Here is a 115,343-nt window from a genome sequence, read left to right on the forward strand (position 1 = left end):
CACCAAGCAGACCTTCAGGGTCACGCAGTTTAAAGGCTAGGCCAAGTACCGTTGCGACAGGTGCCAATGTGATGTAACGTTTATTCCAAGTTAGGCGCATGCCTAAAACTTCTTCGCCTTCCCATTCACCTTTACATACCACTCCGAAATCTGGAATAGAGCCAGCATCGGAACCTGCTTCTGGGCTAGTCAGTGCAAAACATGGGATCTCTTTACCTTCAGCCAAGCGAGGTAAGTAATGATTTTTCTGCTCTTCTGTACCGTAGTGTTGCAGGAGTTCACCAGGACCTAATGAGTTCGGTACGCCAACGGTAGAAGACAGCACGCCAGAAACGCCAGTCAGTTTTTGCAGTACCAAAGATTGCGCGTATGCAGAGAATTCCAGACCACCGTATTTCTTTTTGATGATCATGGCGAAGAACTTGTTGTCTTTTAGGTATTGCCATACTTCTGGTGGCAAATCTGCAAGCTCGTGAGTGACTTGGTAGTCGTTCACCATGGCACACACTTCGTTAACTGGGCCATCTAGGAATGCACGCTCTTCTTTGCTCAGCTTGGGCGCTTTGATTGAGTGAAGCTTTTCCCATTCAGGTTTGCCTTTGAATAGCTCCGCTTCCCACCAGACCGTACCAGCGTCCAATGCTTCTTTCTCGGTCTGAGACATAGCAGGTAGGACTTTCTTAAACATCACGAGCGCTTTGCGGCTGATCAGTGATTGGCGAATGCCCGACACGGCGAATACCGCAACGGCAAGTACATAAAGTGCCCAGCCAATAACACCAACTGAGCCTGCGATCGTCAGTGCTAGCATGGCAGCGGTTAGCAGACTGACGGATTTCACGAGAGACACTCTGTGGTAGAGCGTTATGCCTAACACAACTGTCATCGCTACGATTGAGAGCAAGATGTCCATATGTTTTTTCCTTTTCAGACTTTATTAATGTTGTACGTCTGTATTTTGGTAAGAGGTCTAACCAGTTCTCATAAGTGTAATCAAAATATTAATAAAATGTAAAACCCAAGATTGGGTAAAAAGTGATCTATGTAGAGTTAAAATTCTAAAGTTGGGAGTTGAGTGATGATTTCGTAAGCAAGTTAACAAGTTTATTACCGTGATGAATCCAAATCTGTTGGTTCACTATCGACACTAATTCTCGTTTGTGGGTAAACTCAGAGTAATGAAATGTCCGGTGCGAGATTCGCATCAGAACAATTTGCCAAGCGAGAGCCTCAACCTCACTGCTGTGGCCGAAATAATAAAGAGAACGTCTTATGTACCAAGATCTGATTAGAAGTGAATTAAACGAAGCTGCTGAAGTTCTGAATAAGTTTTTAAGTGATGACCACAACATCGCGCAAATCGAAGCGGCAGCAAAAATGATTGCTGACTCATTCAAGCAAGATGGTAAAGTGTTGTCATGCGGTAACGGTGGTTCTCACTGTGACTCTATGCACTTTGCAGAAGAGCTAACAGGTCGTTACCGTGAAAACCGTCCGGGTTACGCTGGTATTGCTATTTCAGATCCAAGCCACCTATCTTGCGTTAGTAACGATTTTGGCTACGATTTCGTATTCTCTCGTTACGTTGAAGCAGTGGGCCGCAAAGGCGATGTTCTGTTTGGTTTGTCGACGTCAGGCAACTCAGGCAACATCCTAAAAGCAATTGAAGCCGCGCAAGCGAAAGGCATGAAGACAATTGCGCTGACCGGTAAAGATGGCGGCAAAATGGCTGGCCTAGCGGACATCGAGATTCGCGTACCACACTTTGGTTACGCAGACCGCATTCAGGAAGTACACATTAAGATTATTCACATCATCATTCAGTTGATTGAAAAAGAGATGGAATAAGCTTTTCAGCTTGGCCTCGTTTGGGCTTGGTGGTGTTTTAAGGTAAGGAGTTCGTTTAACCATGTGTGAATTGCTCGGCATGAGCGCAAATGTTCCAACCGATATTTGTTTCAGTTTTACTGGATTGATGCAGCGCGGTGGTCGCACTGGACCGCATCGTGATGGCTGGGGAATTACTTTCTATGAAGGAAAGGGTTTCCGAACATTCAAAGATCCAAACCCTAGTTGTGATTCTCAGATCGCTGAGTTGGTGCAGAACTACCCGATAAAAAGTCGTGCGGTGGTTAGCCACATTCGCCAAGCAAACCGAGGCGGAGTGAACTTAGAGAACACGCACCCATTTACGCGTGAGCTGTGGGGACGCTACTGGACTTTTGCACACAATGGTCAGCTGACTGACTACCAAGATTTGTATACGGGTCGTCACCGTCCGGTGGGAGAAACCGACAGCGAAATGGCTTTCTGTTGGCTGCTCAAACAGATGGAAGATAAATACCCTGAGCCACCTCAGGATATGGAGTCGGTCTTTACTTATGTTGCTCAGTGTTGCGATAAGTTGAGAGACAAGGGCGTGTTTAACATGCTGCTCAGTGACGGTGAGTTTGTGATGACTTACTGTACCAACCATCTGTATTGGATTACGCGTCGCGCACCATTTGGCAAAGCGGCCCTATTGGATGAAGATGTCGAAATCAACTTCCAAGAAGAGACCACGCCAAATGATGTGGTTTCTGTGATTGCGACTCAACCATTAACTGGCAATGAGGCATGGCAACGAATGAAACCGGGTGAGTTTGGTTTATTCCATGTCGGAGAATTGGTGTTGAATAATGCCAAGGCTCTGGAGGATGTCCCCTTTGCAGCGCCGAAGCCGGGTAACCAAGCACCGACAGAACCGTTGGAGTGATGGTTTTCTCGCAGTAAAACATTTGAATAAAACAAAAGGCAGCCTAATGGCTGCCTTTTTACGTTTGGTGTTTGGAATTAAGAGTTACTCGGCGGCGTAGCCGTGAGCTCCTAGCTCAAAACCATCGAGATACGCTTTGCCCTCGGTCATCGACAATCGCCCTTCGACTAACCACTTAGTCACCATTGGGTAGATGTTGTGCTCTTGAGTCTGCACACGTGCGGCGAGTGCGTCGGCATCATCGTCTTCAAATACCGGTACTTTAGCTTGCAGCACAACAGGGCCGCCGTCTAACTCTTCTGTGACAAAGTGTACGCTGGTGCCGTGTTCTTTATCGCCAGCATCAATAGCGCGCTGGTGGGTGTGTAGCCCCGGATACTTAGGCAAAAGGGAAGGGTGGATGTTGATCATTTTACCCAGGTAGTGGGAAACAAACGCGCCACTGAGAATACGCATGTAACCTGCAAGCACAATTACGTCCGGTTGGTATTCATCGATTTGTTTCATCAGTTCAGCATCAAAGCCTTCACGGGATTCGAATGCTTTTGGATCGACAAAATGCCCATTCACATCAAACTGTTTTGCGCGCTCTAAACCATAAGCGTCAGCTTTGTTGGAGAACACCGCTGCGACTTGTGCATTTGGCATACTGTCTTCGCAAGCTTCCAAGATGGCTTGAAGGTTACTGCCGTTACCCGAAATGAGGACCACTATGTTTTTCATGATGTTGAGACTGCCTTGCTATTGTAGGTTTGAAGTGCGTATCCGCTAAATTACCTACTATTAGAATGGTTTTCGATGTTCCAGATAGCAGAATGAGGACATCGCGTCCTCATTCTTTTTATTTTTTGAGCTTGATTCGCAAGTTATTGGATTTCAACTTGCTCTTCGTTTGCTTCTGCTTGAGCGACTTCACCAATCACCCATGCGTTTTCGCCTTCTTCTTTAAGAAGAGCAACCGCTGCGTCTGCTTGGTCTTTTGGAAGTGCAACGACTAGGCCAACACCACAGTTGAACGTACGGTACATCTCGTGTGTTTCAACGTTGCCTTTCTCTTGTAACCATTTGAAGATGATTGGCCATTCCCAGCTATTACCATCGATAACGGCTTTTGTGCCTTCAGGCAGTACGCGTGGGATGTTTTCCCAGAAACCACCACCCGTGATGTGAGAAATCGCGTGGATGTCGTGCTTCTCAATCATCTTAAGTGCTGATTTGATGTAAATCTTAGTTGGTTCTAGTAGGTGCTCACCGATAGTACGACCTGCTAGCTCTTCGTTTTTATCTGCGCCAGAAACTTCTAGGATCTTACGGATAAGAGAGTAACCGTTTGAGTGTGGACCGCTTGAGCCAACAGCGATTAGTGCGTCGCCTGCTGCCACTTTCGTGCCGTCAATCACGTCTTCTTTTTCTACTACGCCAACACAGAATCCAGCAACGTCGTAGTCTTCGCCTTCGTACATGCCCGGCATCTCAGCAGTTTCACCACCGATTAGTGCACAGCCTGCTTGAACACAGCCATCAGCAATACCAGAAACCACGTCTGCCGCGGTATCTACGTCTAGCTTGCCTGTTGCGTAGTAATCTAGGAAGAATAGGGGCTCAGCACCTTGAACGATTAGGTCGTTTACACACATTGCCACTAGGTCAACGCCAATAGTGTCGTGCTTGTTCATATCCAGCGCTAGGCGAAGTTTTGTACCTACACCGTCAGTACCAGAAACCAGTACAGGTTGTTTGTATTTTGTCGGCAATTCACACAATGCGCCAAAACCGCCGATACCACCCATCACTTCAGGGCGACGAGTACGCTTAACCGCACCTTTAATACGATCTACAAGCGCGTTGCCTGCATCAATATCTACACCAGCGTCTTTATAGCTAAGAGAAGAGTTGTTACCACTCACAGGGAAGTCCTCGGTTTTTAAGTTGGATATGAAAACGGCGCTATTCTACCAGTGGTTAAATACAGATAGCAAACGTTTGCGTCGGTTTTTTTCTTTAGTGAACTATCCTGATATCCCTGCAAAAATCATGTATAATCTGAAGGTTTGTTTAAATATTGCCAATAAAGCCGGAGATGGAAATGAAAGTTGTTGAAGTTAAACACCCTCTAGTGAAACACAAAATCGGTCTAATGCGAGAAGGTGACATCAGCACGAAGCGTTTTCGTGAGTTAGCGACAGAAGTCGGTAGCCTACTTACTTACGAAGCGACTGCAGACTTTGAAACAGAGAAAGTAACCATTGAAGGTTGGAATGGTCCTGTAGAAGTTGACCAAATCAAGGGTAAGAAAGTAACAGTAGTGCCAATCCTGCGTGCAGGTCTAGGTATGATGGACGGCGTTCTTGAGCACATGCCAAGCGCACGTATCAGTGTTGTAGGTATCTACCGTGATGAAGAAACACTTGAGCCAGTGCCATACTTCAACAAGCTTGCTTCTAACATCGATGAGCGTATTGCTCTAGTTGTTGACCCAATGCTTGCAACAGGTGGTTCTATGATCGCAACAATCGATCTTCTAAAAGAGAAAGGTTGTCAGGCAATCAAGATTCTTGTTCTTGTAGCGGCTCCTGAAGGTATCGAAGCACTAGAAAAAGCGCACCCAGATGTTGAGCTATACACAGCGGCAATCGATGAGAAGCTAAACGACAAAGGTTACATTGTTCCTGGTCTTGGTGATGCAGGTGACAAGATCTTCGGTACTCAATAAGCATTATTGTTTTTACTGAATTCAAAAATAAAGGCTTGGTGAAAACCAAGCCTTTTTTGTCTCTGCTATTTGAAAGTTAGCTACGAGATGCGAGATCAGGAAGGGCGACTTAAATCAAGCCGCCACCATACTTACTTCGCGTTGTCTTCTTCCATCTGTGCATTATCTACCACGTGGTTTTCACCAAGGTCGTGTGGTAGCACTAGGTTAAGAATGATTGCAACGATACCACATAGGCTTACACCTTGTAGGCTGAACTCGCCAATACCGAAAGCCATGCCGCCGATACCAAATACTAGGGTTACCGCTACGATCACTAGGTTACGTGATTTGTGCAGGTCAACGTTGTTCTTAATCAGTGTGTTTAGACCAACGGTTGCGATAGAACCAAACAGTAGAATCATGATACCGCCCATTACTGGAACTGGAATGGTTTGTAGAATCGCACCTAGCTTACCTACCAGCGCAAGTACGATGGCAGTAACCGCTGCCCATGTCATGATTACAGGGTTGAACGCTTTCGTTAGCATTACCGCTCCTGTTACTTCGCTGTACGTGGTATTTGGTGGTGCGCCAACCATAGAAGCTGCAATTGTTGCCACCCCGTCACCCGCAATCGTGCGGTGCAGGCCTGGTTTCTTCAGGTAGTTTTTGCCCGTTACGTTTGAGATAGCAAGCATGTCACCCACGTGTTCAACCGCCGGGGCAATCGCTACTGGGATCATGAACAAGATGGCGTTGATGTTGAATTCTGGTGCAGTGAAGTTTGGCATTGCAAGCCAAGCTGCTTGAGCAACCGGTGTGAAATCAACCACACCGTAGAACAGGGATACTGTGTAGCCTGCCAAAATACCGCCGACGATAGGAACCAACTTTAGGAAGCCTTTCGCGAACACGCTTAGTGTAATAGTCGTTAAAAGTGATACCGCTGAGATGATCACCGCCGCATCGCCATTCACTAATTGAATCGCGCCGTCTCCCGATTTACCTACTGCCATGTTGACCGCGGTAGGAGCGAGGCCAAGACCTATCACCATGATCACTGGGCCGACAACCACAGGTGGCAGAATTTTATGAATAAAGCCAACGCCGCGTACTTTGATCATCGCACCAAGACCAACGTACACTAAACCAGCAGCCATCAAGCCACCCATGGTTGCACCGATACCCCAAGTTTGGATACCGAACATAATAGGAGCAATAAACGCAAAAGAAGAGGCAAGGAAGATAGGGACAGAACGTTTAGTAATCAGTTGGAAAAGAAGAGTACCGACACCAGCACCAAACAGAGCAACGTTTGGGTCTAGGCCTGTAAGAAGTGGTACCAGCACGAGAGCACCAAAAGCGACAAAGAGCATCTGAGCGCCTTGTAACGCGTTTTTCATAATTATTTCCTATTCAGAGATACGCAGACAAATCCGGCGAATATTACCATCTGGCAATCGATTGCAATGTTGCCTAGATCAAACTTTTGTATGGATTTATAACAGAGACGAATAGTTTGTTTTCATGGTGGGTTTTAACTTGGTCAGAATACAGACAATTCACTCAGTACTCTTCTTGCTCACCGTTTGATAGTTGCTTATGATGCGTGTTCTTGTACAGAGGATTATGAAAACTATGCGCTATTTAGCTCTCTTATTGATAGGTTGGTTGTCTCTGCCAGTTTATGCATTAACTCAGGTGGATATCTATCGTGCCGAAGTGGCGATCGACAGTGAGCAAAAAGACGGCGAAGAACTCGCCCGTCAACAAGGTATGCAAGATGTGATTGTGCGTGCAACAGGCAGCGAATCTTCCCTTAGCAACCCAGTAATTAAGAAAGCAGTGGGTTCAAGTTCTCGCTATATTTCTCAACTTGGTTACGGCCAACTTGATGGTCAAAGCAGTTTGAAGATGCTGTTCAATAGTGGCCAAATCCGTTCATTGTTGACGCAAGCACAGTTGCCAACGTGGTCAGCAAGTCGTGCCAACATTCTTGTTTGGTTAGTGGAAGAACAAGGTTACGACCGTACTATCACTTGGGAGCATTCTGATTCTTCAAGTGTTGCAGCGTTGCGTGATGCGGCACAGTCACGAGGTTTACCTATCACGATGCCTGTGGGTGACTTTGATGATGTTACCGGTGTGAACGTGTCTGATTTGTGGGGCGGCTTTGTTGACCCAATCAGCCAAGCAAGCCAACGTTACCCAGTGGATGCCGTTTTGGTTGTACGCGTACAAGGTGACAAGATCCGTTGGACTTTGTATGACCAAGCGCCAACACAATTGTCTGAGTCTAAGCAATCGCCACGTAGTGGCTCTGCCTCTGGTGCGAATGCGATTCCGGCGATGATTGGTGGTATCGCTGATTATTATGCGAAGAAAAGCGCGGTTGTTGTCTCGAGCAAATCTTCAGAAGAGATCGATGTAAAAGTGGTTGATGTTGAATCAGCAATGGATTTCTTCAACCTAGAGGATTCCCTAACTAAGCTAAACTCTGTGGCGAGTACCGAGATCAAGCGTGTACAAGGCAATGCTGTGACATTGACTATTCACCTCCTTGCTTCTCAACAAGCGTTTGAACAAGAAGCTTCCTCTATTCGTCCATTGGAAGTCACCGAAGATCCAATGGCGGGTTTAGAACCGGCGGCGGTACAACTTCCAGAAGCGCCTGCGCAACCAGCGCAACTTCCTGCTGATACAGAGCAAGGCCAAGCTACAGAGAGTGGTGCTGTGGTTCAAGAGCTGACGGCAGAGCAGAGCGCAATAGAAGCGAAACAGCCTGTTGTTGCTCAGCCCGCTCCAGAGCAATATGACCTTATTTACAAGTGGAAAGCTCCGGTTCGTGCTCAAGTTGAGCCAGAGCTGGATGCGGATTCTGAAATTGCGCCTGTGTTAGAAAAAGATACGGTAGAAAATCCAGAAGATGTTGGTTAATCGACGGTCTTGATTGGGGTTTCAAACAAATAAAAAGAGTCGCCTAGTGCGACTCTTTTTTTGATTTTGAAACTTCACGAGACTACTTGTTGAATTTGGCTTTCTCTTCCTTTTCAACTTGAGAAAGGCGTTTCAATTTCAACCCTAGCTCTTTACCTCTCGCTCGTGCAAACAAGATGTTACCCAAGAAGCCCAGTGAGGTGAGTAGTAACTCGACAACGGCAAGCCAGCGTTCACCATCATCGACGTATAAAATGGTCAAACCGTGTAAGAAGTACAGCATCAGCACAAAGTTTGCCCACGCGTGGGTGTATGGCTTACCCGCTAAAATTCCCGGTAATGGGAGCAGTAACGGAACACACCAAGCAATGGCTAATGTGGTACTGCTCAGGTGTGGGTGAGGCGATAAGGCCAGTTGCCAAATGGCGACCCAAGCCAGTAGCGCTAAATTGCCAAACAGCGCCATATAACGATAGGTTTGAGTTTGCTTGCTGAGAGGTGGTTGGTCGATAGAGTCAGTCATCGATTTACTTATCCTTGAGCTTACTGACTGCCTTTCAGCTTTTGTGCTGTCGCTGCCAGTCGTTTTCCTAATTGCTGTGCGAGACGAATCTCTTCTGCCGTAAGACTTGGTTCTTGTCCTACACTGCTTGCGCCATATGGTGTGCCACCTGATTGGGTGGTGTGCAGTTCTGGCTCTGAATAGGGGATTCCCAACACCATCATGCCGTGATGCAGCAGTGGTGTCATCATGCTCTGTAACGTGGTTTCTTGGCCACCATGCATAGAAGATGATGAGGTAAACACACAAGCAGGTTTATCGATAAGGTCACCGTTTACCCACAAAGGTGTGGTTTGATCCCAAAAGTGTTTGAGTGGTGCGGCCATGTTGCCAAACCAAACTGGGCTGCCAAACGCAAGACCGTCGCACTTTTTCAACTCTTCTAGAGTAGCAATTGGATCAGAAGGAGGCTGTGAGTGAGGTGACAATTCTTCAACTGTACGCAAAATCGCTTCACAATGAGGAGTCGACTCGACTCCCCTTGCTATCTGTCTTGCCAGCTGTTTTGTAGAGCCATGACGGCTGAAATACAAAATGAGAACCTGGCAATCCATTTATAGAATGTCCAATACTTGCTCTGGCGGGCGACCAATTTTTGCTTTGCCGTTTGCAACAACAACAGGGCGCTCAAAAAGCTTTGGATTTTTTTCCATTGCTTCGAACAGTTGCTCGTCTGTCACTGACGCTTCACCGAGAGCAAGCTCTTTGTAGATGTCTTCTTTTGTACGCATCATTTCGCGAACTGAAGAGAACCCAAGTTGAGTGTAAAGTGCTTTGAGTTGCTCCACGTTAAGCGGTGTATCTAGGTATTTAACCACTTCGGGTGTCACACCATTTTGCTCTAGCAGTTCCAGTGTTTGACGGCTCTTTGAGCAACGAGGATTGTGATAAATCACGACTGACATGGTTTTCTCCATTTCGTTATTGTAATGCCATGAATCGATCTCTTTGGATCATTAACTGGTCGATACGAGCGTCGTATCGTGCTTGTTTCAAGCTGCCCAGATCTGCAATTTTACTTGCTTCAGAATAATATTGAATGGCTTTATTCCATCCAGCTCGCAGCGCTAAAATTTCCGCGCGAGCGGCAAGTTCTTCGTCATTGCGGCCCAGTGCGTGGTTACCTTTTGATAGAAGGTGCCAACCATTAGTGTCTTCTGGATTATCGTGCGTGTAACGTTGAAGAATACGTACGGCTTCTTCATTCTTATTTGCTTCCAACAAAGCGTTGGCATAGTTGATGGTCAGCACTTTGTTTTGTGGATTGCGCTTTAAGGCACGACTTAGCATATCTACGGCTTTTTGCGGCTGTTTCTGCTCGATGTACAGATCTGTCATGGCATCAAGATAAAATGGATTCGCTGGGTCTTGTTGAAGCAGTTTTTTCAACAACGGTTCAGCCTTATCGAGACGCTTATTATCTAAATGCACCAGCGCGCGACCGTAATCAAAAGACGGGACAATTTCTGGTGACGCTTTTTTCTGTGTTCGTTCAAACCACCCCATCGCTGCTTGTCCATCAATGCCTGCATAGCGGGCTACAATGCGAGCGCGTGTCAGGTGGTAATCGATAGATGGTTGAATTCGCAATGGTGGATACGCTCTAGCACGTGCTCGGCTGTCGGTAATACGGTCTTCTGGTAATGGGTGAGTCAAAAGCATTGGGGGGGGCTTACTTGCGTAACGGTATTCGTCCGCAAGACGACCAAAAAAGCGAGGCATTGCTTGAGCTTCAAACCCAGCTTTTGCCAAGGTCGCAATACCAAAACGGTCGGCTTCTTTCTCGTTTGAGCGAGTGTAGTTGATTTGGCTCTGCATATTACCAGCTGTTGCCGCCGTCACTGCTGCCATCCCCGCTTCTGGAGAGGCAATAGCAAGCAACAGCGCACCAGCTAGTGCCGCCATCGTAGCTGGCGAGCGACGAGCTTGTTCTTCCATGCTTCGCGCAAGGTGACGCTGTGTAACGTGGGCAATTTCGTGCGCTACAACAGAGGCAAGCTCACTTTCAGTACGAGCGTGCAAAAATAGACCCGAGTGCAGGGCAACGTAACCACCAAAGAAGGCGAATGCGTTGATGTTGCGGTCACGGATCATAAAGAAGTGGAACGGAGTTTTTACGTCATTCGCATTGGCGACCAAACGGTGTCCAAGTGTGTCAATATATTCATTGATGACGGGGTCGCTAACAATAGGGCTGCTGGCTCTGAGCATACGCATGTAGGCGTCACCGTAAATCAACTCCTGATCTATCGTCAGAGTGCCTCCAGCTGCCGTACCAATATCAGGGAGATCAAGGCTATTGGCGTAAATAGGTGTTGGTGTACTCAATGCAGCAGCAAGGCATAAACAAACTAGCGAGCGAGTGCGTTTTAACATACGGTTTAAAGATTCTCCAAAATACCGAGTCTGTGCTTGAGAGATGAATTCCTTTCAACGTCAGCACAGGCTTTATGGTCATCCGTGTCGGATGAATATGCTAGCTATAAGACCGAAAATAAACGAATTGGTTTCGTCAATTGTCATACACATAACTTCAAATTGTTAATTTAGAAGTCTTTGTCGTCTACGCTTAAATCACTAGCACCAGCTCAAAAAGCCGTTACAATACAACCCTATCATAGTTGCAGAGCAATACAATGGAATCCATGTTACTTGATTTGCGTGATCAACGCTGCCCTATGGCACTGTTACTTGCTAAGCGTCACGCAGCTGAAGTGTTTCAAGGAGAAACATCGCAGTTTCAACAGCTTGTTATTCAAGTTGTAGACAAGAGCTCTAAACAAGACATTGTGAAGTATTTGCAAAATCAAGGCTATACAGTGGATTGCGAATCCACGTCAGAACACTTCATTTTGACAGTCTTCAATAAGGAATCATCATAAGATGCTTGAGATGGTAAGTCGTTGGTATAAGCGACGCTTTTCAGACCCACACGCCGTGAGCCTCGTAGCGATCTTGCTGTTCGGCTTTATCACCATTTATTTCTTCGGGCATTTGATTGCACCGTTGTTAGTTGCCATCGTTCTCGCATATTTACTCGAGTGGCCAGTGACGCAAATGTGTCGCTTGGGGATTCCACGTACTTTTTCTGTCATTACGGTGATTTTGATTTTCATTGGCTTGATGCTGATTGCGGTGTTTGGTTTAGTGCCAACCATCTGGACTCAGGTTGGCAACCTAATCAACGACATTCCGAACATGTATGCTGGTCTGCAAAAGTTCATTGCTACTTTACCACAGCGTTATCCAGAACTGGCGAACTTACAAATCGTGGAAACCTTGGTAACCAATGCGAAAAACCAAGCAATAGGCTTAGGTGAAAGTGTGGTGAAAGGTTCGTTGGCGTCACTCGTCAGTTTGGCTACGTTAGCGGTTTATCTGATTCTTGTTCCTCTGTTGGTGTTCTTTCTACTGAAAGACAAAGAAGAAATGCTACGCATGGCAAGCGGTATTCTGCCTAAAAACCGTAAGTTGGCGAACAAAGTTTGGCATGAGATGAACGAGCAGATCTCGAATTATATTCGCGGTAAAGTGCTTGAAATTCTTATCGTTGGTGGCGTGAGCTACGTAACCTTCGCGATTCTTGATTTACGTTACTCAGCGCTGCTTGCGGTTGCCGTGGGCTTATCCGTTCTGATCCCCTACATCGGCGCGGCAGCGGTGACAGTACCTGTGGCGATTGTTGGCTTGTTCCAATGGGGCTTATCGCCTCAGTTTTACTGGTTACTTGTTGCTTACGGTATTATTCAAGCACTAGATGGCAACGTATTAGTGCCAGTATTGTTTTCAGAGGCAGTCAACCTTCACCCAGTGGCTATCATTGTCGCAGTATTGGTGTTTGGTGGATTGTGGGGCTTCTGGGGCGTATTCTTTGCTATTCCATTGGCGACGTTGGTGAAAGCAGTATGGAACGCGCTGCCAAGCTCGGAAGAAGCCGAACCGATACAAGAATAGAAACTGATTTCAATAAAAAGCCCAGCGATTGCTTAATGCCACTCGCTTAAGAGCGAGTGGCATTTTTATCTCTAGAACGTGAGGGGTATTTCTGCGCTTTTTTTAACACTGCTCTGGGGTAAGGCTTTCTTTTTCTCTTTTTAGGAAGTATTAGCCGTTTACCATTGTCCCTCAACTCTTTCAGCGCCTTAGGGATGCCTCCTGGAGTCCTTCCATCTGACCAGATGAACTCTTCTTGTATTAAGCATAGTGCGTTGACGAAGCTAATTCGTAATGGCTCTACTTCGTGCTGTTTTGCCATACCTGCCATTTCTAATCGAACAATATTGTACGATATCAGTATGCCCCATAGCTCTTGGTATACTCCTTCACTCTTTAGGCTTCTCAGTAGAGGCTTGTTCGCTAGTTGATATTGCTTAAGTTCGCCATAGCTGCGCTCTATTTCCCAACGCTGCCAATATACTTCAACTAATTCTTTCAATGCGTATGCATCAGGACATAAGCAAGAAGTAATAAACCCTTTTATCTCACCTTTAGGTGACGGTATTAAAACTAAACGAGCTGTCCACTTTTCGCCTAAATGAGGGTACTGTTTTTGAGCTTGAGGAGATACTGGCATTTCAATGAGATGGTCATAGTCACTGTACGAGTCGAGGAGCTCATATCTGAATTTCGATTTAATTGGGGTAAGCCAATGCGTGTTTTTGCCACTACCTTGCCAGCTTAGAAACAGCTCAGCAGACATAAATCCACGGTCAAAGAGAGTTAAAGAGTTTTCAGGTGCAGAGCCTACAAGTTTTTGTGCATATGAGATCTCACTCTCCGTGACAGGACCAAAAGCGGCATCAGCGATTAAATGGGTCTTTGTAGACATCAAAGTGACCGCAAGAACGGAAGGGAACGTAGCGGATTTTTGGGCATAACCAAAGGTCTGATTACTTTCTGTATCGTGCGTCTTGAAGTAAGTACCGTCAACACTCAATAGCTTCAATCCACAACATTGTTCAAACTCACTTTGTTGCTCCCATTGGGCTGCGGTCATTTGGCTCAAAGCCCAGCTTTTCTTTTCCTTTAATGATGCTACTGGTTGCTAGTGGTGGTAATTCTCCTTTTGAATCAGGGAACGCTAGCTCCAACCTATCACACACGTTTTGAATCGAGCGATTTCTCAATAGCCCAATACCTAATACTAACCAGACAGCTTGCTCGGCAGGAAACCTTCGTTTACGAACAGAAGCTCTGCCAGTTTGTTTAACCGCTTCTTCAACCCACTCTAAAGGAATATGTTTAGCAAAAGCATTGAGATGATGTTCTTGGCAAAACTCAGCGGTAATCTGTAACTCTTTAGAAAACTCAGACATAAAAAAATCGGCCTCAACTATGTTGAGACCGATTATGAACCCTGCTCAGGATCGTTCAATTATTTAAAACGATCGGCATTAAGCGATTGCTGGGCTTTTTGGTATTTGGATGAAAGCTAAGCTTACGCGTTTTCTTTCAAGTAGTTCACAACCACTTCGTGGTGATCTTTGGTTTTGAACTTGTTGAACACGTGCTCAATCACGCCTTCTTCGTTGATTAGGAAGCTGATGCGATGAAGGCCATCGTACACTTTACCCATGGCAAACTACCCTTGGGAATTTTTTTAGACGAGCTATGCTGATTTCTGGTGTATGGAAGAGAAAGGAAGTTGCGGTGTAATCTGTTGATGCAGTTCTCCCCAGAACGATTAACAGAAAGGTACACCGCATGACTGATAATACTGTTGTTTCACTGAATACACCACAAGACCCACTTACTGAACTGATACGTCAAGGGGCTAGAGATTTGATTGCACAAGCTGTTGAAGCTGAGCTTCAACAGTTACTTGCACAACACCAGAATGTTATGGTTGACGGCAAGCAAGCTATCGTTCGCAACGGTTTCTTACCTGAGCGAACCTTGCAAACCGGTGTCGGTGATGTCGAAGTGCAAATTCCTAAGGTAAGAGATCGCTCAGGGCATGGCGTCAAATTTAATAGCAACTTGATACCACCGTATCTCAAGCGAACAAAGAGCGTTGCAACACTGCTCCCGTTACTCTATCTCAAGGGAATATCTACGGGCGATATGCTGCCTGCTCTGGAGTCTCTGCTTGGTAAGGATGCGAAAGGCCTGTCAGCCAACAGCATCTGTCGCCTCAAAGAGCGCTGGTATGCGGAGTACGAACAGTGGCGTAAGCGTGACCTCGGTAGGCGCCGCTATGTTTACATTTGGGCTGACGGTGTTTACTGTCACGTTAGGATGGACGATAAGCTCTGCTTACTCGTCATCATTGGTGTCGATGACACTGGACGCAAAGAAGTCCTTGGCGTTCTGGATGGTCATAGAGAGTCAGAAGCAAGTTGGACGGAACTCATTGAGCAGCTACGAGCGCAGGGATTACAGTTAGCACCGAAGCTCGCCATCGGAGATGGCGCGCTTGGCTTCTGGAAAGCGGTTGCTAAGTGCTGGCCTCAAACGACTCAGCAACGATGCTGGGTACATAAGACGGCGAATGTGCTTAACAAGGTGCCCAAAAGCGTACAACCACGAATGAAGGAAGCACTGCAAGATATCTGGATGGCAGAGACTAGAGATGATGCTTATCACGCCTTCTCAACCTTCCAGAAGCGCTTCGAAGCCAAGTATCCAAAGGCAACCGACTGCTTGGTGAAAGATAAAGCTGAAATGCTGGCGTTCTACGATTACCCAGCAGAGCACTGGGTTCATATCAGGACAACCAACCCAATAGAATCGATGTTCGCCACAGTACGTTTACGCACGAACAAGACGAAGAACTGTGGAAACAGAAAGACTACGTTGATGATGGCCTACAAGTTAATGCGCAGTGCAGAGACGAAGTGGCGTCGTCTACGAGGTTTTGCACTCCTAGCGGATGTTGTGAAAGATGTTCGCTTCATCAATGGAGTGAAAGAAATGGAGACTCATCAACAAGCTACTGCATGATCTTCCATACACCACATTTGACAATAGCTCTTTTTAGACTAAGTTTTTGACGATTTATAAAAAATATATATTTAACAGTGGTTTAGATTAGTGATTTCTCTTTTTGAACCTCTATTATAGCAGTTGTCATAATTTTTTGTAAATCGGGCTGATTTTGACGCTTTTCCAAGCGAAAGCCTGTCATAAAAGCTATGACGTTGCTATAAATTGAAGTTGATAGTCATTACGAAGGGGCGCTTGGTGAACACATATACAGTTGTCACCCAGCTCACTTTTGGACATTTTCGATTTAGGACTGAAATTCAGTAACGCCACCTTAAGCGGCAAATTGTAGCTGGCTAAGATAGAGAGCGAAGCGAACATAACCAGCTGCAATTTGTCCGTTTCAAGGTCTTGTTAACAGTGAATATGCTCAACTACAATCCAGTCCTACTACATTAAAACTTTCTTCCTGTTTCGATTCCTCATGGGTAATTACTAGCAGGAACCATCCATCAAAACAATCAATGAAAGAATGATACCCTTTGTTACCGCCAATATTCGTTTTCCCGTATATGGAATAGCGCTCTAAATCAATCTTTATTTCACAATGGTCGGATCTCCCTTTGACAAAGCCGCTCGCCGGAACAAATAAATCTTTAGTCTGACTCAGCCTAATAGCATTAACTGCATTTTCGTAAGAATTTAGATCAGCATAAGATTTCATGACCAGAGGAAGCTCGATTTCTTGCGTATTCATAACACCAATAGCAATTCGATCTTTATTTGGCTTGGGAACATAGACTTCAAGACCATCATAATTTACCAAGTATGAAGACCCGTTTATATTTTCTATTGAAATTGCTAACGATTTTTCCCAACCGATATCAATAATCCCTAAAGACTTGTTTACGTCAAGTCTAGATAGTTCCTTCTGATAATTTAATACCAAAAGCCCAAACCCCAGTGGGTCGCCTTTTTCTATCAGGCATAAAGCTAAGCCTAATTTGGCTACGAGATTATCCGGAGTATTAAGCAAGCACCTTTCAAATAGCTTGGTTGCTTCATCCAACTTCCCATAAAATCGTTTTATTTCACCCTTTTGAGACAATGCTTCTGGAAGTCCAGGCTCTAAAAGCAAGGCTAGGTCAATATGTTTAGCCGCCTCGGAAAATACTCCTTGGTTGAAATAGCAAACACCAAGGTTTAGATGCGGAGAACTTAACTTAGAATTCAGTTCTATTGTTTTCTCAAAGTAACGTATCGCTTCATCAACTTCTCTTAATTTTAGGTAAGCAACACCGACATTATAAATAATGAAAGGATCAGTGTTATCTTGGAACTCGGCGCTTTTCAATAGCTCTAAAGCGAAATCACTATCTCCTTTCTCAGAAATTAAAGTCCCCTTTACTGCTAAAGCCATGGCGTAGATAGGATTAATTTTTAAGGCGTTATCACAATAGAATAGAGCGTCATCTACCTTACCTAAAACCTGTAAAATACCAGCGCATTTTACATACAGCTTCTCGGATTTTACGGCTTTAGATAACTCTACATATTCTCTTAAAGCTTCTTCATAATTGTTATCAATGAGTAAGCTTTCCGCCTTACTAATTTTTGAATTAACGCTTAATAGAATTTCATCTTGATCTAATTCCAAATTTTCAAGAAAGTTTAACGATGTAGCTTCATCTTCCTTGAATGTAAGTATTTTTGAGTGTTTCTCAAAAATACTTGTAATGTCAGACTTACTTATATATCCCCTGTCACTGCGGCTTTCATAAATATTGAATATCAAATCTTTTAAGCATTCGTCACCATCTAATAAAAGTAACTTCTCAATACCCCATTCAATTATTTCCAGCTTGATTATATCTTTAATTTTATCTTCAGGGAGAACGTCGACACACCATGTGCTAGAAATTTTGCTGACATTTTCTAGTGCAATGCCATTCCGTTTTAGAATATTTCTAAAATCCTCAGTTACTGATATCTTCGAAAGCTTATCCTCGTGAGAGGATTGATTATTCTCATATTGCTTTAAATAAGAGAGGAGTGTTGAGAGGCTTTTGTTTTTGGATGGCCCTAAAATAATTTTATTTTCAGAAGCGTATTTATTAACAATTGGTATCGAGAGCTCTTCATACTTAACCTGGACATTAATTTTTTTTCCATTGTCAAACAACAATGAGAAATCATCATGTGTTTCTATTCCGATAGATTTGAATCCGCTCACACTAAGATGCTTTAGCAAGTAAAATGCCGCGCACAGGTCTTGGTAAGCAAACCCTTTTGAAGAGTTGCTTCCTCCTGTTTTTATTTTGCCAAAGTAATCTTTATTGCTCATACAAAATTCATCCTAATTCTAAACTTGGCGAAAGACTGCTAACAGTCCTTTTTCAACGGACAATGTCCACATTTTGCAGAGATTAAATATAGACATGATGACTGTAATAGCCTGATTAATTGCCCAATATTTCAGATAATGAATACAAATGTGGAACATGTCGTCCTAATAAGATTCATCATGACACTTGAAGAAAAATAGTCAACCAAACACATAGAGTATGTGTGTTAGAGATGGGGGAAATTCCACGGGTTTTAGCATAACCGCAAAACGAAATGGGGCATTTTTGAGTTAGAAAGTGCCACGGGTAAAAATTCAGCCTGTGAAGGTTTTGGACAAAAACGTCTTAGAGTTTGCGCACTAAGCCGATGGTTTCGGATAAGTTGAAATTGGGAAAAAGTGGCTTGTTACAGTCTAAAAGCTAGATGGCTATTCCACTCTCGATCTAAAATAATCTCAAACTCTAGTGGCTTTAGGAAAGCGAGACATCTAAAACAAATACATCTATCAGCCCTTTGATTTCTGGTGGTAATCTTTCTTCAATACTTAATTTGAGATCCTGTGCACAAGTAATTCCAATATTTTTACGCCCAGCAATAGCTTCATTAGCACCAAACCATATGACAAGATATATACCCTGCTGTTCTGCATCAGGGTGAATTGAATAGCGTTGATACAACTGAGCGGAAGCTGCTGTATACAAGTCCTTGTGCCATTGCCCTTTAGCTTCAATTACGAGTAGTCGTCTTTTACCTTCAATCATTTTCGCTGCTGTTATATCAATTCTATTTTGATTTTTAGTCTGATATTCAGACGAAATAGCAATACTTTGGGGGGAAAGTACTAAGTTCAGACGTTCGGCAATTATCTCAACGCAACTAACTTCATTTCGGTGTATAACTTTCCCGTTATCATCTTTCGTATAATATCGCGTAGCAGCATTGAATTCCCCTCCATCTATATCCTTCTGATAGTCTTCTAGTTTTTGAAGAACAAGTTGTCGTAATCCTTCCACTGTAACAACAGCGTTATTGTCCAATAAATCCACAATTTTTTCTGGAGTAGGTGGCTCGAAATCTCTCAGTGACTTTTTCCTCAGCTGCTCCGCTTTTATACTTTTCAACTCTCTCTGAATATCACTAAAAGTATGATCTTGAATAAGGCGATTAAGGACGGGAATTGCTTCATCAGGTGTATCGCTACCTATTGACCAAATAATTTCGGTGAGGAAACGATATGCAGTTTCTCCTTTTGGACTTCCAGTTCCCCAACAGCTAGGGAGGTGAACCTTTGGCCATTGATGAAAGAAAATTATTAAAATTAATTCTATCTTAGTGGATGTCAAGTTTGGCCAGTAAGAGGAACTATCTCTATTCATTCTACCTGAGCGGCCCTCAAACAGAAGCAGTGAGTTGCTATCGCTTTTAAGCCAATCAAAATATGGCTTCGCTATTTCTAAATCCAGAAAATAGAATGCTCGAACGAACCAAAATTTGCGCCTTTGTTCGATATTTTCATCATCTGTCTGTTCAGGAAACTTAGACAAATAATCAGAACAGCGAGTTCGAATGATGTCATTAAGCATATTTCTATCTCCAAACTGCGTTGCGAGATCGAATAGCGTATCGAGTGTGGAAAAACCTAACTCATCGAAACGTTCAAGCCATTCAATTGACAGCTTTGCCCGCAAGGGAGTGAATATTTCATCATACTTCAACATATCTACTCTCGGATGAGAGCACTGAGAATTTGCCAACTGAGGTTCGACATAAGAACGAAGAAATTGTTCAGTGGATTCATTATTGGTGAACAGTAAGCGATCAACTTCCGCTTTTAGAGCGTTATACTCGGTTTCATCAACCGCATCATAATGAACATTGAAATGGGTCTTTAGTACTAGGAGTAATTCTGGCTTAACGCTATTTAGATTTCCGTATTCACGCATTATTTCGATGCAAGATGCGAACAGAATCGTTTCAACATATGACCACTTTGAGGAGCAGCGCCATTCAGCTAGCTTGTTTATGCTAGGAACTTCTGGTTCAATGAATTCATGGCAACTTTTAAGAGCATTCTTCACAATTTCCACGTCGCCAAATTTCGAAACAATATCTTCTGGAGCGATAAGCACGGTCTCGGCAAAATCAACCAAAAAACTCCAATGATGACCACTCTCAACTAGTTCCCGATTTTCTTGGATATATTGAATGTTTTCAGCATGGATATTTTTTTGGCGCTGTTTATGGCGGCGAGACATTCGATTACTTCTAGCTTCCCATCGCTTATATTCTTCCTTCACAAATAGCGAATCAGCTCTATTGCATTTAGCCCACTCTCGCATAAACATCGGCTTCTCCAATGCCTGAGTTCGCATGTGGCGTCGCAAATCATCTGAGCCTTTTTCCTCTGGTTTTCGGTGTCTATCATGTCTCACAATAAAGCTTACCCATAGTTCAGGGTTATCTGTGTCAAATGCTAGATCAACAATAAACTGATAGTCTTCTTTAAATAAGCGGAGACCTGAGTGTGATTGAATACCGAACTTATGTCGTTTAGTCTCAAATATTTGGTCACTTCCAGTTAACCCACTGAAAACATGCGTAAGAATACCTTGCCGTAACTCGCTATTTTCGTATAGTACTTGAACAGAACGACTGTCTTTTGGCTCCATACTTCTATGGAAGTTTAAATTTTCAACCCAGCCCCAAACACGCAGTGGTTCATATGGTGGTAGCGCCGTATCAAAATAACGGTCGAGCATATATCCGACAATCTTACTTATCCCGTTTCGACAATCACATTTATAGGATTTTAAGCCACAGGTACAGGTAAGGTCTCGAGTTAGTGTATCTAACAGCTGCTCAACGTTTTCTTGATTTAATCTGAAAATTATAGACTTTATAAAATAACGAGCTCCAATCACTCGTTCAAATCGAAGCTTATTGCTTGGATATAAATTTGCACAAGCCAAAAAGTACGTTTCAAGAAACGCTAACTCAAACATATTTAAATCAAGGAGCTCCATTCCTTTAGCCGCCACCTCAAGTGACGCTGGAGTGGCTTCAGATAAAAGCTTCGTCAAGTCTGATTCATACGCATAAGTAGTACAGCCCAAAAGACATTTAATTGCATAAATGCGATTATACTTGTCTTCTTGAGAATCCAAGAGGATCTGACGCAATTCATCTATCAATAGATGGGCGATAGGAGATTCAATCAATAGTTCAAGAATTAGATTACGTAGGTGCCCATCGTCTTGGCTGTTAAGCAGTGCTTTGATATCTAAGATAATATCTTCTGTGAAAAAGCCTGCAACACTAAACCGACGCCAAAAATCACTTCTCCTAAAATATGGATCCGTTTCCTCGATTTCCTTCAGTTTAGTCAAAAGTAATTGCTTTGATGACGGGGCTAGCTGAGAGGGGTCGCCATTTGCAAGGACTGCGTAAGGGTCGAGTTCAATTGCAGCATGCTGGACAGCCTTATTCCCCAAAGCAGCCATCCAGCCCAGTAACCCACGAAGTTCATCTCTTACGGTAGAATTGGGCGCAATAATTGGTAGGCATTGGTGTAGTGTTAGAGCATCTTCTGGGTCTGCTATTCGCTTTGTAAGGTGGGCGGCTGCACAATACTCAGCTACGATTTTGTGGACTGGACGGTGTTGGTCAGTACTATCCCCTGGCTTGAAAAGCCGAGTAGCAAGGATATTGAAAACTGATGGTTCATTACCAGCAAGTGATGTAAGCAAAGGATATATGCGGTTTTCTTCGATTTCGCTGACGCTTACTCCTTCTGCTCCAGACAATAGCAGTTTGGCAAATACCTCTGACGAGATATCGACTTTTTGACTTGCGGAAAGTGATAGGCTGGTTCTTGAGGACGTTTGACTTACTTCTCTAGCTAAACGTTCCACTGCAAGTTTGAAAATAGATTGTTTATCTGCAAAGTTTCTCTCGCTTTCAAGATAAGCGTCAGCAAACATTTTCAAGAACTGAGGATTCGGCAGGAGGGCTTCCAGATCAAATCTACATACTTCTGAATAGAACCTAGTGAAGTCTTCTCCTGGAGCATGGTGCTCAAAGATCGCACGTTGCTCAGAATCACCGAACTCGCAAAGCCTAACCACCAATGGTTCAATTTCCAAAAAATTCTTAACTGCATTTGTGGAAGATATATCCCACTCACTAGATCTGCTAGAAATAACAACATGGCTAGGCTTCGCTATCGTTATCTTTGCCAGAAGTTTATGTATGCCACTTTGATCAATTTTGGCCAGTTCATCAAAAGCATCAATAACAAGTGGTGTATTCTCATGTCTAGCGCCTAATTGTACGAACATGTTTGCGGTAACTGAAGATGTACCCAACTGTTGAGCCAAACTTCCAAGAAGTTCGGTTTTACCACCTCCAGGTTCGGCTAACACGACAACGTAATTTGAAACAGCTAAGAGCTCTACTTCTGAGAAAGTCTTATTTTCATTTGAAAGTCTACGCTGTAAATATAGCTTCGAACACATAGGCAGCAGTCATTTTCCTGAGGTAAAAGGGTGTAGAATTACTCGAAAAATCTAACAGAGTTTTTAGGTAATGTCTTTAAGCAATATGCGTATAATCAGTCTGTTACAGGTAGTCAACATAAATCAAGCTTGCAGAGTGTCGAGTTACTTTTCAACAATTTACTGACACTTTACTCTCCAGAGCTCCCCATTAGATGTACTTAGTTCTGTCTTATCCATTAAACACACATTAGTTTTTATATGGAAAACTCAAATGAATAAAGCTCGTATGAGTATTAGCACTAACAAACTATGGGGCAAATGTGTGCTTTGTTTCTTCAATAAGCAAACTTCACAGAAGCACTCAATTAGAAAATTGAACGATAACGGATACATATGTAGCTTTGGAAAAAATAGGAGAGACTGAAGGCTACTATATGAAATAGCAATTTACTTGAAATTTCACTCGCATAGATCAAAGTTAAAAGCTCAGGCAACGTAAAGAGCCAATTCACTTCCAGCCCCATCTTTCTCTAAAAAACACAATAAAAATCAGATAAATATTAACAGACCAGTTTTCAGCATACGGAATTTATGGCCTCTTTTATTCAAGATGTAGTTCTTTAAACTCGGCGCCTCTATTCGTTTTTTAACTTTCTTATATCAAGAAGAGTAAACTTAGATTATTTATGAAGAAAACGGTTAAACTATAATTTTGTAAATGTAAATTATTGTTAATTAAGATTAAATTTTTACTATTTTTTAAAAAAATTAATCGCTACTTTTTTGAATATAATATTTGAAGGCTCTTTTAACTCGCATAGATCAACGAGTCTTGGGGTGATGTCACAAGTTATCACATGATCTTGTGTAGGCTATGCTAGATAACCGAACTTCAAACGATTAATTTGCTCCATAACTAATTCTACCCCCTCAGTATCATCACATACAGAGGCCGGCGTACGGAACTTGAAAGCAACATTAGGCTTAGTTAGCCAAGCGATCGTTGAATCACGATGACCAAAGTAACTATCAGCTTCACTCAACATTTCAAACAAAGCTGCTCTTAACTCATCAGGAGTATCGGATGTAATGCTTAATAAAGTCTCAATATCCATATCCACTTTGCTCTCATACAAGTAACTCTTAACATGTTTACTCCAAGTTATAGTGTATCAGTTTCTCGATAGTGGTGTTTTGTTTTTGAAGCCACGTTTCATACTCACAGATAACGCCAATTACTATCTGTTCGCTTCATGTAAAGGTAACCTGCGAAAGTGAATGCTCTAACTAACCGAGACAGATGAATAATCCCTTTCGAGTTAGTTAAGATGCTCCGGCTGTAACGGTTTTGGACATTTCCGTGATAGCAATCTTTCTAATTTAGTAATATTCGCATTAGCTCAAGTATAGGAACCACCAATAAGCAAGTTGCAATCCTTGATTCTTTTGATTCTGGTTTAGTTGCTACTGGCACAAAAAAGGGGGCGCTCCCCCAATACTCCATATAATCAATAATCATCCTAAAAAACATGCGCTCCTCCTTGAAAACCCCTTCAAGCACCCATATATCTATATGTGCAATATTGCATAAACTTAGAAAGAGGTTTTCCGATGAACGATTGGGATTACGTGAATTTTAGCGAAGATCATGAAATGGATTATCATTTAGGGCTGGTTGGTAAATCGAAATCTGAATACAACAGAAAATATCTAAGAGATAATACTCAATGGACGGCAAAGAATAAGCTGGACAAAACGCGCATTACCCACACTGAATTTAAGCCCTTTGTTATAGCCGATAAGCCGAATTTGAAAGATCCAGCTTAACGCGGAAATGTAGATAAAAGACGTCTCCTATGAGGAGGCGTTCTTCGCTGCTGCATCAGCTCCTTTTTGTCGTTGTTAGCTATACGTGCAACTATGGGCCAAGTAATTCCTTTTGCCACCTATTACTTACTGTATAGCCAAAATACCTAACTATATGAATTACCACTTTTAGTCATAGCACACTTAGGGGCACAAACTGCTAGCGGTTATCGAGCTGGCACGTCTCTGGACAAAACTTTGTCAGTGATTTTTTCTAAATTAGTGATTCTTTAATTACTTAAAGTATGGAAACTAGCTTAGCGGTAACAAAAAATTATTGAGCCTCGAACTCCGAAAATGTACCATACACACTGTGTTTCATAGTGGTGGCGGTTCTTAGTAGCTGTCCACTCTTAGCAGTAAGAGTGAAACTAATTTCGAAGGGTTCGCCCTTAGTGTATCTCGTATATGCTTACTCCAGTAGGAGTGTTAACTTATTGTAACTAAACTACCTCTATGAAGCACACCCCCAACATTAGGAGAAGATGGTGGCTTTAGCAGACAATATTTGGTGGACAAGAAAAGCACGAATTCAAACTGAAAAACGACTTTTGTCTAACGCCTTTCACTCACAAGTAATACTACTCTGGTATTCATTCTTCTCTGTCGCCGTATCCGTTTATTATCTAAAGAACCCACAAAATGGAATCGAAGCGATCTCTTGGGTTGTATATTCTGTTCTCGTACTTTGCATTTCAGGATTCATCAACGGGCTTTCATTTAAGGAAAGAGCAAACCTAATCAAAGAATGTTATGAAAGTTTGAATAGCATTATGCATCAAGCCTCCAAGCCAAATGCTGATTTGGCCAATTTATCAACAACCTACGAGTCTAAGCTAAATGCTTGTGAAAACCACACTGACAAAGATTTTGCCATCGCACTATGCCAAGAGTATTGGGCAAGTACCAGCACCGTAAGACAAGTAAGCAAAGATTTCCATTCAGACACCTCGGAAAACAAACAACAACCAAAACAAGCTCTTACTAGAATACCAACATCACATCACTGGTTTTTAGCAGTATCTTATTTTGTTACTAGGTTGTTAACCCTTGTGTTTTTCTATGTCTTGCCAGTACTGATATTGCTTGCATTAAACTCGTCTTTATTCTTATCCACTCCAACTTGTACTGGTGGATAAAATGCGTGTACAAGACCAATTTAATAAAGAGTTTAGGTACGAGAATCTAAAAGAAATCTTTTCCAATCATATTGTATATTCTGGTGCTACTGGCATAGACAATATGAATCAGTATTCTTTTAGAAAACAGTTAGACCCGCAAGTTGAAATCATTTCTCGTAAAATGATTGAAGGTTCGTATGCGTTTTCCAAGTACAAGTTAAAGTTGCTGACTAAAGGGAGAAATAAAGCCCCTCGTGAAATCTCTATCCCTACAGTGAGAGATAGAATTGCATTACGTGCTATGTGTAACTTTCTACAAGACCGATTTGCAGAATCAGTGAAATTCACGCTTCCTCAAGATGTCATTAAAGATGTCAAGGCTCACGCTTTATCTGGTGACTTTGATAGCTATATTAAGTTAGATGTTTCGAATTTTTACCCATCAATAAGACATAAAAACCTACGCTCTCAATTGAGAAAGCGCATTAGGCAAGATCACATACTAGACATGATCTTTTCGGCTGTCACCGCCCCTTCAGTTTTAGTTTCGAGAAAGGATGATAGGCCAAGTGAAGTCGGCGTACCTCAAGGGTTGGCTGTTTCCAACATCCTTGCAGCCATCTACCTCCAAAACATTGACAAATTTTTATCTGAATTGCCTAACGTAAAATGCTACCGCTACGTTGATGATGTATTAGTTCTTTGTTCTGCTGATCAAGCACACGATCTAGCACAAATCATTATCAAGAAGTTTCGCAATATTGGTTTAAAAATACACTGCCCTGTGAAAGTACCAGAGAAGTCAAAAATTGACTCACTTGCCAACGGTTTTGATTATCTTGGGTATCAATTCACCAATGAGCATATCTCTGCAAGAAACGGTTCGATTGAAAAGTTAAAGGCTTCTCTTGCTGGGATTTTCACAAGCTATAAGCACTCTAAAAATAAGAGCTTAAAAATTTTGGAATGGCGATTGAACCTACGAATCACTGGATGTGTGTTTGAGAAGAAATGTAAGGGTTGGCAATTTTTCTTCGCTGAGATCAATGATGAAAAGCTACTCCACAGATTAGATCATTATGTCCTGCGCCTATGTAAGCGTTTTGGGGTAGAAATCAAACCTAAAAAGTTTGTTCGCACTTTCAAAGAAATTAGCCACAACAAATATAACACCAGTTATGTACCAAACTTCGACCAGTATGACATACCTGAGATGAAAGAGGTTTTAGTTCAATATTTTAGTTTTGATTTGACCAATATGGCTGATGAAGAAATTCGTTACCACTTCCATAAGAAAATAGGTTCTCAAGTCAGAGAGCTAGAAGTTGATGTGAAAGACTTTGGTTACTAGGTTGAGTGTTCGTTAAACAAGGGGAGATGTTCCCGCGATCCTGTAGCATTACAGGCATTAGGAAAAATAGGCCAAATGATGATTCAGAGACGTGAGGCTTAAACGGTAGCTAGCTTGCTTTGGGGCAAAAGTGAGCTAGCAAAGAATGATTAAGAGGTAATCAGCACTGAGTCGGCTACTCAGTGAACATGTCTGCCTGAAACTCAGCTTTCTTGTTATGCAGGCCACGGTCTTCCAGCCAAGAGTAGAAACGACTCCGAGATACTTGTACCCCTTTGTCACTAAGCTTTCTTAAAACCTCAGCCTTTGACTTGTCAGAGTCAAGCATATTCAATATGAACGCTGTATGCTCATCAAGCTTGGATTTAACCTTCTGTCCCTTCTGGCGGCCAGATGATAGTCCTTTGGCCTTGCGTTTAGCATGACCCGCTTTTGCTCGCTCAGAGCGTTTCTGAGCCTCTACTGCGCTGGCAAACGACTGTCCAATAACGGTAAAAATGATCTCAGCGTTATCAACGTTTTCTGAGTTAATGATGGTGTCACTGTATGCCAAATGCAGTTCACCGTAGGAGGCTATCTGGCCTATAGCACCGACCAACTCCATTAACTTTTGGCGACCTAGTCGAGTGATATCCGATACGATGATGCTTTGTTGCGAGGTGATGAGGGAAGATAACTTTCGCTCACGCAGTTCTGTTTTGGTGGCAGACACATGCTCTTCGATCCAATCTGATATTTGTATGCCACGTTTAGCAGCGTACGCCTTAATCGCTTCTCGTTGTGATTCGCCATCGGCTTTTTGTGAGTCTGATACTCGAATGTAGCCAATCATGCCTGCCCCCAAGTTGCCTAGTTAATTGAACATGAACGGTTATTTGTTGTTTAGGTAGCCCAATACAACCTCATGGTGATCTTTGGTCTTAAACTTGTTAAACACATGCTCAAGTTTGCCAGACTCATCAATCAGGAAGCTTGTTCTTACAACGCCCATATTCTCACGGCCCATAAACTTCTTGAGTTGCCAAACACTGTACTTCTCACAAACTTCGTGCTCTTCATCAGCTAGTAGAGTGAAGTTAAGCTCTTGCTTGTTGATAAAGTTCGTCAGCTTTTTTGGGGTGTCAGGGCTAATACCAAGCACAACAACATTGTGAGTATCTAGTTCAGCCTTAGTGTCACGCAGACCTTGAGCCTGAACGGTACAGCCAGGTGTTGAAGCTCGTGGGTAGAAGTACAGCAGCACTTTCTTTCCTTGAAGCTCAGATAACGTCACTGGGTTATTGTTTTGGTCGTTCAGGGTAAAATCTGGTGCAGTTTGTCCAACTTCTATTGCCATCGGTCTAATCCTTACTTTCTCAATTAATGGTGTGTGGCGTAGCGTTATTCGCCACGTCCTTTTTAGAGCACTTTTATTACGTTAGAGTGTACATTTTTATCGATAACTCAGTGTCCTGTCTAGTGATTATTCCAAACAGGACAAACTTTAATGGTAGAGCTAACTAACTACTTCGGTTTTCTAAATTGGTGTGCAACCACATTATCTAAACGAGTCGAGGCGATCTTATCCATAGCTTTTTCTCGCTGACTCTCATGCAGCATATCCATAAGCTCTTGAACTACTTTCACATGAATAGCTGCTTGAGTAGCCAATGCCTCTTTATGGCTTTGAGCCTCATCGTAATACTCTTTTTTCTTCTTGTTGGCTTGAGTCCGCTCACCTTTGAGTGCCTTTATTTCCTTTTGAAGCACTTCAATAGGGGAGTCTGTATTCTCATCTTGAGCAACTTGTACTTCTAATGATTTGTTTTTTATCATCAGAACGACATCGCTGTGTCTTCTTAGTGCGCCAGCAGAAAGCCCTGCTTCTTTTTCAACGCTACTGTTGTTGATTTTGAGTTTGCCTTTACGTGCCTTATTACGCAGCTCTCTCGATGTTAGTTTTGATACATCGCCGCTCAGCAGCCTTTCTAATGCGTCAATTAGTTTCTTTTTTGTTGCCTGTGACATTATGAAACCACTCCAAATGGGATGAGTAAATCCGCAACTTCATTAGGGAAAACAACAGGTTCATAGTCGATACCTAAATCACTCATAATACGTTCAGCCGCTTGAATCTTAGCGTAAGATTGAGCGGCAGTTTGTGGGGTGAGTTCATTATTTTCAATATCGTAAAGCATGTGAATTTCAGCTTCTTTACGCATCGCCTCAGCGAATACGGCATCCACGATGTAGTCATTCTTGCAATCTACACATTCAAGTAGGTTAACAAGCGTTCTTAATCCACAAGTGGTTGAAGTGCAATATATTCCAGGCGCAACCGCATGAAGGTGTCGTTTTTTATCTCGAAGTTGCTTTTCCCAGAAATTAAGAGAAAGCATGTCATTATCCACTTTATCTTTGAATAAGTTACGGTCTGTTTTGGTCATGCTTTTAGCAAACTCTTTACCTTTACCGCCTGCAACTCTTTCCTTGTTTGCTAATTTTTTATAGATACTCAAATAGACACGAGCTTTCTGGTCAATTCGCTCGTTATCAATTTCGTTCGCAAGTGTCTTTTTCTTTTGCCTGATTTTTTGAAATTTACTGGCATTTTTAGCGTAATGCCGTGTCATTGCCATAGACACATGACTGAACTGTTGTTTGAGTTGCGGGAAGTGACATAGCTCAAAGCCTATCAAGTAGTAAGCAAAGGAGCGGCGAAGTTGGTGTGGTGTAAATTCGTAATTCTTACCCACTTCAAAAGATAAGTTAGGGTCGGATACTTTTAGGTCAATTAAATCTGCATTGGTGAGCGTAAGCTCTTCACCCATTACATCTTTAAACCAGTCTGGAGATTGTCTTCCTATTTGGTTTTTAGATATTTCACTAAAGTCCTGTTTTGTTTTATGAAAGAAGGATTGTGAGCTAGGATGTATTTTTCTAAGTGGTGTATGCATCGCTTGAAGGACTTCATAAGCTTTCATGCCAATTTCGGTAGTGACAAACTCATCTTGAATTGATTGAGAGCCTTTTGCTGTCTTTGAAAGGTTTGCATGGATAACGTATATAGTTTGGCGGTCAATGATATCCTCTGTACAGCCCTGAGCGGTATTCAGGTTATACATTTCATCGCCTCTCATTCCTGTTCTTGCCATTAAGCCCCATATACAGCCACCGTTGAGCTTTTTGAAAAGTGCTCGCGCCTCTTTTAAGTTGGTGATTGTCCACTGCCCAATCGTTAGTTTTCGCTCTGTGTGGAACCTATCTAAATACTCGTTCAGTATCTTTGGATTATGAAGCTCTAGGAGAGCCAGTGCCTCTTGTTCATTTGGTGCGTTAAGTGCGGTGAAGGCTTGCTGGAAAGCGATAGTGCGCTTTTTATTATTTATATTCTTTTCTAAATACCATGTAATATCCCCGTTCTTTTTTCTAGCCTCACCACTGACAAGATACTTAGCATAACCACCATAGGTTTTGTCTACATACGAGGTGATGTAATCTGCCAGTTGCTCTAGCTCGTGACGCACAGCATAAGCCTGATTAATTAGTTCTTCCGATTTTTGAAGCCCCATATAGTAGAGCCTTTGTGGAATGACGGTATATTGTTTAGCTTCTTTAATAGTTAAACCAAAATCTGAGGCGCTAAGCTTTTTGTTTAAATTAACCTCAAAGGGTAAACCTTTGGCATCTTTGTAAAGGCGATTTAACCCGTTGTAAATTTTAGATCTTTTGAAGTTGATATCGGTAAAGCCCGTTAGCACCCAAGTTTCGAGTAGTTCAAAGTTAAGCGCTGATAGCGTGTTAAACCCTTCATTTAAAAGCGGCTTGATGACTTTTTTTAGATCAGTTAGCGCCGTATAAAGAGTGGCAAAGGAGTGGTTATGAGGTGAAAGCCACATCATTTTAAGGATGAGAGTTATAAGCTCAAATTTTAGGTTGCGCTCAATTACTTTACCATCGTTGGTAAAATCGAGGGTTTGGTACCTCTCTGGTTGCGGCTCAAAATGAGGTTGCAAGTTCTTCCAAGCCTCATTATTACCAATTTTACCTAATGATTCACCTGTCACCGTAAAGCCTATATCAAGCGCTTCGAGTTCATCCCAATCCCCGCGTTCTATCGCTGGCTTTAATACATCCATTAAGTAATTTGTATGAGCGCCAACGCTTTGTTGCGCTTTAAGAAGCTTGTTTTGGTGTTCTGGGTCAGAGAGTTTTATCATGTGAGCCTCCGCAATTACATCAATAGAATTGCATGGTCGATGGACACCCTTGGATGACGACCTTGGGTATTGAATTTTTTCATGGCTTCATCGAATACATCGTCACTTGCTCCATCTAGCGTATACTCATACGCTTCGATTCTTTCTAGAGCATCCCCTTTCGAGTCAGGAAACATATCAAGACCTTCCTTAAAAACATCGATGGTTGAAATAAGCTTATAAATAGCGTCAACGTCATCCACCGCTTTGGCAGATTGGCACTTGTGGCACATATCAAACTCGGCGCAAGGTAAATCCACACCTAGCGCGTAGTTCGTTTCTCGCTGTGTGTTCTTACCATCAATCATGACTTGCTTCCCATCACAAGCAATTCCATTGGGGTTAGTTTTACGCTTTTTCTCACCTTCCTCGTATGTCAGTATCGGAATGCCGCGCCTTTCAGTCACAGTAGCTTTTGCTTGCTCCAAGTCATTATCAAAGAGGTTTTCAATGACTTCGATACTTTGAGAGAGAATCACTTTATTAAGTGATGGAAGCCCGTTTGCGTAACTTCTCTCTATTGTGTCTCGTTTGTTTTGGAGCAGGCTCTGAACGGCTTGAATACCGCCCTCCGCATAGGCTTGATTGCTGCTCATTTCTCGCCAGCGACTTGATTGAAGGGGGATATAGTAATGGTTGGATTCAATAGACCAAGTATGCATGAGATTTCCCGAAATGGGGCTAATACCTTCCCAATCAAGAGGAGCGCCCCTCGAAGAGGTTCTTGTTAAAAGCATTCGTTCGTGCCTCTTAGGCTGCCTGTCTGCTTTTTCTTTCGCAAATTGCTCAATATCTTTAATAAGCGTTAAATCAGAAGCGGGAACTTTGAAATACCCAACTTCGCCACTTCTATAGTTAAAAGAAACGGTAACATTGCCATTGCTATCAATTTCGGAGTAGGTAAGTGGTAGTAAAATCCCTTTAAGTGGCAAGTCGGTGTAACAAGACAAAATGCAGTAGGCACTGTTGGTCGCCATTTTCCCAGCCACAGCTTTGGAAGTTGGTTCTACCTCTCTAAGCACAACCGTGCGACCTAAATGACTCACGGTCTTTTTTAGCGTGATGGTTTGTTGGTTTCGGTAGGCGTAAAACAACTCTTTAAACCAAGGCAGGTTGCCCGCTCGATAGGGCGATAGCAGGTGCAATTGGTTAAAGAGCTTCTTATTCACCTCTCTTAAATTAAAGGCATCAGTGACCTCTGCGTTATCGTTGAGAGTAAAAAGTAACTCAGAGCCATCCTCACCACTGCCGTAGAGTTTGGATAACCGCTCTAGCAGCTTTATAAACTTCACGCCATCGCGCTTATCAACGTCAAACGACTCCCCCACCAAAAGGGCATCGACTTCGCTGCTTGAACGTGCCTTATAGCTTGAGACCTTGACTACTTGTAAGCTCTTATCTCGCTCTGATGTTTTAACATCAATGGGGTGGGCAATTTGACGAATGTTGCTGTCATTCAGTGAGGTGAAAAAACACATTAAATGATAGGCAGCGCCCATCGCAAGGTTAAAAGCTGAGGCTGGATTAACAGCAGTGCCATTTTTTTTGGGCACTCCTTTTCTCACTTCTAATGAAGTCGGAATTTGAAGTGTTTCCTCATTCAAGCCAAGGCTAATGATAAGAGGTAGGGTGTCGGGTAAAGGTGTGCTGCTTTCTTTCGCAGCAATGAGCTGAGGCGCAAGGGTGAAAAATAATGCTTCTAATCGTTCTACTAGAAGCTTTTCTTCTTCATCAGAGTACCCCTTAAAGGGTGCCCTTTCCCCTCCAAACCCTCGGTGATTATTAGCCCAATCGGAAACAGATAAACCGCACCATTCAAGTGCAGTGCGAAGTGATGAAAGTATTCCAGATGCGCTTGATTCTTTAATGCCTAACTCATCACCATCATTGTATTCCCACAGGCGTTTTGAAGGGGTAAATGTCTTGATGCGATGCCTTAACTCTCCATCGTTGCCAGCATATTTCAAATAGCCATTTTCGGTGAATGGGGCAGCATTTATCGCATCACAAAAAGAAAGGTAAGCGCGTAAGGTCTCGAAGTGCCTTGTGACGGATTTTGCTGACTTACCATTCTTGACATATTGTTGAGCTTTTTTGCAAAAAGACCTGATAAATACGGTTCGACTGTCTATTTTTTTGTTTTCTTTGTTACACCCTAAATGTAATAGGTGAGAAACATCGAACTGCTCTACTTTTGTTGATTTAGAGTGCTTATAAGGAATCTCAAGGTTCAAAGGAACAACGTTTTGGTTGTTTCGCACACGCTTGACGGATTTGGACTGTTTTGCGATTTTACTTTTCGCCATTACGACCAACCTCCGTTTATTTTGAGGTTTTTAGCCTTAGCTGTGCTGATTTGGTCGTCCAGTTTATTCATGTACTGAATGTACTTTTCAGTGGTCGATGTACTGACATGCCCCATCAATTCTGCTAACTCACCCATAAGGTAGTCATAACTAACACTTCGCTCTTTTGATTCCTCCCAAAGCCAGTGGGTCGCAAAGGTAGAACGTAAATCATGAATTCGGTAATACCAAGAGGAATCCACTTCGCGAATCTGCTTTCTAAGGTTTGAAAAGTGCGTTTCTAAGGTATTGGCTGAGTAAGGCACACCTTTGTTTGAAAGAAATAGGTACTCAACGGTGTCTATTGCGCTGCCTGCCTGAATAAGCTCATTGCGCTTGTTTAGGTTTTTAAGTTGCGTATGACTTTCTTTGTGTATCTCTAGCTCTTCGTACAGCTCTATGGGAATTTCTACGGTACGCGCCTTACTGCCTTTAGTGTGAGTAATATTGACAGGTACAGTTTCTAAATCACCGAAGTCAGCGTTACCGATATTGTGAGCGGGGAAGTGAATGGCTTCATCAATTCTAAGTCCTGCTTCAACACATAGGCGAAAGATGAGCTTTGTCGTCTTTGGGAGTGACACTATATGTTCATTAAATAAAGACTTGTGTTCAGGGTGCATCGGCTTGAGTTTTTTATGAGCAGGCGTATTTTGTTTTTTAGGAAACATCTTCATGATATTGGACGTTTCATAGGTACGTTGAGAGCCAGATTTTGTATGAGCCAGCATATCGTGCTGGTTTAACTCCTGATGGACTGTTTCTATGGTGTAGTGGGTAACGATATTGTCATCGTTCTTTTTGATGTAGCCGTATTTCTGCATCCACTTATAGAAACCAATTACTACGCCCATATAGGTGCGTGCGGTAGATAAACTAAAAGCCTCGCTGCCACTAGAACCCTCAATATCATTGCAGTTCGCAAGCAGGAACTCAGCAAATCGCCAAGGAGCGCCTTCCTCTTCGTACTTTGATAGTGTTTTATACGTTAGATATTCGCATGGTATTTCATGACCATCTTCATCAACTTGAGAGTAGTGAGTCGAATCTAAATACCGAGTGAAAGCCAGCAAACCTTTTGCAATTGAACCTGTGTCTTTTACCGCCGCTTCACCACGCAATTTAGATACTAGGTAAAGAGATTGTGGGTAAACCACCCTACCGTCAGGGGCAACGATGATATCGGTTTTCTTTATGCGTGATTCTAGATTGGAAGGAGAGAGGTCGGGAGAGTATGTCACTTCTCCTGGTTCAGTATCAGTATTTGTAAAGACTTTAAGCTTTGCCAATGTATCGACTTCGATAGAAAGAAGTCGGTAGTCATCATAAACATCAGAACATTTTTCTTTGTACGTTTCTATCACAAAACAATCCTCGATATGCTACCCACACATCAAAGATAGATTTGTCATAAAAATACATCAAGGTTTTTTGTCATTCTTTTTTTCTAAGGGTAAACTTCTTCTCGCCCCAAACGCCAAATTGGTCTGCAACTGCATGATCTTCGTCTGAAAGTAGCGTGAAGTTTAGCTCATCACGCTCGATGAATTTACCAAGGCGTTTTACTGGGTCGATACTTACGCCTAAAACGACAACGTTGTGTTCATCTAGCGCTGCTTTTACATCACGCAGACCTTTTGCCTGGGTCGTACAACCCGGCGTCATCGCCTTAGGGTAGAAGTAAAACAGAACTTTTTTACCTTTAAAATCACCTAAAGAAACGGTGTTGCCATCTTGGTCGAGCAAAGAGAAGGCTGGCGCTGGCGAGCCTGCTGTCAGCGTATTCATTATTATTTCCTTTACTTATAGTGTGTTTTTAATGAAATTTAGAGAACCTTGTACGTTGAGCGTATGACAAAGTTCATCGAATTCTTCTTGCAGTTGCATCAGGTTACAGTCTGCACTCACTGATGCAGTGATTGCGATGTGGAATTGATCCGCATCGAGCTGAATTTTTGATTTACTGATGGTTTGCGCACTAAGAGAATGTAGGCCAATCTGTTTATCAGCGAAGAACTGAGTGAATTTTTCCGTAAGACCGATGCGGTCCTCAGATTCAATAAACACTTCCATGGTGTAGCTGTTGTCGAGCAACTCGTGCGCCGACGTTCGCTTCATGATGGTAATAAGGTCATGTTCTTGCCCAAGCAGTGGCAATTGTGTCTCAACACGGGTGACATTACTGGCATTCCCAGTAAGTAGCATAATGAGGGTAAATTCATTACCAAAGATAGCGATACGGCTATCGACAATGTTACAGCCAGCAAGAGTGACGAGCCTAACCACTTGGTTACATATGCCCGGACGATCCGTTCCAACCGCTGTAAGTACCAGATGTTGCTTCATAAATGAGCTTCTTGTCCTTTCTTTCAATAGAGAGATGTTAGCACAGATACAACAGAGAAATGTCGAGTCAGTTCTTTTTTTAAACTCATGGAAACGCTTTGTTGATTATGTGAACACTTTGGTTGTTGAGCACTCTATTAATTCACTCAGTGCTGACTTGAGCTTAAAGGTGAAAGAGTATATTCCGCGGCTAATTTAAGATGGCAAGCTGAGTTGGGTAATGGCTTGCCACAAGACAATACGATTATCAGAATGGCTGGAATTGAGAACAAAATTCACAATTTAGTTGCGAGACCTCTAACAACTGGTAATTATTCATTCATTTGTACTTTGTAAGCGAGTTTACGCTCTTGTGTTTGTCAATCGCATTACAGTACCATGCAGAAAGAGTAAATTGAGGGAGATAAACATGTTTTCAGGAAGTATCGTAGCGCTGATTACACCATTTAAGCCAGATGGTGAAGTAGACTTTGATGGTCTGCAAAAGCTTGTTGAGTACCATGTAGAAGCAGGTACTGACGGTATTGTGGCAGTAGGCACGACAGGTGAGTCTGCGACTCTGACCATTGAAGAGCATGTAAAGGTCGTTAATAAAATCGTTGAGTTTGCGGACGGTCGTATCCCAGTGATTGCTGGTACGGGCGCAAATGCAACTCACGAAGCAGTTACGTTTAGCAAATTATTAGCGGATTCTGGTATCTCTGGTTACCTGAGTGTGACGCCTTACTACAACAAACCAACACAAGAAGGTTTGTTCCAACATTACAAAGCTATTGCTGAAGCGAGTGATGTACCTCTAATTTTGTACAATGTACCAGGTCGTACTGCAGTAGATTTATTGCCTGAGACAGTGGCACGTTTGTCAAAGCTTGATAATATCGTGGCATTAAAAGACGCAACCGGTGATTTAAGCCGAATTGCACTTCACCGTGAACTTTGTGGCGAAGATTTTATCTTACTAAGTGGTGATGATGCGACTGGCCTAGAATTTGTTAAACTTGGCGGTCACGGCGTTATCTCGGTAACGAATAATATTGCGGCTAAAGACATGGCTGACATGTTCCATTTGGCAAGTGAAGATAAGTACGAAGAAGCAGAAGTTATCAACCAACGTTTGATGACACTGCACAAAAATCTGTTCGTTGAATCAAGCCCAATCCCAGTAAAATGGGCAGCACACAAGCTTGGTTTGATTGAAGAAGGTGGTTTACGTCTTCCTCTTGTCGAGCTTTCTGAAAAATCTCAGCCAGTTGTGGAACAAGCGTTAACAGACGCCCGCATTTATTAAGATTGAGTGACTAGGATTGAAGTTCATGCTGGGGGCAAGTACGCCCTCAGTGTTTTAGGAGTATAAATGAAGCTTTCAAGCCAGTTAGTGTTAAGCTCACTAGCTGTATTCGTATTGACTGCCTGTTCAGGCGGTGCCAACCAACGTCGTCAAGCAAAAGACGACTTCGAGTATTTGAACACCCCATCTTTGGAAGAGTGGAGTGTACCCGCAGGTGCTGTTCCTCAGTTTTACCCTAACTACCGCATTCCTCAAGGAAACTACAGCGGCGGTATTGGCAAAAACGTGGATATTCGCCCACCTCAACAAGTACTGGAACTGATTCCTGGCGCTCGTCTTGATCGTAGCAGCGACGGTGAAGTGACACTATGGCTGCTTCGCAAGGATGAATTGGATAAAGTTTGGCGAACGGTTCAAGAGATGGTTTCTGAGAACAAGATTCCTGTAGAAAGCCAAACTGACAACCGCATTGAAACCGGTTGGGTCACTTGGAACTCACCAGACGAAGAGATGGAAATCGGTAGCCGATACGAAATCACTCGTGGTGAGATGAATGGTCGTCATGGCTTTAAGGTTAGCTTGATTGACTGGCGCGAAGGCAACCAAGTCAAAGAAGTGACACGTACTAACCGTGAGCGTTACAACGTGTTTATGACTAACTTGGTAACGGCGCGTTATGATCAACACGTTCGTGAAGAAGCACAGCGTAAGGCGCAAGAGCTTGTGAAGCACATCCCTATCACAATGGGTAAAGATCGCAGTGGCCTGCCAGTGATCATCGCTCGTGCTCAGTACAATGTGGTTTGGAATCGTCTACCAGATACGCTACCTAAGATGGGCTTCAAGATTGAAGAACGTAGCCAATCTCAAGGTACGGTGACCGCGAAGTACGCATCTCCAGATGATGAATTCTGGAATGACATCGGCGTGAAGCCAGTTGATCTAGCCCCAGGTAAGTACACTTTCCTATTGGGTGATTTAGGCAACCGTACTTCAATCAACATTACTGACTCTTCTGGTAAGCCAGTAGAAGAAGAATTCTTGAAATCACTAGCGCCAGTCTTAGCCGCGGTTGTGAAAGACTAGTTACAATTGGCTTCAAGACAGATAAACGAAAGGGACCTCAGTGGTCCCTTTTTTGATCTTCTGAATACGATGCCTTGGTCTAATGTTCAGTCTACGATTTTGAGTGAAAGAGCACTCTTAAATTAACGAGGTTCGTCTTTCTTCTTTTGGCCTTTATCGCCGTAGCGTTCTTTGTCTAGCTCATTCAGTTTGTCTAAATCGTTCTTACGATCTTTATCCATCTGACCAAACTTCATCTTAGCAGTGTACTTAAGCGCAGCAATATTACCGACAACGATGCTGAGCACTATGATGATAATGACCCAAGGGTTGGTTAGCAGTTCTATCATAGAGCCTCCGGCGGCGTGATATTTTGAATGAATCGTTCTACGACGTTATCCAAATTATTCAGTATGACTTCAATCCCTGCAATGCTATCGATCTGATTTTGCTGCGTCAGCTGAGTTTTTAGCAGCGCAGGCGTTAGGTGCGCAAGGCACTGTTGTCCTACTGCTTTATGGCTAATGTGCCAAGGTTCGATAGCGACACCACCTAAGTCTTGTTGATAAGGAAAGAAAAAGCCAAATGAGCCAAGGTTAGCGGCTAACCATTGATAGAATGCACGCTGGTGACCATCAAGGTATTCCCAAGGCTCTAATTGAAGCATTGTGTCTTGTGGCAATAAGTTGCGAGCATAAACGTCAAAGTCACAGCCCCAGTGATGACGACTACCACCGGGCAGAGCTGACCAACGCAGAATCGCCATGAGCTTTTCTTCGTCACCTAACTCTGCTTTGCTAAGAGGCTGGGAATTCGAGTCAAGAATTGGCAATTCACCAGAAAACTTACCGTTCCAAATGGCTTTTTGGCGATGAAAATCACGAAAGCCGCTGGCAATTTCCATCTTAAAGCCGGCTTCGGTTGCCGCTTCAATCATCTTAAGCAAATCGTCAGCCACTTCAGGATGAAGCATAAAAGCCTTTTGTCCGACTAAGGTCGATTGCAGATGCGAATCGGTGATTCCGGTAAGTTGCTCTGGTGTCATGGTGTTCTCGTTAAATACGTTGTTGTGCGCTCTTATGCGGCTTATTTTGCTAACAGGTGCTTCAATGTATTTTCGTACATGTCAGTCAGCTTCTCTAAGTCGTCAACTTTCACGCACTCGTTCACTTTATGAATCGTCGCATTAACAGGACCAAGTTCTACTACTTGACCACCCATGCGGGCGATAAAGCGACCATCAGATGTACCGCCTGTTGTTAGCAAGGCTGGTTTTGTGTTGTTAACTTCATCCACTGCTGCAACTACAGCATCCAGTAGCGCACCAGTATCTGTTAAGAACGGGTCGCCGTTGAAGGTCCATTTTAAGTCGTAATCCAATTCATGTTTGTCTAACGTTTTTGTTACGCGTTGAACGATGATGTCGTTGCTTAGCTCGGTACTAAAGCGCAGGTTGAACTGAACATTAAACTCGCCAGGAATGACGTTAGATGCACCAGTACCTGCTGAAACGTTCGGGATCTGGAAACTGGTTGGAGGGAAGTAGTCGTTACCTTGGTCCCATTCGGTTGTCGCGAGTTCGTGAATCGCCATTAGAGACTGGTGAACGGGATTGTTTGCTAGGTGAGGGTAGGCGACATGACCTTGTGTCCCGTTTACCGTTAGGTCACCAGTGATCGATCCACGACGACCATTTTTCACCACATCGCCAACGACTTCTGTACTTGAAGGTTCGCCTACGATACACATATCGATGTTCTCACCGCGTGTCATTAGGGTTTCAACCACGCGAACGGTGCCGTTAATGAATGGGCCTTCTTCGTCAGAAGTGATCAAAAAGCCAATAGAGCCTTTATGGTTTGGGTTTTCTGCGATAAAACGTTCTACCGCTACCACCATGCAAGCCAATGAGCCTTTCATATCTGCCGCGCCGCGACCATGTAAGTAACCATCGATAATGGTTGGTTCAAATGGGTGGGTGTCCCATTGCTCTAGCTTGCCCGCAGGTACCACATCGGTGTGACCGGCAAAAGCAAACAGTGGCGCTTCTGTACCACGTCGAGCCCAGAAGTTTGTGGTGTCTTCAAACACCATCACTTCGATTTCAAAACCTAGTGCTTTGAGGCGTTCGATCATTACATCCTGACAGCCTGCATCTTCAGGCGTTACGGACTGGCGGCTGATCAGGTCTTTAGCGAGTGCCAGTACTGGACTGTCTGTCATCCTTGAGTATTCCTTACATTAAGAGTTAAAAATGGTCGCGTATTGGTCTGCTTTGAAATCGACATGAAGTTGATCTTGCACTTTCAAGATTGGACGCTTAATCATTGCTGGGTTTTCCACCAATAGAGCAATCGCGTTCTCTGCGTTTAGTGAATCTTTCTGTTCTTGAGTCAGTTGGCGGAAAGTCGTGCCGCGTTTGTTGAGGACTTGTTCCCATCCCAAGGCGTTACAAAATTCAGTAACCATTGCAGCGTCGATACCTTGTTTACGGTAATCGTGGAAATCAAATGCTACGTTTTCTGCTTCTAGCCACTTTTTGGCTTTTTTAATTGTGTCGCAGTTTGGGATGCCGAACATGGTGATCGTCATATTAATTCCTTTTCTTTTTGTTTTTTACTCATCGGTTTGCGTTATGAATGACCGATGTAGCGTTGTTTTTGGCTGTTTAAGCATCCTATCAAGAAGCAACCAAACTGACAAAATGATGCAGACAATATTTCGCGTAACTTTGCTCTGTTTCGTTTGAGTTAGTAGCTCAATCCACCACCAAATGGCATCCAGATTGATAAAAAACTCGGCTAAATAGCACGGAAAAGTCGAGTTATTGATCAAACGCAACATCTCTCTGGGCAAAAAAGAAATAATGAATCAGCACAATTTTAGGAGGTGTCAATGGAATTGAGTCCTGTTTTTGCAAGGCGGCTATATTTGGCCTTGTTGGTGGAAAACCTAGAAAGGCCAAATGTACCAAAATTGATCGAAAGAACGGGGTGGCCTCGTCGTACTATTCAAGATGTACTCAAGGCATTACCGGGGATCGGCATCGAGCTTATCTTCGTTCAAGATGGCCGACGTCATAATGACGGCTATTACCAACTTTCAGATTGGGGGCCTTTTGATGTTCAATGGGTTCTTGAGCGGGAAGGAGATATCGCTAGCAGTCTTGGATTTCGTGCATAAGCCAGCAATAGCTGGCTTTTTTTACATTCGAAATAGACCTACTGGCAGCGGTAGGCAACACCTAGCACGCTAAATGAAGTGACAAAGTCTTGAGGGGAGATCATAAACACCGTGTCCGCGCCTATGGCAGATGCCTTGTTTTTTAGGTCATGCATTGCGCCCTGCATCATTGCGTCATTAGTGTAGAACAAGTAACTATACCAGTGCCCCTCACTGCCTGTTACCTCACCTAGGTATTCACAATGTTGTGGGTTAAATTGGCTATCAATGCGAATTTGAACACTGTCACTTGGTATAGAAGACAAAGTCGAAGGCGTTGAGCATCCCATCAAAGCCAGTGCGATGCTTCCTGTCATCACATAACGAAACATGTTATCTCCCCATTACGATATAGGCGGCAAAACCAATCCAACTAAGAACAAGTAACGCCCACGGCAAGATGGTTGGTTTGGTTGCTGGTTCTTGAACCGTTCCCATTTCTTGCTCAGCAGTATCTTCATGTTGGCGCTGCTTTTCTCTTTGCTGTTTTTTCTTCGCTTTATCGGCTTGTCGATTGCGTTCTTTCTGTTGCTTCTTGTACTGAGCAATGCCTTTTTCGATGCCTTGAGCGACCAATCTGGTTTGCTCTTTGGTTTGGCCTGGCTTCTGTGTAGCTTTCGCAATTTTCATCGCTTCAGTTTGGGTTTCTTGGGAAGGAACGGGTGCTGTTGTGTTTTTCTTTTTCATATTTTTTCGACGTCGCTGTAAATCTAACCTTAGTTTACCTGCGTAAGATGACGAAATGAACTTTAGTTCTCATGTTTGCGGTGTTGCAACTCTGAAGCGATCGGTTAAAGTGGCATTTTTATGAAACTAAGAAGACGATATTGTGCGTTACTCATTCGATCAGTACGACGCTCATGGATTTTTGAAAGCGCCAATTATGTTATGGCTAGGATGGATGTTCCTAGCGCGCTCTTGGGTGGTGTTTGCCATGGCAGGAGTGAGTAGAGACAGCGGTAGCAAGATACTATCGATTGTTTACCCTGACTCTAATACGTTATACCTCGGGCTATCGATGGGTATTCCAAGCCTGCTATTGATGTGGTTGATGGGCTTGCGTCATCCTGACAGAGGTTGGGTGAATCAAATTACTCAGCATGGTCGTGCGATGACTTTGATCTTGTGCGGTATTCAACTGGCGCAGACCATGTATCATGTCTATCTCGAACATGGTGTTTTCAATTGGGCGAACGCGCTTACAATTACCTTGTTAACTTGGTTTATGATCTATCTTTTTAATGGAAGATGGGTAAAAGACTGTTTCCACGTGCCACAGGTTGAGCACAAAGAAGAACAGCCAGCAAAAAATTAAAACAAAGCTCCCGCAAGGGGCAATGTATAGAGGAAATCTCAATGTCACAAGCTCAAACGGCGATTGTGCCTGAAGCAGGTCCATTTGCACTTTACACTCAGTTGAAAGTGAACCAAAACCGTGAAAACGTGTTGGCGAAACTGAAAGCGCTTCCTGAGCTAGTAAAAGAGCTCAATGCGAGCCAACCAGGTGCAGATCTAACCCTTTCTATCGCATTCACCAAATCTTTTTGGCAGCACCTAAACATGCAAATGCCAGAAGAGTTGATTGACTTCCCTCAATTGGGTGAAGGCGACATCGTAGCGCCTGCGTCGGACGTAGATGTTCTGATCCACTGCCACTCAACGCGTCATGATTTGCACTTCTACGTTCTACGTAAGTTCTTAGTAGACACCGCAGAAGACGTGACAGTGGTTGATGAGACATACGGTTACCGTTACCTAGATGCTCGTGACATGACAGATTTCGTCGACGGCACTGAAAACCCGAAAGGCGATGCACGTGCTGACGTAGCGTTGATCAAAGACGGTGCTTTCGCTGGTGGTAGTTACGTGATGGTTCAACGCTTTGAGCACAACCTTCCTGCATGGAACCGTTTGAACGTGTCTGCACAAGAGAAAGTGATTGGCCGTACTAAACCAGATTCTATCGAGCTAGAAGATGTTCCTGCTGCTTCTCACGTAGGTCGTGTGGACATCAAAGAAGAAGGCAAAGGCCTTAAGATCGTTCGACACAGCTTGCCATACGGCACGGTAACTGGCGCACACGGCTTGTTGTTCATCTCTTACTGCAACAACATCCACAACATCAAAGTAATGCTAGAGAGCATGTATGGTGTGACTGATGGTAAGACTGACCAACTGCTTCGTTTTACCAAAGCAGTAACAGGTGCGTACTTCTTCGCTCCTTCACAAGAAATGCTAGCGGAATTGGCGATTAAGTAATTCTTCGCCAACTCTCCAATGATTATAAAGGCAGAGTGATCTGCCTTTTTTGTTTCCCCTCATTCTTGCCTGATAAGACTAACTGACTGTCAGTGGTCTTTTGCCATCAATGGCGCCTTTCTCTAGTTCGTAAAGTGGGCTGGTACTGTGACTGCTCCAGCGATGATCTTCGCGTGACTTCTTGCGATATTGCGTTGGCGTTACACCAATATAATTCTGAAAAGTCTCATAAAATCGGCTGCTAGAATTAAAGCCTACCGTTAAAGCGATATCTAAAATTGTCCGGTCAGTATCACTCAACAGTGCTCTGGCGTGGTTAATCCGCATTGCCGTGATGTATTGCTTGATGGTCATCTGCATGGTTCGTTGGAACACGTTCATCGCATAATTGGTGTGCAGTCCAATGTGTTCTGCAATATCTTTTATCGTGATCGGCTGGTTATGATGGGTGGCAATGTATTCCAGCATTTGACTGACGTAAAACTGCGAATGTTTAGATACGCCTTTTTTCGTCGATTTCTCTTGTCGATTAACGATCAGTTGTTCCCAGCCATCTAGGCTCATCCTTTTTAACATGAGTCCTATTTCATCTATTGCCAATTGCTGGCGACTCTCTGAAGGATGGGTCATTTCCTCGGCCCAACGAGCTAGCTCAAATTCACTGACTAGTGAGTTTGAACTCGACTGCAATACGCAACCATGGGTGATTTGATTAACTAAGTCCCGATTTAACGTCCACGACATAAAGTGATGAATAGGGATATTGATGATTCCCATGTTATGGCTATGCCCTGGGTTCGTTAGTCGATGCGGGACAGAAGCCCAAAACAGACCGATTGAACCAGCTTTCACAATCACCGGGCTGCCATTAATGATGTACTCGACGTCATCTCCAAAAGGAATGTTCACCTCGACTTGCCCATGCCAGTGATAACCCGGCATAGAGTGGGGCGGCCTAAGCTCGATATCGATTTTTTCATAGGATGAGTACAGCGAAAGTGGGCTTACAGAAACCGTTTCGGAAGAATACTTATCTTGAATCACGACTTTCAATGTATCTAACTCTGCCTTGGACTCTACCTTCGCCATCGCCCACCTCTTAGGAAACTGTATAAGTTCTTTGTACTAAATCTGTTGAAACAAAACTCAGAACAGCTTCAAAAACACCGATTACTCTGTTTTATAAGATTTTGGTTATGTGACTTAAATCGCCGTGCTAGCAAGCCTCAGTGTATCTTCCCACCTTTTTTATCCGTGATTTACACAAAAATATCCCATTTCCTAAGAATTTTTATTGGTTGATTTTAAATATTAGGAAACGGGAGAGTGATTGGTTTATCTGAGACGAATTCGGCCTTGCGACAGGTGTAACTTAAATGCATCGAAACAAAAGTATGAAAGCAAAAAGGATTCAACTATGAAAAGCCCTAAAATCACATTTATCGGTGCGGGTTCGACGATTTTTGTGAAAAACATTCTTGGCGATGTGTTCCACAAGCCAGCGTTCAAAGGGGCGCAAATTGCCTTGATGGATATTGATGAACTCCGTTTAGAAGAGTCACATCTCGTTGTAAGCAAGTTAATGGAGTCATCCGGAGCAACGGGCACGATCACTTGCCACTTAAACCAGAAAGAGGCATTGCAAGGCGCAGACTTCGTGGTTATTGCGTTCCAAATTGGCGGTTATGAACCATGTACCGTGACGGATTTTGAAGTCTGTAAGCGTCATGGTTTAGAGCAAACTATTGCAGATACATTAGGCCCAGGCGGCATCATGCGCTCACTTCGCACCATTCCGCACCTTTGGAGCGTATGCGAGGACATGACGACGATCTGTCCAAACGCTACCATGCTTAACTACGTTAACCCAATGGCAATGAACACTTGGGCGATGTACGAGAAATACCCTCATATCAAACAAGTGGGTTTGTGCCATTCCGTGCAAGGGACGGCGGAAGAGCTGGCTCGCGACCTTGATATCCAATACTCAGACCTTCGTTACACCTGTGCAGGCATTAACCACATGGCTTACTACCTGACGCTCGAAAAGAAAAACGAGCAGGGGGAGTATGTCGACATTTATCCTGAACTGCTTAAGGCATTTGAATCGGGCAAAGCGCCGAAGCCGGGTTTGCACCACAATGGTCGCTGCACCAACCTAGTCCGCTACGAGATGTTTAAGAAGTTGGGCTACTTCGTAACGGAATCTTCAGAACATTTTTCTGAATACACGCCATATTTCATTAAGCCAAATCGCCCAGATTTGATTGAACGTTATAAAGTGCCACTTGATGAATATCCTAAACGTTGTGTAGAACAAATTGCAGACTGGAAAAAAGACCTCGAAGACTTCAAAAACGCGGATCAAATCACCGTCAAAGAGTCACATGAATACGCGAGTACCATCATGAACTCGATTTGGACAGGCACGCCGAGTGTTATCTACGGCAACGTGAAGAACGAAGCGTTAATTGACAACTTACCACAAGGTTGTTGTGTGGAAGTGGCTTGTTTGGTGGACGCAAACGGCATTCAACCTATCAAAGCAGGACGCTTACCAAATCACTTAGCGGCATTAATGCAGACCAACATTAATGTTCAAACGCTGCTGACAGAAGCCATCCTCACGGAAAACCGTGACCGCATTTACCATGCCGCCATGCTTGATCCTCACACTGCAGCAGTGCTTGGACTCGAAGAGATTTATGCCCTTGTTGATGACTTGATAGAAGCACTCGAAGGTTGGTTGCCAGCGTGGGTGCATCAGTAAATCCAGACTCACAAAACCAATATCAATAAAAACGACAATAACGTGAATATACTGCGCCTTCTCGATGAGGGGGCGTAAGGAGTAACAAATGAGTATCTCTATGAATACCAAGCTGAGCTACGGCTTTGGCGCATTTGGTAAAGACTTCGCTATCACCATCGTTTACATGTATCTGATGTTCTATTACACCGACGTTGTTGGCCTCTCGGCTGCTGCGGTGGGGACCATCTTCTTAATCGCGCGTATTTGGGATGCTGTGAACGATCCGATTATGGGCTGGATAGTGAATAACACCCGCTCTCGTTGGGGTAAGTTTAAACCTTGGATCTTAGTCGGCACGCTCACCAACTCAGTTGTGTTAATCATGCTGTTTAGTGCGCATCACATAGAAGGGCCATGGCTGATCGCTTACGCCGCGGTTACTTACATCTTATGGGGCATGACTTACACCTTGATGGACATTCCTTTTTGGTCACTGGTTCCGACATTAACATTGGATAAACGTGAACGTGAAGAGTTGGTTCCTTATCCACGATTTTTTGCCAGCCTTGCATGGATTGTTACCGCTGCTATTGCTATGCCGTTTGTGAATTATGTTGGTGGCGACGACAAAGGGTTTGGTTTCCAAGTGTTTGCCATTTTGCTTGTCGGTTGTTTCCTCGTATCCACTTACGTCACGTTACGTAATGTGAAAGAGCGTTACTCAACCAGCAACCTTGACGTGACGAAGCCTGAAGAAAAAGTCTCACTGAAGAAGCTCCTTTCTCTTATCTACAAAAATGACCAACTGACCAGCGTGCTTTGTATGGCACTGTCATACAACCTCGCTACCAACATCATCACAGCCTTTGCGGTTTACTACTTCACCTATGTAGTCGGAAACGAAGAACTTTTCCCTTACTACATGGCTTATGCTGGTATTGCGAACCTAATTACACTGGTGTTGTTCCCTAAATTGGCGCAAATGTTCTCACGTCGAGTTTTATGGGCGTGCGCATCTAGCTTCCCGATCCTAGGCAGTGCGGTACTTACCTATGTAGGCATGTACGACAAACAAAGCATTCTGCTGATTTCTACTGCGGGCGTGTTATTGCAAATCGGTACGGCGCTATTTTGGGTACTCAACGTCATTATGGTGGCGGATACAGTGGACTATGGTGAGTACAAACTGGGATCTCGCTGCGAAAGTATTGCTTACTCAGTACAAACGCTGGTGGTTAAAGCAGGGTCTGCTTTTGCGGCTTTCTTTATTGGTATCGCACTTACCGCAGTGGATTATGTACCGAACATGGAGCAAAGCCCTGAAACCGTGTTTGGCATGCAATGCATCATGGTTGGTTTGCCTGCGTTCTTCTTCGCTATCGCTTTGGTTGTGTACTTCCGCTTCTACAAACTCAACGGTGCTTACCACCAAAAAATTCAGGATCATCTGACCGAGAAATACGACCATATTGTGGCCAATGATTCTGATGAGAAAACGAAAGTCTCTCCAGAATCCATTCAAGCGGTTTAACGCATCTTACAGCTATTAAAAATTAACATGCCGGTGTCTTCATTTCATGTCGCCGGCAGCATCCCGAATAAACGTTATCCAATAACCACGCTATCCCTACGAGAAAAAAATGAAACTGAAAATACTTGCTTCAGCGATTCTTGTCGCCCTTGCTTTGTCCGGTTGTAATAGCTCGTCTGATGATGATTCTTCGAAAGGCGATAACCTTGTCTCAAATTCTACCTTTGAAAATGACGGTTTAGGATGGAGCTACTGGTTTGCCAATGTGAAGTATGAAGATGCTTATGTTGGTGAGTCGATGGCGAGGATTGCCACCGGAACCAACCATCATGTGAGCCAAATAGTCACCATTCCTGAAACGGGTTTTTATGATTTATCCGCCCACATCAGCAGCCCAAGTGATGACGCCATTCTTGGCTTAAGTAACCTGACCGATGAGGTTCTCGTCAGCCAGACGATTGAAAAAACCAAAGACGAAAATACAGAAGGGGAACTATATAAGCCAAATACTCTGCCTGCTATTCCACTAGAGAAAGGCGAGCAAATTAAAGTCTGGTTTACAGGATCTGATGTCGGAGGGGTGAGCGTCGACAGTGTGTCTTTGGTGAGAGTGAACAAGAGCCAGCCTGTTAGTTTTAATCAAATCATCCAATTTAAAGCCGAGCAACAGGTCGGTGTGACGGGCATTGATAAGACTCAACGAACCGTCGAGTTCCAAGTGCCTTATGGCACCGATTTGAGTGCCATAAAGGTGAGTACACTTTTGGTTTCTGAACAAAGTCGATCAAGCTTGGATGTCGATGAAGTCGTGGACTTTACTCAACCAGTGCAAGCGGTAGTAACAGATGCAAGTGGTAAAGAAGAAAAATGGACATTAACGGCGATTGAAAAAGAGAAGCAGGTTGTCGTCACTTCGTCCAATCAGAAGCTTCAAGATTCGTTTGAATGGGCAATTGATAAAACACGTCGTTTTGTTATGACTGGGCAGCATGATCTGGTTAACCGTGATGAGAATAATAATGATGGTGATGGTACGGCTGATTACATCCCATCTTATTGGGCTGGCTATTTTGACCGAACGGCTTTCTACTCTCGCGACTTCTTACATCAAGCTAGCGGAGCCAAAATCGCAGGTCTAGATGCCGAAAACTTTTCGATGTTTAAGACCTTCGCTAAGCATTCTACCGAATCGAGAAAATGGTATACCTTGTGGGCGGTTAACTTTGATGGCACGCCACATACCATCGACTACAAAGATGACAGCTGGTTTGTACGTGAAGTACCTGCTCAATTTGAGTTTGTAGAAAAAGCATGGAAGCAATATCAATGGACAGGAGACAAGCGTTACATCGAAGACCCAGATTTATGGCGTTTTTACACCAAGGTGCTAACGGACTATATCACGCTTCACGACGATCAAGATCCTAACGGTATTGCTGAGGGTTATGGTGGTATTTTTGAAGGCTCCGCAACTTACAACGAGCGTGGCGAATTCCCAATCGAAGCCGGTGATGGCATAGGCTCTCAATACCAAGCGACGGTCGCGTATGCTGCAATGCTTGGGGCTCGAGAAGAGTACAGCGAGGCAGCGCTTTGGCAAGAGAAAGCACAGCAACTTAAAGATTTCTTTAATGAAGAATGGAGTATTGCGGATCCAAATAAACCGTTGGATAACTACGTTAACATCGTTCAGCGTGATGGTTTCCGTATGAATGACTTCGGTAAAGAAAACAGCTGGTTCATGCCAATGAAGCTGATCACTGAACCTGGAGAACGTAACGACAGCTACTTAGACTTTATTACAGAAAATCTGGGTGATGGAATTGGAAGTACGCCGGAAGCGCCATACAACATTGAGGCTTACACTTATATCCCTGAAACCTACTTCCCTTACAATCGTAATGCGGAAGCATGGAAGTGGATGCAGTACATCATGGATATCAAAGACGAGCCCCATGAGCGCCCAACTCAAGGTACTAACGGTGACTATCCTGAAATCTCTTTTACCTTTATTTCGAATACCATTGAGGGATTGATGGGCATCAAGCCTGATGCGGCAAACCATCGAGTTGTAACCGCGTCACATCTAACAACCGATATTGACTGGCTTCAAGTTGAGCAACTTCCGATGGGAGAGCACGAGCTAACTTTGCGTCATGATGGCTTAGAGCGATCGACACTTACCAATACCTCTGAGGAAAACTTAGAGTGGGAAGCTTGGTTCTATGGCGATTACCCGACACTTATCGTTGACGAACAGTCTGTTTCTGCCAAGCACAAATACGTGAACGGACAGAAGGTGAGTTATGTAATTGTCACGCTTACCGCCAACTCAAGTGTTGAAGTTCGAAAGTAGTCTGAGTCACCACAGCGAATAACCACAAAGCCTAGTGCACCATCACTAGGCTTTTTGCTATTCGCTGTCTCGTCGGGAAATGCGCAACCGCATCACTTTTCTTAAAAAAACACTAAACGTTTCTTTAATTTGGTCGATAAGTATCCAAAGCCTTAATTTCAGGACCAATATTTGTGGCGATCACCGTTAATACCAATGTGGCAGCACTTGTCGCACAGCGTCATTTGACCAGTGCAACCGACATGCTGAACCAATCCATGGAGCGTTTGTCTTCAGGGAAGCGTATTAACAGCGCGAAGGATGACGCTGCGGGTCTGCAAATCTCCAACCGCTTACAATCGCAAATGCGTGGTTTAGATGTTGCCGTGCGCAACGCGAACGATGGCATTTCCATCATGCAAACTGCGGAAGGCGCGATGAATGAGGTGACTAACATCATGCAGCGCATGCGTGATTTGTCGCTCCAGTCAGCCAATGGCTCAAATAGCAAAGCGGAACGCACTGCGTTGCAAGAGGAAGTCTCTGCACTTAACGATGAGCTAAACCGCATTGCGGAAACTACTTCTTTTGGTGGGCGTAAACTGCTCAATGGCAGCTTTGGTAAGTCGGCATTTCAAATTGGCGCAGCGTCAGGTGAAGCAGTGCAAGTTGAATTAAAGTCGATGCGCAGTGATGGCATTGATATGGGCGGCTTTAGCTACATTGCAAACGGACGCGCAAGCTCTGATTGGCAAGTAAAAGATGGCGCGAATGATCTTAGCATGTCATTTACTAATCGTTTTGGTGAAACGGAAACCATTCAAATTAATGCCAAAACTGGCGACGATATCGAAGAGCTTGCGACTTATATCAATGGTCAAACTGACAAAGTCACGGCATCTGTGAATGAAGAAGGTCAGTTACAGCTATTTATGGCTGGAGAAGAAACTTCAGGCACTTTATCGTTTTCAGGTGATTTAGCGAGTGAACTTGGGCTGCAGCTAAAAGGTTACGATGCGGTTGATAACATCGACATTACGTCGGTCGGTGGTGCGCAACAAGCCGTGGCCGTCCTAGATACTGCGATGAAGTACGTTGATAGCCATCGTGCTGAGTTAGGCGCGTATCAAAACCGCTTTAATCACGCGATCAATAATCTGGATAACATCCACGAAAACCTAGCGGCTTCTAACAGCCGCATTCAAGATACGGATTACGCCAAAGAAACCACGCAAATGGTGAAGCAGCAGATCTTACAACAGGTCAGTACTTCTATCTTGGCACAAGCAAAACAAGCGCCAAATCTTGCCTTGACGCTGCTTGGTTAATGGTTCGACCCATACGAATTCAACGCAAAATCAGCCTGTATCGACAATTCGAAAAGAAGCTTTAGCGAAAAATGAAAGTTTTTTTGCTTTTTTATCCGCTTCGTCACGATTACCCCTCCAAACGAATTATTTTCAAAAAAATCTAAAGATTTTTCTAAAGAAAACAGGGCATGCGCCGTTAATAAAAGTAACTTTGAGAGAACTACTTGGTTTTCCGAGACGTCGGAAACCGCTACATCGGAAAATCAATTGGAGAAATCACCATGGCAGTGAATGTAAACACAAACGTATCAGCGATGACCGCTCAGCGTTACCTAAACAACGCAAACTCAGCACAACAAACTTCTATGGAGCGTTTGTCTTCAGGTTTCAAAATCAACAGCGCGAAAGACGACGCTGCGGGTCTTCAAATCTCGAACCGCTTGAACGTACAAAGCCGTGGCCTGGATGTGGCTGTTCGTAACGCGAACGACGGTATCTCTATTGCACAAACTGCTGAAGGTGCAATGAACGAGACTACCAACATCCTGCAACGTATGCGTGATCTATCTCTTCAATCTGCGAACGGCTCTAACTCAAAATCTGAGCGTGTTGCGATTCAAGAAGAAGTAACGGCACTGAACGATGAATTAAACCGTATCGCTGAAACGACATCTTTCGGTGGTAACCGCCTACTTAACGGTACTTACGGCACTCAGTCTTTCCAAATCGGTGCGGACAACGGTGAAGCAGTAATGCTTAACCTAAAAGACATGCGCTCAGACAACCAAATGATGGGCGGCGTGAGCTACCAAGCTGAAAACGGCAAAGACAAAAACTGGAACGTTGCTGCTGATAAATCAGACATGAAAATCAGCCTAACGGACAGTTTTGGTCAAGAACAAGAAATCAACATCAGCGCGAAAGCAGGTGACGATATCGAAGAGCTAGCGACGTACATCAATGGTCAAACAGACCTAGTGAAAGCGTCAGTAGACCAAGACGGTAAGCTGCAAGTGTTTGCGGGCAACAACAAAGTGGAAGGCGACGTTGAATTCTCTGGCGGCCTATCTGGTGAGTTAGGTCTAAGCGACGGTAAGAAAGTAACGGTTGATACTATCGACGTAACATCAGTAGGTGGTGCACAAGAGTCTGTAGCTATCATTGATGCGGCATTGAAATACGTAGACAGCCACCGTGCAGAGCTAGGTGCTTTCCAAAACCGTTTCAACCACGCAATCAGCAACTTGGATAACATCAACGAGAACGTGAACGCGTCGAAGAGCCGTATCAAAGATACCGACTTCGCAAAAGAAACGACTCAAATGACCAAGTCACAAATTCTATCGCAAGCGTCAAGCTCAATCCTTGCGCAAGCGAAACAAGCGCCTAACTCAGCGCTAAGCCTACTAGGTTAATTTTCAACCTAAAGGCAAGAACCTCATTGGCTCGTGGTGAGAGATGAGCGAGTAAACCCAGCTTCGGCTGGGTTTTTTTATGTCTGATTTTTTATTTTAATCGAGTGTTATTTATCCCCAATCGTAATATTAGAGATTCATCACACTTCATTAAGTCGAAGAAAATAATCGCAAAAAATTGAAATTTTCTCCTAAAGGATATTTATAGGCCGCCGTTAAAGGGACTGAGAGAAATGAGATGTACCTAAGTGAGGTGAGAGACACGACGGTACATCAACTAAAGCCTTAAGGAGATCAACTATGGCGATTAACGTTAATACTAACGTTTCTGCGATGACCGCACAGCGTTACCTAAATCAGGCGGCTGAAGGTCAACAAAAATCAATGGAGCGTTTGTCTTCGGGTTATAAAATCAATAGCGCGAAAGACGATGCTGCCGGTCTACAGATTTCTAACCGTTTGAACGCACAGAGCCGTGGTCTAGACATGGCTGTGAAAAACGCGAACGACGGTATTTCTATTGCACAGGTTGCTGAAGGTGCAATGAATGAATCTACCAACATCCTACAACGTATGCGTGACCTATCGCTTCAATCTGCGAACGGTTCGAACTCAAAATCAGAACGTGTAGCGATCCAAGAAGAAGTTACAGCGCTTAATGACGAACTAAACCGTATCGCTGAAACAACCTCTTTCGGTGGTAACAAGCTTCTTAACGGTACTTACGGTACTCAATCTTTCCAAATCGGTGCGGACTCTGGTGAAGCGGTCATGCTTTCTATGGGTAACCTACGTTCTGATACTTCTGCAATGGGCGGTAAGAGCTATGCAGCAGAAGACGGTAAAGATGCATCTTGGGCGGTTGGTGACAACACTGAACTTAAGCTGAACTACACCAACAAGCAAGGTGAAGAGAAAGAGCTGACTATCACTGCAAAGCAAGGCGATGATATTGAACAGCTAGCAACTTACATCAACGGTCAAAGCGACGACGTTAAAGCGTCTGTTGGTGAGGACGGTAAGCTGCAAGTATTCGCTGCTACTCAAAAAGTAACAGGTGATGTTGAGTTCTCTGGCAACCTAGCGGGTGAAATTGGTTTCGGCGATGCAAAAGACGTAACAGTTAAAGACATCGACGTAACATCAGTTGCAGGTTCTCAAGAAGCGGTTGCTATCATTGATGGCGCACTAAAATCAGTAGACAGCCAACGTGCGTCTCTTGGTGCATTCCAAAACCGTTTCAACCACGCTATCAGCAACCTAGACAACATTAACGAGAACGTTAACGCGTCTAACAGCCGTATTAAAGATACTGACTACGCGAAGGAAACGACAGCAATGACTAAGTCGCAAATCCTTCAACAAGCAAGTACTTCAATCTTGGCACAAGCAAAGCAGTCACCATCTGCGGCGCTGAGCTTGTTGGGCTAATTGGGTCGACTCAGCCTAGTGATACCATCACCAAAGCGATAGACCTAATCGTTAGCTCATAAGGTGGAAGGGAGATTGTAATGGAAATATCCTCCTACGCATCGAACATCCAGCCTTACGGCACACCGAGTGGCACAAAAGTTGCTAAAGAAAATGGCATAGGCACGCCTAGCACAGCAAGTTCAAACGGTAACACTTCGCCTGTAAAAGCGAAGGAAACCGAACGTGACCTCTCTGTTCAAGCTGCGATTGAAATGGCGGAATCCCGCCAAGAGCTGAACAAAGAAGAGCGCGAGAAAATGGTTGAGCAAATGAATGAATTTGTGAGCGCCATGAATAAAGGAGTGGCGTTTCGAGTCGATGAAGAATCGGGTCGAGACGTCGTGACGATTTACGAAGCCACAACCGGTGATGTAATTCGTCAGATTCCTGATGAAGAAATGCTAGTGGTATTGCGTCGCCTAGCTGAGCACACAGCTAACCGCGGTTTGTTAGTTGAAAAGGTGTAAGTCGTTTTTGAGGTGATTTGATGAGTTTAGGCCCTTTGGGGATGTCTGGTGGCATGGATATCAATTCCATGGTCAGCAAAATTGTAGATGCCGAGCGTGTGCCAAAGCAGCAACGCATCGACAACGAGCGTACGACAATTGACGCCAGCATCAGTGCCTACGGGCGACTCAGAGAATCGTTGGATACGATGAAAAATCTCATGACGAACTTTCGTCAGGAGAAGGCGTTTGCCGTTCGTTCTGTAGAGACAACGGACGACGCAGTCGTATCTGCGACCGCAACTACTGACGCTATAGCCGGTAAGTATGCTATCGATGTGTTGCAGCTTGCACAGAGCCATAAAGTGGCTTCTGACGTTCTGCCAGAAGACGCTAAGTTTGGTCCTGGTAAGCTGCAGATTTCTCTTGGTGATGACACCTTCGACGTTAATGTCCGTTCTAGCTCTAAGCTAGTTGATGTCGTTCGTGGAATTAACGGCGCTAAGGATAACCCTGGCGTACGTGCTTCCTTAATTAACGACGTAGAAGGGCCGCGTTTGATCCTTGCTTCGAACCTGTCGGGCAAGGACCATCAACTTAAAGTCAGTGTGGACGCCGAAGCCGGCAGCCCTCTGAAACATTTCGAATACAAAACACTGGAAGACCGAGTTAATGCGCTTGAAGAAGCACGTGAAGCGGCTGAAGCAGTGTTAGGGCCTCTAAAAGCGCCTGAAACCGATGCAAACCAACCGGAAGCGTTGGATACAGACGGCAATCCTATACCTCCTGAAGAACAACAAGCGGCAGAGAATGTACCAGATGGCGCAACGGATGAACCGATCTCTGCGGCCGGTGCTGCCGCTGCGAAAGCGGGTCAAGAAGCAATAGAAAAAGCCAATCAACGAGCGGGTATGCGTCCGCAAGACAGTATCCCTGGCTGGACTGAAACCGCTTCAGGTACACTCCTCGATTCTTACCGTCCACCGGAATTAGAGTTGGACGAAGATGCGATCGCCAAAGCGCCAGACGTACCGGGCTGGAACAATACCGCCTCAGGTACGTTGACTGATTCTTACGTCACAACCAAAGAAGCCAAGCAGCAATTAGAGCAAGAAAAAGCCGAGATCGAAAAAAAGATTGCGGACGAAAAACAAGCGCTTGACCAAAAAGTGGAACGTGGAGAACTGACAGAAGAACAAGCAAAGACCATCCATCGCGCTAAATTAGAACCCGAAGAGCGTGAACGTCTTGAAAAGATAGATGTAGCAGAAGCTAAAATTGCTGAGGCTCAAAAATCCTTCGAGGCTTACACCGGTATGGCTCAAGTCCAAGCAGGACAAGACTCCATGGTGATGCTGGATGGTGTTGCGCAGTTGTCGAGTCACAACAACGTCATTGAAGATGCGATTGAGGGCGTGAACCTCACTTTGAAAGGCAAATCAGAGCTGGGTAAACCGCCTGCTGAAATTGGTGTTGAATATGACCGTCAAAGCGTGCGCTCAGATATCGAAAGCTTTGTTTCGGCTTACAACGCGTTCTATCAAACATCCAAAGCATTAGCGAATGTCGACCCAACGACAGGTCAACGCGGGCCTTTAGCGGGTGACAGTACTGTTCGTAATGCTGATTCTCGGTTGAAATCGGTCTTTTCGACCAACATTGAAAAAGCACCAGAAGACCTAAAATCGCTGACTGAATTTGGCATTACTACGACTCGTCAAGGTACGCTAGAAATCAACTACGACATGCTTGATCGTCAGCTGAACAACAACTTCAACGAGTTAGAGAAGTTCTTTGGTGGCAATACCGGTTTTGCCAAACGTGTGGAAGATGCGATTCAAGGCATCACGGGTTTCACTGGCAGTATCCGTACTCGTGAAAAAAGCCTGACTGAACAAAATTATCGTCTGAGTGATGATCAAGCGGCACTCGATCGCCGCATGGACAGTTTAGAGAAGCGCACTCATGCAAAATTCGCTGCCATGCAAGACGCTACTGGCAAGATGCAAGGCCAACTTGGAGCGTTAATGAACGCGCTGGGCTAATAGATGCGAAATGAACTCATTGAAATAAGTGATATTGATCAACTAATTACGCAAGAACTGGAAAAAGTCGACGTTAATGCTGAAGAAATTCAACGTTTGGTCGATATCAGGGAACGGTTATTGCAAAACCTGCTACCCATTGTCGAGAGCAATCCGGTGCTAAAGCAGGAAGCAGAATGGCAAAACTTGCTTATTCGTACCAAAAGAATTGTCGAGCTGATGCAGGCAGAGACTTCTAACGTGGGTAAAGAACTTCATAAGTTCCGTTATGGTCAGCGTTCGCTTCAGCAGTACAAAAAATTTATATAAAAGAGGAATACTATGCGCGGTTCTTTGCAAGCATACAAAAAGGTATCAGTCGACAGCCAATTGAGCGCGGCTTCTCCGCACAAAGTCATTCAAATGCTAATGGCGGGTGCAATTGAGCGTCTGATCCAAGGTAAAGCAGCAATGCAAGCAGGCAATATTCCTGCAAAAGGTGAACGTCTGGGTAAAGCGTTGGACATCATCATCGCACTGCGCAGCTGTCTGTCGATGGACGACGGTGGTGATATTGCATCAAACTTAGATTCACTTTACGAGTTCATGATCACTCAGATCTCGGCAGCGAACCACCAAAACGATCCTCAACCGATCGACGACGTTATCGACATTATTCGTGAGATAAAATCAGCTTGGGACCAGATCCCGACTGAATTCCACAACCTAACAGCTGCTGAAGTAGGCATTTAATAATCAAAACAATACCTTACTTAAATAGTAGGGTATTGCGTCTGATTGCACAGAAAGTTATTCAGTAAAGTTACAATCAAGTTCACACCTCTTTATTGCTTGGTTGCCTTATTTTTTTATTCAAATAAAATAGAAGTCATTAGTGGCCCCTAATGGCTTTTTTTTGTTGCTGATTTTCCTATTTTGTCTATCGTTAATTGAGAGTGGTCCCCCCTTTTTACACTCAATTGCGCAAATCAAGGTCTGGCCGCAACACACCCATAATAAAGGCAATCATTCTTACTTATGCAAGGTTTGGCAAAGCTGCTTGTAATTGATGACGATGCACCAAGTCGTTTAAATATAAGCAATATATTGGAATTTGTTGGAGAAAGTTGCGAAGCGGTCAGTTCTGACCAGCTAGGCGATGTAGACTGGTCTAGCGTGTGGTCAGGTTGTATTGTCGGTAACATCTCGGCGGGTAGTGCTGCGACAACAGTGATGGCTCACCTTAATGAAGCCTACCATATCCCACTTCTCATCTTGGGCTCGTTTCCGCTGCCTGTTGATGACTTGCCAAATTTCGTTGGGGAGTTAGAGCAACCGCTGAACTACCCACAACTTAGCGAAGCACTGCGTCACTGCAAAGATTTCCTTGGTCGCAAAGGCGTTAACGTTGTTGCAAGCGCACGCAAAAATACTCTTTTCCGTAGCCTTGTAGGCCAAAGCCGTGGCATTCAAGAAGTTCGTCATTTGATTGAACAAGTTTCTAATACTGAAGCAAACGTCCTGATCTTGGGTGAATCTGGCACGGGTAAAGAAGTCGTCGCACGCAATATTCATTACCATTCTGCTTACCGTAATGGTCCGTTTGTGCCAATTAACTGTGGCGCAATTCCGCCAGAGCTGTTGGAAAGTGAACTGTTTGGTCATGAGAAAGGTGCTTTCACGGGGGCATTGACCTCGCGTAAAGGCCGATTCGAATTGGCAGAAGGCGGTACGATCTTCCTTGATGAAATTGGCGATATGCCAATGTCGATGCAAGTGAAGTTACTGCGCGTTCTACAAGAGCGTTGTTTTGAACGTGTAGGTGGTAACACCACGATTAAAGTAAACGTTCGTGTTGTAGCAGCAACGCACCGCAACCTAGAGAACATGATCGATGATGGCACATTCCGTGAAGATCTGTTCTACCGCCTCAATGTATTCCCAATCGAGATGCCGGCGCTGAAAGCACGTAAGCAAGATATTCCATTGCTACTGCAAGAACTGATGACGCGTTTGGAAGCCGAAGGTGGGCAACCAATTTGCTTTACGCCTCGTGCAATTAACTCCTTAATGGAACACAACTGGCCGGGTAACGTTCGCGAGCTTGCGAACCTTGTTGAACGCATGATTATTCTGTACCCGAACAGTTTGGTCGACGTAAACCATCTGCCAACCAAGTACCGTTACAGTGATATTCCTGAGTTCCAACCAGAAGGTAACCCATTTACTTCGGTTGAAGAACAAGAGCGTGACGTGTTCCAAGATATCTTTTCTGAGAACTTCAGTTTTGAAGATCAAAGCGATCTAGACCACAACATGAATGCGCCTCAAGCCCTGCCGCCAGAAGGCGTGAACTTGAAAGAGCTATTAGCCGATATGGAAGTCAATATGATCAGCCAAGCGTTAGAAGCGCAAGGTGGTGTGGTTGCACGAGCAGCAGATATGCTTGGAATGCGACGCACGACTTTGGTTGAGAAAATGCGTAAATACAACCTACAACGATAGGTAAAGTCTGACGTTCATACGGTTAAACTCTGAACGTTTTGTTATCTTTTCTGACAATAAAACCGCACTTTTCTTAGTGTCAACTTCTTGTCGATAACATAACGCTATGATAAATATAGAAAACAGCTTGGTATGCTAATTGCTTACCAAGCTGTTTTAGTATTTAAATGGCGATATTTCGACAGGCAGTGAATGGACAATAACACCAACCAATCCCATTTAGACTCAGTAGAGAATCAAGTAGAGCGTTACAAACAAGTTTTGGACGTGATGCCTGCTGGTGTGATCTTGCTCGATACACACGGTGTTGTGCGCGAAGCGAACCCAGAGGCACATCGAATTCTAGAGATTCCACTGGTCAACGAGAAATGGTTCAACATCATCCAAGCGGTCTTTGATCCGCGTGAAGATGATGGTCATGAAATCTCACTGCGTAACGGACGTAAAGTTCGCTTGGCGATCTCCGCTTCGGCGACGGGACAGCTGATTCTGATCACCGACTTGACCGAAACACGCTTGCTGCAATCACGCGTGAGTGATTTGCAACGACTGTCCTCCTTAGGTCGCATGGTGGCGTCTTTGGCTCACCAAGTAAGAACGCCGTTATCGAGTGCCATGCTATATGCATCAAATTTAGGTGCGCCAAATCTCCCTCCAGCGACAAGAGAGCGATTTCAAAGCAAATTAATGGATCGACTGCACGATTTGGAGAAGCAGGTTAATGATATGCTGCTTTTTGCCAAGGGTGGTGATAATAAAGTCATTAAGCCATTTAACATTGCTCAGCTTGTTGCGGAATACCAGCCGATGGTGGAAACCGCGCTGAAGAACAATAACATTGACTACTTCTTAGAAGTGGAAGAAGAACAGACTGAGCTGTTAGGCAATGCTAACGCCATTGCATCCGCACTGAGTAACTTGGTGATGAATGCGATTCAGATGTCTGGAAAGGAATCACAAATAGATGTCTTTTTCCGCCCGGTTAATGGTGAACTGCGCATTTCTGTGCAAGACAGCGGGCCGGGAGTACCAAAAGAACTACAAGCCAAGATTATGGAGCCGTTTTTTACCACGCGTTCTCAAGGAACCGGGTTGGGGCTCGCTGTAGTTCAAATGGTTTGCCGTGCCCATGACGGTCGATTGGAACTCATTTCAGAGCAGGGCGATGGAGCCTGCTTTACCATGTGCATTCCGCTAGAGCGAGTGCAAGCAGATACTGGAGAATCATAATGGCGCAAAGCAAAGTGCTGATCGTAGAGGACGATGAAGGTCTTCGTGAAGCCCTAGTAGATACTCTGGCTCTGGCAGGGTACGAATGGTTAGAAGCCGATTGTGCAGAAGATGCGTTAGTAAAACTAAAGTCAAACGCGGTCGACATCGTGGTTTCTGACGTACAAATGGCTGGCATGGGCGGTTTGGCTCTGCTACGCAATATCAAACAGAATTGGCCGAACTTACCCGTTCTTCTTATGACGGCTTACGCAAACATTGAAGACGCAGTATCAGCAATGAAAGAAGGTGCGATTGATTACATGGCGAAGCCATTTGCACCAGAAGTACTGCTGAACATGGTGAGCCGTTACGCACCAATTAAGAGTGACGATAACGGTGACGCGGTCGTGGCGGACGAGAAAAGTCTGCGCCTACTGGCTTTGGCTGACAAAGTCGCGCGCACCGATGCAAATGTGATGATCTTGGGCCCAAGTGGCTCTGGTAAAGAAGTGATGTCCCGTTACATCCACAATGCATCTAATCGCAAAGATGGCCCTTTTGTCGCAATCAACTGTGCAGCAATCCCAGACAACATGCTTGAAGCGACGTTGTTCGGCTACGAGAAAGGTGCGTTTACCGGTGCGGTTCAAGCGTGTCCGGGTAAGTTTGAGCAAGCACAAGGCGGTACGATTTTGCTGGATGAAATCAGTGAAATGGACTTGAGCTTACAAGCGAAACTGCTACGTGTTTTACAAGAGCGAGAAGTGGAGCGTTTGGGTAGCCGCAAGAGCATCAAGCTCGATGTGCGCGTTCTTGCCACTAGTAACCGTGACCTCAAGCAGTACGTCTCAGAGGGCAACTTCCGTGAAGACTTGTACTACCGCTTGAACGTATTCCCAATTTCATGGCCGGCACTTTGTGAACGTAAGGGGGATATTGCGCCACTTGCAACGCATCTTGCTGAACGTCATTGCAGCAAAATGGGCATGCCAGTACCTAAGTTCTCACCAGTTGCATTAGATAAACTGCTTCAATATCCATGGCCGGGTAACGTTCGTGAGTTGGATAACGTGGTTCAGCGAGCACTCATTTTGAGCGAAAACGGTGACATCGATGCAGAACACATTTTGTTGGAAGGTGTAGATTGGCAAGATGCAAGCAGCCTACAATCTGTTGTGCAAAATGCTGAGGTTTTGGTTCCCGATGTTAAGCCTGTCGCGCAAGTGGATCCGATCAATCGTGTTGCCGCTGGTGGTGAAGGCCTTGGTGGTGAACTGCGTGACCAAGAGTACGCGATCATTTTGGAAACCTTGATCGAATGTAACGGCCGCCGCAAAGAGATGGCAGAGAAATTAGGTATTAGTCCACGTACCCTGCGTTACAAACTCGCCAAAATGCGTGACGCTGGTATCGATATTCCTGCTTAGTACTCACATCAATAGCCATAGGACAAAAGTGTGGGTACACTACGGCACTATTGTCTTATGGCACAGTAATTGCTGTGTCAATAATCAGTTTTAGTTAATAGTCAAACTTTTGGCTTAGAGGTGACAATGAAAGTTGATGGTATTCAAGCACAAATGCGCGCCATGATGGTGGAAGCGACCAACACCGCTCCCGTTGCAACTGGTGCGAAAGTAGGGGCGGATTTTGGCGATCTCCTCACTAAAGCCATCAATAACGTTAACTCACTTCAAAAAACATCCGGCGACCTGCAAACGCGTTTCGATCGTGGTGACGCTGATGTTTCCCTTTCTGACGTTATGATTGCTCGTAACAAGTCCAGTGTTGCATTTGATGCCACTGTACAAATCCGCAATAAGCTCGTTGAGTCCTATAAGGATCTCATGAACATGCCAGTGTAATTTAGGTAATAAGTGTGGCAGACAAGTCTACAGATTTAACCGTCACCGATGGCGGCGCAGATGGTGCACTGATCGCTGGCTCAGATTTGGATGTGGATAGCCAAAACCCAGATCTTGAAGAGCGTAGTGCGTCAAAATTCGATATGGCAGTAGGTGACCTCGATTTACTTCGACAGGTTGTGCTTGTGCTGTCTATCTCTATCTGTGTTGCGTTAATCGTGATGCTGTTCTTCTGGGTGAAAGAGCCGGAAATGCGCCCTCTAGGTGCGTATGAAACCGAAGAATTGATCCCAGTGCTGGATTATCTTGATCAGCAAAAAATCAACTACAAGCTTGATGGCAACACCATCTCGGTTGAGTCGAGTGATTACAACTCGATCAAACTCGGCATGGTGCGCTCAGGTGTGAACCAAGCGACTGAGGCGGGTGATGATATTCTGCTGCAAGACATGGGCTTTGGTGTATCACAACGTTTGGAGCAAGAACGTTTGAAGCTCAGCCGCGAGCGCCAACTTGCGCAAGCGATTGAAGAGATGAAGCAAGTGCGTAAAGCACGTGTGCTTCTTGCTTTGCCAAAACACAGTGTGTTCGTACGTCACAACCAAGAAGCGTCTGCTTCGGTATTTTTGACACTCTCTACTGGCACAAGCCTTAAGCAACAAGAAGTTGACTCCATCGTAGACATGGTGGCGAGTGCTGTTCCTGGCATGAAGACGTCACGTATTACGGTGACCGATCAACACGGTCGCCTATTGAGCTCAGGCTCACAAGATCCTGCCTCTGCAGCTCGTCGTAAAGAGCAAGAACTTGAACGCAGCCAAGAACAAGCGCTACGAGAAAAAATTGATTCCGTCCTGCTGCCAATCCTAGGTTTTGGTAACTACACCGCGCAAGTAGACATCCAAATGGATTTCAGTGCGGTAGAGCAGACTCGCAAACGTTTCGACCCAAATACACCAGCGACACGAAGCGAATACGCACTCGAAGATTATAACAACGGTAACATGGTGGCAGGCATTCCTGGCGCTTTGAGCAATCAACCGCCAGCGGACGCGTCTATCCCACAAGACGTCGCGCAGATGAAAGATGGCTCAATTACCGGCCAAGGCTCGGTGCGTAAAGAATCAACGCGCAACTTTGAACTCGATACCACCATCAGTCACGAACGTAAACAGACTGGTACATTGGCACGCCAAACCGTTTCTGTAGCTATCAAAGACCGTCGCAGCGTGAATCCAGACACGGGTGAAGTCACTTACACTCCAATGTCAGAATCTGAAATTAATGCGATTCGTCAAGTGCTGATCGGTACGGTTGGTTTTGACCAAAATCGTGGTGACTTACTCAATGTCTTGAGTGTGAAGTTTGCCGAGCCAGAACTTGAGCAGATGGTCGATCCACCGATTTGGGAACATCCGAACTTCAATGATTGGGTTCGTTGGTTCGCAAGTGCATTGGTGATCATCGTTGTGGTCTTGGTGTTGGTTCGCCCAGCATTGAAGAAACTGCTCAACCCAGCGAGCGACGACGAAGACGAAATGTACGGACCAGATGGCTTGCCAATTGGTGCGGATGGCGAAACCAGCCTGATTGGTAGCGACATCGAAAGCGGTGAACTGTTTGAGTTTGGTTCAAGCATTGATTTGCCTAACCTTCACAAAGATGAAGATGTATTGAAAGCGGTTCGCGCTCTGGTTGCAAACGAGCCTGAACTTGCCGCTCAAGTTGTGAAAAATTGGATGAATGACAATGGCTAACGATATCGTTCCTCAAGATGAAAATGGCGGATTGCCGGTAGAATTTGATGCGTCCACCATTACCGGTGAAGAAAAAGCAGCCATCTTATTGCTCAGCCTGAATGAGAGTGACGCCGCTGGCATTATTCGACACCTAGAACCGAAGCAGGTTCAGCGTGTGGGTAGTGCGATGGCAAAGGCAAAGGACCTTAGCCAAGACAAAGTCTCAGCGGTTCATCGAGCGTTTTTGGAAGACATCCAGAAATACACCAACATTGGTATGGGCAGCGAAGACTTTATGCGTAATGCTCTGGTTGCTGCACTGGGTGAAGACAAAGCGAATAACTTGGTTGATCAAATCCTATTGGGTACCGGCTCGAAAGGTCTGGATTCATTAAAATGGATGGACCCTCGCCAAGTGGCAAGCATTATTGTCAACGAACACCCGCAGATCCAAACGATAGTTTTGTCTTACTTGGAAGCAGACCAGTCCGCAGAAATCCTATCTCAGTTCCCAGAACGTGTGCGCTTGGACCTGATGATGCGTATTGCCAACCTAGAAGAAGTTCAACCGTCTGCACTGGCAGAGCTGAACGAAATCATGGAGAAACAGTTCGCAGGTCAAGCGGGTGCACAAGCCGCGAAAATTGGCGGCCTGAAGGCAGCGGCAGAAATCATGAACTACCTAGACAACAACGTCGAAGGTATCTTGATGGAACAAATTCGCGACCAAGACGAAGACATGGCGACGCAAATCCAAGACCTTATGTTTGTATTCGAGAACTTGGTGGAAGTGGACGACCAAGGCATTCAGAAATTACTGCGTGACGTTCCTCAGGACGTTCTGCAACGCGCACTTAAAGGTGCCGATGACTCTCTACGTGAGAAAGTCTTCAAGAACATGTCTAAGCGTGCAGCTGAGATGATGCGTGACGATATCGAAGCAATGCCACCAGTTCGCGTTGCAGACGTAGAAGCGGCGCAAAAAGAAATCTTGGCGATTGCTCGTCGTATGGCTGACGCTGGCGAAATCATGCTGTCTGGCGGCGCAGACGAGTTCTTATAATCCTTTCTTATTCCTCCTGCTTAAGTGGGAGGAATGCACTTCCTTAGTCGCGCATTTTTCAAAGCACTTTATTTTTAATATCAATTTCAACATAGACAGATTGTAGGTTAAGCATGGCTGGCGATAGAAAACGTGGATTTATCCGTCCTGATGAAGACGATGCGATGATCGAACCGCAGCGCTGGGGGTTGCCTGATTATGGTGAGCCGAAAGCAAAGCAAGCCAAGCAAACTGCGTTTAACTACGATCCAGGTTGGGTGCCAAACTTTGACGAACCAGAAGAAGAGCAAGCGCTTGAGCTGACAGAAGAACAGATTGAATTGATCAAGCAGGGCGCTTATCAAGAAGGTCTGTATCAAGGTCAAGAAGCAGGCTTTAAACAAGGTTACGACAAAGGCAAAGAAGAAGGCATTCAAGCAGGACATGCAGAAGGTCTGGAGCTCGGCAAAGTTGAAGGCGTGACGGCAGGACAAGAGTACATTCAGCAGCAAGTCGAAACCTTCATGAACTTGGCAAACCAGTTCGCTCAGCCTTTGGAGCTCATGAACGCTCAGGTTGAAAAGCAGCTGATAGACATGGTGTTGTGCCTAGTCAAAGAAGTCGTACACGTGGAAGTGCAAACCAATCCTCAAATTATTCTTGATACGGTGAAGCAGTCTGTAGAAGCGTTGCCTATTTCTGGTCATCCAATCACCTTGCATTTGAACCCCGATGACGTCGCGATCATCCGTTCTGCATATGGTGAAGAAGAGCTCGATTGCCGTAACTGGACGTTGGTCTCTGAACCGGCGCTAAACCGTGGCGATGTACAAATCGCAGCGGGTGAATCGAGCATTAACTACCGCATGGAAGAACGCGTGAAAAGCGTGTTGAACAGCTTTTGTGGTGCAAATCGCCATCAAGGGAGCGAGTAATCCATGCAAGCCTTGGCCGACCGCTTAAAAAACTACAAAGTTGAAGGTTTAACCACACGCCCTGTTGCTTCCGGCAAGCTTGTGCGTGTTGTTGGCTTAACTTTGGAAGCGACGGGTTGCCGTGCGCCAATTGGCAGTTTGTGTTTGGTCGAAACCATGTCCGGTCATATGGAAGCGGAAGTGGTGGGCTTTTCTGGAGACAATCTTTTCTTAATGCCGAGTGAGCAAATCACAGGCATCTTACCAGGGGCGAAAGTGACACCTTTGACCAGCGAGGCCGGTCTGCCTGTTGGTATGGAACTACTAGGTCGCGTGATCGACGGTGTGGGTAACCCACTGGACGGTCTTGGTCCGCTTTACACCGAACAACGGGCTTCGTTCAATGCCGAACCTATTAACCCATTGGCACGTAAACCGATATCCGAACCACTCGACGTCGGCCTGAAAGCTATCAACGGTTTATTGACGGTAGGTAAAGGCCAGCGTATTGGTCTGTTTGCCGGTTCTGGTGTGGGTAAATCGGTCACCCTTGGCATGATGACACGAGGCACGACGGCGCAAGTTGTTGTCGTTGGTCTGATTGGTGAGCGTGGACGTGAAGTAAAAGAATTCATTGAAGAGATTCTGGGTGAAGACGGACGCCGTCGCTCTGTTGTGGTGGCTGCTCCTGCCGATGCTTCACCTTTAATGCGTTTGAAAGGCTGTCAAACTGCACTGACGATTGCCGAATACTTCCGTGACCAAGGGTTAGATGTTCTTCTATTGATGGATTCACTGACTCGTTTTGCTCAAGCACAGCGCGAAATTGCACTGTCAGTCGGTGAGCCTCCTGCAACCAAAGGTTATCCGCCTTCGGTGTTTGCGAAATTACCGGCGTTGGTAGAACGTGCGGGTAATGGCAGTGATGACCAAGGTTCGATTACCGCTTTCTTTACTGTTTTAACCGAGGGTGATGATCTACAAGATCCGATTGCCGATGCGTCACGTGCGATCCTCGATGGCCACATCGTGTTATCCCGGGAAATGGCCGATGCGGGCCACTACCCGGCGATTGACGTTGAGAAATCGGTGAGCCGCGTTATGCCGCAAATCACCACCGAAGAACACGTATTGATGTCGAAAGCTGTGCGCCAAGTGCTCTCCATTTGCCGTAAAAACCAAGACTTGGTGTCGATTGGTGCGTACAAGCCGGGTACTGATCCAGCGATCGATGGTGCGTTTACCCTCAAGCCAAGATTGGACGAATACCTACAACAACGTATGAAAGAATCCGTACCATACGATATGTGTGTCAATATGCTGAAAAGCATTTTAGGTGGGTAATAGCGCATGAATAACGCGATGGAATTCCTACTTGATCAAGCGAAAGAGCGTGAAGACCAAGCGGTGTTGGCACTGAACAAAGCACGCTCAGAGCTTGAAGACTACTACCGCCAAGTCGAACAGATTGAAAAGTACCGTTTAGATTACTGCCAACAGTTAGTCGATCGCGGTATGGCAGGTCTGACGGCCAGTCAATATGGTCACTTAAACCGATTCTTAACCCAGCTTGATGAAACGCTTTCCAAGCAAAAGCAAGCGGAAAACCACTTCAAAGAGCAAGTCGTCAACTGCCAAGACTATTGGTTAAACATGCGTAAAGAGCGAATGTCTTATGAGTGGATGATTGATAAGCGCGAGAAAGAAAAGCAAATTGCGGAAGCTAAGCGAGAGCAAAAGCAAATGGATGAGTTCTCTACTTTACTGTATAGCCGAAAACCGCAACGTTTTTAAGCGTCTCCTGTCGCTATGTAGTATTGTTTTTGTTGGCTACATGTCGACGGATTCAAGCAAAGTGACTTTAACCGAGTCTTGCTCGATCAACTCAAACACTTTTGGACGAATGTTGTTAATCCACCAATCATTGTAAGTGTCCGCATAAAGTCTCTGACGATCGGCTTCGCTATCAAATTCCCGTAACCACACAAAATAATCGTGCCCATCTTCACCCGTGTGAACATAGGTGCTTAGGACATGCATGCCTTTGGAGCGTTGGTAGGGCAGCAACTCGTCTTTCATCCACGTTAACCATTGCTCTGTTTTGCCTGTTTTGATTTTGTATTGGCGTAATTCTGTTACTTTCACAGTCGGTCCTCGTCGGTTGAGCAAGGTTACTGTTTACGCCTTGAAAGCGTTTGAGTCAAATTCATCGCACTAAGCCGTTTCTTCTGAGGTTGATCTTGATTCCATCATTCAATCGGGCCTGATGAGCGTCAGAAAACTCACGTTATGCGTTGGCGTGATTTTTGCAATTCTATTTGCCAAACGGGTTCTCCAATCACCTAATTTTGCCATGCAAGGCAATCCGGCAGTGGAATGACTCACGCTGGCGATAACGAGAGTGTCTATATGAATATGAATTTGTCGAATGTTTCTGCAACTAGTAAGTCATCGGTTTCCGATGCGTCTTCAAAAGTTGATGCAGAAAACCCTGAAAGCAAAGGTTTTTTTGAAACCTTAGCTGGGGTATTTACGGATTCACAAAAAGCAGAAAAGGCAGTCGCGAAGTCTGACACGCCAGAAGCATCAACAGAAATTGAAAGCGAAAGCCTGAAAGTGGCCTCGACAGGCTCTGAAGGTGAGAGCCAAGAAAAAGTCACAACAGAAGGTGAGAAGACCACGTCAACCGAATCGACCGACGCGTTGCTGATTCAAGGCGAGACAAAGGCAACAAGCGATCAAGGTAGTAAAGCGACGCCTGTAGATTCTGATGTTGACACTGTTGGGGTAAATTCATCGGTTTCACAGAGCGGCAGTGAAGTCCCTGTTGCTACAAAATTTGATTCTGGCCACGCAGGGGATACGTCCGTGGTGGCGAGTGAGACTCAAAAGAACATATCCGATACTCAAGTACAGAGTGATAGCGTAAAGAGTGCGATGGGAGAAGGTCAACAGTTGCTTGGTCGAATTGAGCAAGCAAACCAAGCGCTAAAAACTAATGAGTCTTTAGTTGATAGCGGCAAAGCATTGCCACCAGAGGCAGCATTTGCAGCAAAGTCAATGATGACAGTGGATGGTAAGCCGTTATCACCAGAGCAAAAGATCGAACTAGCAGCGTCAAATACGTTACCGCAAGGTGAGATTACCGTGTCGAAACAAGGTGAAACGGTGACTTTGGATGCCGACGGTAAACCAATTGGCCCACACCCTAAGACAGAAGCACAAATTGATTGGAATTCACCAAACACTCAAGCCATGCATGCAGAAGCAACCGTAAACGCGACGACGCAAGCCGCGGTTAACGGCCAAGTTGTCACACAAGGTGCGCAGCCGATTATTGGATCTGAGGCGTTTCAAAAGACCTTGTCAGCCGACACTGAAACGGTTGACGTAAAACGTATCTCTATCGATGAACTACACGTCATCGATACAAAGTTAGCGCAAGGAAAGCCGCTTTCTAAGCAAGAGAACGATATCATTGAAGGGCTAAAAACGGGCGAACTTATTGCGGATATTCCAGAGCAAGAGTTGGCTCAGTTTGTTGCCTTACCGAGTGATGTAAAAGTCGCAATGGCAGAACATCAAGCAGCTCAACACAATTCTAGAACGGTTGCTTCAACGGTGACCGCTCAGCAAGCGCATCAACTTGCCGCACAGGAACTAAAGCATACGACCGCACAAGTGAACGCTCAAACTGCAGCTACGCCAAATGTCGATAAAGCTGCAATGTCTGTGATGCCAGAGGCACTAGCGGCTTCAACGATTAATCCTGTGAATCAAGCAGCATCGAGTGCTGAATTGAGTAAGAAGGTCATGAATGCTGGCCTTGCTGCTGGCGCATTAAAAGGTGCTGCGAATAAGCAAGATAAACCGGAACCACAACCTAGTTTAGCGGGACAAATTCAAGCGGCAGCAGGTCAACAAGGTATGACAGGTCAGCAACAAACAAGAGTGGATGCCGCTCAGCAAGCTCAGTTGCCGTTGCAACTAACCAAAGAGCTGGCGAATGATCAAGTCGCTGAGAAAGTGCAAATGATGATGTCGAAGAACTTAAAGAACCTCGATATCCGTCTTGATCCACCAGAACTTGGTCGTATGCAGATCCGCATGACAATGAACAACGATCTTGCCAACGTTCATTTTACGGTAGCAAACCCACAAGCACGCGACTTGATTGAACAAACACTGCCTCGTCTAAGAGAAATGTTGGCGCAGCAAGGCATGCAACTGGCGGATTCTTCAGTGCAACAACAAAGCAGTGGTCAGCAGCAAGGTGGCTATGCGAATGCGGATCAAAATGGTCAAAGCGGACAAGGTCGTGGATTTTCTGGCCAGTCAGATGAAAACTTTGATGCCGACGTGAATCTTGATTTGAATGTGGCCTCAAAGCGTGATGGAATTAGTTTTTACGCATAAAATAGCGGCCTAGAAAAAGCAGAACAATAAGAGACAGTAATGGCAGAAGAACAGCTACAAGGTGTTGATGCACCGAAAGGAAAAGGCAAACTACTGGTCATCATCATTGCGGTAGTGGTGTTGCTTATCGGTGGTGGTGCAGCAGCCTTCTTTTTAATGGGTTCTGACGAGCCTGCGCAAGCCGCTCAAACTCAGCAAGCGCAAGCCACGACCGCTGCAGAGCCCATTGCCTACGTTAACATTGCACAACCGTTTATTTTTAACGTGACGGGTGACCGTCGCGACAGACTGGTACAAATCAAAGCACAGCTGATGGTGCGCGGTAGTGAAAATGAGCAATTAGCTCGTTACCACTCCCCACTAATTGAAAGCTCTTTGTTGTCGACTTTCGCATCGGCAACCGTAGAGCAGCTTCGTTCACCTACGGGTCGTGTGGAACTGCGAGATCGCGCTTCAGACGACATCAAAGCGGCATTGAACGCGGCAGTTGGTAAGCCAGTGATTGAGAAAGTACTGTTTACAGATTTTGTAATTCAATAGGTAAAACGTGACCGATCTATTAAGCCAAGACGAGATTGATGCGCTACTGCATGGGGTTGACGATGTTGATGACATCGATGAACCCATAGATGCCGGCGACGAAAGTGCCGTTAGTTTCGATTTCTCGTCTCAAGACAGGATTGTCCGTGGTCGGATGCCGACGCTCGAACTTATCAATGAGCGCTTTGCACGACACATGCGAATCAGCCTGTTTAACATGTTGCGTAAAACCGCTGAGGTGTCGATTAACGGCGTACAGATGATGAAATTTGGTGAATACCAAAATACGCTGTACGTTCCGACCAGTTTGAATATGGTGCGTTTTCGTCCACTCAAAGGCACAGCCTTGATCACCATGGAAGCACGTTTGGTGTTTATCTTGGTTGAAAACTTCTTCGGGGGTGATGGTCGTTTCCACGCCAAAATCGAAGGCCGAGAATTCACGCCAACCGAACGTCGCATCATTCAGCTTCTGCTGAAAATTGTTTTCGAAGATTACAAAGAAGCGTGGTCGCCAGTGATGGGGGTGGAATTTGAATACCTCGATTCCGAAGTGAACCCAAGTATGGCAAACATCGTGAGTCCGACCGAAGTGATTGTCGTGAGTTCATTCCACATCGAAGTTGATGGCGGTGGCGGTGACTTCCACGTAGTGATGCCTTACTCCATGGTTGAACCAATCCGCGAACTGCTTGATGCAGGTGTGCAATCCGACAAGATGGAAACTGACGTTCGTTGGAGCTCTGCTTTGCGCGAAGAAATTATGGATTGCCCGGTTAACTTCCGTGTGAACTTGTTAGAGAAAGACATCTCTCTTCGCGATTTGATGGAACTGCAGCCGGGTGATGTTATCCCGATTGAAATGCCAGAACACGCGACTATGTTCATCGAAGATTTGCCGACTTACCGTGTGAAAATGGGGCGTTCTGACGACAAGCTTGCCGTGCAAGTTTCTGAAGAAATCGAGCGTCCACACGTAGTCAAAACCGATTTAGCCTTCTTGGGTAAAGACATCATGTCTGAACTTGAGAATGACGACGATACAAACGATTAAAAATCCTTGCTAAAACAAGCCGCCAAGATGTCTCTCTCAATGTCATTGGTGACGAGACTCAAAAAGGCGTAAGCAAGGCTTAACACAGGACAGAAAAATGGAACCAAGTGACGATCAAAAGCTAGCAGACGAATGGGCAGCCGCTCTTGGCGAAGACCCGTCTGCACCTTCAATCGATGTTGATGAGATATTGGCAGCGCCACTGGAAGAGTTAAAAGATACTTCTGCTCCAATTACGGAAGATGAGCGTCGTAAACTCGACACCATCATGGATATCCCAGTGACCATCTCGATGGAAGTGGGTCGCTCGCAAATCAGTATCCGTAACCTGCTGCAATTGAACCAAGGTTCGGTTGTGGAACTTGACCGTCTAGCTGGTGAGTCATTAGATGTATTGGTTAACGGTACTTTGATTGCTCATGGTGAAGTCGTTGTCGTCAATGACAAGTTTGGTATTCGTCTGACCGACGTGATCAGCCAAACTGAACGCATTAAAAAGCTGCGCTAATATGAGCAGTTCAATCAAAACGCGATTGAAGCAAATTACAGGAGCACTCGGCTTAATGCTGAGTGCTCCTTATGCATTTGCAGCCGCGCCAACGAGTCTAGATTTAGCAACCACGTTAGGTTCTTTAGTGCTTGTGATTGGTGTGATTTTATTACTGGCTTGGTTGCTAAAACGCATGCAAGTTCCAGCGATGGGGCAACAGAAAGGGCTGCGTATTGTCAGTCAGTTACCAGTCGGCACCAAAGAGCGCATTGCGGTTGTTCAGGTTGGTGAAGAACAGTTCTTGGTTGGCATTACAAGCCAATCTATCCAAATCTTGGCCAAGCTTGAAACGCCATTGAAAGAGGAAGCGTTGGCGACCAGCGCATTTGCTAGTCAATTTAGCCAACTGATAAAAAAACATGACAAAGGATAATTCAATCCGCTTGATGCTGAGCACCTTTATGCTGCTCGTTGGCGTGCTGTTTTCTTCGCTTTCTTTTGCACAAGCAGAGGAATCATCATTGCCTGCCAATCTAGCGCAGGGCGACAGTGTGACGGTTAAGGCAATGGAGGGTGAGTCGGGCTCAAGCCGCAGTATGTCAGTGGGCAATGGTGGAGGGATTCCCGCCTTTACCATGACGACCAATGCCGATGGCAGCGAAGACTACTCGGTTACTCTACAAATTCTTGCTTTGATGACCATGCTTGGCTTCTTGCCTGCGATGGTGATTTTGATGACGTCGTTTACCCGTATCGTGGTGGTTATGTCCATCTTGCGACAGGCAATGGGTCTACAACAAACGCCTTCTAACCAAGTCATTATTGGTATCGCGCTATTTTTGACGTTCTTTATCATGTCGCCTGTCTTGAATGAAATTAACGATCAAGCGGTTCAACCCTATTTGAATGAGCAAGTGACGGCTCGTGAAGCCTTCGACGCTGCACAAGCGCCGATGAAAGCTTTTATGCTCAAACAAACTCGCATCAAAGATTTGGAAACCTTCGTGACCATGTCAGGTGAAGAAGTGACCAACCCAGAAGATGTCTCGATGGCGGTCTTGATCCCAGCTTTCATTACCTCTGAACTTAAGACGGCATTCCAGATCGGCTTTATGCTGTTCTTACCGTTTTTGATCATCGACCTGGTTGTTGCTTCTGTTTTGATGGCAATGGGTATGATGATGCTATCGCCAATGATCGTATCGCTACCATTTAAGCTGATGCTGTTTGTGCTGGTGGATGGGTGGAACTTGATATTGTCGACACTTGCCGGCAGTTTTGCCCTTTAGATTGGCCACAGAGAGAAGAGGGTAAGACATGACTCCAGAAATGTTTGTCGAGCTTTTTCGTGAGGCACTTTGGATGGTGCTGATCATGGTGTGTGCCATCATTATCCCCAGCTTGCTGATTGGTCTAGTCGTGGCGATTTTCCAAGCGGCAACCTCCATCAACGAACAGACGCTGAGTTTCTTGCCGCGTTTGATTGTCACTTTGTTGGCTCTGATGTTGTTCGGCCACTGGATGACGCAAATGCTGATGGAATACTTCTACGGCCTGATAGAACGCTTACCACAGGTGCTCTACTAGAGGCGCGTATGGAGTATCCAACTCATATCGTCCTCGACTGGATCGCAAACTACTTCTGGCCCTATACCCGTATCTCTGCCATGTTGATGGTGATGACGGTAACTGGGGCACGCTTCGTCTCACCTCGAATTCGCTTATACCTTGGCTTAGCGATCACCTTCGCGGTTGCGCCTGCTATTCCCGCTGTGCCACAAGACATTGAATTGCTCTCTTTCCGTGGTTTCATGACCATCGCTGAGCAAATCATTATTGGCGTTGCCATGGGCATGGTGACTCAATTTATGATCCAAACCTTTGTTCTGCTTGGTCAGATCCTCGGTATGCAATCGAGCTTGGGTTTTGCCTCCATGGTTGACCCTGCGAATGGGCAGAACACGCCACTACTTGGTCAGCTCTTTATGTTCTTGGCAACTATGTTCTTCCTTGCCACCGATGGGCACTTAAAAATGCTGCAGCTGGTAGTGTTCAGTTTTAAAACCTTGCCAATTGGTTCTGGCTCATTAGGAAGTGTCGACTTCTATGAGATGGCGAGTTGGCTAGGCATCATGTTTAAAACGGCACTGAGTATGTCTTTATCTGGCATCATCGCATTGCTTACCATCAACTTATCATTTGGTGTAATGACGCGTGCTGCACCGCAGTTGAATATTTTCTCACTCGGTTTTGCATTCGCGTTGATGGTGGGCTTGCTGCTTTGTTGGTACATTCTGGCGGGTTTATACAGCCATTATGAATTGTTCTGGGCTGTGGGTGAGGAGCAGATTTGTAACCTCATTCGCTTGAATTGCTAGGAGGCTGGATTGGCAGAGTCAGACGGTCAAGAACGCACCGAAGAAGCCACCCCCCGACGGTTACAACAAGCCAGAGAGAAGGGGCAAGTTGCTCGATCTAAAGAGCTCGCATCCGCCTCTGTGCTGATTGTGGGCGCGATCGCCTTAATGTGGTTTGGTGATGCTTTAGCACGCTCACTGTTTTCTATTATGAGCCGTTTATTTGATCTCAAGCGAGAAGAGATCTTTGATACTGCAAAGTTGTTTGATATTGCGTTTGGCGCGATGACAGATTTGCTGTTTCCACTGTTTTTGATTCTCATCATCTTGTTTGTTGCTGCCATGATTGGAGCCGCAGGGGTCGGGGGCATCAGTTTTTCTGCTGAAGCGGCAATGCCAAAACTGTCCAAAATGAACCCGCTTAGCGGTTTAAAACGTATGGTTGGTATGCAGAGTTGGGTGGAGCTTATCAAGTCCATCCTGAAAGTCGCACTTGTTACGGGGATGGCAATATACCTCATTCAAGCCTCACAAGCGGACTTGATTCAACTCAGTATGGATGTGTATCCGCAAAACATTTTCCATGCTTTGGATATCCTACTCAACTTCATTTTGCTTATCAGTTGTTCGTTGTTAATTGTGGTCGCGATCGATATTCCCTTTCAGATCTGGCAGCATGCCGATCAACTTAAGATGACCAAACAAGAGATTAAAGACGAATACAAAGAGACCGAAGGCAAGCCAGAAGTAAAAGGGCGTATTCGCATGTTGCAAAGGGAAGCCGCACAGCGTCGAATGATGGCGGATGTCCCGCAAGCGGACGTTATCATTACCAACCCTGAGCACTTTTCGGTAGCGCTGCGCTATAAGCAGAAAACGGACCGTGCGCCTGTGGTGATTGCCAAAGGTACTGACCACATGGCGATGAAAATCCGAGAAGTGGCGCGTGAACATGACATTACCATTGTACCCGCTCCACCACTGGCGCGTGCGCTTTATCACACCACCGAATTAGAACAAGAAATACCTGACGGACTGTTTACTGCCGTTGCACAAGTTCTCGCATTTGTGTTCCAGCTTAAGCAATATCGTAAACGTGGCGGTCAGCGACCTAAGATCCAAGATTACGATTTGCCAATCCCACCGGAACATCGCCACTAATGAAAATAATTGCATGGGTGAAGTAGACAAAAATTCGCATTAGATCAAAGGATTGTGATTTCTTTGAGCGATTAGTCATTATTTTGGCGTTAATCATGGTACACACATTGCTTATAACGCGTTAATCAACAACAATACCTAAACTTTTAGGCTAAAGCCGTCGCGTAGTACTCATTATAAGCGTTTAATTACTGCTTTCAGTTACGTGATGCTCCAGACCGATTGAGACACCTCGCAGTATGAAGTTAAGCCTGCCATTTGCAGATAAATTGCCAAAGATCCCACAGCGTTCCATGCCTGCCATTGGAGCGCCTGTTATGGTACTGGCCACCCTTGCGATGGTGGTTTTGCCTATTCCTGCGTTCTTGCTGGATTTATTCTTCACCTTTAACATCGCCTTAGCCATGGTGGTGTTGTTAGTGACCGTTTACACACGTCGTCCACTCGACTTTGCTGCATTCCCAACTGTACTGCTTATTGCAACCTTATTGCGCCTTGCATTGAACGTGGCGTCTACGCGTGTGGTACTTCTTTACGGTCATGAAGGGGGCAACGCCGCTGGTAACGTAATCGAAGCCTTTGGTAACGTTGTGATTGGCGGTAACTACGCCGTGGGTTTGGTCGTGTTCCTAATCTTGATGATCATTAACTTTATGGTGGTCACCAAAGGTGCGGGTCGTATTTCTGAGGTAAGTGCTCGCTTCACACTGGATGCCTTACCGGGTAAGCAGATGGCGATTGATGCAGACTTGAACGCCGGTTTGATTGACCAAGACCAAGCACGCATACGCCGTTTTGAAGTGACCAAAGAAGCCGACTTCTACGGTTCAATGGATGGTGCGTCTAAGTTTGTTAAAGGCGATGCGATTGCCGGTATCTTAATCCTGTTCATCAATATCATCGGCGGTTTGTCGATTGGTATGGCACAGTATGGTTTGGGCTTCTCTGAAGCGATGCAAATCTACACGCTCCTGACCATTGGTGACGGCCTGGTGGCACAAATTCCATCGTTGCTACTGTCTATCGCTGCAGCGATGATGGTAACGCGTCAAAATACTGATGAAGACATGGGTGAACAGCTGATTTTCCAGATGTTCGACAACCCGAAAGCCCTCATGATCACCGCTGCCATTCTTGGTGTGATGGGTATCGTGCCGGGTATGCCGCATTTCTCGTTCTTGTCATTAGCCGCTGTTGCTGGTGGTGCTGCTTACTGGCTTGATAAGAAGCAAAAACAAAAAGCCAAAGAACCGGCCTTACCCGCCAAAGCGGAAGATGGCAGCGAACCCATTTCTCAACGCGAATTGTCATGGGATGATGTACAACCCGTCGATATCATCGGTCTGGAAGTGGGCTACCGTTTGATCCCATTGGTGGACCGAGACCAAGGTGGCGAACTGCTTGAACGTGTGAAAGGCGTGCGTAAAAAGCTCTCTCAAGACTTCGGTTTCCTTATTCCTGCGGTTCATATCCGCGACAACCTAGAACTGACCCCAAACAGCTATCGTATTACCTTGATGGGCGTTGCTGTTGGTGAGGCCGAGATTCGTCCCGACCAAGAACTAGCTATTAACCCTGGCCAGGTTTACGGCATGATTGAAGGCGAACCAACCATGGACCCAGCGTTCGGTCTTGAAGCGGTTTGGATTCGTGAAGAGCAACGTGAACATGCACAAGCTCTTGGTTATACCGTTGTTGATTCTTCAACTGTATTGGCGACGCACCTAAGTCAACTACTCACCAACAACGCATCACAGCTGATTGGTCATGAAGAAGTACAGAACCTATTGGAAATGCTTGGTCGTAGCGCACCTAAGTTGGTGGAGAACTTCGTCCCTGATCAACTGCAATTAGGTGTGGTGGTCAAAGTGCTACAAAACCTACTTAACGAAGCCATCCCTATTCGCGATATCAGAACCATAGTGCAGACGTTGGCCGAGTACTCGAGTAAGAGTCAAGAACCTGACATTTTAACGGCAGCGGTGCGCATTAGCCTGAAGCGACTAATTGTTCAGGAAATCAATGGTATAGAACCAGAGTTGCCGGTGATAACACTCATTCCTGAACTGGAACAAATATTGCATCAAACCATGCAGGCATCAGGGGGCGAATCTGCGGGCATAGAACCGGGGTTAGCCGAGCGACTTCAGTCCTCCTTGAGCCAAGCGACACAAGAGCAAGAACTGAAGGGTGAGCCTGCGGTTCTGCTGACGTCTGGCGTATTGCGTTCCACACTGGCGAAGTTTGTTAAGAACACAATACCTAACCTCCGCGTACTGTCTTACCAAGAAATACCGGACGAGAAACAGATCAGAATTGTGCAAGCCGTGGGTAACTGATCCCGCGCATCATTAATGGATTCATAGTTTGAAGATTAAACGATTTTTTGCCAAAGACATGCGAACGGCGCTGCTCCAAGTGAAAGAAGAACTTGGTGCCGAAGCGGTGATCATGTCGAATAAGAAAGTGGCGGGCGGTGTCGAGATCGTTGCGGCAATAGATGGTGAGTCCAATGCGGCACCGTCTTCGCAAGCGCAGTCGCTTCCTAATCGCAGCGCAGCTCAATCGAATCGTTATAGCGAACCTCGTCAAATGTCATCATCCGCGTCTGAGCGTTATCAAGATCGCCGTTTAGATGAAGACAGAATCAGCCTAAACGCGAACAATGAAAAATCAGGCTCGATGACAAAACGTTTCGCGAACATGCTCAAGCAATACAGTGGCGGTGCCGCTGAGTCAGATGACCACGTAGCGGAAAATGAAGATTCGCTATCGGCATTGTTGCAACGCCAAAATAAGCATCGTGAAAGCTATAACCAAGAAAAGCCGGCGCCTTACCAACCAGACTCACCCTTGGCGAAGTTGATTGCTCAAGACAGCCGTTTTGAGCGTCCGACGCCAAAGTTGGACCCAACCCGCTACGATCGCCGTCGTCCTTCGGATGAGCGTGAAGACGCAGCGGATGAACTGGAGAACATGCGAGAAGAGATGACATCAATTCGTCGTCTGCTTGAGCACCAAGTCTCTGGTTTGATGTGGCAAGAAGTTGAACGCCGTGAGCCTCTAAGAGCCATGCTGATCAAACGTTTAGAGCGAATGGGTGTGTCCCCGGAGCTTGCGGATCAAATGGCATGCTATATCCCAGAAGACACTAAACCAGCGCGAGCGTGGAAAGCACTGCTTTCTCTTGTTGCAGATCAAATCACGATTCCAAAACAAGATATTTTAAAGCGTGGTGGCGTGGTTGCACTGCTTGGCCCGACAGGAGTGGGTAAAACCACGACCGTTGCGAAGCTGGCAGCACGTGCGGCGATGGAGTTTGGTGCCGATAACGTAGCCCTTGTGACAACAGATACATATCGCATAGGTGCACATGAGCAGCTCTCAATTTACGGAAGAATTATGGGTTGTCCCGTAAGAGTTGCTAAAGATTCTAACGAGTTAGCCGATGTTATATATCAGCTACGAAACAGAAGACTGATTTTGGTCGATACGGCAGGGATGGGGCAGCGAGATGTAAGGCTCTCTGAACAGCTTGATACCCTGATGCAAGAGAGTGGTGAAGTGATTCACAGCTACCTTGTTTTGCCAGCTACCGCTCAACGTCGAGTTTTGCAAGAAACACTGGATCATTTCCGACGCATTCCGCTGTCGGGCTGTATTTTGACTAAGCTGGATGAATCATTGAGCTTGGGTGAATTTATCAGCGTCGTGATTCAGAATGCGATGCCAGTGGCATACATCGCCAATGGTCAGCGCGTACCAGAAGACATTGTGATAGCACAACCAAAATACATGATTGCGAAAGCAAATGAACTGTTAGAGAAGTCGACAGAGAACGAACCTCACTTTTGGAACAGTGACAGCGAAGGACTCTAGGGCGGCGGACTACTATGACTGAGAATATGATACACGATCAAGCAAGCGGCCTCCGTCGCTTAACACAACCATCATTGACTAAAGTAATTGCTGTTACTGGCGGCAAAGGTGGTGTGGGTAAATCAAACGTAACACTGGGTCTGGCGATCTGTATGGCTCGCCAAGGCAAGAAGGTGATGGTTCTCGATGCTGACCTAGGTCTAGCCAATGTTGACGTTATGCTCGGAATCCGTTCAAAACGTAACCTTGGGCATGTCCTTGCGGGTGAATGTGAGCTAAAAGATGCGATTGTTGAAGGCCCTTATGGTATAAAGATAGTCCCTGCAACTTCTGGCACACAAAGCATGACCGAGCTATCTCCTGCTCAACATGCTGGACTCATCCGTGCATTTGGTAGTCTTGAAGAAGAAATGGACGTACTGCTGATTGATACAGCAGCGGGCATTTCTGACATGGTGATTAGTTTTTCACGAGCAGCTCAAGATGTTGTGGTTGTTGTCTGTGACGAGCCGACTTCTATCACAGATGCCTACGCATTAATCAAGTTGTTGAGTAAAGAACACCAGGTCCAACGCTTCAAAGTTGTTGCAAATATGGTCAGAAGCTACCGTGAAGGCAGAGAATTATTCGCAAAGTTGACGCTAGTCACAGAGCGCTTCTTGAATGTCAGCCTTGAACTCGTAGCATGTATTCCATTGGATGATAAAGTTCGACAAGCCGTTAAACGACAAAAGATCGTTGTGGATGCATTCCCTCGTTCTCCAGCGGCTTTAGCAATCAGCTCATTAGCGAACAAAGCACTAACGTGGCCACTGCCGAAAACACCAAGTGGACACCTAGAGTTCTTTGTTGAAAGGTTGCTAAATCGTACTGAATTCACAGAGGACCCTTTTGGTGAATAAAGCGATTACCTACGACCAACATGGCAAGTTTAATAGCCAGCAGGCGTTCATTGAACGTTATTCTGTGTTGGTCAAGCGTATTGCTCATCACCTGTTAGGCCGTTTACCGCCGAGTGTTCAGGTAGAGGATTTAATTCAGGCCGGCATGATCGGTCTTATCGAAGCTCAGCAGAATTATGATGGTTCTAAAGGTGCGAGCTTTGAAACTTATGCAGGTATCCGTATTCGCGGTGCAATGTTAGATGACATTCGCAAAGGCGACTGGGTACCTCGTTCTGTTCATAAAAATAATCGTGAAATTAACCAAGCGGTAGCGGAGCTGGAAGGCATCTTAAATCGCGACCCGTCTGACTCTGAAGTCGCAGCGCATCTTGGTATGACACTAGATCAATACCACAGTGCGTTGACCGACATAAATTGTTCAAGGTTAGTGGGTATCGAAGATTTAGGTGTTTCTGATGACGTGATTTCACCAGCGGACGAAACCGATGACAGCAACCCATTTAAGGGCGTAGCTGATGAATCGTTTCGAAAAGCACTGGTTGAATCAATAAAACAGCTTCCGGAGCGTGAAGCTTTGGTACTTTCGCTTTATTATGACGAAGAACTCAATTTGAAAGAGATTGGCGATGTGTTGGGCGTAAGCGAATCTCGCGTAAGCCAAATACTGAGTCAAGCGATGCAACGTTTACGCACCAAGCTCAGTGCGTGGACACAAAATGACTAAACACACTGATTTTACGATTCAGTGGAGGCAATTTTGAATAAAAACATGAAGATCCTTATTGTTGACGATTTCTCAACAATGCGCCGTATTGTTAAAAACCTGCTTCGTGACTTGGGTTTCAATAACACTCAAGAAGCGGACGACGGTTTAACTGCATTACCAATGCTGAAAAAAGGTGACTTCGATTTTGTTGTAACTGACTGGAATATGCCAGGTATGCAAGGCATCGACTTGCTTAAACACATCCGTGCAGATGCAGAATTAAAGCACCTTCCTGTTCTTATGATCACAGCAGAAGCTAAACGTGAGCAGATCATTGAAGCAGCACAAGCAGGCGTTAACGGCTATATCGTTAAGCCATTTACCGCTGCAACACTAAAAGAAAAATTAGATAAAATTTTCGAACGTTTATAACTCTCTCTTTTTCTTTGTTACTCGAGTCATCACTCCTAATACCTAATACAAAAGGGTGGCTCGGTTGACGCTCAAAAAAGCAAAAGAAAGCACTAAACGTAAAAAAGGGTCTATTCAGGATGATCTCACTAGAGCAGGCGAAGTCGCTCGTTCAGATGCTAGAAAACGGGGAACAGGACCAAGCTAACACGCTTGTTGCCTCGATATATGAAGGCGACGGGAATCCGATGCTTAAAGAAATCGGAACATTAACCCGTGACCTTCATGATTCACTTAAGCAGTTCAACCTCGATCAGCGCATGACAGAAATTGCAAAAGCCGAGATACCGGATGCAAGAGACCGTCTGCAATATGTGATTGATAAAACTGAACTGGCAGCAAACAAAACGATGGATGCGGTTGAGTGCTGTTTACCTATCGCTGATAACCTGCATGAGTGCCTTCAACAAGTTCGACCTCAGTGGAACGAACTCATGCACGGACGCATTGAATTAAGCGATTTCAAAACACTTTGTCACCGTATCGATGAACTGTTAGTTCAAGTCGAAGGTGACAGTACTGAGTTGCGCGGTCAACTGACCGAAATTCTTATGGCACAGGACTTCCAAGACTTAACGGGTCAAATTATTCGCCGTGTGATCACGCTTTCTAATGAAGTGGAAGATCGCTTGGTTGAGATCTTGACCGTCTTTTCTGCAAATAAACCAGAAGAACAGACTCAAGTTTTGCCAGAACCGTCAGATAAAAAGATTAAACAATCAAGCGAAGCTGAAGGCCCTATTCTGAATCCGGAACTTAGGGAAGATGCGGTTTCATCGCAGGACGAAGTCGACGATTTGTTGTCCAGTCTTGGATTTTAAAGGTAACGTATGAGCTACGATTTAGACGAAGATATTCTTCAGGACTTTCTCATTGAGGCTGGAGAAATCCTAGAGCTGCTGTCTGAGCAGCTGGTTGAACTGGAAAATAACCCAGAAGACAAAGATCTCCTAAACGCGATTTTCCGCGGCTTCCACACCGTAAAAGGTGGTGCTGGTTTCCTATCATTAGCAGAGCTGGTTGACACTTGTCACGGTGCTGAGAACGTGTTTGACGTGTTAAGAAACGGTCAGCGTTCTGTATCACCAAGCTTGATGGACACCATGTTAAAAGCGCTGGATACAGTCAATACGCAATTCCAAGCGGTGCAAGATCGTGAGCCACTAGATGCGGCAGATCCAGCATTGTTGGAAGAGCTTCACCGTTTGTGCAAGCCAGAGTCAGAAGACGAGGTTGTTACGGTCGCAGAAGCACCAGTTGTAACGCCAGAGATTCCTGAACCTACTATCGAGCAGCCTGCTGCGCCAGTAGAAGCAAGCACAGCTCCAGTGAGTGTTGGGTCCGTGGATGAAATTACTCAAGACGAGTTCGAGAAACTGCTTGATGAACTGCATGGCAAAGGCTCAGCACCAGGTGCATTGACGCCTGTACCGCCTGCTCCTGCAAAGCCTACTCAAGCGAATGCTCCGGCAACCGATAGCGGTGATATTACTGACGATGAGTTCGAGAGGTTGCTCGACGAGCTACATGGTGTTGGTAAGAGCCCATCTGCTTCTGAAATTGCTCCAGTTGAGCCGCCAAAAGCGGCAGAACCTGCTGCGCCAGCCGGCTCTGCGTTTTCGAACGACAGCGATTTGATGACGGATGAAGAGTTTGAAAAACTCCTCGACGAATTGCATGGTTCAGGCAAAGGTCCTTCTCTTGAAGAGCTCGATTTTGCGACTAAGCCTGCATCAGCAAACGTTGTTCCAGAAGCGCCAAAAGCGGAACCCGCTCCAGCTCCTCAACCAGTTCCAGTAGCGGCTGCGCCTTCTCCTGCACCTGCTTCTGCTCCTAAGCCAGAAGCAAAACCGGTTGCGGTAAAAGAAGAAGCGAAAGCGCCAGCGGTTAAGAAGCCACAAGCAGAAGCTACTGTACGTGTTGATACGTCGACGCTAGACACCATCATGAACATGGTTGGTGAGCTTGTATTGGTGCGTAACCGTCTACTAAGCCTGGGTTTGAACAGCAACGACGAAGAAATGTCGAAAGCGGTAGCAAACCTAGACGTCGTGACTGCAGACCTTCAAGGTGCAGTGATGAAAACGCGCATGCAGCCAATCAAGAAAGTATTTGGCCGTTTCCCACGCGTTGTTCGCGACTTGGCGCGTAACCTAAATAAAGACATCGTGCTTGAAATGCGCGGTGAAGAAACCGACCTAGATAAAAACCTAGTAGAGGCGCTAGCGGATCCATTGATCCACTTGGTGCGTAACTCGGTTGACCACGGCATTGAAATGCCAGACGACCGCGCGAAAGCAGGTAAATCTCGTACTGGTAAAGTTATCCTATCTGCGTCACAAGAAGGCGATCATATCGAACTGGCTATCGTTGATGATGGCGGTGGTATGGATCCGAACAAACTTCGTGGTATCGCCGTGAAACGCGGCATGATGGACGAAGATGCGGCTGCGCGCCTGTCTGACAAAGAGTGTTTCAATTTGATCTTTGCTCCTGGTTTCTCAAGCAAAGATAAGATTTCTGATATCTCAGGTCGTGGTGTTGGTATGGACGTGGTAAAAACCGCGATCAATACACTAAATGGCTCTATCGATATTGACTCTGAATTAGGTAAGGGTACGAAGATTACGATCAAAGTACCGCTTACATTGGCAATTCTACCGACGCTAATGGTTGGCGTTGGCGGTCACCCATTTGCACTACCTTTGGCTTCTGTTAACGAGATCTTCCACTTAGATCTTAGCCGCACGAATGTGGTAGATGGCCAACTGACGATCATCGTACGTGATAAATCTATTCCACTGTTTTACTTGCAGAACTGGTTGGCTTTTAAGTCTCCACGAGTACAAGAGCGTACGGGTCACGGTCATGTTGTTATCGTACAGATCGGCAGCCAACGAGTTGGTTTCGTGGTGGATACGCTTATCGGCCAAGAAGAAGTGGTTATCAAGCCATTAGACAATCTATTGCAAGGCACGCCAGGTATGGCAGGTGCGACTATCACGAGTGATGGCCACATCGCATTGATTCTTGATGTGCCAGACCTACTTAAGCAATATGCTGCGGCTTCACGCATTTAAGCGAAGCTGGGGTTTATAAAAGGAATAAAATGGCGATTAAAGTACTAGTCGTTGATGATTCGAGTTTTTTCCGTCGTCGCGTAAGCGAAATCATCAACTCAGAATCGCGCCTAGAAGTGATTGACGTTGCGGTTAACGGCAGAGAAGCGGTAGAAAAAGCCAAATCTCTCAAACCTGACGTCATCACGATGGATATTGAAATGCCAGTCATGGACGGTATTACTGCCGTTCGTGAAATCATGGCTGCGTCTCCTACGCCAATCCTGATGTTTTCGTCTCTGACGCATGATGGGGCGAGAGCGACACTTGATGCACTAGACGCTGGTGCGTTGGATTTCTTACCGAAGAAATTCGAAGACATCGCACGTAATCGCGATGAAGCGGTATCGCTGCTCCAACAACGAGTGATCCAAATTGCTTCCAAGCGTGCGTTTATGCGCCGTCCTATTGCGAAACCAGCGGCGACAACGGCTAATTCGACAACACGTCCTTTAGCATCTCGTTCAGCTACGCCAATGGCATCTGCACCAAGTCGCTCTATGGCTGCGAAATTCCGCGCGTCTGGTAAGAAGTATCAGTTAACGGCTATTGGCACTTCAACCGGTGGCCCTGTTGCGCTGCAAAAAATTCTAACTCGCTTACCTGTAAACTATCCGCACCCAATCGTGCTTATTCAACATATGCCAGCGACTTTTACCGCGGCGTTTGCGAGTCGCCTAAACACGCTATGCAAAATCCAAGTGAAAGAAGCGCAAGATGGTGATGTGTTGCAAGCTGGCGTTGCTTATCTTGCCCCAGGCGGCAAACAGATGATGGTTGACGGTCGTGCTGGTGCTGCTCGTCTTCGTATTATCGATGGCGGCGATCGCATGAACTACAAACCGTGTGTCGATGTAACCTTCGGTTCTGCTGCAAAAGTCTACGGCGACAAAGTCTTGTCGATGGTACTGACTGGCATGGGTGCTGATGGTCGTGAAGGTGCGCGTATGCTGAAATCGGCTGGCTCAACTATTTGGGCTCAAGACGAAGAAAGCTGCGTCGTCTACGGCATGCCTCAAGCGGTTGCAAAAGCGGGTATATCCACTGAAGATTTACCTCTCGACCGTATTGCTGAGCGCATGCTGGTCGAAGTCGGCTTAGCGTAGGAAAAATCATGATCGTTTGGAGTGTAGCAAACCAAAAAGGTGGGGTAGGCAAAACGACATCAACAGTGACGTTAGCAGGCCTATTAAGCCAAAAAGGCCATCGTGTCTTAATGGTGGATACGGACCCACATGCGTCACTGACCACGTACCTTGGTTATGATCCTGATGCTGTGACGTCGAGCTTGTTCGACCTTTTTCAGCTCAAGACGTTTACTCGTGAGACGGTAAAACCGTTGATCGTAGAAACGGATCTTGACGGCATGGACATTATCCCTGCGCACATGTCATTAGCCACGCTCGACCGTGTAATGGGCAACCGCAGCGGAATGGGGTTGATCTTAAAGCGAGCTCTACAAGCCGTTGCTCAAGATTATGATTATGTGCTGATCGACTGTCCGCCAATTCTTGGTGTGATGATGGTGAACGCACTAGCAGCGAGTGATCGCATTTTAATTCCGGTACAGACTGAATTTTTGGCCATGAAAGGTTTAGAGCGCATGATTCGCACGTTAACCATCATGCAAAAGTCTCGTCCGGGCGGGTTCAAAGTGACTATCGTGCCGACTATGTACGATAAGCGCACGAAAGCTTCGTTGCAGACGTTAACACAGCTGAAAAAGGATTATCCGAATCAGGTGTGGACCTCAGCGGTACCGATTGACACGAAATTCCGTGATGCAAGCTTGAAGCACCTGCCAGCATCGCATTTTGTTTCTGGTAGCCGTGGCGTGTTTGCATACAAGCAACTGCTAATTTACTTGGAGAGGCTAGCGTTCGATGAGCAATAACGACGTACTTTCCAGTGAACAAGCACTTGATGATTACTTCAGTGCTTTGCTTGGCGAAGAGGTCGAAGTTATTGAGCAAGAAGAAGCACTTGACTTGCTCGCTCAAGAACTATCATCTGCAGAGCCAGAGCCAGAGCCAGAGCCAGAGCCAGAGCCAGAGCCAGAGCCAGAGCCAGAGCCAGAGCCAGAGCCAGAGCCAGAGCCAGAGCCAGAGCCAGAGCCAGAGCCAGAGCCAGAGCCAGAGCCAGAGCCAGAGCCAGAGCCAAAATTGCAACTGCATTACGCTGAACCCGAGTCTTACCAATACAGCGAAATGTATTCCCCAGCATTGGAAGCGCCCAATCTGGAGGATGTACAACGATTATTAAGCCAGCTTGAATCTACAAATGTCGTAGCAGAGTTGGATATCGATGACATTCTGGAACAAAACACCATTGATATAGCTGCAGAAGCAAAGTCAATCGTACAAGAACCAGTAATCGAAGTCGAAGCGGCGGTTGAAGCCGTGGAAGAAATCCAAGAGTGGGACATTGAAGAAGATTCAGTGTCTGCGATTGAGATTGAACAACCCGAACCAATCAGGGTTCAACCAAAAGTTGAAGTGGTTGAACCAAAGTTTGATGCCGATGTGGAAATTGAACAACGCATCGAGACAGAAACAGAGCTGGAGACCGAAGCGGGAGCAAAGCTTCCTGATGCTTGGGAAAGCACACAACGTAGTGAAGACTTTCAAGTATTGTACTTTGATGTAAACGACGTGACGTTCGCTGTACCGCTTGATGAGCTTGGTGGCATTCATCGCATCACAGAGCTCAATCACTTAATCGGTCGACCTGCTTGGTATTTGGGTTTACAAACCAGTCGCGAACAGCAATTTGATGTCGTAGACACTGCAAAGTGGGTGATGGCAGATAAGCTTCGTGATGAAGACTACAAAGAGAATTACCAATATGTCGTCATGCTTGGTGAAAGCATGTGGGGGTTGGCAAGTAACCAGTTAATGGGAACTGAAACACTCAATATCGACAAAGTCCGTTGGCGTGAACAAGCCGGCAAACGCCCTTGGTTAGCGGGTATGGTGAAAGAAAAAATGTGTGCTTTAATTCATGTCCAAGCACTTATAGACATGCTAAACGCCGGTTTAGATGTAAAATCACTGAATTAGATTTTGGTCGGGAACGACATTAACGAGGATTAACTATGTCTCAAGCTTTTGAAGTTGAAGTGAAGAAAGATACATCGAACGACGAAGTTCTTCAGTGGGTGACGTTCCAACTTGAAGAAGAAACTTATGGCATCAATGTGATGCAAGTTCGTGAAGTGCTTCGCTACACAGAAATCGCTCCAGTTCCGGGTGCGCCAGATTACGTACTAGGTATCATCAACCTGCGTGGTAACGTGGTTACCGTTATTGATACTCGCTCTCGTTTTGGCTTAATGGAAGGCGAAGTGACTGACAATACACGTATCATCGTGATTGAGTCTGAGCGCCAAGTTATCGGTATCCTAGTCGACAGCGTTGCTGAAGTGGTTTACCTACGTTCTTCTGAGATCGATACAACCCCATCTGTAGGTACTGACGAAAGCGCTAAGTTCATTCAAGGCGTAAGCAACCGTGATGGTAAACTGCTTATTCTTGTTGATTTGAACAAGCTACTAAGCGATGACGAATGGGATGAGATGGCTCACCTATAATTGGCTGATGAATCATGGCTGAAGAAACCTTCCTATCTTTGCCGCTATTTGCAGGCGGCTTGGCTTTTGTATTTCTGATTCTGCTTTTAATGCAGTTACGCGTGCGTGCTGGCTTACAAAAGCAAATGGATCAGCAGCGTGCTCATGCGCGAAATGCTGAGAAAGAAGTACAAAAGCTGAACAAACAACTGTTGGAAGTGCGTTCTGTGGTTGTTGGTTTAGGCCAAAAAGTCACTGAACAACAAGATGTAATTCAACATCTTAATGAACGCATTCGCGAACTAGAACACGCAGATACAGACGGAAGACTGTATAGTCGCGCTTCAAAAATGGTTCAGCTTGGTGCTGATATCAACGAGTTGATTGAAGAGTGTGAATTGCCGAAAGCGGAAGCTGAATTAATGCTGTCTTTGCAGAAGAAACTTGCAGGGAAAGAGAAAATTCCACCACTAAGCAGTCAACCCTCTGATGACCCGACTTATCCACCTCGTGGAAGACGTCGATAAAAGATGAAAAAAGAAGCTTCGGCTTCTTTTTTTATTTTTAAAATAAAAACTTATAATCACTTATGGTTAATTTTATTAAAATGTGACTATAAGTTAACAAAAACTCACGAACTTACATACATCATCGCTTTCTTATCCTGTTTTGTCACAACTAAGCTGTGTTAATATAGCCGCTCATTCATTTTTTAGTTGAAGCCCTATGTTAGAAGTCTCTAACCTAACTGCGATCCGTGACGAAAGGGTCCTGTTTGAAAACCTGCAATTTGAAATTAAGCCTGGTGAGCTTGTCCAAATAGAAGGACGAAACGGCACAGGTAAAACGACATTGCTGCGAATCATTATCGGGTTAGGGGACAGAGAAGAGGGCATCATCAAATGGAAAGGCGAAATCACGGAAAAATCTCGTGACGTCTTTCATCAAGACTTGCTCTTCCTTGGGCATCAAACTGGCGTAAAACGCGAGTTGACGGCATTCGAAAACCTACGCTTTTATCAATCTATTCACAATAACCGTTCTTCTGATGACGAAATCTTTGCTGCATTGACTCAAGTTGGTCTTGCAGGTAGAGAAGATGTGCCTGTAGCACAACTTTCTGCCGGTCAGCAACGACGTGTTGCGCTTGCTCGATTGTGGTTGAGTAAACAAATTCTATGGATTTTAGATGAGCCGTTGACGGCAATTGATAAACAAGGTGTGAAGGTGCTTGAATCATTGTTTGCAAATCATGCTGATAATGGTGGCATCGTTATTCTGACTACACACCAAGATATGTTTGCAGATAGCTCTAAACTTAGAAAAATAAAATTGGGTGATTAGTATGATTTCGTCCATGACCACCATTATCCGCCGTGAGTTGTTGATTGCATTTCGTCGTCAGGCAGACATCCTGAACCCGCTGTGGTTCTTCATTATCGTGATCACACTTTTCCCTCTTAGCATCGGTCCAGAGCCTAATTTGTTAGCACGTATTGCAGCTGGCATCGTTTGGGTTGCTGCGTTGCTGTCTGCCTTATTATCATTAGAGCGTCTATTCCGTGATGATTTTCAAGACGGTGCGCTAGAGCAAATGATGCTGATGCCAATTCCGTTGCAACTTGTTGTGATTTCTAAGGTCATAGCACATTGGTTGTTAACTGGATTGCCGCTAATTCTGATTAGCCCATTATTGGCGATCCTGCTTTCTCTTGATTTCAATACTTGGTTGTCTGTGGTTTTGACACTCGCGATCGGAACTCCGACGCTAAGTTTTATCGGTGCCATTGGTGTGGCGCTGACAGTTGGGTTACAAAAGGGCGGCGTTCTTCTAAGTTTGCTTATTCTGCCGCTCTACATCCCAATTCTGATTTTCGCTACATCCGCGATTGATGCTGCAGCATTAGGTATCGCGTATAACGGACAACTGGCTATTTTAGGGGCCATGTTGATGGGGGCCGTCACCCTCACCCCGTTTGCTATCAGCGCGGCGCTAAGAGTTAGTGTTAACTAACTCAGTAAAGTGCGGATTAAGCGTCGTTTGATCAAAGAATTATTATTAAAGCACTGCTACGGTCTCGACCCTCTAGACAGTGTCCCTGAAGTAAGAGTGAGAACTTAACATGTGGAAATGGCTACATCCTTATGCCAAGCCTGAAGCAGCTTATCACCTAAGTGGTAAGTTTCTCCCTTGGTTTTCTGTTTTGGCCCTCGTATGCCTGTCGGTTGGTACCGTATGGGGGCTTGCGTTCGCGCCTTCGGACTACCAGCAAGGCGACAGTTTCCGAATCATCTATATTCACGTGCCTTCAGCCATTTGGTCGATGGGTGTTTACATGTCGATGGCCATTGCCGCATTTATTGGTTTGGTTTGGCAGGTTCGCCTTTCAGAAATGGCCGCACTCGCTATGGCACCAATTGGTGCAGTGTTTACTTTTATCGCTTTGCTTACTGGCGCGGTGTGGGGAAAGCCAATGTGGGGCACTTGGTGGGTATGGGATGCACGCCTAACCTCAGAACTCATTCTTCTATTCCTGTATCTTGGTGTTATTGCGCTGTATCACGCGTTTGACGATCAAAAAACCGCCGCAAAAGCCGCTGGTATTCTTGCGATTGTTGGCGTTGTTAACCTACCTATCATCCACTTTTCTGTGGAGTGGTGGAACACGCTACATCAAGGCGCAACCATTACGAAATTTGAAAAGCCATCCATTTCATCCAACATGCTTTGGCCGCTGTTGTTGAACATCTTTGGCTTTGCGTTCTTCTTTGGTGCAGTGACTATGGTGCGTTTCCGTAATGAAATCATCAGTAAAGAAAGTCACCGTCCTTGGGTTCGCAAACTCGCATCTGAAAAAACTCAGTGAGGTAATTAATCATGCATTTTGAATCTCTGAGCGAATTATTTGCCATGGGTGGCTACGCATCATACGTATGGAGCGCGTTTGGTATTACTTTCTTGTCTATGCTGATTCTTTTGATTTCAAGCGTCCGTCGTGGGGATGCGTTATTGAAAGAAGTTCAAGCAAAAATTGACCGCCAAGCGCGTATCGACGCGGCGAAGAATATGGAGAACACGTTATGAACCCGAGACGTAAAAAGAGGCTGGGCATTGTCCTCGCTATCTTTATCGGCATCAGTGCAACCATTGGTTTGATGTTGTATGCGCTTAACCAAAATATGGACCTTTTCTATACTCCAACAGAGTTAGTTAATGGTAAGCCTGATGGTACGAAACCGGAAGTCGGTCAACGCTTGCGTATCGGCGGTATGGTTGTTGTGGGTTCAGTTCGCCGCGACCAAGACTCTCTGAAAGTGCGTTTTGATCTACACGACGTGGGTCCAAAAGTGACGATCGTGTATGAAGGTATCCTTCCAGATTTGTTCCGTGAAGGTCAGGGTATCGTAGCTCAAGGCGTACTTAAAGATGCAACAACGGTTGAAGCGTTTGAAGTGCTAGCGAAGCACGACGAAGAGTACATGCCACCTGAAATTGCAGAAGCGATGAAGAAAACCCATGAGCCTTTGCAGTACACCACTGAACAAAAACAAGGAAGCGACCAATGATTGCTGAAATCGGTCACTTTGCCCTCATTTTATCGCTTGCGATGGCAGTACTGCTAAGCGTACTGCCGTTATGGGGCGCATCAAACAATAACACGATGCTGATGAATACAGCACGACCGCTATCTTGGTCGATGTTCATCATGCTATTTTTCTCATTCGTGATCTTATGTTGGGGTTTCTATACCAATGATTTCACGTTGCAATACGTGGCAAGTAACTCAAACAGCCTACTACCTTGGTACTACCGTCTAACGGCAGTTTGGGGCGCGCACGAAGGTTCACTGTTGCTTTGGGTGCTTATCCAAGCTGGTTGGACTGTGGCTGTAGCGACATTTAGCCGCGGTATGCCACAAGAATCGGTTGCACGTGTGCTTGCTGTGATGGGCATGATTTCAGTTGGTTTCTTGCTGTTCATCATTCTTACTTCAAACCCGTTCCTACGTACGTTGCCATTCTTCCCTGTTGATGGTCGTGACCTGAACCCACTTCTTCAAGATCCGGGTTTGATTGTTCACCCGCCAATGCTTTACATGGGCTATGTAGGCTTCTCGGTTGCGTTCTCGTTTGCGATTGCTTCTCTAATGACAGGCCGTCTTGATACGGCTTGGGCTCGTTGGTCTCGCCCTTGGACTACAGCTGCATGGGTTTTCCTAACACTAGGTATCGCACTAGGCTCTTGGTGGGCGTACTACGAACTTGGCTGGGGTGGCTGGTGGTTCTGGGATCCAGTAGAAAACGCATCATTCATGCCTTGGCTAGCGGGTACGGCTCTCATGCACTCTCTAGCGGTGACGGAAAAACGCGGTACGTTTAAAGCATGGACAGTATTACTGGCAATTTCTGCATTCTCATTAAGTTTGCTTGGTACCTTCTTGGTTCGTTCCGGTATTCTGGTGTCGGTACACGCATTCGCGTCTGACCCATCTCGCGGTATGTTTATCCTAGGCTTCCTCGTTTTCGTCATTGGTGGTTCACTCCTGTTATTTGCAGTGAAAGGGGCGGCGGTTCGGGTTCGCGGTAACTTTGATTTGGTTTCGCGTGAGAACGCGCTACTTGGGAACAACGTGCTTCTGATTGCTGCACTGGTCGTCGTACTAGTTGGTACATTGCTGCCATTAGTTCACAAACAAATTGGTCTTGGTTCAGTATCTATTGGTGCGCCATTCTTCGACATGCTGTTCGCATGGTTGATGATGCCGTTTGCCTTCCTGTTAGGTATTGGTCCTATGATTCGCTGGAAGCGCGATAATCTATCTAAGCTTATTAAGCCGATGATTGTTTCCGGTGTGCTTGCCTTCGCATTAGCGGCAGTGTGCGTGTTCCTGTTCGCAGACTTCTTCTCAGTGATGGCTTACATCGGTTGGGTAATGGCAATCTGGATCATTGCAATGCATTGCTTTGAATTGTACGAGCGTGCGACGCACCGTCACAGCTTTGGTGAAGGTGTTCGTAAATTGCAACGCAGCCACTGGGCAATGATGCTTGGTCACATTGGTTTAGCCGTTACTGTGATTGGTATTGCGATGGTGCAAAACTACAGCATCGAACGTGACGTACGTTTGGCGCCTGGTGAGCACTTCAAGATTTACGGTTACGATTTCTACTTCTCAGGTCTACGTGACAAAGATGGTCCAAACTACGATGGTTACATCGCGGACTTCGAAATCACCAATGATGGTAAGTACGTGAACACGCTACACGCTGAAAAACGTTTCTACCGCACGGCGAAGTCGATGATGACTGAAGCGGCTATTGATCGCGGAATTACTCGTGATTTGTACATCGCGATGGGCGAGCGTCTAGACGACAACCGTTCGTGGGCAGTACGTATTTACTACAAACCATTCGTTCGTTGGATCTGGGCTGGTTCATTGATCATGTCTTTAGGTGGTGCGCTTGCTATCTCTGATAGACGTTACCGCTTCCGCAAGACGGCTAAGAAAGACGGAAAGTCAAAGCTAGCGGAAAAGGAAGCATAATATGAATAAGAAAGTCTTATTTATCCCGTTGGTCGCTTTTATGGTTTTGGCGGGTATCTTCGCGACTCAGTTGGTTCGTAACCAAGACGGTGACGATCCAACAAAATTGGAATCAGTACTGATAGGTAAACCAGTACCTGAGTTCCACCTAGAAGATTTAGCGGAACCGGGTAAGCAATACGACCAGTCGATCTTTAAAGGTGAGCCGCTGTTGCTTAACGTTTGGGCGACTTGGTGTCCAACTTGTTACGCTGAGCACAAATATTTAAACGAACTTGCAGGCAAAGGCGTGAAGATCATCGGTATGAACTACAAAGATGATCGTAATAAAGCGATTGGTTGGTTAAACGACCTTGGTAATCCATACCTAATCAGCTTGTTTGATGGAAGCGGCATGTTGGGCCTAGACCTTGGTGTTTACGGCGCTCCTGAAACGTTCATCATCGATGCCAATGGTGTGATTCGCTACCGTCATATTGGCGATGTGAACCCTCGTAACTGGGCTGAGACCCTAGAGCCGCTTTATACCAAATTGGTTGAGGAGGCGAAGCAATGAAAAAGTTTATTCTAGCGGCGCTCGCTGCGATGACATTTTCGCTTGCAGCACACGCTGCAATCGAAGTGTATGAGTTTGATAACTTAGAGCAAGAACAACAGTTCAAAGAGCTCGGTCATACGCTTCGTTGCCCTAAATGTCAGAACAACACGATTTCTGACTCAAACGCAGAGCTTGCTCAAGACCTACGTCACAAGGTTTATGAAATGACCAAAGACGGTAAGTCTAAAGATGAAATCGTTGACTACATGATTGCCCGTTACGGTAATTTTGTGACTTATAACCCTCCGTTTACCATGGCAACCGCGATTCTTTGGCTTGGTCCATTTGCTGTTGTTTTAGGTGGCTTTGGTTTGATCGTGCTTCGCAGCCGTAAAGCCAAAGCAAAAGCTGTTCAAGATAGCGATGAAAATTGGGATGAGAACAAAGAAGCTCGTCTTAAAGCGCTACTTGATGAAGAGAACAACGGAGATAAGAAGCAATGACACTATTTTGGATTTCTACCGTTGTTTTAACGCTGATTGCTTGCGTGTTGGTCGCTTTGCCACTGCTAAAGCAAAAAGCAAACAACGATGAAGTATTACGTGACGAGCTAAACAAAGCGTTCTACAAAGACCGACTTTCTGAACTTGAAGAAGAAACCGATGAAGGCTTGGTCGAGAGCCAAGACGAGTTGATCTCTGATTTGAAACAGTCGCTACTGGATGACATCCCAAGTGAAAAAACACAAGGCGAAACCAAAGTTTCTCCAATGGCGGTATTGATTCCTTCGGTTATTTTAACGGTTGTGTTGAGTTACGGTCTTTACTACAAGTTTGGTGCCTCTCAGGACGTTGTTAAGTGGCAGGAAGTCACGTCAAACCTACCTGAACTTTCGAAAAAGTTGATGTCAGCATCGTCTGAGCCTTTAAGCGAAGATGAAATGGATGACTTATCGTTAGCACTTCGTACGCGTCTACATTACCAACCAGATGATTCAACAGGTTGGCTGCTTCTTGGTCGTATCGCTCTGGCTAATCGTGATGTCACAACCTCGATTGATGCAATGGAGAAAGCGTACAAGCTGGAGCCGAAAGATCCTGACGTACAACTCGGTTACGCTCAAGCTCTAATGCTGTCTCAAGACGAGATGGATCAAGCGACAGCACGTTCTCTGCTTGGCAAGCTAATGCAGCAAGACTATGTCGACCTACGTGTATTCTCGCTGTTGGCATTCGATGCGTTTGAGCGCCAAGATTTCCCTGCAGCGATTAAATACTGGGGCATCATGCAGCAGATGATTGGTCCAGAGGATAGCCGTTACGAAATGCTAGGTCGCAGTATCGAAAGTGCGCGTAAGCAAATGGGTGAGGCGGTGTCTCCAGATAAAAGCGTGGCAGTGACGATTAACGTTGCTCCAGAAGCTCAATTGGACCCAAGTGCAGTATTGATTGTATCTATTCACCGCGCAGACGGCTCCCCAATGCCAGTTGCAGCAGCGCGCTATCCACTAGGGACTTTCCCTCGTACCGTGGTTCTAGACGACGGTAATGCGATGATGGAAGGGCAGAAGCTGTCGTCGTTAGAGAAACTGATGGTACGTGTTCGTATCGACTCTGACGGTAACGTAGCGACTCGTGACCATGATTGGCACGGCGAAAGTGAAGCGGTTGAATTTGGTCAACCAGTGGATGTGATGATCGATAAGCAGTATCAATAAATCTATCCTGTCTCTGATAGTGGACACTTTGTGATTGTCCTATCGCTTTTGTGGTATGACTACCAACTATCGAGTAGAATGATGAAGGCCAGCGCTTGCTGGCCTTTCTTTATTTATATACCCAAGTGACTTTTTAAGAGCAGTATCGCGTACATCAATCTTTAAGGTTGCTTAGGTATATTAATCGTCGTTATGGAACGCAGAATGTATAACAAGGGTAAATCCACCTTCTTGTTGTTGTTTGCAGTTGGAATGGTTGGCTGTTCGACTGCGCCTGAAGAGGCGGCAACAGAAGAAAACGAAACGAATCAAACGACTTCTGGTGTTTATGATCCGTTAGAAGGCTTCAACCGCGCGATGTGGGAAATCAACTACGATTACCTTGATCCGTATTTGGTTCGTCCTATCTCTCTTGCGTATGTGGACTACACGCCAGTCCCAGTTCGCTCAGGTATCGCAAACTTTTTAGCGAACTTAGATGAGCCAGCAAGCGTGGTTAACAATTTGGTAATGGGAAACGGCACTAAAGCGGTCGATCACTTTAACCGATTCTGGATTAACTCGACTTTTGGTGTACTTGGCTTATTCGATATCGCGACAGCGGCGGGTATCACCAAATATGATAACAAAGAGTTCAGTAGTGTGGTGGGTCATTATGGAGTAGGAAATGGTCCTTACTTTATGGTACCTGGCTACGGCCCATATACGTTGCGCGAAGTAACAGATACGGTAGATGGTATGTATTTGCCGCTTTCTTACCTTAACTTCTGGGCTGGTCTTGGTAAGTGGGCATTGGAAGGTATGGAAAAGCGTGCACTGATTGTTCCACAAGAAGCGCAGTTAGAAGCCTCTCCAGATCCATACGTATTAACGCGTGATATTTATCTTCAGCGTCAAGATTTCAAAGCAGAAATCAACAATACGGATGAAGTGAATGAGGACGAAGAAGCGTACTTGGATGAGTACTTAGAAGAAGACTTCTAAACGTTTTCTACAGACAAACAAAAAGGCTTGGTGAAAACCAAGCCTTTCTTTTTATCGGTAACTTTCTTTTATCGATAAATAGCGTTTAGATTAGAACTTGTAGTTCGCTTGAACACCGATTAGCCAAACGTTGCCCGTTACTTCACCTTCAAATGCACCACCGAAAACGGCTGCTTCGTTATCAGATGCATCACGAGGTTCGCTGATTGGCGCATCTTTCGCAAAGATGTAAGTAAAGCCAGCGTCTAGAGTTAGGTTTTTAGACCATTCATAGCTTGCACCAACACTTAGCCATAGACGGTCAGTCTCTGGAATTGTTGTTGTACGGTACTTGTCATCAACTGCAGACATGTCGTAAGCAACGCCTGAGCGCAATGTCCATTTTTGGTCAAGCTTGTAAGTCGTACCTACAGCAAAGCGGTAGTTATCTTCCCAGTTTTCCGATTTGATTAGATCAGATGAATCAGGGAAATCTGCCACTAGCTCTTTAAAGCTGCTCCAATCTGTCCAGTTAATGCTTGCGTGTACTGCTAACTGGTCATTTAGTTGGTGGAAGCTCGCTAGTTCAGCTGTCGCTGGCAAGGTAAGGTCCATTGAACCTGCTTTTTTCGCGTTAGGGTTCACTGGGTTGAACGCAAGACCATTCGCGTGACCTTCTAGGGTCAGATCTACCGCTGATTTATATGCGAAACCGATACGGTTGTTATCATTGATCTGCCATGCAGTACCCACTTGCCAACCCCAAGCGGTGTCATCACCTTCCATGTATTTAAGTGTTTGACCCGGTAAAGTCGGTTTCACTAAACCCATCTGAGGTGGCATTACCGCGCCAATGCTACCATCTGCGATGATGTAACGGATACCACCACCAATGCTTACCGCTTCATTTAGTTTGTAAGCCGCGTTCAGGTTCGCTTCCATCGACGTTACGCTAGCTTGGTTACCAAAGTTTGCTGCAGCAAAATCTTTACCTAGGTCTGTTTCCATACCGTAGTTAGTGCCAAAGGCTAGACCAATAGCAAACTTGTCGTTGTACTGGTGAGATAGGTAGAAGTTAGGGATAACAGCATCGTGTGCAAAGTCATGTGAACTTGCTTTATTAGAACCATTTACAAATGTCGATGTGCCATCAACATCAATATTAGGGTTTACATAAATAGCGCCAACAGACACTTGTGTGCCTTCTAGGTACGTTAGCATTGCTGGGTTACGCCACTGTGCACCTGCGTTATCAGCCATCGCTGCTTCACCAGCGTATGCACGACCTAGGCCAGTCGCAGAGTATTCTGCAAGTTGGAAACCTGCTGCGTTTGCAACGCCTGAAGTGCTTAATAGGCCGAATGCCACTGCTGCTGAAAGGAGAGTCTTGTTGGTTTTCATTGTAATGTTCGCTGAGTTATTTATAACGTGGGGCGAAAGTTTACGTCTAGAGTTATTACTTTAAAAATGAAAATCCAATAAAACAGTGTTTTCAGGTTAATTATCTATTGGTAGTTAAATATGTAGTTAATTTATCTAACTGTAAAGGCGTTGTGAAGAAGTTTCAGCGAACAACTGTGAGTTCTAATAACTGCTTTTAGTTACACGTGTGCGCTCAGATTAGGTGAGGGATAAATGATAGATAAGAAAAAAGGCTGGAATTCCAGCCTTTTATATAGAGAGTGTTTATATTAGCTTCATGCGAAATGCTTAGAAGCTGCGGCTGTATTGTAAGCCGAATAGAATCGCATCTGCGCGAGTTGTTGCTTCGATTGTGCTACCTAGGCTAGAAGTTTCGTTAACCTTAACGTCTTCGCCCAGTAGGTATGTAAAGCCGATATCAACATTTGACGCGTTATCAATGTGGTAAGTTGCACCTGCTGAGAACCATTGGCGGTCTGAGTCTGGAACAGACACTGAAGTTTTTTGGTCTTGTGCACTCGTGTCGTACATGTAACCAGTACGTAGTGTCCAGTCAGAGTTCATGTAGTACGTACCACCGATAGCGTAGTGCCAACCGTCTTGCCATTTGTATTCGTTAAAGGTGTAGTCACCACCGTTCACAGAGCCGTCAAGAGTATCGAATGCACTCCAACCGATCCATTGTACGCTGTAATGTACTGCGAACTTAGTATCTTGAATTTTGTGGTAACCAGAGAATTCTGCCATATCTGGAAGAGGTAGGTTTAGCTTACCATCAGAGTCTTTTGCCCCAGCAGGTGCGTAAGTGATATCGCCTTCAGCTTCGATCTCTGGGCTGTAACGGTAAGAGAAACCGAAACGGTTGTTTTCATCTAACTCGAACACCGTACCAACGTTAAAGCCAACACCAAAACCTGCCGCATCTGCGTCTAGTAGTGTAGTACCTTTTGCGATTACACCTGGAACAGTGAAACCAGCACTACGTTGTAGTTTACCTGTACCGTAAATTAGGTCTAGGCCTGCACCAAAGCTCCATTGGTCGTTTAGACGGTAAGAACCCGCGACACCAACGTTAACGCTTTTTACGTCAGTTAGGCCGCCAAATTCAGACCATGTTAGATCATTGCTGAATTCTGTTTTTGTACCGAAGTTAGAGTATGCGTTTACGCCCCAAGCAAACTTGTCGTTTACTGGCACGATAAGGTGGATGTTCGGTGCAACAGAAGTGCTGCCAATATCATCGTAATCAGTGTTGTCTGATACTAGGCCACCAAGTGCTTTATAGTTTACGTTTTTTGCTGTGATATCCGTTGTGATGGTTTCAAAACCAAGCGACAGTTCCATTTTATCAAATAGAGCCATTGCTGCTGGGTTACGAGCCATTACAGATGCGTTGTCTGCAATTACTGCATCACCTGCGAATGCACGACCGATACCAGTCGCTGATTGTGCGTTTAGCTGGAAACCAGCTGCCATTGCTTGACCAGATGCCATTGCAACCGTCACTGCTAGGAGAGTCTTTTTAAACAGACGCGTATTCTGAGTCATTTTTTATTCCTTATGGGTTTCGTCTCTTTGGACGATAAGTTGAGCATTTGCTCAGTGGCGCAGATAGTAGTATTAAGAGTGGACCATACAAATCCGACCATTGGATAAATTTGAATAAAAATTGCAGAAATGATGTCTAAATGTCGGGAAATTGCATCTAAAGTGCGTAATTTAGAGTTTTGACTCTAAACTTGATTGGTGGGGTGAATGTTTTTATTGGTATCTATAAGAAAAAGCCGCTAAATTTCGAGATTTAGCGGCTTTTCACGTTTTATCGATGCGGTATTAAGGAACTTGTTACATAGGTTCCATCATCGGAGCAAGCTTAGCTGCAATAGCATCGATATCCTCGCCATTGCTACCAACAAGAATCATACTGGCTTTGCCCACCGGTTTCACAACACCACTCATACCATCTTTATCAAAGTCGACTTTCTGGTCACTCTTCACATCAGTCACAAACATGGTGACTCTGCCTTCTTTACCTTGGAAGACGACATGAAGCGCATTGTTCGACTCACCAAAGCCACAATGGTTTAGGTAGTAAACGTGATATGGAAAATCACCGTTTATCTGGTAATGGAAAGGCATCATTTTCGCGTTGACTTGTTTATTCGAAACATCTTCATCGATGTTACGGACAAACGGTTCTTCTGCCACTACGTGTTTCATTGCGGTGTCAGCCAGACTTGCTTGCGCTGGAGAAACAATAACGTTACCCCAGTTAATCTGACCTACAAGTAAACCAGCAGTAAATGCAACGGATGCCGCCAAAGCCATCGCTTTACGAGCGAAATTAGGTCTGACTATCTTTTCATCTTCTAATACATTTGATGTTTGGTTAAACAAAATCTTGTCGGCGAGATCTTCTGGCACATCCACATTCATGGCTTGCTTAATCTTTAGATCGAGGTCCAAAACGTCTTCAACAAACTTACTGTTAGCATCGTTCTCAGCTAAAGCTTGCAGAATCTCTTCATCCTTCTGTTTTGGATCCGACAAAATACGACGACGAAATTCTAAATCATCCATTTTTTTGTCCTCTCTGAGTATCTTGAGAATCCAACATCTCTTTTAGTTGATTGCGGGCGCGGAAAAGGCGCGTCATTACCGTGTTTTTGTTCAGTTCCAAAATGTTACCGATTTCTTCTCCGCTGAAACCGCCTACAACTTGGAGGAACAAAGGTTCACGATATTCGACATCAAGCTTCATTATTTGAGCTTGTAGCCATTCCTGCTGATGATGTGGGTCATCGCTGACTTTAGCATCATTGCCATAGTCATCGATATCAACCAAATCAAATTGTTTGCGTTCGAAGCGGCGCGCATTTTCTCGTCTCAGAATGGTAATAAGCCAAGATTTCGCAGCCTTTTCATCTTGAAGGCTATCGAGAGACTTCCACGCACGCAGACAGGTTTCTTGAACCAAATCTTCTGCAACCGCCTTTTCCTTGCATAACCAGTATGCGTAGCGATATAAGTCTCTGTGATAGCCCCGAACAAGAGCTTCGTATTTTCTTTGTCTGTCCATATCAGAGTTGACCGGACTGTCGGAATTTTTCTTTCCAAACATTTTAAATATTGCCACAGGAGCCTCCGTCTTGCTCTGTGAGGTCATATATACCGCTTATATTTATAATCGATCCGACTACACTTTTTGTAGTTTAGCAGCAGCACAATATACGTCTTCAACGATCAAGCACTTATTTGAAGTGATGATAATTTATTTTTTATTGTTGTCAGTGAGGCGTTTTACCTCATTTGGTTGGCTACTTGGTCAGTCTTCAAATCCTATTCCTGCAAGAAACCATAAAATCACCATAAAAATTGATCTATTTCAAAATCTCATACAGTGAAGGGGCTATAGTACATCTTGTCATCTAGTTAGTCATTGCGACTAACATGTTGAGCAAGATGACACTTCCTTTTGAAGGCTGACTTTACTTTCTCCTAATCAGGAAACTGATTAATTTTACAATTGGCGTATGTTAATTGTTTTATAGATATTCCGACCACACAACATTGTGTGGTTTTTTTTTGCTTCAATTTTACCCACAGCACACTTCTTCTCTTTTTAAGTCACTATAGTTAAGCAATCTTAATCGCATAAGAATCAATGAACTAGAGTAATAGATCTACTCGCTTCACGTTTATTTAAACGCACGTTTGATAAATTTAACAAGTTGATTACAATGCATGAGGTCAGACCTCTTGTATTTAAGGAGAAACAATGGGCAAGCAGGAAGTAAAAACACGCCATGGTGAACGTGTTGCTATTGTCGCAGGGCTCCGAACTCCCTTTGCTCGTCAAAGCACTGAGTTCAGCCAGGTGCCAGCGGTCGATTTAGGTAAAATGGTAGTGAGCGAAATGCTTGCTCGCACAGATATCGACCCTAAGTTAATTGAACAAGTGGTATTTGGACAAGTGGTTCAAATGCCAGAAGCACCAAACATCGCACGAGAAATCGTATTGGGGACGGGTATGCACATTCATACCGACGCTTACAGTGTGACTCGCGCATGTGCGACCAGCTTCCAAGCTGCTGTCAATGTTGCCGAAAGTATTATGGCTGGCAGCATTGATGTGGGGATTGCTGGTGGTGCGGACTCTTCTTCTGTGTTGCCTATTGGTGTATCAAAAACGCTGGCTGCTAATTTACTGGCGCTCAGCAAAACCAAAACGCTGGGTCAAAAGCTCAACATTCTTAAAAAACTCAGCTTCAAAGATTTGATGCCAGTGCCGCCGGCAGTGGCTGAATACTCGACGGGTCTCTCAATGGGTCAGACTGCCGAGCAAATGGCGAAGTCACACGGAATTACTCGTGCAGAGCAAGATGCGTTGGCGCACCGTTCTCACTCTCTAGCTTCGCAAGCTTGGAAAGACGGCAAAATCCAAGACGAAGTGATGACTGCTTTCCCAGAACCTTACAAAAAATGGATCTCTGAAGATAACAACATTCGTCATGATTCGACATTAGAAGGTTACGCAAAATTGCGTCCGGCTTTTGACCGCCAATACGGTAGTGTAACAGCCGCAAACAGTACGCCATTAACCGATGGTGGTGCCGCTGTGATGCTAATGCGTGAAGGTAAAGCGAAAGAGCTTGGGATGGAAATTCTTGGCTACATTCGCGGTTATGCATTCTCGGCTATTGGCGTCGAAATGGATATGTTGATGGGGCCAACTTACGCGACATCGAAAGTATTAGAAAATACCGGATTGGAACTCTCAGACCTTACGCTTATTGATATGCACGAAGCGTTTGCAGCTCAAGCACTTGCAAATGTGAAGATGTTTGCTTCTGATAAATTTGCCCAAGAAAACCTAGGTCGCTCGAAAGCGATAGGTGAAATCGACATGGATAAGTTCAACGTCCTTGGCGGTTCAATTGCTTACGGTCACCCATTTGCTGCGACTGGCGCTCGTATGATGACACAAACGCTACGTGAGCTGAAACGTCGTGGTGGTGGTCTTGCGTTGAATACTGCGTGTGCCGCAGGTGGTCTTGGTGCAGCAATGATTTTGGAGGTTGAGTAATGAGCGAGCAAAAAGCATTTAGTCTAAAGATTGATGAGCAGAACATTGCTTGGCTAGCCATCGATGTGCCAAACGAGAAAATGAACACGCTGCAAGCGGCGTTTGCAGATGAGATGAAAGAGATTTTCGCTCAACTGAAAGACACCAACGGCGTAAAAGGGATGATCATCCATTCCTTAAAACCAGATAACTTTGTTGCGGGTGCCGATGTACGAATGCTCGAAGCGTGCACGACGGCAAGTGAAGCTGAAGCCTTAGCCAAGCAAGGCCAAGACTTGTTCCAGCAGCTGTCTGAGCTGCCTTATCCGGTTGTCGCAGCGATTCATGGTCCATGTCTGGGTGGCGGTTTAGAGCTTGCTCTCGCGTGTGACTACCGAGTGTGTACTGATTCCGATAAAACGCGTCTTGGTTTGCCTGAAGTGCAACTTGGTTTGCTGCCTGGTTCTGGTGGTACTCAACGTCTTCCACGTTTAATTGGTCTGTTGCCCTCGTTAGATTTAATCCTTACAGGTAAACAACTGCGTGCGAAGAAAGCGAAAAAATTGGGTGTGGTTGACGCATGTGTGCCTGAGACTGTCTTGCTTGATGTCGCGAAGATGCATGTCGAAAAAGGCAAGAAGAAAGGTAAACAAAAGCAATCGACCAAAGAGAAATTGATGTCAGGCAGCGGCTTAGGTCGTAAGTTTGTGTTTGAGCAAGCAGCGAAAAAAACTAATGAAAAAACGCGTGGTAACTACCCTGCAACCGTGGCTATCCTAGAAGTTATTCAACACGGTCTTGAGAAAGGTTTTGCTCAAGGCCAAGAACTTGAAGCAAAGCGCTTTAGCGAATTGGTGATGAGCTCTGAATCAAAAGCATTACGCTCTATTTTCTTTGCTACCACTGAGATGAAGAAAGAGAATGGTACAGAGGCTGAGCCCGCATCGGTCGGTCGAGTTGGTGTACTTGGTGGTGGTTTGATGGGGGCGGGTATTAGCCACGTTTCCGTCGCCAAAGCAAAAGTGCCAGTTCGTATTAAAGATGTTAGTAACGACGGTGTGCTTAACTCATTGAACTACAACTACAAGTTGTTTGATAAGCAACGTAAGCGCCGCATTATCTCGAAAGCGGGTCTGCAAGCGAAGATGCTGCAACTGTCTGGCGGCATTGACTTTACAAGCTTCAACCATATTGATGTAGTAATTGAAGCCGTGTTTGAAGATCTTGACCTTAAACAGACGATGGTTGCGGATATTGAAGCGAATGCGAAACTAGACACTATTTTTGCGACCAATACGTCTTCTTTGCCGATTCACAAAATTGCGGAAAAAGCAGAGCGTCCAGAAAACATCGTCGGTTTACACTATTTCAGCCCGGTAGAGAAAATGCCGCTGGTGGAAGTGATTCCTCACGAGACGACGTCGGATGAAACCATTTCTACCGTGGTTGCGCTTGCGAAGAAACAAGGTAAAACGCCAATCGTTGTGAAAGATAAAGCAGGCTTTTACGTAAACCGTATTCTTGCACCTTACATGAATGAAGCCGCACATATATTGTTGGCAAATGAGCCAATCGAACAACTGGACAATGCACTACTCGATTTTGGTTTCCCGGTTGGCCCAATTACTTTGCTTGATGAAGTTGGTGTCGATATTGGCGCGAAGATCATGCCAATCTTGGTTAACGAATTGGGCGAGCGATTTAAAGGTCCAGACGTATTCGACACACTACTGAATGACGGTCGTAAAGGTCGTAAGAGTGGTAAAGGCTTCTACACCTACAAAGGTAAGAAGAAAGAAGTCGATAAGTCCGTGTACAAGCTATTGAACCTGACGCCAGAGTCTAAGCTGAGTGACAACGACATTGCACTGCGTTGTGTGTTGCCAATGCTAAACGAAGCGGTTCGCTGTTTAGACGACGGTATTATCCGTTCTCCACGCGATGGTGATATCGGTGCGATCTTTGGTATTGGTTTCCCACCATTCCTAGGTGGTCCATTCCGTTACATGGATCAATTCGGTTTGAAAGAATTGGTTGAGAAAATGAACGAGTTTGCATCGAAATACGGAGATCGTTACGCGCCATGTGATGGCTTACTCACTCGTGCGGGTGAAGGTCGTAACTTCTATGATTAATGGCTTGCGCTAAAAATAGAAAGGCTTGCGTGATGCAAGCCTTTTTTGTGTTTGAGATTATGAGGCGTTATTTCTTCTTGTCTTTTTTGTCCTTGTCGTGACCTTTGCCTGGGTTGTTATCACCGTGGACACTAGAATTACCTTTGTGGTCTTTGTCATGTTTCCCTGAGGAGCAATCGTCGGACTTTATTGACACGTTATCACCATCAAGGCGCAAACAGTCTTCACTCAGTTCGAAATCGTCACCCTTAATTGTGATGTCTGCATGGGCAACAGGCGCGAGTGGCATAAGTACAGCAGCAAGTAAAAGTAGCTTTTTCATTTAGTCCTCGTGTTTGCATATTTATTGAACAAGGTAATTACAGCATAAACTAAATTACTACTTTTACCATTTCATGCCAATTATGCATTTGAGTCTCTTATCCGAGGCCACAATCTTTTGGTCGTAATTGAAACTCTTCAATCGATCCAATTTCTAAACCAAGATTAACTCGCGGAGCATCTGCGTGTGCTATACCTTGCGAGTGCATGACCAAACGGTTTGCGGTGCGCGGTTTTAACTCGTTGACAACAAAGCGGATCATATCGGTACGAGTAAGCCCTTTAAGCTCTTCTAGTACCTTTTCACGTTGATTGAAATCCGTGTCTTTGTTGCCAACAGCGACCCACAAGCGCTGAGCTCTACCACGCAATGTTGTGTCGGGCGTTGCTATTTGATTCCATAAACCTCGCTTGCTGCTGTGCCACTGGTATTCATTTAGCTCTAGCAATACCATGTAGAAAGCGTTCAAAAACTCATCAATTGATGTGACCAATTCAGCGGGAGCGGCATTTGGAGACTGAACGTACAGCACAATACCTGGGTGGCGATTGAGAGGCATATTTCCCGTACCGACCATATAGCCAAGTTGCTGCTTGGTGCGGATTTCATGGAAGAAGGTCGCCGACATCAGATGGTTAGCCAATGTATACAAGGCGATATTGCGTGGCTCGATATCTTCACATTGGTGGTAAATCACCACCGCGGAATCTTGCTGATTACAGTGGACTTCACGTTGGAAACTGCCATTTTCGCCAAGCATGACCAACGGGCGGAGTGCCTCTTCGTAGCGTTGTTCTTTTACTCTAAGGGCATCTTTCAACGTTGTTGCCATCTCTTTTGCGTGCTGACGCTGCCAGTCGCCGTAAACGAACATTTCTACATGCAACTCGGCCAAAATTGATTCAACAAACACCGACAGTTCATCCACTTCTATTTCTTCCAGCGCTTCAACGAGTGTTGCGAAAGGCGGATTGTTGGGTTGAAGAAGACCAGTCAGTGCATTGAATAGCTGCGAAATAGGGCGGTCCTGAGATGAATTTCGCCAATTACGTAATAGTTGTTGTTTGATGGTTTCGAATCGAGCAGGGCTGAACTCACGTGCCGCGAAGCGATGCAGAATCATTTCTAACAGCTGAGGCAATTTCTCGCTAAAACCTGATAGCGTCAGAGTAACACCACCTTGGTGAGCGTACATGTTGTAACCCATACCTGCGATTTCAGCTTGATAGGTCTCTTTCGCTAATGAATCAAGGAACATCTCAACACATAGGCGTGTTTTCACGATGTTTTTCGGTGAAGCGACGGCGTGCGAGCTGTCGATAGCGACATACACGACGCCTTTTGGCACTCGGAATTCGTCATCTTGCAAATGCCATAAACGGAAGCCTTCGACATCTTCCACTAATTCTGGCAATGAGCCACCATTTTCAAACGGTTTTGGATCGAGCTCGTAGCAAATGTATGGGTTCTTTTCTGGGAGAACGAATTGCCAACTAGGATCGATTTGTTGATATAAACGACGTTGTTCATCGTTGAATGGATGCACTGAGTAGGGCGTGAAATACCATTCTGCGGTTTGGTTGTACTCTAATCCTTTGGCAATCAGAGTCACACGAACATTTTCGATGTTGAGGTAGTGCAATAAAGAGCGTTGTAGCTCTTCATCATACCCTGTCATTTTGTAGTCACCGTAAACCGTGTCTTCCGGCTGATAGTGCTGCATGTTGATCACAAGGTGGCTGACCAAATCCATCGGACGAGATGGCTCTTGAAAGCGGAAGGCAGACTCCAGCACTGCTTGTTTTTCAAGGTAACGCCATTCATCCATCCCATCTTGTTTGATCATAGACAGGTACTGGAATACGGCTTGAATGATGTTATCGACATAACCCAAGCCATCTTGGGTCAATGTGCAGCTGACTGTGAAGTCTCGGTAATTGCTGCCGCTTGCACCTCCACCGGCAGATAAGGAAGTAATCCAACCTTTGTTTTTCAGCTCTAGCATCAAACTGCCTTCGCCTTCATAACCCAACAAATGCGCAAAGTAGGAGAGGGGTTTCGCGCCGTAATGCACATCCATCCCTGGCATCGGGAAGGTTAAGATCAGTTTACGAAATTCTTTAATCGGTTCGACTTGAACCAAAATGCCGGTGCTGTCTTCGTTACCTATAGGTACATCAATCGATTTTCCGTGTAATTGATGATTTGGAATGTCAGCAAACATGGTTTCTACCCAAGCTTGCTGTTCATCAAGAGATTGAGGACCAAACAAGGTCAATGTCATCAAATCAGCGGAATATTGCGAGTGGTGAAACTCGACTATCTCGTCGCGAATCGATTTGCCATCGCGATCGCCGAGGGTTTCCAAGTTGCCGACAGAGAACTTAGAAAACGGATGATCAGGGTTGATGACCTCTTTGTTTACTTGATATAGACGGCGAGAATCGTCGTTCAGTTTGAGCTTGTATTCGGAGTCGACAGCTTGGCGCTCTTTGTCTAACGCTTCTTCATTAAACAACGGTGCGGTGAAGAATTGGCTGAAACGGTCAAGCGCGGTTTCAAACGCTGTGGGGGTGACGTCAAAGAAGAAACAAGTATGCTCTGTTCCCGTCCAAGCGTTATTTGTGCCACCGTGTTGACTAATAAAACTTTGAAACTCGCCAACTTTAGGGTATTTTTCCGTTCCCAAAAAAAGCATGTGTTCTAGGTAGTGTGCCAGACCTTGACGATCATTTGGGTCATCAAAGTGTCCAACATTTACTGCCAAGGCTGCTGCCGACTGTTGAGCGGTGTCGGAGTGGATCAGCAACACGCGCAGTGCATTACTCAAGGTAATGTAGCGGTATTGATTTGAATCGTTTGGACTTAAGTGCACGATGCGTCTCCAGATTTCGCATTACAGTAATGATGAACCCCGAATGGGGCTGCGCAAAGTTTGCGCTTCGACAAATACTGCTTGCCGTATTTTTGTTATTCGTAAGAGTACTGCATAAGCCCAATAGCCAATGCTATGGGGTTCGAGCTATTTGAAGGAATGCACTGAGTTCATAACTTCATCGTAGAATGTGATGAACTGAGTCTATTCTTTTTAATAGATTGTTAAGAAAGTCGCTATCTTTAGCAAGCGAATTGGTATAATGAACCGATAATTATATCAGTATTTTTGTTTCGACATTATTAAAGTTAGCCCGCTATCCGTATAAAGATAGCAGTCAACCTTTTGGTAGCGTTAGCTATCCCTAGGAAATAACATGAAAATATTTATCTTGCGTCACGGTGAAGCGGAACATTTCGCGGATACCGATGCAGAAAGACAACTGACCCAAAGAGGCAGAACTGAATCGGAAGCAGTTGCCCGAGCATGTAAAGAGCAAGGTTTTGCTCAATTCGACAAAGTGCTAGTCAGTCCATACATCCGAGCGCAACAAACATGGCAAGAGATCAGCGTCCATTTCTCGGCGAAAAGTATTGAGACTTGTGAAGACATCACGCCATACGGTCAATCGGACCATGTATTTGATTTTGCCAATGCATTGATTGAGGTTGAGAAGTTAGAATCACTTCTGTTTGTGTCGCACTTACCGCTGGTGGGGTATCTCACTTCTGAGTTTGTGAAAGACATGACACCACCGATGTTCCCAACATCTGGCTTGGTGTGCATTGAATACGATCCGCAAACACAACGTGGTGAAGTGTTGTGGCATATCACGCCATAGAACACTCGCTCTCGGGATCACGACTCGAGAAAAACAAAAAGGCAGGGTTAACCTGCCTTTGTCGTTCTTGTTCGTCAGCGAAACACTTTCGAAGTCGGTGGTTTATTTCTCTGGAATAGACAGTAATACCAGTAGCGCACCGTCTCCGCCAAACTCTAAAGGCGCTTGGTGGAATGCCATCACGTCTGGGTGTTGAGCAAGCCACAGCGGTGCTTTCTGCTTCAAGATGTGCTTACCAATACCGTGTTGAACACACGCACAGTGGATTTCGTTTTTGACACAGTAAGCGATCATCGCGCCGAGCTCTCGCTTAGCTTCCAGTTGGGTCATACCATGCATGTCTAGGAAAACATCAGGTACGTACACACCACGGCGCAGACGTTTCACTTCATAAGTTGAGACATCATCACGCGCGTAGCGAGTTGGTCCATCCGCATTTAAGAGCGGGACAAACTCATCGGAAAAGTAAAACTCAGAATCACTCGCTTCACGGTTTGAGCGCGTGATTTCTTTTTGCTTAGTATTTTTTTTTGGTTGCTGGATTATGGTATCCTGTCGCAACTTTTTTACGCCCTGTACTGCATCCTTAAACAAGGCGAAATCGTCATCGTGTTCGGTGTCTTTTTTGCTCATTAGGTAAACAATTTCATTTTTACAATTTATGGCAGTATTGTAGCGCTTTTCGGAGGCAATTTTGGATAAGATTTTTGTAGAAGAGGCGGTATCGGAACTGCATACCCTTCAAGATATGATTCGTTGGACGGTCAGCCGCTTTAACGCCGCTAACTTGTTTTACGGTCATGGTACTGATAATGCGTGGGATGAAGCGGTTCAGCTTATCCTACCGACATTATACTTGCCGATTGATGTGCCTCCGCATGTATTGAACTCTCGCCTAACGACAAGCGAGCGTCTACGTATTGTTGAGCGCGTAGTAAAACGCATCAACGAGCGTACACCAACTGCATACCTAACGAACAAAGCATGGTTCTGCGGTCTTGAGTTCTTTGTTGATGAGCGTGTACTTGTGCCACGTTCTCCAATCGGTGAATTGATTCAAGCGGAATTCCAACCTTGGTTGGTGGAAGAGCCAACTCGCATCATGGACCTATGTACGGGTTCTGGCTGTATCGCGATTGCTTGTGCGCACGCTTTCCCTGAAGCAGAAGTCGACGCGATCGACATCTCTACAGACGCTCTACAAGTGGCTGAACAAAACGTACAAGATCACGGTATGGAGCAGCAAGTGTTCCCAATCCGTTCAGATTTGTTCCGTGATCTGCCAAAAGAGAAGTACAACCTGATCGTGTCTAACCCACCTTACGTGGACGAAGAAGACATGAACAGCCTACCAGACGAGTTCACGCACGAGCCTGAGCTAGGTCTAGCTGCGGGTACTGACGGTCTAAAACTGGTTCGTCGTATTCTTGCTAACGCTCCAGACTACCTAACAGAAAACGGTATTCTTATTTGTGAAGTCGGTAACTCAATGGTTCACATGATGGAACAGTACCCTCAGATCCCATTTACTTGGGTCGAGTTCGAGAACGGCGGTCACGGCGTATTCATGCTAACACGTGATCAGTTAGTTGAATGTGCAGAAGAGTTCAAACTGTACAAAGACTAAGTCTGTCTAAGCAAACCAGTCGAACAAACAATGAAAACACCGAGCCTAGTGCTCGGTGTTTTTTTATCCGCTTCGCAGTGAGCTTGAAAATTCAGGCTGATTTGTTTTTTCCGCCAAAACGGGCTTTACATCAAAACGTAATACCGCCACTATGAATTCACGAAGAATTGATAAGCAGTTGCGCTCCCACAGTTCGAGCGTGGCGACAATAATTTGAGGAAGTAATGGCAGGAAACAGTATCGGACAACATTTCCGAGTGACGACATTCGGGGAAAGTCACGGTATCGCACTAGGATGTATCGTAGACGGATGCCCTCCAGGTTTGGAAATCACTGAGGCAGATCTGCAAACGGATCTCGACCGTCGCCGTCCTGGCACATCACGTTACACCACACAGCGTCGTGAACCGGACGAAGTAAAAATTCTTTCTGGCGTATTTGAAGGTCAAACTACAGGTACTTCAATTGGTTTGATGATTGAGAACACTGACCAGCGTTCTAAAGACTACTCAGACATTAAAGACAAGTTCCGTCCAGGACATGCTGATTACACTTACCACCAAAAATACGGTGTGCGCGATTATCGAGGTGGCGGCCGTTCGTCTGCTCGTGAAACGGCAATGCGTGTGGCGGCTGGTGCAATCGCTAAGAAATACCTGAAAGACGAGTTCGGTGTAGAAATCCGTGCTTACTTGTCGCAAATGGGTGACGTTTCAATCGATAAAGTGGATTGGAATGAAATCGAAAATAATGCGTTCTTCTGCCCAGATGCAGACAAAGTAGAAGCATTTGACCAACTTATCCGTGACCTGAAAAAAGAAGGCGACTCCATTGGCGCAAAAATTCAGGTTGTGGCAACCAACGTGCCTGTTGGTCTTGGTGAGCCTGTATTTGATCGTTTAGATGCAGACATCGCACACGCGCTAATGAGCATCAATGCGGTGAAAGGCGTGGAAATCGGCGACGGTTTTGACGTGGTAAACCAAAAAGGCAGCGAGCATCGTGATACGCTTTCTCCAGAAGGCTTCGGCAGCAACCACGCAGGCGGCATTCTTGGCGGTATCTCTACCGGCCAAGAGATTGTGGCAAACATCGCGCTTAAGCCAACCTCAAGCATTACGGTTCCAGGCGAGACTATCACTAAAGAAGGTGAACCAACTCAGTTGATCACTAAAGGTCGTCATGACCCATGTGTGGGTATCCGCGCCGTGCCTATCGCGGAAGCGATGCTGGCTATTGTCGTTATGGATCACTTGCTACGTCATCGTGGTCAAAACCATGGCGTAAAAACCGAGACTCCAAAAATTTAAGTTTGAAGCTTAATTCGATAGAAACGCAAAAGGCAGCTCAATGAGCTGCCTTTTTAATAGGGTTTCAATTGGTTTCGAATTCAATTAGTGAATCGAACCTTCGGTTTCCAAGTGGAATGAAGGTAAGCGCCATTTAAAGCGAACTGCCGCCATACGCAGCGTGTAACCAGTAATCAGAGTCACAATCGTCGCGGTTACGTCAGGTACGTTGAACTCAAGTAAAGCTAAGTACAAGCCCGATGCAATAAGTGCCACAGAGGCATAAAGCTCTTCATGCAACACAAGCGGTGTTTGACGACAAATCAAATCACGTAGCAACCCCCCAAATACACCTGTGACTAGTGCTGACACCATACAAATGCCAGGGTGTAATCCCATGCCAATCGCTACCTTGGTGCCGATGATGCTAAATACGATCAAGCCCAGCGCATCCAAACGGATAAATAGCCCTTTGAATTTAATCACCCATTTCGCTAAGCCAGTCGTTAGTACACCAGCTACACAAGTGATTGCCAAAAACTCGGGATTCTTCACCCAACCTAGTGGGTAGTGGCCAAGAAGAATGTCGCGCACTGTACCGCCGCCAATAGCCGTTGCACTGGCTACCAACATAACACCAAACCAATCCATTTTTCTTCGGCCGGCACTCAATGCACCAGTCATGGCTTCAGCCGTGATACCGATGATGTACAACACACTTAGCAGCATAAGGGGACACTCAAATAAAAGGGCTCTGTCATGCTCCTTGAGATTAAGGAAAACAGCAGCAAAACTTATCAACAAGATTTAAACCTTGGGGAGAGGCTTAAACCCAAAAAGAATCTCGCTTCAAGTGGCGTTGAAGTCGCCATCGTTAAGCGTAAAAATAAGGCGTGAGTGTAGTGGGAAATGTGATCTGTGACGAATGAGAAATTGTATGGAGAAAGCGACTTTCAGATTAACTCAGCTAATAACCAAACATGTTGTGTGGCTTTACCTGTGTAAGAAAAACAGCGACAATGCGCACCGCATATCAATTTGACGTACAGAATCGATGATGAACCACGAATATCAAGACCTTATCGCTATTTTCAATGACACATTTCTTGGGCCTTTTAACACTGAGTTAGAGCTAGGCGGCGATGAGCCAATTTACTTGCCAGCAGATGAAGAACATCCGCATCATCGGATTATTTTTGCTCGTGGCTTTTACGCGTCAGCGCTGCACGAGATTGCCCATTGGTGCGTAGCAGGACCAGAGCGTCGTTTGCTGGAAGATTTTGGGTATTGGTACGAACCAGATGGTCGCACAGCAGAGGTTCAAGCTGAATTCGAAAAAGTTGAAATTCGCCCTCAAGCTTACGAGTGGATTCTAGCGAAAAGTGCTGACTTCCCTTTTAACGTCAGTTGTGACAATCTACACGGCGATTTTGAACCAGATCGTCTTGGTTTTATGCACAAAGTGCACAATGAAGTAATGGGCATTCTAGAAAGCGGTCTTCCGCCTCGCGTGAAAATGCTATCGGATGCGTTGCGTGCCTTTTACCAAACCAAGCCACTGGAAACGTCTGACTTTATCGTTAAATAACCTCAGAGAAGCTCCATGATTATTGAATTTGAAGAAAAACTACTAGAACTGATTGATGCTCGCATTGAAACGGCATCGGATGATGAATTGTTTGCTGGTGGTTATTTGCGTGGTCACATTTCTCTGTCTGCTGCAGCGTGTGAAGAAGAAGGCATTAACGATGTAACTGAGCTGAAGTCTCGCATTGAAAACAGCCTTGAAGAAGCGCGTTCAGAATTGACGCCTGCCGATCGCGTGATCGTGAGTGATCTATGGCAAGAGCTTCAAGCGCAAGCTTAAGTCTCATTCAGTTATATATGCTTCGATTGGCAGCTCTAAGCCTCTGGTTGAAGCAAAAAGAGTTGAAATAAACTCCTTCGAAATTTTCGAA

At 45.2% G+C, this 115,343-nt stretch carries 106 protein-coding genes and 3 pseudogenes (1 of these 109 only partly in view); 72 read left to right on the forward strand and 37 right to left on the reverse strand.

The genetic code is table 11. The annotated features are described in order from the left end of the window. Window positions 1-913: the 5' end (the start) of an acyl-CoA dehydrogenase FadE gene (gene fadE / locus ITG12_RS15305; protein ID WP_248873199.1), read on the reverse strand. 1,532 nt of this gene lie to the left of the window's left edge; only the first 913 of its 2,445 coding nucleotides appear in the window; its start codon is at window positions 911-913; the stop codon falls past the left edge of the window. Window positions 914-1,272: 359 nt separating this feature from the next. Here fadE and lpcA point away from each other — a divergent pair, with 359 nt between their 5' ends. Then, window positions 1,273-1,848 (forward strand): D-sedoheptulose 7-phosphate isomerase, encoded by a 576-nt coding sequence (lpcA, locus tag ITG12_RS15310; RefSeq protein WP_005436835.1) that lies wholly within the window; start codon window positions 1,273-1,275, stop codon window positions 1,846-1,848. A 61-nt stretch (window positions 1,849-1,909) separates the two neighbouring features. After that, window positions 1,910-2,755, forward strand: a complete 846-nt coding sequence (locus ITG12_RS15315; RefSeq protein ID WP_038864746.1) for a class II glutamine amidotransferase — start codon at window positions 1,910-1,912, stop codon at window positions 2,753-2,755. 84 nt (window positions 2,756-2,839) lie between these two features. Here ITG12_RS15315 and purN read toward each other — a convergent pair whose 3' ends face one another. Together purN and purM are read right to left on the reverse strand one after the other, a co-directional pair. After that, window positions 2,840-3,478 carry a phosphoribosylglycinamide formyltransferase gene (purN, locus tag ITG12_RS15320; protein WP_045405850.1) on the reverse strand — a complete coding sequence of 213 codons (639 nt, stop codon included), beginning with the start codon at window positions 3,476-3,478 and terminating at the stop codon, window positions 2,840-2,842. 143 nt (window positions 3,479-3,621) lie between these two features. Continuing rightward, window positions 3,622-4,662: a phosphoribosylformylglycinamidine cyclo-ligase gene (gene purM, locus ITG12_RS15325; RefSeq protein WP_038879184.1), complete on the reverse strand. Its 1,041-nt coding sequence runs from the start codon at window positions 4,660-4,662 to the stop codon at window positions 3,622-3,624. 179 nt (window positions 4,663-4,841) lie between these two features. Between purM and upp the strand changes: the two genes are divergently transcribed. Further along, window positions 4,842-5,468, forward strand: coding sequence for a uracil phosphoribosyltransferase (upp, locus tag ITG12_RS15330; RefSeq protein ID WP_005533963.1), 627 nt, complete (start codon window positions 4,842-4,844; stop codon window positions 5,466-5,468). 131 nt (window positions 5,469-5,599) lie between these two features. On the opposite strand, the gene ITG12_RS15335 is transcribed toward upp, so the two are convergent. After that, window positions 5,600-6,853, reverse strand: a complete 1,254-nt coding sequence (locus ITG12_RS15335) for a uracil-xanthine permease family protein (RefSeq protein ID WP_038879185.1) — start codon at window positions 6,851-6,853, stop codon at window positions 5,600-5,602. A gap of 235 nt (window positions 6,854-7,088) precedes the next feature. Between ITG12_RS15335 and ITG12_RS15340 the strand changes: the two genes are divergently transcribed. Continuing rightward, window positions 7,089-8,387 carry a DUF2066 domain-containing protein gene (locus ITG12_RS15340; protein ID WP_045421112.1) on the forward strand — a complete coding sequence of 433 codons (1,299 nt, stop codon included), beginning with the start codon at window positions 7,089-7,091 and terminating at the stop codon, window positions 8,385-8,387. 82 nt (window positions 8,388-8,469) lie between these two features. On the opposite strand, the gene ITG12_RS15345 is transcribed toward ITG12_RS15340, so the two are convergent. From ITG12_RS15345 to ITG12_RS15360, 4 genes are read right to left on the reverse strand one after another with little or no spacing between them, the layout of a single operon-like run. Further along, window positions 8,470-8,910, reverse strand: coding sequence for a DUF2069 domain-containing protein (locus ITG12_RS15345; RefSeq protein WP_038864756.1), 441 nt, complete (start codon window positions 8,908-8,910; stop codon window positions 8,470-8,472). Window positions 8,911-8,930: 20 nt separating this feature from the next. Continuing rightward, a complete protein-coding gene (gene wrbA, locus ITG12_RS15350; protein WP_063344122.1) occupies window positions 8,931-9,503 on the reverse strand; it encodes an NAD(P)H:quinone oxidoreductase in 573 nt (190 codons plus the stop codon). Continuing rightward, window positions 9,504-9,854, reverse strand: coding sequence for an arsenate reductase (glutaredoxin) (arsC, locus tag ITG12_RS15355; protein ID WP_038864758.1), 351 nt, complete (start codon window positions 9,852-9,854; stop codon window positions 9,504-9,506). Between the two features lie 16 nt (window positions 9,855-9,870). Continuing rightward, entirely contained in the window at window positions 9,871-11,325 is a 1,455-nt protein-coding gene (locus tag ITG12_RS15360; RefSeq protein ID WP_038864759.1) for a M48 family metallopeptidase, read from the reverse strand. 269 nt (window positions 11,326-11,594) lie between these two features. Here ITG12_RS15360 and ITG12_RS15365 point away from each other — a divergent pair, with 269 nt between their 5' ends. Further along, the gene (locus ITG12_RS15365; protein ID WP_038864760.1) at window positions 11,595-11,831 is read left to right on the forward strand and encodes a sulfurtransferase TusA family protein; all 237 of its coding nucleotides are present in this window, start codon (window positions 11,595-11,597) and stop codon (window positions 11,829-11,831) included. Window position 11,832: 1 nt separating this feature from the next. Then, the gene (locus ITG12_RS15370) at window positions 11,833-12,903 is read left to right on the forward strand and encodes an AI-2E family transporter (protein ID WP_038864761.1); all 1,071 of its coding nucleotides are present in this window, start codon (window positions 11,833-11,835) and stop codon (window positions 12,901-12,903) included. A 46-nt stretch (window positions 12,904-12,949) separates the two neighbouring features. Here ITG12_RS15370 and ITG12_RS15375 read toward each other — a convergent pair. Further along, window positions 12,950-14,264: pseudogene (locus ITG12_RS15375) on the reverse strand (IS4 family transposase). Window positions 14,265-14,386: 122 nt separating this feature from the next. Then, window positions 14,387-14,524: pseudogene (locus ITG12_RS15385) on the reverse strand (thioredoxin-dependent thiol peroxidase); the annotation flags it as partial. Window positions 14,525-14,652: 128 nt separating this feature from the next. Here ITG12_RS15385 and ITG12_RS15390 point away from each other — a divergent pair. Next, a complete protein-coding gene (locus ITG12_RS15390) occupies window positions 14,653-15,891 on the forward strand; it encodes an IS256-like element ISVa19 family transposase (RefSeq protein WP_038874549.1) in 1,239 nt (412 codons plus the stop codon). A gap of 412 nt (window positions 15,892-16,303) precedes the next feature. Here ITG12_RS15390 and ITG12_RS15395 read toward each other — a convergent pair whose 3' ends face one another. The 3 genes from ITG12_RS15395 to ITG12_RS15405 all read right to left on the reverse strand — a co-directional run bounded on the left by ITG12_RS15395 (window position 16,304) and on the right by ITG12_RS15405 (window position 23,830). Continuing rightward, window positions 16,304-18,217 (reverse strand): dsDNA nuclease domain-containing protein, encoded by a 1,914-nt coding sequence (locus tag ITG12_RS15395; RefSeq protein WP_248873202.1) that lies wholly within the window; start codon window positions 18,215-18,217, stop codon window positions 16,304-16,306. A gap of 472 nt (window positions 18,218-18,689) precedes the next feature. Then, window positions 18,690-22,733, reverse strand: a complete 4,044-nt coding sequence (locus ITG12_RS15400; protein WP_248873203.1) for a hypothetical protein — start codon at window positions 22,731-22,733, stop codon at window positions 18,690-18,692. Window positions 22,734-23,587: 854 nt separating this feature from the next. Next, window positions 23,588-23,830: an MbcA/ParS/Xre antitoxin family protein gene (locus tag ITG12_RS15405; protein WP_125459496.1), complete on the reverse strand. Its 243-nt coding sequence runs from the start codon at window positions 23,828-23,830 to the stop codon at window positions 23,588-23,590. 496 nt (window positions 23,831-24,326) lie between these two features. Between ITG12_RS15405 and ITG12_RS15410 the strand changes: the two genes are divergently transcribed. The 3 genes from ITG12_RS15410 to ITG12_RS15420 all read left to right on the forward strand — a co-directional run bounded on the left by ITG12_RS15410 (window position 24,327) and on the right by ITG12_RS15420 (window position 27,053). Then, window positions 24,327-24,542, forward strand: a complete 216-nt coding sequence (locus ITG12_RS15410; protein WP_029837338.1) for a hypothetical protein — start codon at window positions 24,327-24,329, stop codon at window positions 24,540-24,542. Window positions 24,543-25,066: 524 nt separating this feature from the next. Next, window positions 25,067-25,720 (forward strand): SLATT domain-containing protein, encoded by a 654-nt coding sequence (locus ITG12_RS15415; RefSeq protein WP_058666658.1) that lies wholly within the window; start codon window positions 25,067-25,069, stop codon window positions 25,718-25,720. A gap of 1 nt (window position 25,721) precedes the next feature. Further along, on the forward strand, window positions 25,722-27,053 hold the full coding sequence (locus ITG12_RS15420; protein ID WP_248873204.1) for a reverse transcriptase domain-containing protein: 1,332 nt from the start codon (window positions 25,722-25,724) through the stop codon (window positions 27,051-27,053). Window positions 27,054-27,228: 175 nt separating this feature from the next. Here the strand turns inward: ITG12_RS15420 and ITG12_RS15425 are convergent, their stop codons facing one another. The 8 genes and pseudogenes from ITG12_RS15425 to ITG12_RS15460 all read right to left on the reverse strand — a co-directional run bounded on the left by ITG12_RS15425 (window position 27,229) and on the right by ITG12_RS15460 (window position 35,982). Next, window positions 27,229-27,885: a recombinase family protein gene (locus tag ITG12_RS15425; protein WP_182026971.1), complete on the reverse strand. Its 657-nt coding sequence runs from the start codon at window positions 27,883-27,885 to the stop codon at window positions 27,229-27,231. Window positions 27,886-27,924: 39 nt separating this feature from the next. Beyond that, window positions 27,925-28,389 carry a thioredoxin-dependent thiol peroxidase gene (gene bcp, locus ITG12_RS15430; RefSeq protein WP_239912502.1) on the reverse strand — a complete coding sequence of 155 codons (465 nt, stop codon included), beginning with the start codon at window positions 28,387-28,389 and terminating at the stop codon, window positions 27,925-27,927. Between the two features lie 167 nt (window positions 28,390-28,556). Next, on the reverse strand, window positions 28,557-29,060 hold the full coding sequence (locus ITG12_RS15435; RefSeq protein WP_182026969.1) for a bacterioferritin comigratory protein: 504 nt from the start codon (window positions 29,058-29,060) through the stop codon (window positions 28,557-28,559). Continuing rightward, window positions 29,060-31,252, reverse strand: coding sequence for a tyrosine-type recombinase/integrase (locus ITG12_RS15440; protein ID WP_239923285.1), 2,193 nt, complete (start codon window positions 31,250-31,252; stop codon window positions 29,060-29,062). Before ITG12_RS15440 ends, ITG12_RS15435 begins: the two co-directional genes overlap by 1 nt. Window positions 31,253-31,266: 14 nt before the next feature. Beyond that, window positions 31,267-33,597, reverse strand: coding sequence for a hypothetical protein (locus tag ITG12_RS15445; protein ID WP_239928628.1), 2,331 nt, complete (start codon window positions 33,595-33,597; stop codon window positions 31,267-31,269). Then, entirely contained in the window at window positions 33,597-35,000 is a 1,404-nt protein-coding gene (locus tag ITG12_RS15450) for a tyrosine-type recombinase/integrase (RefSeq protein WP_017817792.1), read from the reverse strand. Before ITG12_RS15450 ends, ITG12_RS15445 begins: the two co-directional genes overlap by 1 nt. A gap of 91 nt (window positions 35,001-35,091) precedes the next feature. Then, window positions 35,092-35,424 (reverse strand): annotated as a pseudogene (gene bcp, locus ITG12_RS15455) (thioredoxin-dependent thiol peroxidase); the annotation flags it as partial. Between the two features lie 15 nt (window positions 35,425-35,439). Beyond that, entirely contained in the window at window positions 35,440-35,982 is a 543-nt protein-coding gene (locus ITG12_RS15460; RefSeq protein ID WP_038864765.1) for a glycine cleavage system protein R, read from the reverse strand. A gap of 409 nt (window positions 35,983-36,391) precedes the next feature. Between ITG12_RS15460 and dapA the strand changes: the two genes are divergently transcribed. Both dapA and bamC read left to right on the forward strand, forming a co-directional pair. Next, entirely contained in the window at window positions 36,392-37,270 is an 879-nt protein-coding gene (dapA, locus tag ITG12_RS15465) for a 4-hydroxy-tetrahydrodipicolinate synthase (RefSeq protein WP_038864767.1), read from the forward strand. A 66-nt stretch (window positions 37,271-37,336) separates the two neighbouring features. Next, entirely contained in the window at window positions 37,337-38,356 is a 1,020-nt protein-coding gene (gene bamC / locus ITG12_RS15470; RefSeq protein WP_038879198.1) for an outer membrane protein assembly factor BamC, read from the forward strand. Window positions 38,357-38,478: 122 nt separating this feature from the next. Here the strand turns inward: bamC and ITG12_RS15475 are convergent, their stop codons facing one another. The 4 genes from ITG12_RS15475 to ITG12_RS15490 are packed head-to-tail and all read right to left on the reverse strand — an operon-like array spanning window position 38,479 to window position 40,927. Continuing rightward, on the reverse strand, window positions 38,479-38,685 hold the full coding sequence (locus ITG12_RS15475) for a DUF2897 family protein (RefSeq protein WP_248873205.1): 207 nt from the start codon (window positions 38,683-38,685) through the stop codon (window positions 38,479-38,481). Next, a complete protein-coding gene (locus ITG12_RS15480) occupies window positions 38,682-39,380 on the reverse strand; it encodes a M15 family metallopeptidase (protein WP_104028095.1) in 699 nt (232 codons plus the stop codon). The genes ITG12_RS15475 and ITG12_RS15480 overlap by 4 nt, the downstream gene beginning before the upstream one ends. A 41-nt stretch (window positions 39,381-39,421) precedes the next feature. Next, window positions 39,422-40,558 (reverse strand): succinyl-diaminopimelate desuccinylase, encoded by a 1,137-nt coding sequence (dapE, locus tag ITG12_RS15485; RefSeq protein WP_104028094.1) that lies wholly within the window; start codon window positions 40,556-40,558, stop codon window positions 39,422-39,424. 18 nt (window positions 40,559-40,576) lie between these two features. Further along, complete coding sequence (locus tag ITG12_RS15490; protein WP_248873206.1) at window positions 40,577-40,927, reverse strand: ArsC family reductase; 351 nt, start codon at window positions 40,925-40,927, stop codon at window positions 40,577-40,579. Between the two features lie 303 nt (window positions 40,928-41,230). Between ITG12_RS15490 and ITG12_RS15495 the strand changes: the two genes are divergently transcribed. Next, the gene (locus tag ITG12_RS15495) at window positions 41,231-41,518 is read left to right on the forward strand and encodes a helix-turn-helix domain-containing protein (protein WP_038864778.1); all 288 of its coding nucleotides are present in this window, start codon (window positions 41,231-41,233) and stop codon (window positions 41,516-41,518) included. Between the two features lie 38 nt (window positions 41,519-41,556). Here ITG12_RS15495 and ITG12_RS15500 read toward each other — a convergent pair whose 3' ends face one another. Then, on the reverse strand, window positions 41,557-41,889 hold the full coding sequence (locus ITG12_RS15500; RefSeq protein ID WP_038864781.1) for a DUF4156 domain-containing protein: 333 nt from the start codon (window positions 41,887-41,889) through the stop codon (window positions 41,557-41,559). A 1-nt stretch (window position 41,890) separates the two neighbouring features. Then, complete coding sequence (locus ITG12_RS15505) at window positions 41,891-42,244, reverse strand: DUF2956 domain-containing protein (protein ID WP_045421118.1); 354 nt, start codon at window positions 42,242-42,244, stop codon at window positions 41,891-41,893. A 142-nt stretch (window positions 42,245-42,386) separates the two neighbouring features. On the opposite strand from ITG12_RS15505, the gene ITG12_RS15510 reads away from it, so the two are divergent. Both ITG12_RS15510 and ITG12_RS15515 read left to right on the forward strand, forming a co-directional pair. Then, window positions 42,387-42,872, forward strand: a complete 486-nt coding sequence (locus ITG12_RS15510) for a DUF2919 domain-containing protein (protein ID WP_038879208.1) — start codon at window positions 42,387-42,389, stop codon at window positions 42,870-42,872. A gap of 41 nt (window positions 42,873-42,913) precedes the next feature. Beyond that, window positions 42,914-43,816: a Dyp-type peroxidase gene (locus ITG12_RS15515; RefSeq protein ID WP_038864787.1), complete on the forward strand. Its 903-nt coding sequence runs from the start codon at window positions 42,914-42,916 to the stop codon at window positions 43,814-43,816. 78 nt (window positions 43,817-43,894) lie between these two features. Here the strand turns inward: ITG12_RS15515 and melR are convergent, their stop codons facing one another. Continuing rightward, window positions 43,895-44,905 (reverse strand): transcriptional regulator MelR, encoded by a 1,011-nt coding sequence (gene melR, locus ITG12_RS15520; protein WP_102389811.1) that lies wholly within the window; start codon window positions 44,903-44,905, stop codon window positions 43,895-43,897. Window positions 44,906-45,233: 328 nt separating this feature from the next. On the opposite strand from melR, the gene ITG12_RS15525 reads away from it, so the two are divergent. The 19 genes from ITG12_RS15525 to fliJ all read left to right on the forward strand — a co-directional run bounded on the left by ITG12_RS15525 (window position 45,234) and on the right by fliJ (window position 68,173). Continuing rightward, a complete protein-coding gene (locus ITG12_RS15525; protein ID WP_248873207.1) occupies window positions 45,234-46,586 on the forward strand; it encodes an alpha-glucosidase/alpha-galactosidase in 1,353 nt (450 codons plus the stop codon). Window positions 46,587-46,674: 88 nt separating this feature from the next. Further along, a complete protein-coding gene (gene melB / locus ITG12_RS15530) occupies window positions 46,675-48,099 on the forward strand; it encodes a melibiose:sodium transporter MelB (RefSeq protein ID WP_248873208.1) in 1,425 nt (474 codons plus the stop codon). Window positions 48,100-48,208: 109 nt separating this feature from the next. Next, window positions 48,209-50,455, forward strand: a complete 2,247-nt coding sequence (locus ITG12_RS15535) for a hypothetical protein (protein ID WP_248873209.1) — start codon at window positions 48,209-48,211, stop codon at window positions 50,453-50,455. Window positions 50,456-50,628: 173 nt separating this feature from the next. Next, the gene (locus ITG12_RS15540; protein ID WP_248873210.1) at window positions 50,629-51,762 is read left to right on the forward strand and encodes a flagellin; all 1,134 of its coding nucleotides are present in this window, start codon (window positions 50,629-50,631) and stop codon (window positions 51,760-51,762) included. 263 nt (window positions 51,763-52,025) lie between these two features. Further along, complete coding sequence (locus tag ITG12_RS15545) at window positions 52,026-53,159, forward strand: flagellin (RefSeq protein ID WP_045464157.1); 1,134 nt, start codon at window positions 52,026-52,028, stop codon at window positions 53,157-53,159. 300 nt (window positions 53,160-53,459) lie between these two features. Further along, window positions 53,460-54,590 (forward strand): flagellin, encoded by a 1,131-nt coding sequence (locus ITG12_RS15550; protein WP_038872117.1) that lies wholly within the window; start codon window positions 53,460-53,462, stop codon window positions 54,588-54,590. Window positions 54,591-54,670: 80 nt separating this feature from the next. Then, window positions 54,671-55,099, forward strand: a complete 429-nt coding sequence (flaG, locus tag ITG12_RS15555) for a flagellar protein FlaG (RefSeq protein ID WP_038872115.1) — start codon at window positions 54,671-54,673, stop codon at window positions 55,097-55,099. A 20-nt stretch (window positions 55,100-55,119) separates the two neighbouring features. Then, on the forward strand, window positions 55,120-57,123 hold the full coding sequence (gene fliD, locus ITG12_RS15560; RefSeq protein ID WP_248873211.1) for a flagellar filament capping protein FliD: 2,004 nt from the start codon (window positions 55,120-55,122) through the stop codon (window positions 57,121-57,123). A gap of 3 nt (window positions 57,124-57,126) precedes the next feature. After that, the gene (locus tag ITG12_RS15565; protein ID WP_054757139.1) at window positions 57,127-57,432 is read left to right on the forward strand and encodes a flagellar protein FliT; all 306 of its coding nucleotides are present in this window, start codon (window positions 57,127-57,129) and stop codon (window positions 57,430-57,432) included. 12 nt (window positions 57,433-57,444) lie between these two features. Beyond that, window positions 57,445-57,855: a flagellar export chaperone FliS gene (gene fliS / locus ITG12_RS15570; RefSeq protein WP_005438665.1), complete on the forward strand. Its 411-nt coding sequence runs from the start codon at window positions 57,445-57,447 to the stop codon at window positions 57,853-57,855. 285 nt (window positions 57,856-58,140) lie between these two features. Next, window positions 58,141-59,607, forward strand: coding sequence for a sigma-54 dependent transcriptional regulator (locus ITG12_RS15575; RefSeq protein ID WP_038872109.1), 1,467 nt, complete (start codon window positions 58,141-58,143; stop codon window positions 59,605-59,607). Between the two features lie 192 nt (window positions 59,608-59,799). Further along, complete coding sequence (locus ITG12_RS15580; protein WP_038882126.1) at window positions 59,800-60,837, forward strand: ATP-binding protein; 1,038 nt, start codon at window positions 59,800-59,802, stop codon at window positions 60,835-60,837. Further along, window positions 60,837-62,246, forward strand: a complete 1,410-nt coding sequence (locus ITG12_RS15585; RefSeq protein ID WP_038882128.1) for a sigma-54 dependent transcriptional regulator — start codon at window positions 60,837-60,839, stop codon at window positions 62,244-62,246. Before ITG12_RS15580 ends, ITG12_RS15585 begins: the two co-directional genes overlap by 1 nt. Before the next feature lie 126 nt (window positions 62,247-62,372). Next, complete coding sequence (gene fliE, locus ITG12_RS15590; RefSeq protein WP_038872101.1) at window positions 62,373-62,684, forward strand: flagellar hook-basal body complex protein FliE; 312 nt, start codon at window positions 62,373-62,375, stop codon at window positions 62,682-62,684. A 14-nt stretch (window positions 62,685-62,698) separates the two neighbouring features. Further along, entirely contained in the window at window positions 62,699-64,441 is a 1,743-nt protein-coding gene (gene fliF / locus ITG12_RS15595) for a flagellar basal-body MS-ring/collar protein FliF (protein WP_095760607.1), read from the forward strand. After that, window positions 64,434-65,486, forward strand: coding sequence for a flagellar motor switch protein FliG (gene fliG, locus ITG12_RS15600; protein WP_038872096.1), 1,053 nt, complete (start codon window positions 64,434-64,436; stop codon window positions 65,484-65,486). The genes fliF and fliG overlap by 8 nt, the downstream gene beginning before the upstream one ends. A gap of 113 nt (window positions 65,487-65,599) precedes the next feature. Continuing rightward, window positions 65,600-66,400 (forward strand): flagellar assembly protein FliH, encoded by an 801-nt coding sequence (gene fliH, locus ITG12_RS15605; RefSeq protein WP_038872093.1) that lies wholly within the window; start codon window positions 65,600-65,602, stop codon window positions 66,398-66,400. A gap of 3 nt (window positions 66,401-66,403) precedes the next feature. Next, window positions 66,404-67,723: a flagellar protein export ATPase FliI gene (gene fliI / locus ITG12_RS15610; RefSeq protein WP_038872090.1), complete on the forward strand. Its 1,320-nt coding sequence runs from the start codon at window positions 66,404-66,406 to the stop codon at window positions 67,721-67,723. Window positions 67,724-67,729: 6 nt separating this feature from the next. Further along, a complete protein-coding gene (gene fliJ, locus ITG12_RS15615) occupies window positions 67,730-68,173 on the forward strand; it encodes a flagellar export protein FliJ (RefSeq protein ID WP_039974184.1) in 444 nt (147 codons plus the stop codon). 36 nt (window positions 68,174-68,209) lie between these two features. Here the strand turns inward: fliJ and ITG12_RS15620 are convergent, their stop codons facing one another. Beyond that, complete coding sequence (locus tag ITG12_RS15620) at window positions 68,210-68,524, reverse strand: NIPSNAP family protein (RefSeq protein WP_045420114.1); 315 nt, start codon at window positions 68,522-68,524, stop codon at window positions 68,210-68,212. Window positions 68,525-68,788: 264 nt separating this feature from the next. Between ITG12_RS15620 and ITG12_RS15625 the strand changes: the two genes are divergently transcribed. The 31 genes from ITG12_RS15625 to ITG12_RS15775 all read left to right on the forward strand — a co-directional run bounded on the left by ITG12_RS15625 (window position 68,789) and on the right by ITG12_RS15775 (window position 97,830). Further along, entirely contained in the window at window positions 68,789-70,795 is a 2,007-nt protein-coding gene (locus ITG12_RS15625) for a flagellar hook-length control protein FliK (RefSeq protein WP_248873212.1), read from the forward strand. Between the two features lie 39 nt (window positions 70,796-70,834). Next, the gene (gene fliL, locus ITG12_RS15630) at window positions 70,835-71,335 is read left to right on the forward strand and encodes a flagellar basal body-associated protein FliL (RefSeq protein ID WP_038872085.1); all 501 of its coding nucleotides are present in this window, start codon (window positions 70,835-70,837) and stop codon (window positions 71,333-71,335) included. Window positions 71,336-71,342: 7 nt separating this feature from the next. Further along, on the forward strand, window positions 71,343-72,389 hold the full coding sequence (fliM, locus tag ITG12_RS15635) for a flagellar motor switch protein FliM (RefSeq protein ID WP_248873213.1): 1,047 nt from the start codon (window positions 71,343-71,345) through the stop codon (window positions 72,387-72,389). Window positions 72,390-72,486: 97 nt separating this feature from the next. After that, window positions 72,487-72,897, forward strand: coding sequence for a flagellar motor switch protein FliN (gene fliN / locus ITG12_RS15640; RefSeq protein ID WP_005438697.1), 411 nt, complete (start codon window positions 72,487-72,489; stop codon window positions 72,895-72,897). A 1-nt stretch (window position 72,898) separates the two neighbouring features. Continuing rightward, window positions 72,899-73,312 carry a flagellar biosynthetic protein FliO gene (gene fliO, locus ITG12_RS15645; protein ID WP_248873214.1) on the forward strand — a complete coding sequence of 138 codons (414 nt, stop codon included), beginning with the start codon at window positions 72,899-72,901 and terminating at the stop codon, window positions 73,310-73,312. Continuing rightward, window positions 73,299-74,168 carry a flagellar type III secretion system pore protein FliP gene (gene fliP, locus ITG12_RS15650; protein WP_039974181.1) on the forward strand — a complete coding sequence of 290 codons (870 nt, stop codon included), beginning with the start codon at window positions 73,299-73,301 and terminating at the stop codon, window positions 74,166-74,168. Before fliO ends, fliP begins: the two co-directional genes overlap by 14 nt. 28 nt (window positions 74,169-74,196) lie before the next feature. Further along, complete coding sequence (fliQ, locus tag ITG12_RS15655; protein ID WP_005380488.1) at window positions 74,197-74,466, forward strand: flagellar biosynthesis protein FliQ; 270 nt, start codon at window positions 74,197-74,199, stop codon at window positions 74,464-74,466. A gap of 8 nt (window positions 74,467-74,474) precedes the next feature. Continuing rightward, entirely contained in the window at window positions 74,475-75,257 is a 783-nt protein-coding gene (gene fliR / locus ITG12_RS15660; protein ID WP_038872076.1) for a flagellar biosynthetic protein FliR, read from the forward strand. Window positions 75,258-75,266: 9 nt separating this feature from the next. Continuing rightward, window positions 75,267-76,397, forward strand: a complete 1,131-nt coding sequence (gene flhB / locus ITG12_RS15665; RefSeq protein WP_248873215.1) for a flagellar biosynthesis protein FlhB — start codon at window positions 75,267-75,269, stop codon at window positions 76,395-76,397. 239 nt (window positions 76,398-76,636) lie between these two features. Then, window positions 76,637-78,736 (forward strand): flagellar biosynthesis protein FlhA, encoded by a 2,100-nt coding sequence (gene flhA / locus ITG12_RS15670; protein WP_038872072.1) that lies wholly within the window; start codon window positions 76,637-76,639, stop codon window positions 78,734-78,736. 28 nt (window positions 78,737-78,764) lie between these two features. Beyond that, a complete protein-coding gene (gene flhF, locus ITG12_RS15675) occupies window positions 78,765-80,276 on the forward strand; it encodes a flagellar biosynthesis protein FlhF (RefSeq protein WP_038882133.1) in 1,512 nt (503 codons plus the stop codon). 14 nt (window positions 80,277-80,290) lie between these two features. Continuing rightward, entirely contained in the window at window positions 80,291-81,178 is an 888-nt protein-coding gene (locus ITG12_RS15680; protein ID WP_038882135.1) for a MinD/ParA family protein, read from the forward strand. Continuing rightward, the gene (locus ITG12_RS15685) at window positions 81,171-81,905 is read left to right on the forward strand and encodes an RNA polymerase sigma factor FliA (RefSeq protein WP_038882136.1); all 735 of its coding nucleotides are present in this window, start codon (window positions 81,171-81,173) and stop codon (window positions 81,903-81,905) included. Before ITG12_RS15680 ends, ITG12_RS15685 begins: the two co-directional genes overlap by 8 nt. 45 nt (window positions 81,906-81,950) lie before the next feature. Beyond that, window positions 81,951-82,319: a chemotaxis response regulator CheY gene (gene cheY, locus ITG12_RS15690; protein WP_017635949.1), complete on the forward strand. Its 369-nt coding sequence runs from the start codon at window positions 81,951-81,953 to the stop codon at window positions 82,317-82,319. Between the two features lie 119 nt (window positions 82,320-82,438). Beyond that, window positions 82,439-83,179: a protein phosphatase CheZ gene (locus ITG12_RS15695; protein WP_038872065.1), complete on the forward strand. Its 741-nt coding sequence runs from the start codon at window positions 82,439-82,441 to the stop codon at window positions 83,177-83,179. Between the two features lie 9 nt (window positions 83,180-83,188). Continuing rightward, window positions 83,189-85,438, forward strand: a complete 2,250-nt coding sequence (locus ITG12_RS15700; RefSeq protein ID WP_248873216.1) for a chemotaxis protein CheA — start codon at window positions 83,189-83,191, stop codon at window positions 85,436-85,438. A gap of 29 nt (window positions 85,439-85,467) precedes the next feature. Further along, on the forward strand, window positions 85,468-86,583 hold the full coding sequence (locus tag ITG12_RS15705) for a chemotaxis response regulator protein-glutamate methylesterase (protein WP_038872061.1): 1,116 nt from the start codon (window positions 85,468-85,470) through the stop codon (window positions 86,581-86,583). Between the two features lie 8 nt (window positions 86,584-86,591). Next, window positions 86,592-87,371: a ParA family protein gene (locus ITG12_RS15710; RefSeq protein WP_248873217.1), complete on the forward strand. Its 780-nt coding sequence runs from the start codon at window positions 86,592-86,594 to the stop codon at window positions 87,369-87,371. Further along, window positions 87,361-88,536 carry a chemotaxis protein CheW gene (locus tag ITG12_RS15715; RefSeq protein ID WP_248873218.1) on the forward strand — a complete coding sequence of 392 codons (1,176 nt, stop codon included), beginning with the start codon at window positions 87,361-87,363 and terminating at the stop codon, window positions 88,534-88,536. The genes ITG12_RS15710 and ITG12_RS15715 overlap by 11 nt, the downstream gene beginning before the upstream one ends. Before the next feature lie 35 nt (window positions 88,537-88,571). Beyond that, window positions 88,572-89,066 carry a chemotaxis protein CheW gene (locus ITG12_RS15720; protein WP_038864816.1) on the forward strand — a complete coding sequence of 165 codons (495 nt, stop codon included), beginning with the start codon at window positions 88,572-88,574 and terminating at the stop codon, window positions 89,064-89,066. A 14-nt stretch (window positions 89,067-89,080) separates the two neighbouring features. Next, window positions 89,081-89,572 carry a DUF2802 domain-containing protein gene (locus ITG12_RS15725; RefSeq protein ID WP_038882173.1) on the forward strand — a complete coding sequence of 164 codons (492 nt, stop codon included), beginning with the start codon at window positions 89,081-89,083 and terminating at the stop codon, window positions 89,570-89,572. A 199-nt stretch (window positions 89,573-89,771) separates the two neighbouring features. Further along, complete coding sequence (gene ccmA, locus ITG12_RS15730) at window positions 89,772-90,389, forward strand: cytochrome c biogenesis heme-transporting ATPase CcmA (protein ID WP_038864813.1); 618 nt, start codon at window positions 89,772-89,774, stop codon at window positions 90,387-90,389. A gap of 1 nt (window position 90,390) precedes the next feature. Further along, window positions 90,391-91,059, forward strand: coding sequence for a heme exporter protein CcmB (ccmB, locus tag ITG12_RS15735; protein WP_038864811.1), 669 nt, complete (start codon window positions 90,391-90,393; stop codon window positions 91,057-91,059). A 109-nt stretch (window positions 91,060-91,168) separates the two neighbouring features. Then, entirely contained in the window at window positions 91,169-91,912 is a 744-nt protein-coding gene (locus ITG12_RS15740; RefSeq protein WP_038864810.1) for a heme ABC transporter permease, read from the forward strand. Window positions 91,913-91,923: 11 nt separating this feature from the next. Then, window positions 91,924-92,130 carry a heme exporter protein CcmD gene (ccmD, locus tag ITG12_RS15745; protein ID WP_038864808.1) on the forward strand — a complete coding sequence of 69 codons (207 nt, stop codon included), beginning with the start codon at window positions 91,924-91,926 and terminating at the stop codon, window positions 92,128-92,130. Then, entirely contained in the window at window positions 92,127-92,612 is a 486-nt protein-coding gene (ccmE, locus tag ITG12_RS15750; protein ID WP_038864807.1) for a cytochrome c maturation protein CcmE, read from the forward strand. Before ccmD ends, ccmE begins: the two co-directional genes overlap by 4 nt. Next, window positions 92,609-94,591 carry a heme lyase CcmF/NrfE family subunit gene (locus ITG12_RS15755; protein WP_038882174.1) on the forward strand — a complete coding sequence of 661 codons (1,983 nt, stop codon included), beginning with the start codon at window positions 92,609-92,611 and terminating at the stop codon, window positions 94,589-94,591. Before ccmE ends, ITG12_RS15755 begins: the two co-directional genes overlap by 4 nt. Window position 94,592: 1 nt before the next feature. After that, window positions 94,593-95,147, forward strand: a complete 555-nt coding sequence (locus ITG12_RS15760) for a DsbE family thiol:disulfide interchange protein (protein WP_248873219.1) — start codon at window positions 94,593-94,595, stop codon at window positions 95,145-95,147. Continuing rightward, window positions 95,144-95,632, forward strand: a complete 489-nt coding sequence (locus ITG12_RS15765; protein ID WP_248873220.1) for a cytochrome c-type biogenesis protein — start codon at window positions 95,144-95,146, stop codon at window positions 95,630-95,632. The genes ITG12_RS15760 and ITG12_RS15765 overlap by 4 nt, the downstream gene beginning before the upstream one ends. Continuing rightward, window positions 95,629-96,846, forward strand: a complete 1,218-nt coding sequence (ccmI, locus tag ITG12_RS15770; protein ID WP_248873221.1) for a c-type cytochrome biogenesis protein CcmI — start codon at window positions 95,629-95,631, stop codon at window positions 96,844-96,846. Before ITG12_RS15765 ends, ccmI begins: the two co-directional genes overlap by 4 nt. Window positions 96,847-97,050: 204 nt before the next feature. Further along, complete coding sequence (locus ITG12_RS15775) at window positions 97,051-97,830, forward strand: VacJ family lipoprotein (protein WP_038871377.1); 780 nt, start codon at window positions 97,051-97,053, stop codon at window positions 97,828-97,830. 90 nt (window positions 97,831-97,920) lie between these two features. On the opposite strand, the gene ITG12_RS15780 is transcribed toward ITG12_RS15775, so the two are convergent. The 4 genes from ITG12_RS15780 to ITG12_RS15795 form a co-directional block, all read right to left on the reverse strand. Further along, window positions 97,921-99,210 carry an outer membrane protein transport protein gene (locus ITG12_RS15780; protein ID WP_248873222.1) on the reverse strand — a complete coding sequence of 430 codons (1,290 nt, stop codon included), beginning with the start codon at window positions 99,208-99,210 and terminating at the stop codon, window positions 97,921-97,923. A gap of 309 nt (window positions 99,211-99,519) precedes the next feature. Then, entirely contained in the window at window positions 99,520-100,779 is a 1,260-nt protein-coding gene (locus ITG12_RS15785) for an outer membrane protein transport protein (protein WP_038882178.1), read from the reverse strand. A 297-nt stretch (window positions 100,780-101,076) separates the two neighbouring features. Then, complete coding sequence (locus ITG12_RS15790) at window positions 101,077-101,811, reverse strand: DUF3379 domain-containing protein (protein WP_039974173.1); 735 nt, start codon at window positions 101,809-101,811, stop codon at window positions 101,077-101,079. Then, on the reverse strand, window positions 101,804-102,397 hold the full coding sequence (locus ITG12_RS15795; RefSeq protein WP_042603324.1) for a sigma-70 family RNA polymerase sigma factor: 594 nt from the start codon (window positions 102,395-102,397) through the stop codon (window positions 101,804-101,806). Before ITG12_RS15795 ends, ITG12_RS15790 begins: the two co-directional genes overlap by 8 nt. Window positions 102,398-103,009: 612 nt before the next feature. On the opposite strand from ITG12_RS15795, the gene fadI reads away from it, so the two are divergent. Beyond that, the gene (fadI, locus tag ITG12_RS15800; protein ID WP_039974172.1) at window positions 103,010-104,317 is read left to right on the forward strand and encodes an acetyl-CoA C-acyltransferase FadI; all 1,308 of its coding nucleotides are present in this window, start codon (window positions 103,010-103,012) and stop codon (window positions 104,315-104,317) included. Beyond that, entirely contained in the window at window positions 104,317-106,431 is a 2,115-nt protein-coding gene (gene fadJ, locus ITG12_RS15805; RefSeq protein ID WP_248873223.1) for a fatty acid oxidation complex subunit alpha FadJ, read from the forward strand. Before fadI ends, fadJ begins: the two co-directional genes overlap by 1 nt. Window positions 106,432-106,498: 67 nt before the next feature. Here fadJ and ITG12_RS15810 read toward each other — a convergent pair whose 3' ends face one another. Both ITG12_RS15810 and ITG12_RS15815 read right to left on the reverse strand, forming a co-directional pair. Then, on the reverse strand, window positions 106,499-106,753 hold the full coding sequence (locus ITG12_RS15810) for a hypothetical protein (RefSeq protein ID WP_041057922.1): 255 nt from the start codon (window positions 106,751-106,753) through the stop codon (window positions 106,499-106,501). A 97-nt stretch (window positions 106,754-106,850) separates the two neighbouring features. After that, complete coding sequence (locus tag ITG12_RS15815) at window positions 106,851-109,628, reverse strand: insulinase family protein (protein ID WP_248873224.1); 2,778 nt, start codon at window positions 109,626-109,628, stop codon at window positions 106,851-106,853. Window positions 109,629-110,004: 376 nt separating this feature from the next. Between ITG12_RS15815 and sixA the strand changes: the two genes are divergently transcribed. Next, complete coding sequence (gene sixA, locus ITG12_RS15820; protein WP_038871355.1) at window positions 110,005-110,469, forward strand: phosphohistidine phosphatase SixA; 465 nt, start codon at window positions 110,005-110,007, stop codon at window positions 110,467-110,469. A 102-nt stretch (window positions 110,470-110,571) separates the two neighbouring features. On the opposite strand, the gene smrB is transcribed toward sixA, so the two are convergent. Further along, on the reverse strand, window positions 110,572-111,102 hold the full coding sequence (gene smrB / locus ITG12_RS15825) for an endonuclease SmrB (RefSeq protein ID WP_038871353.1): 531 nt from the start codon (window positions 111,100-111,102) through the stop codon (window positions 110,572-110,574). Window positions 111,103-111,163: 61 nt separating this feature from the next. Here smrB and prmB point away from each other — a divergent pair, with 61 nt between their 5' ends. Together prmB and aroC are read left to right on the forward strand one after the other, a co-directional pair. Then, window positions 111,164-112,096, forward strand: a complete 933-nt coding sequence (prmB, locus tag ITG12_RS15830; protein WP_038871350.1) for a 50S ribosomal protein L3 N(5)-glutamine methyltransferase — start codon at window positions 111,164-111,166, stop codon at window positions 112,094-112,096. A gap of 224 nt (window positions 112,097-112,320) precedes the next feature. Further along, window positions 112,321-113,406, forward strand: coding sequence for a chorismate synthase (gene aroC / locus ITG12_RS15835; RefSeq protein ID WP_042606319.1), 1,086 nt, complete (start codon window positions 112,321-112,323; stop codon window positions 113,404-113,406). A gap of 84 nt (window positions 113,407-113,490) precedes the next feature. Here aroC and ITG12_RS15840 read toward each other — a convergent pair whose 3' ends face one another. Then, window positions 113,491-114,114 (reverse strand): trimeric intracellular cation channel family protein, encoded by a 624-nt coding sequence (locus ITG12_RS15840; protein WP_095760614.1) that lies wholly within the window; start codon window positions 114,112-114,114, stop codon window positions 113,491-113,493. Window positions 114,115-114,442: 328 nt separating this feature from the next. Between ITG12_RS15840 and ITG12_RS15845 the strand changes: the two genes are divergently transcribed. Then, window positions 114,443-114,973, forward strand: coding sequence for an elongation factor P hydroxylase (locus ITG12_RS15845; protein WP_045405690.1), 531 nt, complete (start codon window positions 114,443-114,445; stop codon window positions 114,971-114,973). 15 nt (window positions 114,974-114,988) lie between these two features. Further along, window positions 114,989-115,252 (forward strand): YfcL family protein, encoded by a 264-nt coding sequence (locus ITG12_RS15850; protein WP_005433127.1) that lies wholly within the window; start codon window positions 114,989-114,991, stop codon window positions 115,250-115,252. Window positions 115,253-115,343: the final 91 nt, after the last annotated feature.

The sequence above is a fragment of the Vibrio sp. ED002 genome (assembly GCF_023277445.1).
In the GTDB taxonomy this organism is placed as follows: Bacteria; Pseudomonadota; Gammaproteobacteria; order Enterobacterales; family Vibrionaceae; genus Vibrio; species Vibrio jasicida.

Bases quoted from the DNA above. Each gene is read 5' to 3' on its own strand.
- lpcA (WP_005436835.1), top strand. From the start codon at position 1,273: ATGTACCAAGATCTGATTAGAAGTGAATTAAACGAAGCTGCTGAAGTT.
- ITG12_RS15315 (WP_038864746.1), top strand. From the start codon at position 1,910: ATGTGTGAATTGCTCGGCATGAGCGCAAATGTTCCAACCGATATTTGT.
- purN (WP_045405850.1), bottom strand. From the start codon at position 3,478: ATGAAAAACATAGTGGTCCTCATTTCGGGTAACGGCAGTAACCTTCAA.
- upp (WP_005533963.1), top strand. From the start codon at position 4,842: ATGAAAGTTGTTGAAGTTAAACACCCTCTAGTGAAACACAAAATCGGT.
- ITG12_RS15335 (WP_038879185.1), bottom strand. From the start codon at position 6,853: ATGAAAAACGCGTTACAAGGCGCTCAGATGCTCTTTGTCGCTTTTGGT.
- ITG12_RS15340 (WP_045421112.1), top strand. From the start codon at position 7,089: ATGCGCTATTTAGCTCTCTTATTGATAGGTTGGTTGTCTCTGCCAGTT.
- ITG12_RS15345 (WP_038864756.1), bottom strand. From the start codon at position 8,910: ATGACTGACTCTATCGACCAACCACCTCTCAGCAAGCAAACTCAAACC.
- wrbA (WP_063344122.1), bottom strand. From the start codon at position 9,503: ATGGATTGCCAGGTTCTCATTTTGTATTTCAGCCGTCATGGCTCTACA.
- arsC (WP_038864758.1), bottom strand. From the start codon at position 9,854: ATGTCAGTCGTGATTTATCACAATCCTCGTTGCTCAAAGAGCCGTCAA.
- ITG12_RS15360 (WP_038864759.1), bottom strand. From the start codon at position 11,325: ATGTTAAAACGCACTCGCTCGCTAGTTTGTTTATGCCTTGCTGCTGCA.
- ITG12_RS15365 (WP_038864760.1), top strand. From the start codon at position 11,595: ATGTTACTTGATTTGCGTGATCAACGCTGCCCTATGGCACTGTTACTT.
- ITG12_RS15370 (WP_038864761.1), top strand. From the start codon at position 11,833: ATGCTTGAGATGGTAAGTCGTTGGTATAAGCGACGCTTTTCAGACCCA.
- ITG12_RS15390 (WP_038874549.1), top strand. From the start codon at position 14,653: ATGACTGATAATACTGTTGTTTCACTGAATACACCACAAGACCCACTT.
- ITG12_RS15395 (WP_248873202.1), bottom strand. From the start codon at position 18,217: ATGAGCAATAAAGATTACTTTGGCAAAATAAAAACAGGAGGAAGCAAC.
- ITG12_RS15400 (WP_248873203.1), bottom strand. From the start codon at position 22,733: ATGTGTTCGAAGCTATATTTACAGCGTAGACTTTCAAATGAAAATAAG.
- ITG12_RS15405 (WP_125459496.1), bottom strand. From the start codon at position 23,830: ATGGATATTGAGACTTTATTAAGCATTACATCCGATACTCCTGATGAG.
- ITG12_RS15410 (WP_029837338.1), top strand. From the start codon at position 24,327: ATGAACGATTGGGATTACGTGAATTTTAGCGAAGATCATGAAATGGAT.
- ITG12_RS15415 (WP_058666658.1), top strand. From the start codon at position 25,067: ATGGTGGCTTTAGCAGACAATATTTGGTGGACAAGAAAAGCACGAATT.
- ITG12_RS15420 (WP_248873204.1), top strand. From the start codon at position 25,722: ATGCGTGTACAAGACCAATTTAATAAAGAGTTTAGGTACGAGAATCTA.
- ITG12_RS15425 (WP_182026971.1), bottom strand. From the start codon at position 27,885: ATGATTGGCTACATTCGAGTATCAGACTCACAAAAAGCCGATGGCGAA.
- bcp (WP_239912502.1), bottom strand. From the start codon at position 28,389: ATGGCAATAGAAGTTGGACAAACTGCACCAGATTTTACCCTGAACGAC.
- ITG12_RS15435 (WP_182026969.1), bottom strand. From the start codon at position 29,060: ATGTCACAGGCAACAAAAAAGAAACTAATTGACGCATTAGAAAGGCTG.
- ITG12_RS15440 (WP_239923285.1), bottom strand. From the start codon at position 31,252: ATGATAAAACTCTCTGACCCAGAACACCAAAACAAGCTTCTTAAAGCG.
- ITG12_RS15445 (WP_239928628.1), bottom strand. From the start codon at position 33,597: ATGGCGAAAAGTAAAATCGCAAAACAGTCCAAATCCGTCAAGCGTGTG.
- ITG12_RS15460 (WP_038864765.1), bottom strand. From the start codon at position 35,982: ATGAAGCAACATCTGGTACTTACAGCGGTTGGAACGGATCGTCCGGGC.
- dapA (WP_038864767.1), top strand. From the start codon at position 36,392: ATGTTTTCAGGAAGTATCGTAGCGCTGATTACACCATTTAAGCCAGAT.
- bamC (WP_038879198.1), top strand. From the start codon at position 37,337: ATGAAGCTTTCAAGCCAGTTAGTGTTAAGCTCACTAGCTGTATTCGTA.
- ITG12_RS15475 (WP_248873205.1), bottom strand. From the start codon at position 38,685: ATGATAGAACTGCTAACCAACCCTTGGGTCATTATCATCATAGTGCTC.
- ITG12_RS15480 (WP_104028095.1), bottom strand. From the start codon at position 39,380: ATGACACCAGAGCAACTTACCGGAATCACCGATTCGCATCTGCAATCG.
- dapE (WP_104028094.1), bottom strand. From the start codon at position 40,558: ATGACAGACAGTCCAGTACTGGCACTCGCTAAAGACCTGATCAGCCGC.
- ITG12_RS15490 (WP_248873206.1), bottom strand. From the start codon at position 40,927: ATGACGATCACCATGTTCGGCATCCCAAACTGCGACACAATTAAAAAA.
- ITG12_RS15495 (WP_038864778.1), top strand. From the start codon at position 41,231: ATGGAATTGAGTCCTGTTTTTGCAAGGCGGCTATATTTGGCCTTGTTG.
- ITG12_RS15500 (WP_038864781.1), bottom strand. From the start codon at position 41,889: ATGTTTCGTTATGTGATGACAGGAAGCATCGCACTGGCTTTGATGGGA.
- ITG12_RS15505 (WP_045421118.1), bottom strand. From the start codon at position 42,244: ATGAAAAAGAAAAACACAACAGCACCCGTTCCTTCCCAAGAAACCCAA.
- ITG12_RS15515 (WP_038864787.1), top strand. From the start codon at position 42,914: ATGTCACAAGCTCAAACGGCGATTGTGCCTGAAGCAGGTCCATTTGCA.
- melR (WP_102389811.1), bottom strand. From the start codon at position 44,905: ATGGCGAAGGTAGAGTCCAAGGCAGAGTTAGATACATTGAAAGTCGTG.
- ITG12_RS15525 (WP_248873207.1), top strand. From the start codon at position 45,234: ATGAAAAGCCCTAAAATCACATTTATCGGTGCGGGTTCGACGATTTTT.
- melB (WP_248873208.1), top strand. From the start codon at position 46,675: ATGAGTATCTCTATGAATACCAAGCTGAGCTACGGCTTTGGCGCATTT.
- ITG12_RS15535 (WP_248873209.1), top strand. From the start codon at position 48,209: ATGAAACTGAAAATACTTGCTTCAGCGATTCTTGTCGCCCTTGCTTTG.
- ITG12_RS15545 (WP_045464157.1), top strand. From the start codon at position 52,026: ATGGCAGTGAATGTAAACACAAACGTATCAGCGATGACCGCTCAGCGT.
- ITG12_RS15550 (WP_038872117.1), top strand. From the start codon at position 53,460: ATGGCGATTAACGTTAATACTAACGTTTCTGCGATGACCGCACAGCGT.
- flaG (WP_038872115.1), top strand. From the start codon at position 54,671: ATGGAAATATCCTCCTACGCATCGAACATCCAGCCTTACGGCACACCG.
- fliD (WP_248873211.1), top strand. From the start codon at position 55,120: ATGAGTTTAGGCCCTTTGGGGATGTCTGGTGGCATGGATATCAATTCC.
- ITG12_RS15565 (WP_054757139.1), top strand. From the start codon at position 57,127: ATGCGAAATGAACTCATTGAAATAAGTGATATTGATCAACTAATTACG.
- fliS (WP_005438665.1), top strand. From the start codon at position 57,445: ATGCGCGGTTCTTTGCAAGCATACAAAAAGGTATCAGTCGACAGCCAA.
- ITG12_RS15575 (WP_038872109.1), top strand. From the start codon at position 58,141: ATGCAAGGTTTGGCAAAGCTGCTTGTAATTGATGACGATGCACCAAGT.
- ITG12_RS15580 (WP_038882126.1), top strand. From the start codon at position 59,800: ATGGACAATAACACCAACCAATCCCATTTAGACTCAGTAGAGAATCAA.
- ITG12_RS15585 (WP_038882128.1), top strand. From the start codon at position 60,837: ATGGCGCAAAGCAAAGTGCTGATCGTAGAGGACGATGAAGGTCTTCGT.
- fliE (WP_038872101.1), top strand. From the start codon at position 62,373: ATGAAAGTTGATGGTATTCAAGCACAAATGCGCGCCATGATGGTGGAA.
- fliG (WP_038872096.1), top strand. From the start codon at position 64,434: ATGGCTAACGATATCGTTCCTCAAGATGAAAATGGCGGATTGCCGGTA.
- fliH (WP_038872093.1), top strand. From the start codon at position 65,600: ATGGCTGGCGATAGAAAACGTGGATTTATCCGTCCTGATGAAGACGAT.
- fliI (WP_038872090.1), top strand. From the start codon at position 66,404: ATGCAAGCCTTGGCCGACCGCTTAAAAAACTACAAAGTTGAAGGTTTA.
- fliJ (WP_039974184.1), top strand. From the start codon at position 67,730: ATGAATAACGCGATGGAATTCCTACTTGATCAAGCGAAAGAGCGTGAA.
- ITG12_RS15625 (WP_248873212.1), top strand. From the start codon at position 68,789: ATGAATATGAATTTGTCGAATGTTTCTGCAACTAGTAAGTCATCGGTT.
- fliL (WP_038872085.1), top strand. From the start codon at position 70,835: ATGGCAGAAGAACAGCTACAAGGTGTTGATGCACCGAAAGGAAAAGGC.
- fliN (WP_005438697.1), top strand. From the start codon at position 72,487: ATGGAACCAAGTGACGATCAAAAGCTAGCAGACGAATGGGCAGCCGCT.
- fliO (WP_248873214.1), top strand. From the start codon at position 72,899: ATGAGCAGTTCAATCAAAACGCGATTGAAGCAAATTACAGGAGCACTC.
- fliP (WP_039974181.1), top strand. From the start codon at position 73,299: ATGACAAAGGATAATTCAATCCGCTTGATGCTGAGCACCTTTATGCTG.
- fliQ (WP_005380488.1), top strand. From the start codon at position 74,197: ATGACTCCAGAAATGTTTGTCGAGCTTTTTCGTGAGGCACTTTGGATG.
- fliR (WP_038872076.1), top strand. From the start codon at position 74,475: ATGGAGTATCCAACTCATATCGTCCTCGACTGGATCGCAAACTACTTC.
- flhA (WP_038872072.1), top strand. From the start codon at position 76,637: ATGAAGTTAAGCCTGCCATTTGCAGATAAATTGCCAAAGATCCCACAG.
- ITG12_RS15680 (WP_038882135.1), top strand. From the start codon at position 80,291: ATGACTGAGAATATGATACACGATCAAGCAAGCGGCCTCCGTCGCTTA.
- cheY (WP_017635949.1), top strand. From the start codon at position 81,951: ATGAAGATCCTTATTGTTGACGATTTCTCAACAATGCGCCGTATTGTT.
- ITG12_RS15695 (WP_038872065.1), top strand. From the start codon at position 82,439: ATGATCTCACTAGAGCAGGCGAAGTCGCTCGTTCAGATGCTAGAAAAC.
- ITG12_RS15700 (WP_248873216.1), top strand. From the start codon at position 83,189: ATGAGCTACGATTTAGACGAAGATATTCTTCAGGACTTTCTCATTGAG.
- ITG12_RS15705 (WP_038872061.1), top strand. From the start codon at position 85,468: ATGGCGATTAAAGTACTAGTCGTTGATGATTCGAGTTTTTTCCGTCGT.
- ITG12_RS15710 (WP_248873217.1), top strand. From the start codon at position 86,592: ATGATCGTTTGGAGTGTAGCAAACCAAAAAGGTGGGGTAGGCAAAACG.
- ITG12_RS15715 (WP_248873218.1), top strand. From the start codon at position 87,361: ATGAGCAATAACGACGTACTTTCCAGTGAACAAGCACTTGATGATTAC.
- ITG12_RS15720 (WP_038864816.1), top strand. From the start codon at position 88,572: ATGTCTCAAGCTTTTGAAGTTGAAGTGAAGAAAGATACATCGAACGAC.
- ITG12_RS15725 (WP_038882173.1), top strand. From the start codon at position 89,081: ATGGCTGAAGAAACCTTCCTATCTTTGCCGCTATTTGCAGGCGGCTTG.
- ccmA (WP_038864813.1), top strand. From the start codon at position 89,772: ATGTTAGAAGTCTCTAACCTAACTGCGATCCGTGACGAAAGGGTCCTG.
- ccmB (WP_038864811.1), top strand. From the start codon at position 90,391: ATGATTTCGTCCATGACCACCATTATCCGCCGTGAGTTGTTGATTGCA.
- ITG12_RS15740 (WP_038864810.1), top strand. From the start codon at position 91,169: ATGTGGAAATGGCTACATCCTTATGCCAAGCCTGAAGCAGCTTATCAC.
- ccmD (WP_038864808.1), top strand. From the start codon at position 91,924: ATGCATTTTGAATCTCTGAGCGAATTATTTGCCATGGGTGGCTACGCA.
- ccmE (WP_038864807.1), top strand. From the start codon at position 92,127: ATGAACCCGAGACGTAAAAAGAGGCTGGGCATTGTCCTCGCTATCTTT.
- ITG12_RS15755 (WP_038882174.1), top strand. From the start codon at position 92,609: ATGATTGCTGAAATCGGTCACTTTGCCCTCATTTTATCGCTTGCGATG.
- ITG12_RS15760 (WP_248873219.1), top strand. From the start codon at position 94,593: ATGAATAAGAAAGTCTTATTTATCCCGTTGGTCGCTTTTATGGTTTTG.
- ITG12_RS15765 (WP_248873220.1), top strand. From the start codon at position 95,144: ATGAAAAAGTTTATTCTAGCGGCGCTCGCTGCGATGACATTTTCGCTT.
- ccmI (WP_248873221.1), top strand. From the start codon at position 95,629: ATGACACTATTTTGGATTTCTACCGTTGTTTTAACGCTGATTGCTTGC.
- ITG12_RS15775 (WP_038871377.1), top strand. From the start codon at position 97,051: ATGTATAACAAGGGTAAATCCACCTTCTTGTTGTTGTTTGCAGTTGGA.
- ITG12_RS15780 (WP_248873222.1), bottom strand. From the start codon at position 99,210: ATGAAAACCAACAAGACTCTCCTTTCAGCAGCAGTGGCATTCGGCCTA.
- ITG12_RS15785 (WP_038882178.1), bottom strand. From the start codon at position 100,779: ATGACTCAGAATACGCGTCTGTTTAAAAAGACTCTCCTAGCAGTGACG.
- ITG12_RS15790 (WP_039974173.1), bottom strand. From the start codon at position 101,811: ATGGATGATTTAGAATTTCGTCGTCGTATTTTGTCGGATCCAAAACAG.
- ITG12_RS15795 (WP_042603324.1), bottom strand. From the start codon at position 102,397: ATGACCTCACAGAGCAAGACGGAGGCTCCTGTGGCAATATTTAAAATG.
- fadI (WP_039974172.1), top strand. From the start codon at position 103,010: ATGGGCAAGCAGGAAGTAAAAACACGCCATGGTGAACGTGTTGCTATT.
- fadJ (WP_248873223.1), top strand. From the start codon at position 104,317: ATGAGCGAGCAAAAAGCATTTAGTCTAAAGATTGATGAGCAGAACATT.
- ITG12_RS15810 (WP_041057922.1), bottom strand. From the start codon at position 106,753: ATGAAAAAGCTACTTTTACTTGCTGCTGTACTTATGCCACTCGCGCCT.
- sixA (WP_038871355.1), top strand. From the start codon at position 110,005: ATGAAAATATTTATCTTGCGTCACGGTGAAGCGGAACATTTCGCGGAT.
- smrB (WP_038871353.1), bottom strand. From the start codon at position 111,102: ATGAGCAAAAAAGACACCGAACACGATGACGATTTCGCCTTGTTTAAG.
- aroC (WP_042606319.1), top strand. From the start codon at position 112,321: ATGGCAGGAAACAGTATCGGACAACATTTCCGAGTGACGACATTCGGG.
- ITG12_RS15840 (WP_095760614.1), bottom strand. From the start codon at position 114,114: ATGCTGCTAAGTGTGTTGTACATCATCGGTATCACGGCTGAAGCCATG.
- ITG12_RS15845 (WP_045405690.1), top strand. From the start codon at position 114,443: ATGAACCACGAATATCAAGACCTTATCGCTATTTTCAATGACACATTT.
- ITG12_RS15850 (WP_005433127.1), top strand. From the start codon at position 114,989: ATGATTATTGAATTTGAAGAAAAACTACTAGAACTGATTGATGCTCGC.